The organism is Microbacterium sp. NPDC064978 (assembly GCF_044543605.1).
Classification (GTDB): Bacteria; Actinomycetota; Actinomycetes; order Actinomycetales; family Microbacteriaceae; genus Microbacterium; species Microbacterium meiriae.
This window is the reverse complement of record NZ_JBITWF010000005.1, coordinates 167,652-280,682: the sequence shown is the minus strand read 5'-3', so window position 1 is coordinate 280,682 and position 113,031 is coordinate 167,652. Positions and strand designations below refer to the sequence as shown.

The following is a 113,031-nucleotide window of genomic DNA, read 5'->3' as shown; positions in this document are numbered from 1 at the left end:
ACGGCCTGTGGAGTCGTCTGCGCCTGATCGAAGGTCAGCCGCTCTCCGCACGCGCGGACTTGTACTCGGCCCTGCACGACGAACTCTCTCGACGGCTCGAGAGCGGATCCCGGCTGGAACAGCGGGAGACTCCGGGACCACGATGACGCGACTCGACGCCGCCCTCGCCTCCCGAGGACTCGCCCGTTCGCGCACGCACGCCGCCACCCTCATCGCCGACGGTCTCGTGAGCGTCGACGGGCGCCCGGTCGTCAAAGCCTCGACCGCGGTCGGCGAGGAGAACACGATCACGGTGGCCGGCGCCGACCACTACGTCAGCCGCGGCGCGCACAAGCTCATCGCCGGGCTCGACGGCTTCACCATTCCCGTGCAGGGGCGCCTCGTGCTCGACATGGGAGCCTCGACCGGCGGCTTCACGCAGGTGCTGCGGGAGCGCGGCGCGCGGCGCGTGCTGGCTGTGGACGTCGGTCACGGCCAGCTCGCCCCGTCGATCGCGGCAGACCCCGGTGTCACCGCGGTCGAGGGCTTCAACGTGCGGCACATGACCCGTGACAGTCTCGCCGCGGCGACGGGGGAGTCCGCCTCGCCCGACCTGGTGGTGGGCGACCTCTCCTTCATCTCGCTCGAGCTCGTGCTCCCCGCGGTGGTCGCCGTCGCGGCGCCGGGTTCCGATGTCCTGCTGCTCGTCAAACCGCAGTTCGAGGTCGGCCGGACGGCGGTGCGCGGCGGTCTCGTCACCGACCCCGCCACCCGTGCCGATGCCGTCGCCCGGGTGGCGTGGAGCGCGTGGGACGCGGGGATGGGGATGGCGGGGATCGTCTCTTCCCCGATCCTCGGAACCCACGGCAATGCGGAGTATCTCGTCCACCTCGTGCCGGGCGGCGGCAGCAATCCGACAGAATGGATGGACACCATCAACCGGCTGGCAGGGGGACGATGAACGAGCGCAGGATCCTGGTCGTCGCCCACGCGGGTCGCGTCGACACCGTCGCGGCCGCCCGCCGGGTGATCGACGCCCTCCGCGGCGCGGGAGTGCGCCCCGTCCTGGCGGCCGACGACCACGCGGAGCTCTCCGCGGTCGATGCGTTCTTCGCGGACGTCGAGGTGCTGGATGCCTCCGCCGGTCCGGCGTCCCTCGAGCTCGCGATCGTGCTCGGCGGCGACGGCACGATCCTCCGTGCGGCGGAACTCGTCCGCGACAGCGGCGCCCCGGTGCTCGGCATCAACATGGGCCACGTCGGCTTCCTCGCGGAGATCGACCGGGACGACATGGACGACGCGATGCGCCGCGTCATCGCCCGCGACTACGAGGTCGAGGAGCGCCTGGCGCTGTCGGTGCGGGTGAAGGACGCCTCGGGCGACGTCGTCTTCGAGACCTGGGCTCTGAACGAGGCGACCGTCGAGAAGGCGAGCCGGGAGCGCATGATCGAGGTGGTGCTCGAGATCGACGGGCGGCCGCTGTCGAGCTTCGGCTGCGACGGCATGGTCGTCTCCACCCCGACCGGCTCGACCGCCTACAACTTCTCCGCCGGCGGCCCGGTCATCTGGCCGACGGTCGAGGCCATCGCCGTCGTCCCGCTGTCGGCCCATGCCCTCTTCGCCAAGCCGCTCGTGGTGAGCCCCGACGCGGCCGTGGCGATCGAGATGCTGGAGCGGACGGACGGCTCCGGCATCCTCTGGTGCGACGGCCGTCGTTCCCACGACCTTCCGCCGGGTGCCCGCGTCGTCGTCCGTCGTTCATCGCGCCCGGTCCGCCTCGCGCGACTGCACCCCACCGCGTTCACGAATCGTCTCGTCCGCAAGTTCCAGCTGCCCGTCGAGGGATGGCGCGGACAGGAACGGAGGAGCGAGGCATGATCGAGGAGATGCGCATGCAGGGGCTCGGCGTGATCGCCGATGCCGTCCTGCCGCTCGGGCCCGGCTTCACGGCCATCACCGGCGAGACCGGAGCGGGCAAGACCATGGTGGTCACCGGTCTCGGCCTGCTTCTCGGACAGCGCGCCGACTCCGGCGCCGTGCGCAAGGGCGCGGCGCAGGCGTCGGTGGCCGGTGTGTGGATCGTGCCGGAGACCGGTGAGGTCGCCGACATCGTCGCCGAGGCCGGGGGAGAGCTGGAGCCGGCAGGCGCCGGGACCGCTGAGCTGTACGTCTCGCGCACCCTCAGCGCCGAAGGCCGCAGTCGTGCGAGCGTCGGCGGCCGCGCCGCACCGGCGGGTGTGCTGTCCTCGCTCGCCGACGAGCTCATCGTGGTGCACGGACAGTCCGAGCAGCTGCGGCTGCGATCGGCGGCCGCGCAGCGCGACGCCCTCGATCGCTTCGGCGGCGAGGCCATCGCCCGGGCGCTGGAGGAGTATCAGGCCGCGTTCGAGCACTGGCGCACGCTCGACGCCGAGATCGTCGACATCACCGCGAACCGCGACCGGCGCGCCGAGGAGGCCGCCCGGCTGCGGGAGGACCTGGCCCTGATCGAGGCCACCGCTCCCGAAGAGGGTGAGGATGAGGAGCTGACGGCCCGCGCCGAACGCCTCGCGAACGCGGAGGAGCTGCGGCTCGCGGCCGCCCTGGCCCACGGCTCCCTCTCGAACGAGGAGGGCGAGCCCGATGCGTCGGCGCTGGTCGCGGAGGCACGCCGGGCGATCGAGCGTGTGTCGGACCCGAAGCTCGCCGAGGTCGCCGAGACCCTGGCCGACATCGGCTACCGGATCGCCGACGCCGCCGGCGTGCTCTCCGGCTTCCTCGCCGACCTCGACGAGTCCGGCCCGCACGAGCTGGCAGCCGTCGAGGAACGCCGGGCCGCGCTCGGTGTCCTCATCCGTCAGCACGGTTCGCTGGCGGAGGCGCTGGCACTGTGGCAGACCGGTTCCGCACGGCTGGCCGAGCTCGACGACGACGGGGAGCGTCTGGAACGCCTCACCGCCGAGCGCGACGCGGCCAGGGCGGAGCTCGACGCCCGCGCCGACGCCCTCACCGCCGCCCGGAGCGAGGCCGCCGTCCGGCTCGGCGAGGCCGTGACCGCCGAGCTCCACGCGCTGGCGATGCCGGACGCACGGCTCGAGGTATCCGTGGCACCTGGCGCCGAGAGCACCCACGGGCGCGATGACGTCGCCATCCTGCTCGCGCCGCACCCCGGCGCCGAACCCCGCTCCGTCGCCAAGGGTGCGTCCGGCGGCGAGCTGTCGCGCGTGATGCTCGCGATCGAGGTCGTCATCGCGGCGACCGACCCCGTTCCCACCTTCGTGTTCGACGAGGTCGACGCCGGCATCGGCGGTGCCGCGGCCATCGAGGTCGGTCGGCGACTCGCCCGACTCGCCGAGAAGTCGCAGGTGATCGCCGTCACCCATCTCGCGCAGGTCGCCGCCTTCGCGAACAACCACCTGACCGTCGTGAAATCGAACGACGGCGCCGTCACCGCCTCCAGCGTGCGGCGGCTCGACGGGGAGGAGCGCGAGGCCGAGATGGCCCGTCTGCTCTCCGGACTCGCGGATTCCGATGCCGCACTCACCCACGCTCGTGAGCTTCTCAGCCTCGGCGTCTGAACGAACTGTTAGGATAGAAGCCCGTGATGAACTCTTCTTCTGCGGGGCCCAAGAACGACACGACCAAGCACATCTTCGTGACTGGTGGTGTCGTTTCGTCTTTGGGCAAGGGGCTCACCGCGGCCAGCCTGGGCAACCTCCTGACCGCCCGCGGACTCCGCGTGGTCATGCAGAAGCTCGACCCGTATCTGAACGTCGATCCGGGCACCATGAACCCGTTCCAGCACGGCGAGGTCTTCGTGACCGACGACGGTGCGGAGACCGACCTCGACATCGGCCACTACGAGCGCTTCCTCGACATCAACCTGTCCGAGGCGGCCAACGTCACGACCGGTCAGATCTACTCGCAGGTGATCGCGCGGGAGCGCCGCGGCGAGTACCTCGGCGACACCGTGCAGGTCATCCCGCACATCACCGACGAGATCAAGCGCCGCATGCGGCTGCAGGCCACAGAGGACCCGCGTCCCGACGTGATCATCACCGAGGTCGGCGGCACGGTCGGCGACATCGAGTCGCAGCCCTTCCTCGAGGCGGCCCGCCAGCTGCGTCACGAGCTCGGTCGCGACAGCGTGTTCTTCGTGCACGTCTCGCTCGTGCCATTCATGGGGGCGTCCGGCGAGCAGAAGACCAAGCCGACCCAGCACTCGGTCGCCGCGCTCCGTCAGGTCGGCATCCAGCCGGATGCGCTCGTGCTCCGCAGCGACCGCCCGGTGAGCGCGAGCAACCGCAACAAGATCGCCCTCATGTGCGACGTCGATGTCGAGGGTGTCATCAACACCGTCGACCTGCCGAGCATCTACGACATCCCCTCCACCCTCAACGAGCAGGGCCTGGACTCCTACATCGTGCGCCGCCTCGGTCTCGACCAGAAGGCCGACGACGTCGACTGGACGCGCTGGAACAAGGTGCTGCACGCGGTGCACAACCCCAAGCACGAGGTCACGATTGGTCTGGTCGGCAAGTACATCGACCTGCCGGACGCCTACCTGTCCGTGACCGAAGCCCTCAAGGCCGGCGGCTTCGCGCAGGAGACCAAGGTCAACATCCGCTGGATCCCATCCGACCTCTGCGAGACGCCCGAGGGCGCGCAGGAGCAGCTGGCCGAGCTCGACGGCATCTGCGTGCCCGGCGGCTTCGGCATCCGCGGCATCGAGGGCAAGCTGGGCGCGCTGAAGTTCGCCCGGGAGCAGGGGATCCCGACCCTCGGCCTGTGTCTCGGCCTGCAGTGCATGGTCATCGAGTACGCCCGCGACGTGGCCGGTATCGCCGGAGCCTCGTCCAGCGAGTTCGATCCGGACACCGCGGAGCCCGTCATCGCGACCATGGCCGAGCAGATCGAGATCCTCGACGGCGGCGACCTGGGCGGCACCATGCGGCTCGGTCTCTACCAGGCCGCTCTCGCCGAGGGCTCGCTGGCGCGCGAGGTCTACGGCGCCGCCGAGGTGTCCGAGCGTCACCGTCACCGCTACGAGGTGAACAACGCCTACCGCGATCGCCTGTCGGAGGCCGGTCTGGTGTTCTCGGGCCTCAACCCGGAGCTGGATCTCGTCGAGTACGTCGAGCTGCCGCGCGACGTGCACCCGTACTACATCGCCACCCAGGCGCACCCGGAGCTGCGTTCGCGTCCGACCGACCCGCACCCGCTGTTCCGCGGTCTCGTCGGCGCGGCCATCGCCCGGCACCGCGCGAGCGAGCTGTTCGACGTGCCCGTCGATGAGTGAGTCGGGGACGGGTCCTGTGGACGAGTCGCTGCGCGACGAGCCCTTCGAGCCGGAGGTCCTGAGCAGCGACCTCGTCTACGAAGGGCGCGTCTGGGACGTCCGCTCCGATCGTGTCCGCTACGGCGAGGGCGAGATCGTGCGGCAGTACGTCGCCCATCCCGGCGCCGTCGCGATCCTCGCTCTGGACGACGAGGGGCGGGTGCTGCTCATCCAGCAGTACCGTCACCCGATCCGCCACCGCGACTGGGAGCTGCCGGCGGGCCTCCTCGACATCGAGGGCGAGGAGCCGATGGCGGCCGCCCGTCGCGAGCTCGCGGAGGAGGCCGACCTCGTGGCCGCCCACTGGGAGCCGCTGGTGTCCTCGTGGACGACGCCCGGCGGCAACGACGAGCTCATCCGGGTGTTCCTCGCGACCGGGCTCTCGGCCGCGGAGACCGCGCACGACCGGGAGGACGAGGAGGCGGACATCCGGCTCGCCTGGGTGCCGCTGGAAGACGCCGTCGCGGGAGTGATGGCAGGACGCCTGCGCAACGGCATCCTCTCCATCGGCGTGCTGGCCGCGGCGCAGAGGCTGCGCGACCGAGGCTGAGGATGCTGCTCGATCGCGCCCTCGACGCGTATCTGCGTCACGTGACGATCGAACGCGGCCTCAGCGCGCACACGGTCGGCGCCTACCGGCGGGACCTCGTGGGCTACCGGGACTGGCTCACGGCGGAGGGGATCGACGACACCGCGGACATCACGTCCATGGTGGTCGACCGTTTCGTCGCCGACCGTGCCTCGGCGGAGCCGCCGCCCGCGGCGACGAGCCTGGCGCGCCTGCAGTCCTCGGTGCGCGGCTGGCACCGGTTCCTCGCCCGGGAGGGCATCGAGGCGGACGATCCGACTGGGCGCCTCCGCCCGCCGAAGACCCCGCGCCGGCTCCCGAAAGCCCTCACGATCGACCAGGTGGAGCGGCTGCTCGCCGCGCCGTCGGCCGAGGAGCCGCTCGGCATCCGCGACAGGGCGCTCCTGGAGCTCCTCTACGCGACGGGTGCCCGGGTGTCGGAGGCTGTCGGTCTGGACGTCGACGACATGGCGCACGGCGAGGTGCTGCGCCTGCGGGGAAAGGGCTCGAAGGAGCGCATCGTCCCCGTGGGGTCGTATGCCCGCGCCGCGGTCGACGCGTATCTCACCCGAGTCCGCCCGGGCCTCGCGGCGAAGGGACGTGCGTCGGCCCGGCTCTTCCTCGGCGCGCGGGGCGCTCCGCTCTCGCGGCAGAGCGCCTGGCTGGTGATCCGTTCCGCCGCGGAGCGCGCGCAGCTCACCGCCGAGGTCTCCCCGCACACGCTGCGGCATTCCTTCGCGACCCACCTCCTGCAGGGCGGCGCCGACGTGCGCGTGGTGCAGGAGCTGCTGGGGCATTCCTCGGTCGCGACGACGCAGATCTACACCCACGTGTCGGTGGACGCCCTCCGCGACATCTACGCGACCTCGCACCCCCGGGCGCGCTGATCCCGCGCGGATCCGCGCCTCCTCCCGAGGCGGCCCGCCGCGCGCCGGGACGGCCGGGGAACGCATGGCCGCTACAATCGAGCAAGCACGAAGGAGCAGGAGAACCGGTGGCTGAGAAAGCGGCGAAGTCCAGGGCGAAGGCACAGAAGGCCGACGACACTCCCATGGGACCCACCGGCCGTCCGTATCAGGGCTTCCCGATCCCGGCGCCGCTGAAGTCGCACGGCCCCGCGCGCATCATCGCCCTCTGCAACCAGAAGGGCGGCGTCGGCAAGACGACGACGTCCATCAACCTCGCCGCCGCTCTCGCGGAGTACGGCCGCAAGGTGCTCGCGGTGGACTTCGACCCGCAGGGCGCCCTGTCCGCGGGCCTCGGCATCCAAACGCACGACGTGCCGACGGTCTACGACCTCCTGCTCGACACGAAGCGCGACGCCCACGACGCGATCGTGCACTCGAACGTGCCCGGTCTCGACGTCCTCCCCGCGAACATCGACCTCTCGGCCGCGGAGGTGCACCTCGTCAACGAGGTCGCCCGCGAGACGATCCTCGCCCGCGTGCTCCGGCAGGTGGCGGGGGAGTACGACGTCATCCTCATCGACTGCCAGCCGTCGCTGGGCCTGCTGACCGTGAACGCGCTGACGGCGGCGCACGGCGTCATCATCCCTCTCGAGTGCGAGTTCTTCGCGCTGCGCGGTGTCGCGCTCCTCATCGAGACCATCGACAAGGTGCGCGATCGCCTGAACCCCTCCATCGAGATGGACGGGCTGCTGGCGACCATGTACGACCCGCGCACGCTGCACTCGCGCGAGGTGCTCGAACGCGTCGTGGAGGCGTTCGGCGACGACGTGCTGGAGACCGTGATCGGCCGCACCGTGAAGTTCCCGGATGCGTCGGTCTCGGGGGTCCCGATCACCGAGTTCGCTCCGGAGCACGCGGCCGCACAGGCATACCTGCGGCTGGCCAGGGAGCTGGTCGCCCGTGGCGCCGTCGCCTGACGAGCTCGGAACCGCTGAGGTCCCGGCACTCGCCGACGCCGTCGACGCCGCGGAGTCATCGTCCGCCGCCGCCGACGACACCGGTTTCCGGGTCTCGCTGTCGAACTTCGACGGCCCCTTCGACCTCCTGCTGACCCTCATCTCCAAGCACGAGATGGACATCACCGAGGTGTCGTTGAGCGCCGTCACCAACGAGTTCATCGCGTACCTGGCCGACCTCGAGGACGAGGAGGAGCTGGACCAGGCGTCGGAGTTCCTCGTCGTCGCCGCGACCCTGCTCGACATGAAGGTGGCGGGTCTGCTGCCGCAGGGCGAGCTCGTCGACGCCGAGGCCGTGGCCCTGCTCGAAGCGCGCGACCTGCTCTTCGCCCGTCTGCTGCAGTACCGCGCGTTCAAGGAGGTCTCCGCGTGGTTCGCACGGTGCCTGCAGCGGGAGGACCGCCGCCACGTGCGCGCGGTGCCGCTGGAGGAGAAGCACCGGAAGCAGACACCCGAGCTCGTCTGGTCGCTCACGACCGACGACTTCGCGGCTCTGGCACTGCTGGCCTTCGCACCGAAGGAGATCCCGCACGTCGGGCTCGACCACCTGCACGCGCCCCTGGTCAGCATTCGGGAGCAGGCCGCGATCGTCGTCACGCTGCTGCGCGGCACCGAGTCGCTGAGCTTCCGCGAGCTCGTCGCCGGCGTCACCGAGCCGGGCATCGTCGTGGCCCGCTTCATCTCGGTGCTGGAGCTGTACCGGCACGCGGCGCTCTCCTTCGAACAACTGGAACCGCTCGGGGAGCTCACGCTCCGCTGGGCCGCCGACTCCTGGTCGGACGAGACACTCGCGACCCTGGGGGCCGACTATGACCGATGACATGACCGAGACGGAAACCGGGCTCCGCGAGGAGCCCGACGCCGTGACGGGTGCCGAGTTGCCCCTCAGCGAGCGCGTGGAGGCGATCCTCTTCATCGTCGACGAGCCGATCGGCCTGGTGGCTCTCGCCGCGGCGGTCGGCGCGCCGGTGCCCGCCGTCCGGCAGACGGTCGAGTCGCTGGTCGAGGACTACGACGGCCGGGGCGCGGGTCCGCGGCGCGGCTTCGAGCTGCGGGAGGTCGGCGGCGGATGGCGGCTCTACGTCCGCGAAGACCTGGATCCGGTCGTGGCGGAGTTCGTCGGCGGCCAGGCTCCGGCCCGGCTCTCGCAGGCCGCGTTGGAGACGCTCGCGGTGATCGCCTACAAGCAGCCCGTCACCCGCAGCCAGGTCGCCTCGATCCGCGCGGTCAACGTCGACTCCGTGGTCCGCACGCTCCTCGCACGAGGCCTGATCACCGAGCTCTTCGCCGACTCCGAGACCGGGGCGATCAACTACGGCACGACCGATGCGCTCCTCCAGCATCTCGGCATCAACTCTCTGGATGAGCTTCCGCCGATCTCGCCGCTCCTCGATGACGGCGCCGACGGCTTCGACGAAGGGACGGTCCGATGACCACCGACGCCCACGATTCCGCAGCCCCCGAGGGCGTCCGACTGCAGAAGGTGCTGGCAGCCGCCGGCGTCGCGTCCCGTCGGGTCGTCGAGCAGTACATCGTCGAGGGGCGTATCCGCGTGAACGGCCAGGTGGTCACCGAGCTCGGCCGCCGCATCGACCCGGAGCGCGACCTCGTCGACGTCGACGGCACCGCGGTGCAGCTCGACGTGTCCAAGCGCTACGTGATGCTGAACAAGCCGACGGGCGTGGTCAGCAGCATGCGCGACGAGAGCGGCCGTCCGGATCTCCGGCGCTTCACGAAGGACTACGAGGAGCGGCTCTACAACGTCGGGCGCCTGGACGCCGAGACCAGCGGCCTGCTGCTGCTCACCAACGACGGCGAGCTCGCGCACGTCCTCGCGCACCCGTCCTTCGGCGTCACCAAGGTCTACATCGCGAAGGTGGAAGGGACGGTGACGGCGCAGACCATCTCGAAGCTCACGAAGGGCATCGAGCTGGAGGACGGCCCCATCGCCGCCGACAGGGCCCGCCTGCTGGACACATCGGCGGGCTCGAGCCTCGTCGAGCTCACGCTGCACTCGGGACGCAACCGGATCGTGCGTCGCATGATGGCCGCGGTCGGTCATCCGGTCACCGAACTGGTGCGGCGGCAGTTTGGTCCGCTGCACCTGGGAACCCTCCCGGCGGGCCGGACGCGGGAACTGAGTAAAATCGAACTCGGCGCGCTGTTGACCCTCGCGCGCCGGGAATCCGGTGTCGCCGAGGCGCCAGGCGAGCAGGAGAGCGAATGACCCAGACGACGAGTGCGCCCGCGGCGCGGAAGGCCGGTGCCGTCGCGCCGCGCCTGTCCGGCACCGTGCGCATCGTCGGCGCCGGGCTGCTCGGTGCCAGCGTCGGCCACGCGCTCCGCGCGAAGGGCATCGACGTGGTCCTCACGGATGCGTCCCCCGCGCAGCTGCGCCTCGCCGTCGACTACGGCGCCGGACGCCTTCCGCAGGATGACGACGCCCCGGTGCTCGTCGTCGTGGCCGTGCCGCCGGATGTGACCGCCGACGTGATCCAGGCAGAGCTCGAGCGCTACCCCGACGCCGTCGTGACGGATGTCGCGAGCGTGAAGCTGGAGCCGTTCCGCACGCTCCGTGACCGCGGTGTGAACCTCGCCCGCTACATCGGCTCCCACCCGCTCGCCGGCCGGGAGCGCGGCGGGGCGATCTCGGCGCGAGCCGACCTGTTCATCGGACGGCCGTGGGTCGTGTGCCGCGACGAGGACACCACCGCGCGGGACCTCGCGCTGGTCGAGGCGCTGGCCCTCGATGTCGGCGCGATGCCGCTGGAGATGACCCCCGAAGAGCACGACCGCTCCGTCGCCCTCACCTCGCACGTGCCGCAGGTCATCGCGAGTCTCCTCGCCGGGCGTCTCGCCGGGGCCGAGGAGGGCGCGCTCCGCCTGGCAGGGCAGGGCGTGCGGGACACGACGCGCATCGCCGCATCCGCTCCGGAGCTGTGGGTGCAGATCCTCGGCGCCAACGCCGGTCCCGTGGTCGAGATCCTCGACGCCCTCGCGACGGACCTGAGCGAGGTCGCCGATGCGCTGCGCGCTCCCGCGGCCCCCGGAGCCCGACGCGTGCTCGCGGAGACCATCCGCCAGGGCAACGACGGTGTCGAGCGCCTCCCCGGCAAGCACGGACAGAACCGACGCTTCGAGACACTGGTCGTCATGGTCGACGACACCGCCGGTCAGCTGGGACGCCTGTTCGGCGAGCTCGGCGAGCTGGGCGTCAACGTCGAGGACCTGCGGCTGGAGCATTCTCCCGGCGCGCAGTTCGGCCTCGCCGAGATCAGTGTCGACCCCGCGGCGCTGCACGGCGCGATCACCGGGCTCCAGGAACGCGGCTGGCGCATCGCAGGGAACACCAATGACTGACACCTCCACCGTCTCCGCCACGAAGTTCATCGCCATCGACGGTCCCGCCGGGTCCGGCAAGTCGAGCGTGTCCAAGGCGATCGCGCGTCGCGAGGGCTTCGGCTACCTCGACACCGGGTCGGCCTACCGGGCTCTCGCCTGGCACGTGCTCGATCGCGGCGCGGACACCGACGACGCGGAGGCCGTGCGCGCCGCGGCCGCCGACTTCCCGGTCCGCCTCGGGCTCGACCCGGATGACCGCACGGTACGTGTCGGCGACGTGGACGTGACGGAGGCGATCCGCGAGCCCCGCGTGTCCGGCGCCGTGAGCGGCGTGGCGCGGGTGCCCGAGGTGCGCACCCAGGTCAACGAGCTCTTCCGGGCACTGGTCGCTGAGGCGCCGTACCCGGCCGTGGTGGTCGAAGGCCGCGACATCACGACCGTCGTGGCACCCGATGCGCCCGTCCGCATCCTGCTGACCGCCGCACCGGAAGTGCGTGCCGCCCGCCGCGCGGGCGAGCTCGCAGGCGAGAACGCCGCCGCCGTCGCGGACGCCCTGCACAAGCGCGACGCCTCCGACAGCGCGGTCGTCGACTTCCTCAACGCCGCGGAAGGCGTGGAGGTCGTCGACTCGACCGCACTCGATTTCCCCCAGACCATCGACGCCGTCCTCTCGGTGATCGAACGACTCCGAGGAGCACACCGTGGCTGACGACGAATACGAAGGCGGTCCCGACCAGCTCGCCGAGAAGATGGACCAGCTCGACGAGCAGCTGGCCGAGCAGCGCGCGGAGACCCTGCGCGCCGGCCTCGCTGACTACGAGCTGGACGACGAGGACGCGGAGCTCCTCGCGGGCATCACCCTCGGCGAGGACGGCATCCAGTACAGCCCCGCGCTGCCCGTGGTGGCGATCGTCGGGCGGCCGAACGTCGGCAAGTCCGCGCTCGTGAACCGCATCCTCGGCCGTCGCGAGGCCGTCGTGGAGGACACCCCCGGTGTCACCCGCGACCGCGTCACGTACAAGGCCGAGTGGAACGATCGCCGCTTCACGGTCGTCGACACCGGCGGCTGGGAGCCCGACGCCCGGGGCATCGATCGGTCCGTCGCGGCACAGGCCGAGGTCGCGATCGACCTGTCCGATGTCGTGCTGTTCGTCGTGGACGCCATGGTGGGCGCCACGTCGACCGACGAGCACGTCGTGAAGCTGTTGCGCAAGAGCGGCAAGCCGGTCTTCCTCGTCGCCAACAAGATCGACGACGCGCGTCAGGAGCCGGAAGCGGCCGCCCTGTGGAACCTGGGTCTCGGGGAGCCGCACCCGGTCTCCGCGATCCACGGTCGCGGTGTCGCGGACCTGCTCGACGACGTGCTGAAGAAGCTGCCGGAGGTCTCCGCCGTCGCGAAGCAGGAGATCGGCGGCCCGCGCCGTGTCGCGATCCTGGGGCGCCCGAACGTCGGCAAGTCCTCGCTGCTGAACAAGGCCGCGGGGGAGGAGCGCGTGGTCGTCAACGACCTCGCCGGCACGACCCGTGACCCCGTGGACGAGGTCGTGGAGCTCGGCGGCAAGATGTGGCGCCTGGTCGACACGGCCGGTATCCGTCGCCGCGTGCACATGGCGCAGGGTGCGGACTTCTACGCGTCGCTGCGCACCTCCGCCGCGCTGGAGAAGGCCGAAGTGGCCGTCGTGGTGCTCGACGTCTCCGAGACGATCAGCGAGCAGGACGTGCGCATCATCGACCTCGTTCTCGAGTCGGGCCGCGCGCTCGTCCTCGCGTTCAACAAGTGGGATCGCCTCAACGACGACGACCTGGAGAACGCCGACCGCCGCCGCTACCTGGAGCGCGAGATCGAGCAGGACCTCGCGCATGTCGCGTGGGCTCCCCGCGTGAACATCTCGGCGAAGACCGGCCGTCACCTCGACAAGCTCGTCCCGGCGCTGGAGACGGCGCTGGAGAACTGGGATCGCCGGATTCCCACCGGCAAGTTCAACGCGTTCCTCGCAGAGCTCGTCGCCGAGCACCCGCACCCGGTGCGCGGTGGGAAGCAGCCGCGCATCCTCTTCGGGACGCAGGCCTCGACCCGTCCGCCGACGTTCGTGCTGTTCACGACAGGTTTCCTCGACCCGGGCTACCGCCGGTTCATCCAGCGCCGCCTGCGGGAGCTGTATTCGTTCGAGGGCACGCCGATCGTGATCAACATGCGGGTGCGCGAGAAGCGTCAGCGCTGACTCGTTGCCGCGCATGTCGCGGCGGTGGCGCCGGAGGCCCGATGCTGTGAAAAGCTGAGGGGGTGACTGTCGTACCTCCCGCCGCCGGTGAACCGCGTCGCCCCGAGGGGCCTCGCGATCCGGGCGATGCCTGGGTGGTCGCCGACACGGGCGAGCGGTACTGGGGGCGCTTCGGTGCCGCAGGTCTCCTCGCCGTCGACGCGGAGCGCGGCATCCTGCTGCAGCATCGCGTCGCGTGGAGCCACTTCGGCGGCACCTGGGGTCTGCCCGGGGGAGCGCTGCATGAGGGTGAGGCGGCCATCGTCGGTGCCGTGCGCGAGGCGCAGGAGGAGGCGGGAGTGCCGGATGGTGCGGTGCGCCCCCGCTTCACGAGCGTGCTCGACCTCGGCATCTGGTCGTACACCACCGTCGTCGCCGATGTGCGCACGCCGTTCGACCCCGTGATCAGCGACCCGGAGAGCGTCGCGCTGTCGTGGGTGCCCGTCGAGGACGTGGACGCGCTGCCCCTGCACCCCGGCTTCGGTGCGGCGTGGCCGATGCTGCGGGCTCAACTGTCGGCGCATCCGGTGGTCGTGGTCGACGCCGCCAACGTCGTGGGGGCGGTCCCGGACGGCTGGTGGAAGGATCGCGCCGGAGCCGCGGCACGACTGCGCGATCGTCTGACGGGCCTCTCTGTGCGCGCGGACGACCTCGGACTCGCGGGGGATGACTGGTTCCCGGAGGTATCGCTCGTCGTGGAAGGTCGCGCGCGCGACATCGCGGAGGCCTCCGCCGAGGGATCACCTGCGGATGCCGCGGCCGCGGAAGCCGGCGTCGCGAGCCTGGCCCTGGACGTCGTGCGCGCGGAGGGCGCCGGTGACGACGCGATCGTGGCCGAGGTCGAACGCCGGGTCGCCTGCGCGCGGCCGGTTCTCGCGGTGACCAGTGACCGCGAGCTGCAGTCCCGCGTCGAGGCCGCCGGGGCCCAGGTGCGCTCGAGCGGCTGGCTCCTTCGTCTTCTCGACGCGTAGCGCGAGACGCGGGCGCTTCGCTCCACGGTCCCAGGTGCTCGTGCAGTGCTGGGGCCTGGCACGGCTTGGTCTGACGTGGCGTGGCGTGGCTTGGCGTGGCCGGGCTTGGCGCGGCCTGGCTTGGTTTGACGTGGCCTGCGTCACCGCTCGCGAATGACCCGCTGTCGTGATGACCCGCGAAGGTCAGGCGAACGCGACCCGACGCGGGGCGTGATCGGTGTGGACGGCGCCGAGGGGACTTCGCCATTCGAGAACCCCGCCGGGATGCTGACGTACCGTCCAGCGCTGAGGCTCCGGGATATCGGGGTGTTTCAGCACATGGTGTCCGCGGCAGAGATGCGCGAGGTTGTCGACGCGGGTCGGGCCGCCCTTCGCATGATCCCGGGTGTGGTCGATGTCGCAGCGGTGTACCGGCTGGCGGCACCCCGGGAACCGGCAGTGCTGATCGCGGGCGCGGAGCAACCGGCGCATGCTCTCGGTCGGGCTGTAGGCGTCCGTTTCGACGACCTGCCCGTGTGGGTCGAGGAACAAGCGCGTCCATCCGCCGTCTCGTCCGGCCAGAGCGCGGGCGATATCCGGGTGGAGAGCACCGTGCCCGTCCAGTTCGGCGGGACGGTCGTCGAGTCCGGCGAGGGTCGTCGCCGCCACGGTCACCTGCAGGCGACCCCGAACCCCGGTGATACCGTCGCCCTCGACGGCACTCGGATCGGCCGTCAGGAGGAGATCGGTCAGAAGGTCGGCCTGCACCTGGCTCCAGGTACGGGTGTCGAAGGGGGCCGATTCCGCCTCGGGATCGAGGGCGTATGTGTCGCCATCGGCGCTGGGGATCGCAGTCCCCGCCCGGGTGTCGTCGTACGGGCGATCCGTCTCGACGCTGTGAGCAGTCAGTAGTTCGTGGTTCGCAGGAGCCAGGCGATGCGACGCTCCGTCCGACCCCGCATCACGCGCGGGAACCGCAGCGCGCGCCCGGAGCACCGTGCGGGTGAGCTGACTCAGCCGGTCGGCGATCGCCACCGCCGCCCACTCCGGGAGTATGGCCGTCAGGACCGCGAGGCCGTCGTCGACCGATCGCACCGTGACGCAGCGCTCGTCCGCCGCTCGGCGGTGTCGCTCCGTGATGGTCTCGCCGACGAGAGCGGAGGCGACGCGGCGGGCATGCACCCGCGTGCGCGCCGCGGTCTCGGCTTCGGCGACGACGAGCACCGCCGTCTCGAACAGCGCCATCGTCTCCGGCGCGACGACGCGGTTGCGGATGGCCTCGTCCACGATGGCGCTCGCCCGTGCGATCTCCCGGACATGCGCGGAGCTCAGAGCCCCGGTGTGGAAGGCCTCCCGCACGCGGGGGAGCGCCGTGCTCAGGGCGAGAGCGTCGGCGAACGCGAACTCCATGGTGCCGGTGGAAACGTGCCCCGCCGCGGCGAACTCGGCAACCATCGAGCGGTGGATGGCGTCACGGTGGTGCGGGGTCGACGCCACGTCTTCATCGTGGAAAGCGATCTGCGTGACCAACAGCTCCGCGGCCTCTGCCTCCAGCACCGGGATGCGCCGGCGAGTCTCCGCCCAGGCATCACGCACGCGTCGCCGCTCCTCCAGGTCGAGGTCTGCGGTCGGCGGGTTCGTCATACCTCGAGTTTAGAACGTATGTTCGAATCCGGGAAGGGTTCAGTCGTGTTGTATATCGCTTCGTCCGCGAAGGCGATCGATGTCTCGACGCTCCCGCTTCGTAGGTCGTCCGGCGCCGCGGTCCCGGACGCCGAGGGCTGCCTGCGGCTCGCGTTCCGGCGTTCGGTCTTCGTACGCGAGGGCGGCGAGCGGCGCGCCCACACGCTTGACGAGGATCTGGCGCACGATCAGGATCCGATCGAAGCCCGCGATGCGGATGCGGAGCTCGTCGCCCACGCGAACTGCCTGCGCGGCCTTCGTCTTGTCGCCGTTGACGCGCACATGCCCCGCACGGCATGCGGTGGTCGCCGCTGACCGGGTCTTGTAGACGCGCACCGCCCAGAGCCAACTGTCCACCCGCGCGCTGTCGACCATCAGGCGGCCCTCCGCTGCAGGGAGACGAGCGCGCCCGCGACGATCAGCCCCTGGCCGAGCGTGTATGTCAGCATCACGGCGGGGCTGCTCCAGGCCGGGAGGGCGTCGGGGAGGAAGAGTCGGAAAGCGAGGATCGTGTCGCTCGCCAGGAAGAACGCGCCGCCCGTCACGACGAGCGGATGGCATCGTGCGGCGAACGCGGCGGTGCCCGCGAGGAGCAGGCCGTACAGCGCGACCCCGATGAGGAGCGGGCCCGTGTGCGGGCCGAGAAGGAGGATCATCGCCAGCCACCAGGCGGCATAGATCGCTGTCCACCACGGCAGGCGGCGGCGCGCCAAGTGGCGGCCGAAGAGGACGATGTAGGCGATGTGCGCGAGACCGAAGAAGCCCAGCATGAGCGGAAGCTCGGGGGCCGCGGGGAACAGCGCGCCCGCGCCGTCACCCAGCCAGGAGAAGAGCAGGGCGATGAGGAGGAGGGCCACCGTGACGGGCGGGTGGATCCGTCGCGCCACCACGAGGACCGGCACCGCGAGCAGCGGCATGAGCAGCAGCTTCGTCGGCCCCGCGAGGTCGTGGCCGAGCGCGAGAAGCACAACGTGCAGGAGAGAGACCACGACGTACGGCACGAACGCCCACACGATCGCGGGAGGGAGGGTGCGGCGCTGCATCCCTCCATCGTATGACCGGAGGCGCATGTCGTCCCGAAGGCGGTCGATCGGACCGGCCCGCTTCAGGACTCGACGGTGACCGTCGCCACGGCACCCGCGGCGTCGAGGTGCACGGCGGGCCAGTAGCCCTCCGGGAAGTGCTCGCCGCAGGTGTCCGTGAAGTGGAGGACGACGGTGCCGTCGGCTCCGGCCTCGATGGTCTCGAGCTCCAGGTCGTCGGCCGCCTCGTCGAGCTCGGCGGCGGAGGGGTCTCCGGTGCTGAACGTCGTGACCACGGCGTCCGAGGCGACGCGGCTCAGTCCCGGGAGCGCGGCGACGACTGTGCGCAGCCGGGGGAGCAGCGGCGCGACCTCGTCCGGCGACGCGCCCTCGACCATCAGCTCGTAGGTGCTGCCGTCGACTTCGACGCTGCCGACGAACCAGTCGTGGGTGAGGACGGTACCGTCGTCGAGCTCGGAGGTCGCCCGGTGGAGCGGACCGAGGTCGGGGTCTTCGAGGGAGGAGTTCGCGGCGCTCATGCCTTCACGCTATCGCTCTCGTTCGGCGTGATTTTCAGGGCGACGAGCACGCGCCCCGGCTTCATCACCGCCTTCTCCGTGAAGCCGGCGCGGAGGAACGTCTCGAGTGTGCCGTGGTACAGATCGTTCGCCCGCTGCTTCTCGCCATGGGTGTCGACGGGATACCCCTCGACGAGGCGGGCGCCCGACTCCCGGGCGAACGCGATCGCGGCGTCGAGCAGCTCCGCGTTGAGCCCGGTGCCCCGATGCTCCCTGCGGACGACGAAGCAGGTGACCGCCCACACGGACTCGTCGTCGAACGGCTCCGTGCTCGACGCGGCGATCATGCGGGTACGGGGGATCCGGGCCTGACGGGTGCGCGGTCCGATGCGGATCCAGCCCGCGGCCTCGCCGTCGACGTACGCGACCAGCCCCGGAGGGGGACCCTCGTCGATCTCGGCGCGGAACATCTCGGTGCGCTGAGGCGTGGTCGTCTGATTCCAGTCCTTGTTCGGCAGCACCGGCCAGATGCACTGGCAGCTCGCCCCATCGCCGCCGCCGGTGAGCGCGTGCTGCACGTCGTCCCAGCGGGCGGTCGTCGCCAGCGCGGTCGTGATCGTCGACATGCAGGCGACGGTACAAGCAGCTTCCGACACCCCGCAACGCCTCGGTTCGCGAGAGGGCCGCGGGTGCGGCTAAGATAGGGGAGTTGCCTGCGCGAGAGTGCAGAACAACGGGCTGTGGCGCAGCTTGGTAGCGCACTTGACTGGGGGTCAAGGGGTCGCAGGTTCAAATCCTGTCAGCCCGACCATTTGAGGGCCGGAATCTCGCAAGAGGTTCCGGCCCTTCTGCCTTCCCGGGATCGCCGAGGGCACGAAGAGGGCACGCCTTATGCGGCCCTCCGCGACCGTCAGCGCGTGGGAAGGAGCTCCGCGATCTTCCCCTGGGGCGCGCCGACCAGCGTCTCGCAGGCCTGCGCCAACCGAGCGGCGAAGAGCGCGGCGTCGGTGCGGCGGGTCAGCGCATGCGCTGCGATGCCGTCGATCATGGCGAGGATCTGCCAGGCCACGGCATCCGTGTCATCCGTGCGGAACACACCGGAGCGCCGGCCATCCTCGATGAGCTGCGCGATGAACGACTGCCAGGCGCTCATCTGCTCGTCGATGGCCACCGACAGCGCTGCACTGCCGCGGCCGAGGGACCAGGCGTCCACCCACACGAGCGTGATGTCGTCGTGGCCGCTGCTGAGGACCGTGGAGATCATCCGTGCCATCCGTGCCGCCGGCTCGCTCTCGGTCTCGGCCTGGGTGCGGACGTCGTCCAGTTCGGACGCCGTCAGCTCGCGGAAGGTGCGCGCGACCAACTCGTCCATGCTGGATGCGTAGTGCGAGACGAGCCCCGGCGCCACCCCTGCCCTGCTGGCGACCGCCCGCAGCGTCAGCGCGGACAGTCCCTTCTCCCTGGCGATCGCGATCGCGGCGTCGTAGATCTCGCCGGCGCGCTGCTCCGGCGTCTTCCTGGTTCGTGGACGCGTATCGGATGTTGACATGGTGCCTCCAGTGTAGGAACATTCCTGTATTGGTCATGTGACCAACAAGCCGTTGTCGGCAAAGGAGATGACATGGGCTGGCGGATGCCGCACGAGGGCGAACGGCACGAACGCACCTGGATGGCGTTTCCGCGCGTGGGTGTCACCTTGGGCGACGGTGCTGCCTGGCGCGACACGGCGTACCGCGCGTGGACCGACGTCGCCCTGGCGATCGCCGAGTTCGAACCGGTGACGATGGTCGTGGACCCGACCGAGATGGCGCGGGCGCGGGACATGCTTGGCTCGGCCGTCGAGATCGTCGAGTCGCCGTTGGACGAGTTCTGGATGCGCGACTTCGGCCCCACCTTCGTCCTCGACGACGATCGGCCAGGCGTCCTCGGCGCGGTCGACTGGATCTTCAACGGCTGGGGTGCGCCCGCGTGGGCCGAGTGGCAGGTGTCGGCCGGCGTCGCGCGCATCGTCGCCGCACACGTCGGAGCCGAGCACATCAGTTCGGTGCTCGTGAACGAGGGCGGCGGTATCCACGTCGACGGCGAGGGCACGGTGCTACTCACCGAGACCGTGCAGCTCGACCCGAACCGCAACCCCTATGCCGACAGAGGCCGCGTCGAGGCCGAACTCGCACGCACGATCGGCGCGACCACAGCCATCTGGCTGCCCCGAGGCCTCACGCGCGACTACGACGAGTTCGGCACCAACGGGCACGTCGACATCGTCGCCGCGTTCGCCGCTCCGGGCCGGGTGCTGCTGCACCGCCAGGACGACGCGGGACACCCCGACCACGTCGTCACGCGTGAGCTGAGGGCGTTCCTGCAGGACCAGACGGATGCCGCGGGCCGCCCGCTCGAGATCATCGACGTCCCCGCCCCCGAGACCCTCCGCGACGACGAGGGGTACGTGGACTGGAGCTACATCAACCACCTCGTGGTGAACGATGCCGTGATCGCGTGTGGGTTCGGTGAGGACGCCGCCGATGCCCGTGCGCGGGACATCCTCGGATCCGCGTACCCCGGGCGACAGATCGTGACCGTCGACGCGCGCCCGATCTTCGCGCGCGGCGGCGGCATCCACTGCATCACCCAGCAGCAGCCGGCAACGAGCGAGGCACCCGCATGATCGACGTGGTCGAAGCATCCATCGCGGACCTGCGGCAAGCGCTCGAGACCGGTGCGGCTACCAGCGTCGCGCTGGTGCAGGCTTATCTCACCCGCATCGACGCGTACGACGCACCCGGCACCGAGACCGCGCTCCACGCGGTCGTCGTCCGCAACCCCGACGCCCTCGCCGAAGCCGCGGCGTCCGATGCCCGCAGGGCGGCCCGGCACTCGCTCGGCCCGCTGGACGGCATCCCGTACACGGCGAAAGACAGCTACCTCGTCGCCGGGCTCACCGCGGCCTGCGGATCCCCGGCGTTCGCGGATCTGGTCGCGCAGCGGGACGCGTTCACGATCGAACGGCTCAGGGCCGGCGGGGCGATCTGCCTCGGGCTGACCAACATGCCGCCGATGGCGAACGGCGGGATGCAGCGCGGTGTGCACGGACGGGCGGAGAGCCCGTACAGCGCCGACTGGCTGACCAGCGCGTTCGGATCCGGCTCCTCCAACGGATCCGGCACCGCGACCGCCGCGAGCTTCGCTGCCTTCGGGCTCGGCGAGGAGACCTGGTCGAGCGGTCGGGCACCGGCGTCGAACAACGCCCTCTGCGCATACACGCCCAGCCGTGGCGTCATCTCGGTGCGCGGCAACTGGCCGCTGGTGCCCACGATGGACGTCGTGGTGCCGCATACCCGTACCATGGCCGATCTCTTCGAGGTGCTCGACGTGATCGTCGCCGATGACACCGACGTCCGCGGCGACTTCTGGCGCGCGCAGCCGTGGGTGCGTATTCCTGCCGCATCCGAGGTGCGTCCGTCGTCGTACCGAGACCTCGCCGCGGCCGACCCTCGTTCCGTTCTCGCCGGCCGCCGCTTCGGTGTGCCGCGCATGTACGTCAATGCCGATCCGGATGCCGGCACCGGCACCACCATCGGAGGCGCGACCGGGCAGGGCATCGTGACCCGGGCGTCCGTCATCGACCTCTGGGAGCAGGCGCGCCGAGACCTCGAAGACGCCGGCGCCCACGTGGTCGACGTCGACTTCCCGGTCGTCACCAACTACGAGGGCGACCGCGCCGGGGCGCCGACCCTGAGCACCAGGGGACTGGTGTCCGAGCGGTTCCTGCGCTCCGAGATCGAGGATCTCTCCGCCTGGGCGTGGGACGACTTCCTGCGCGCGAACGGCGACCCCGCGCTCGATCGGCTCGAACTCGTCGACGGCGCGCGCATCTTCCCGCATCCGGGAGGTGCCCTCCCGGATCGCTACACCGGCTTCGATGACGAGATCGCCGGGTATCCGGCCCTCGTCCGCGAGCGCCCGTACGCCTCATTCACCGACATCCCGCATCTCGAGGAGGGTGTGCGCGGGCTCGAGGAGACCCGCCGCGTCGACCTCGAGGAGTGGATGGACGCGCTCGGCCTCGACGCCGTGATCTTCCCTGCCGTCGCCGATGTCGGCCCCGCCGACATGGACGTGAACCCGGCATCCGCCGACGCGGGGTGGCGCAACGGCGTGTGGGTCGCGAACGGCAATCTCGCGATCCGTCATCTCGGCATCCCGACCGTCACGGTGCCGATGGGCACGATGGCAGACATCGGGATGCCGGTGGGTCTGACCATCGCGGGCCGCGGCTGGGACGACACCGCCCTGCTGCGCCTCGCCGCCGCGTTCGAGGCGACCGGCGATCGCCGCACCGCGCCGCCGCGCACTCCCGCTCTTCCCGGAGAGGAACTCTCGTGACGTCGCCCTTCCCGCGCCCGGAGCGGCGCCTGCAGATCACGGCCGATGCCGCGGATCCGCTCCGGCGCGGCGCCGAGCGAGGCATGCAGCTGCGCGCGACTCTGTCCGGCACGATCGCCGCGTATGATCGGCTCTTCCGCCTCGGCGCCGTCGACGAGAAGACCGTGCGCGACGACGCCGAGCGGCTGCTCGACGCGGTCGACGCCCACCGTCCGGCGCTGCGCGCGCAGATCGAGGGCATCGCCGCCGGTGCGGACGTCGAGATCTGGCGCGTCGCAGCATTGAACGGCCGCACGGAGATCCTGTCCCGCAGCGTCGCCGTACCGCCAGGAGAGTGCTCGACCATCGTGCGCTCGATCCGCGATGCGGACGGCCGCGCGCGCACCCTCGGCGTGCAGACGTGGGACTGGCACATGGAGATCGCGCCGTACTGGCACACGATCATCTCTCGCGGCGGTGTCCACGACTATGCCGGGCTCACCGAATGCGGCATCCTCGGCAAGATCGGCGTGAACAGCGCCGGCGTCGCGCTGCACTTCAACATCCTGGGGCATCGGTCCGACCGGCCCGAGGGCATCCCGATGCACGTGCTCGCCGCTCTCGTACTCGAGGAGGCCTCCAGTGTCGCGCACGCCGTCGAACTGGTGCGCGAGGCGCCGGTCACGAGCTCCGGCTCGTTCGCGCTCTTCAACGCTGCGGGCGACGCCGTGCTGCTCGACATCAGCCCCGAAGGCGTGTTCTCCGCGCCCGCGATCACCGAGGGCACCTGGCTGCGCACGAATCACTTCCTCACCGAAGAACCAGCGGCGCACGAGAAGACCTGGCTGTACCAGCCCGACTCCGGTCAGCGCTGGGACTTCCTGCGGGGCCGACTGCTGTCGGCCGGCGCACCGACGGATGCCGAGCAGCTGCGCGCGATGCTCGTGACCGGCGACGGCGAGCCTCCGGTGACCTGCGTACCCGACCTCGCGCTTCCGATGGGACAGCGGTGGGCCAGCCTGGCCACCGTCGTGCTCGACCCCGTCGGTCGTCGGGCTGACGTGCTCGACGGCACTCCGGCTGAAACCGCCACCCGCCCGCATCTGACGCTCGCGCTCTGACCCGATCGAAGGGACCACCATGACCGACACCGCCACCGTCTATCGCAACGCCATCGTCTTCGACGGGCTCGCCGATGCTCCGGTGCAGTCCGCGTTCGCCGTGCGCGGCGATCGCATCCTCGCTGTCGGCACGGAGGCGGAGGTCCACTCGGCGGCAGGTGCGGATGCCGCGGTCGTGGACCTCGACGGGGCGTTCGTGATGCCCGGTGTCATCGAGGCGCACGCGCACCTGGCGATGTTCGGCCACGCGCAGGGCAAGGTGCAACTCCGCGACTGCACCTCGGTGGCACAGATCCAGCAGCGGCTGCTCGAGGCACGGGCGATGAACCCGGACGCGACGATCATCGAGGGTGTCAGCTGGCTGTTCGACGCGCTGCCTGACGGCGTCACCCAGCCGACCGCGGCGATGATCGACGAAGTGATCGACGACATCCCGGTCTTCCTCGATGCGAACGACCTGCACAGCACCTGGGTGAACACAGCCGCGCTGCGCGCAGCAGGCATCGACCGCGATACCGTCGACCCGATCGGCGGCCAGGTCGTGCGGGACGAGGACGGAGAGGCGACCGGGTTCCTGCTCGAGACCGCGGCCATGGATCTGCTGGCGGAGTATCTCGACGGCATCCGGACCGAGGAGGAGGTCGACCGCCACCTCGACCTCGCCTTCAGCGCGTACCTGGCGGTCGGCGTGACCGGCGCCGCCGACATGGGGATGACAGAGCAGTCGATCGCGGCGCTGCGGCGTCGGCTCGACCGCGACGGTCGGCTGCCGTTCCCGGTCACCGCGCACTGGTGGCTGAGCTCCACCGGCGACCCGGCCTCCGATCTCGCGCAGGTCGAGCGTGCGGTGCAGCTGCGCGACGAACTCGCAGCCACGGGCACGCCGTGGCTGAAGGTCGTCGGGGTGAAGTTCATCCTCGACGGCGTGATCGACGCGTGCACCGCCGCGATGGTGCGTCCGTATGCCGACGGCTCGAACGCCGACCCGATCTGGAGCCGCGAGGCTGCGACGCCGGTCGCGATCGCCGCCGACCGCGCCGGCCTGCAGCTCGCGATGCACGCGATCGGAGACGCGGCGAGCGCACTGGCCGTCGACCTCGTCGAGGCCTGTGAGCGCGAGAACGGCACCGGCACCGGCCGCCGGCCGCGCATCGAGCATCTGGAGTCGGTCGCGCCCGAGACGGTCGCACGGATGCGCACGCACGGCATCGCCGCCTCCATGCAGCCGGTGCACTGCGACCCCGCCATCCTGGACAACTGGATGGCGATGCTCGGTGATCAGCGCGCTCAAGACGGCTTCCCGTGGAACTGGTTCCGGGACGTCGACGTTCCCGTCGCGCTGGGCACCGACGCCCCTACCGCACCCCACGAGGCGCTGCACAACCTGTTCATCGCGATGTCCGGGCGATCCTCGATCGACCGCACGCTGCCGCCGTACCACCCCGAGCGCGCGTTCACCGCCGCGCAGGCACTCGCGGCGGCGACGTCCGGCGCGGCCTACGTCGGCGCGATCGACGACGCCTACGGCCGGATCGCGCCCGGTTTCTTCGCGAACGTCGCCGTGCTGGACATCGACCCGCTGTCCGCGCCGACCGACGACCTGCTCACCGGCGCCGTGCTGCTCACCCTCGTGCACGGCGAGGTCGCCTGCCGGCGCCCATGAGCTTCCGCTCCTGAATCCCGAACGCCCCTTGCACTGACGCAGGTGGGTGCCCGTCCTGGAAGGACCGTCATGTCCGACACATCCGCCATCCCCGCTCCTGGTGCCGTCGCGCCCGGATCCGAGTCCGAGTTCATCGACTCCGCGAACACCCCCGAGACCCGAGGCATCGAACTCATCGACGATGCCCAACGGCACGGGAGAGCGCGCGATCTGTTCTTCGTCTGGAGCGCACCGGGCGTCAGCGTGCTGAACATCACGGTCGGCGCGTCGATGACGCTCGTGCTCGGCCTGGAGATCTGGCAGGCGCTGCTCGTGATTCTGGCGTCGAGCGTGCTCGCTCTGCTGCCGGGCATCGTCGCCATCTCCGGACCGGCAGCCGGCACGTCCGGCTCAGTGGTCCAGCGTGCGATCTACGGCATCCACGGCAACAAGATCGTCATCGCGTTCTACGGCTGGTTCATCTCGGGGGTCTTCCTCGCGCTGAACTGGGTGGCGGCGTCGTTCATCGGCGGCGAACTGCTCGTGCGGTGGGGCTTCCCCGATCCGATCGCGGCATCGATCCTGGTGGCGGTCGTGGTCTCGACGATCACCGTGATCGTCGCCGTGTACGGTCACGCCCTCATCCTGAAGGCCTATCTGGCGATCTCGATCGGGCTGTTCGTGATCTTCGCACTCGTCATCGGCTTCATCGCCCCCGCGCTGGATTGGGGGTTCGCGCAGCCCGAGCCGCTCAGCGGGCTGCCGTTGTGGGTGAGCGTCACGATCGCGTTCGCGCTGATGGCGTCGTCGCCGCTGTCGTTCAGCAACAGCGCCGACATGGCCCGTTATCTGCCACGCGACACCACAGCGTCCGGCATCATCGGCGCGACCGCGCTGGGACAGCTCTTCCCCGCGGTGCTCATCACCGCCTTCGGCGTCGTGCTGGGCGGTTCCATCGGGCCGGACAGTCTCGCGAACGGCATCGAGTACTCCCTGCTCGAGAAGCTGCCGGTCTGGCTCGCCCCGCTGTTCGTGCTCGGCGTCCTGGTGAACTGCATCTCGCTCAACGGCATGACGACCTACACGGCCAGCATGGCCCTGCAGTCGATCGGCGTGCCGATCCGCCGCATCCCCTCCGCGATCCTCATCGGTGCACTCGGCTGCGCGTTCACGATCGTGCTCGTCGTCGCATCCGACCTGATCAGCGCCGTCAACCTGATGCTGCAGTTCCTGCTGATCATCTCCGTGCCCACGATGGGCGTCTACGTCGCCGACATCGTCCTGCGCCGCAACCGCTACTCCGGGACCGACCTGTTCGACGAACGTTCCGGCGGCAGGTTCTGGTATACCCGCGGCTTCGGCATCCCGGGTCTCGTCTCCGTGGTCGCCGGTGGCTTCGCCACCGCGATGTTCCTGTCGACGACGGTGTGGACCGGCCCGCTCGGCGCGGGGCTGGGCGGGCTCGACCTCTCGGTGCCGATCGGACTCCTGGTCTCGATCGGCCTGTACGCCGTGCTCGCAGGACGGACGGTGCGCACGCAGATCGGCGGCTGAGACCGGGGGCCTCCGCGGGTGCTCTCTTCGGCCACCCGCGCCAGATCACGTTGTGCCATCAGCCCGACCGAGAAGGCCCGGAGACCCGCACGAGTCTCCGGGCCTCCTGCATCCCCGGTCAAGGGGGTACAGCACCGTCACTCCGCGTCCTAGCGTTCCCCCATGGCTATCGAACTGAACCGACCGGCACTGAAGCTCGCGCGTTCCCTCGTCCGCGATGGCAAAGTCGTGCGGGATGAACGCGACGACTGGTCCGAGGCAGCGCCCAGCGCAGAGGACGAGAACCGCTTCATCGACGAGCACGGGTGGACGGAGTTCTCCCACTGGCACCTCGGCATCGACAAGAGCGAGAACCCCGAGACGAAGAAGGCGTACAGCTTTCCCTTCGGCGACTTCCAGAAGGTCCGTCGCTCCGGCGTGATCTCGGGTGAGAGCCGCGCCGGGCAGTACGACCACACGGAGATCAGGGACGAGCTGCGGAAGCTCCTCGAGCTCATCGACTCCGAGGACGCCTGACGCCACGCGTCCGTATGCTCGTCCCAAGGCTGTTTCGATGACGACGGGGTGGGGCATGGTCGACGACACCGGCAGGGACGACGCGGACACGAGCGACGAGACGGAGGAGGACCTCCCGTACTACACACCGCCGTTCGGCAGGGAAGAGGTCCCCGGGTTCCTCGACCGGCTTGTCGCCCACCTGCTCGCGGGAGAGACGCGGGAGGCCTTCACGTTCGAGGGGGTGGAGGTCGAGGAGTCGCAGGGGGTCTGGCTGCTCCCGCTCGGCGGCTACGACCCCGACGCCGACGAGTCGCTGCAGCCGAACCCGCCCGCGGACCTCGTGGTCCCTGAGGGCGGATTCGCCGCCTACGCGGAGGAGTGGACGGAGGGCGTGCGCCGGACGCTGCACGAAGCGTGGGGCGCGCCGATGGTGCGCAAGCCGTCGCTCGTGGGGGAGAACCAGGATCCGGAGGGCATCCTCGACGTCGTCCTCGTCTCGGTCGGCATCCCGGAGGCGGAGATGTGGGACCGCGGCGATCTGTACTGCGTGCTGGTCACGAACTGGGACGCCGAACCGCGGCAGAGCATGCTGCGCCAGGCGATGGTCGTGCTGCCGCGGGAGTACGCCGTCGGCAGCCTCAGCGCGCTCCTGCCCGAGGAGGACATGCACAACGACCTCCTCATGAACGGCGAGCATCCGCTCGAGTTGCGGCGCCGCGCCTGGCTGCTGAGCACGCTATTCGGCGCCGGGGAGGTGCGGCTGCGCGATGTCGACGTCCCGGCGTCCCGCTTCAGCCTGCAGTCGCGCAGCGGGGTGACGACGGTCTGGACGTTCACGGACGACGGCCGCATCCTCGTCCTCATCCAGGACCCGACGTCGACGTTCGCGGACGAAGCACCGGCGCAGTTCCTCGCCGAGGTGGCGCAGCAGCACGGTGGCGAGGCGGCGGACGTCGTGGACTCCTCCGAACGGGAAGCGGATCTGGCGGAGGCGTGGCTGATCCTGGCCGCGCGCATGCTCGACAGGGTGCCGGACGACCTCCGTGCCCTCATCGCCGCCCGTGGCGAGGACGCCCGCGGCGCGGTCGCGGAGCACGACCTGGAGTTCCGCATGCTCGGCGACGAACCTGTGCCGGTCATCACCGGCGCGGTGTGGTTCGACGGAGCGCACTGGTGCGTCTCGCCCTCGCTCATGGAGATCGGCCGCCGCAACGACTTCGGCATGGACGACTTCGGTTTCGGCGCCGCGGTGCGGCAGCCGTACCGCCTCGGGGGCGCGCTCACCCTCGACGAGATGTCCCGGGAGGGCGACGAGCGGCGCGCCTGGTTCGAGCAGGTCTTCGCCGCGTGCCCGTACCCGGAGCAGGACCGCCCGTCCGACACGGACCGCCTCGGCTACGCGGTACCGACGAGCGGCGACCATCACGACCTCGTAGCGGACATCGAGCGCGTCACCAGAGCGTGGTGGGAGCGCTCGCCGGAGGACGCCGACTGGGCGGATCGGACGTTCGAGATCGGCGGACGCGGGCTCCGCGACGACCACGGTCGGGCGCTCCGCGTCGTGCTCGCCTCGGGGGAGCGCTGGACGGTCGATGCGCTCCAGGCCTGGGCAGACGACCTCATCCGCGTCATGGGTGAACGGTGGGGAGCAGCGGGGGAGATCCACGCCCGCAACGAGAAGACCGGAATCGATCGCCGTAGCCCGCTCACCCGCGTCATGCGCGCCACGGGCCTCCTCACCGCGCCGCTCTGGTGGGTGAACGGCCACGCGGTGGCTGTCGTCGCCGGGACACCCGACCCCTCGTACGGCGACGACCCCGAGGTCATCATCGTCATCGCGCGACCGGACGCCGTGCTCGACCTCGCGCGGGGGAGCAGTCCCTGGGAGCTCCGCATCCGCTCCCGGATCATCTCCGACGTCTCCGCCCTCGTGGGCGGCGCCCCCGCGTCCGAACCCGTGCCGTGGAACGGCCCGCCGCTCGCGGGCTCCTCCCTCGTCCCCGATGCGATGCGCGGCGGCTTCCGCACCGGCGACCACTTCTGGACGTGGCACTTCACGCACGACGGGCGCGGCCTCCTCCTGTCCCATCAAACGGGTCCCGACGCCGCGGCGCGACCCGAGCCCACCTTTGAGGAACAGGTCACCCTGTTCGGCGGGGTGCCCGATGACCTGCTGTCGCTCGTGGTGGGCCGAGACCCGGGAGGGTTCTTCCCGGTCGTGCATCGCGAGGCTTCGGCCCCAGGCCCCGCCGAGACCGGCGGCATCCTCCCCGGCGCGACGACCCTGCCCGCCGTGCACGCCGTGTTCTGGCGGGATGACGTCGACTGGCGCGCCTCGGAAGGGATGCTGCGACGGGTGCGCTCTGCCCTCGACCCGGACGACGTGGACACGACGAACCCCCTGGAGACCATCTACGCCGAAGCCCTGGGGGTGCCGCAGCTCCAGTGGGCGCTGCGGATGGGGGACCGCATGGGGCCGCCGACCCTGCTGGATGCGCCGTACGCGAGCTTCGTCTTCGATCGGGTGCCCGAGCGGGAGCAGATCGAGCAGGTCTACGCGGGCCTCGGGGTGTTCCCCGATCTCGCACTCACGGGCACGCTCAACGATCTCCTCGACGTCGTCGTCGATGCTCCGGGATACCGGTTCCTCCTCGATGCCGCGCTCAGCAACCCGCATGCCGACCGCCGCCGCGAACTCGCGCTCTGGCTCTTGGACCAGCGCCTCGACGCGTCCTCCTCCCTGTCGTTCCTGAGCCCGGTCAACGTCCTCTTCGCCAACCCCACGCTGGACGCGGAGGACGAGCCGGTACTGCGACGCCTCCTCGAGAAGGGGGCGATCCCGGGCCCGACACCCGTCGCGACGCTCCCGGAGGGTCATCCGTTCGTGCAGCTGCTGGATCGCGATATGGACGAGACCGCGCTGGCGCCGCTGGTGCGGACCCTCCTCGTGCACGGCGATGTCGATCCCGCGACGCCGGCTCTCCCCGACGGCCGCAGCTTGCTGGACTTCGCAGCCAGCCCCTTCTCGCACGGACGGTCCAGGGCCGCGCTCGCGTCGGCGATCCGCGAGATCGCCGTGGGCAGGAACCTCGACACCGAGACGGAGCCGGAGCGATGAGCGCTGAGCCCGGAGCGCGCGGGGATGATGCGGAATCCTACGCCCGTACCCTGCGCACCGTGCTCGACACGGAGAGCGAGCGCGTCGCCGCCGCCCTGGGGGACCTGCACCGCGCCGCCGTCGAGGCGGAGAACGGTGTGGAGGCGGTCCTCATCGACGTCTTCGTCGACCAGGACGGCGAGGGCCCGTTCGACGTCTGGGCGCGGTTCGAGGGGGCTGACGCCTTCGCGCTGGACCGACGTCTTGATGAGCAGCGCCATCTGTTCGGGGTCGAGTGGACCGCGGACGGCTGGGAGCCCGCGGTACCCTCGCGCCCGCGCCGGTGGACGCGGGATCGCCTGGAGGAAGCCGTCCTCGTCATCGTCGCCGAGTGGATCGAAGGCCTCCTCCCCGCGGACGCGAAGGAGGGCCTCTTCTGGGTCGGCGCGCCGGACCTCGGCTACGCCTGACCGCGCGCGGGTTGCCGCGAACGGCCCGACCGACCGTCGCGCGGTGATAACGTCGGGCTATGAGTGACCGCGTGAGCGTCGAAGCCCTCCGCTATGCCCAGGCCGTCTCCGAGACCCACTCCTTCGGCGCGGCCGCGCGTGCTTACGGCGTGACGCAGCCCGCTCTCTCGACGGGCATCTCCAAGCTGGAGGACCGTCTGGGAGAGCGCCTGTTCGAGCGCTCGCCCCGCGGAGTCGTCCCGACGGCGTTCGGTGCGCATCTGCTCCCGGTCATCGACCGCGCGCTCCTCGCCGTGGACCAGGTGGCCGCCGAGGCCGCGCGCTGGAACCGGTCGGCCGACGCACGGGTGCGGGTCGGCGTCTCCCCGCTCATGAACCCGGCCATCGTCGCTCGTGCCTACACGGCCGTGTGTGCACTTCCCGCTTCTCCGGCGCCGCGGCAGCTCGTCCTCCGCGAGGCGAACGTCGCGGACTTGCGGCGCGAGCTCTCCGCCGGGGAGCTCGACCTCATCCTCGTGCCGTCCGTCGCCCCCATGCCGCGGTTCCGGCACCGTATCGTCGATGCGGAGCCCGTGGTCGTCGTCGACCAGGAGCCGTCGCCGGACGGCCCCGTGGAGCTCAGCGACCTGACGGACGCACCCCTGATCCTGATGCCGGACACGTGCGGGCTGACGACCTTCACCACCGATCTCTTCGCTGCGAACGACGTTCCGCTGAGCGCCTACGACGGCGAGGCCGCGACCTACCGTGTGCTCGAGGAGTGGGCCAAGCTCGGCCTCGGCACGGCGGTGATCCCGCGATCGAAGCTCGCGTCCCCGGACGCGCCGCACCGCCCGCTTCGCGAACGCGGCATGGACGTGGAGATCTTCTACGAGGCCGTCTGGGATCCTTCCTCCCCGCTCGCCGACGACCTGGCGGAGCTCACCGCCGTGCTCTCGCTGGATCCCGCCGCCGTCCGGTCATAAGCATTCGTTATCACTCCATCATGCGCGCTCGTCTACTGCGGCGCGCTCTCGCTTCGTAGCGTGGAGACGAGACGGCACCCGCCGTCCATGACGGAGAGGAGCCGCACAATGGCCGAGCTCGACAGGGAATTCACCGGACGCACCGCGATCGTGATCGGGGGCACGAGCGGGATGGGTCTCGCCATCGCCGAGCGGATCGGACGGGAGGGCGCGACCGTCGTCCTCGTCGGCCGGCGCGGGGAGAAGCTGGGGGCGGCGCGGGCGTCTCTCGTCAGCCACGGCATCGACGCCATCACTGTGCAGGCGGACCTGACGGACCCCGCGAGTGTGGCGGCGCTCCGCGCCCGCCTCGCCGCGAAGCACGCCGGCGCCGACCTCCTCGTCAACGCGGCAGGCGTCTTCGCGCCGAAGCCGTTCCTCGAGCACACCGAAGCCGACTACGACGCGTATCTGGACCTCAACCGGGCGACCTTCTTCGTCACCCAGACGGTGGTCTCCGGCATGGTCGCGCAGGGCCGCGGCGGAGCCGTCGTCACCCTCGGTTCCATGTGGGCGCACCAGGCCATCTCCGCGACCCCCTCGTCGGCGTACTCGATGGCCAAGGCCGGCCTGCACTCGCTCACGCAGCACCTGGGGATGGAGCTGGCGTCGCACGGCATCCGCGTGAACGCGATCGCCCCGGCGGTCGTGCGCACCCCCATCTACGAAGGCTTCATCCCGAAGGACGAGGTCGACGAGGTGGTGTCGAGCTTCGACGCCTTCCACCCGCTGGGCCGCGTGGGGACCCCGGAGGACATCGCCGAGGTCGCCGCGTTCCTGCTGTCAGACCGGGCCGGCTGGGTGACCGGAGCGGTCTGGGACGCGGACGGCGGCGTGATGGCCGGGCGCAACTGAACCCGCCTCTCCCGACGCTCCGGGAACCTAGCTGCTCGGCGAGGTCTCCTCAAGCCCCTCGATGACAGCGGCTCCGGCGGGAAGACTGGGGCCAGCCCGATCGAAGGAGGAGACATGGAATCGACACCCGACGACGTCGGCGGTCAGCCGCTGCGCGACGGCGACGCGACCACCGAGGCCGACCCGAGCAACGATCCCGCTCAGGCGGAATGGGAGCGCACGGAAGCCCTCGACGAGGGTGCGACGCCGGAGGAGTTGGACGCGACCACCGCGACGGGCCGTGATCCGGACGAGATCCCGGACCCCGACGACCAGGTGCCGGCGGCGGACCTGCCGGGTTCCGCGCCGCAGCCGGAGAGCCAAGGGGAGGATCCGGTCCTCGCCGATCTCGGCGAAGAAGGCCAGGGCGACCTGGGACCGGGGGACGTCTGATGGCCATCACGTCGATCGTCACCCGCTCGAAGAACGGCCAGTGGGTCAACGAGGTAGAGGGCGCGCCGGAGCTCTCCCGCAGCTACACCAGCCGCGATGAGGCGATCGAGGAGGGTGAAGCGCTCGCCTCCGAGCACGGCGCCCGCCATGAGGTCGAGGAGAGCGAGCCGACCGGCACGATCACCGACGGCGGCGACCCGGACGTCTGAGACCGGACGGTCCCTCAGCGGAGGATGACGAGTTCGCGCGTCGTGCGGGTCATCGCCACATAGCGGTCGACCGCCCCCGTGCGCCCGGAGCCGAAGGCCTCCGGGCGCACGAGGACCACGAGGTCGAACTCCAGCCCTTTCGCTTCCTCCGGCGTCAGCGCGCGCACCCGGGGCCGCGGCACGGCACTCTCGTCGCCGATGACGGCGGCGACGCCCTCGGGGTTCGCCGCTGCCCACGTGTCCAGCACCGCGTCGCGCTCGGCCACCGCGCCGTAGCGGACCGGGATGCCGCTTTCCCGCACGGAGGTCGGGACGTTCGCGTCGGGCAGAGCCTCGCGGATCGTCGGTGCGGCCAGCGCCATGACCTCGGCCGGAGTGCGGTAGTTCACCCGGAGCGAGGAAACCCGCACATTCCGCAGGCCGAGACGTTCGAGGCGGGCGGACCACGACTCGGTGAACTCCCTCCGCGCCTGGGCCCTGTCGCCCACGACGGTGAAGCTGCGGGAGGGGCACCGTGCGATCAGCATGCGCCACTGCGCATCGGTCAGCTCCTGGGCCTCGTCGACGACGATGTGACCGAAGGGGCCGGCGAGTTCGTCCGGCGGGAGCGGGGGAGGCACGTCCGCTCCTGCGAGAACGTTGCGCGCATCCTGACCTCGCAGGATCGACATCACCTTCATCTCGCTGTCGTCGCTCGCGACGAGGTGCTCGACCACCGCCGACATCTGCTCCTGCGCCGCGGCCGCCGCGCCCTGCCGGCGGTGCTGCTCGCGGACGACCTCGGGATCGCCGATCCGGCGGTGCGCGGCGTCGAGGAGGGGAAGGTCGGGATCCGTCCAGGGCGCCCCCTCGGCACGGTGCAGCAGGGCGAGCTCCTCGGGCGCGAGGTCGGGGGCGCACTGCGCGAGCAGCGTCGGGGACGCCCAGAGCGCGGCGACCACCGCTTCCGGCGCCAGCAGCGGCCACGCCCGTACGAAGGTCCCGGTGAGCTCGTCGTCCTGCCGCAGCCACCGGCGGATCGAGGACTCCGGGACATTCTCGTCGCGCACCTGGTCGACGAGCAGTTCCAGCAGCTCCTCCCAGACCTCGTCGCGGGCCTCGTTGTGCGGGGAGGCGGGATCGGCCGCGGCGAACAGCTCGCCCCAGTCGTCTCGGCTGATCCACAGATCGGCCCACGGCGTCTCGATGCGGAGCGCGTGCCTCGGCGGCCGGGTCAGGAGGGCGACCGCCGCCTCGATCACCTGGTCCGGGTCGAGGCCCTGCTTCAGCTCGGCCACGCGGGGGTCCGGCTCTGCGACCGCGCCCGCGCCCTCGGGTGTGAGATCGCGCAGGGTGCACAACCGCACCGTGTCCTCGCCGAGACTCGGCAGCACGTCCTCCACATAGCCGAGGTACTGCGGGTTCGGACCCACGAGGAGCATGCCGCCGGCGCCGTTCGTCAGCCGCGGCTCGGCGTACAGGAGGTGCGCCGCCCGGTGCAGCGCGACCACCGTCTTCCCGGTGCCGGGCCCGCCGTCCACCACGAGAGCGCCGGGGGAGGGGGCACGAACGATGGCGTCCTGATCCGCCTGGATCGTCGCCAGCACGTCCCGCATCCGCCCGGTGCGGTGCGCCTCCAGGCTCGCGAGGAACGCGGACTGATCGTCGAGGGATGCCGCACCGTCGAGACCCTCCGGCGACAGGGCCTCGTCCCAGTAGTCCGTGATCCGGCCTGCGTTCCATCGGTACCGTCGCCGGGAGATGAGTCCCCGGGGGTCCTCCCAGGTCGCCGCGAAGTACGGTTCGGCTGCCGGAGCCCGCCAGTCGACCAGCAGACGGGTGCCGTCCGCGTCGGACACCCCGGCGCGCCCGATGTACACGGGCGGGCCCTCCGCAGGGGTCATCCGCCCGAGGCACATGTCGATGTCGAAGCGCTCCCGCAGGCGCAGGGTCGCACTGAGCCGTCGAATCTCGAGGTCGCGGTCGACCGCCGTCACACCCGCGTCCGCGGCCTGCCGACGGACGAGGGCGAGACGAGCGGTCAGGGCGTCCCGCTCCCGGGACAGCGCGGCGCCGAGACGCCGGAGGTGGGCACGATCGACGGCGATGAGGGCATCCGCGGATTTCGCCGCGTGGTCGTCGGGCAGGGTGAAGGGGTCGAGCACCGGAGGTCTCCTTCGCGAGAGCGGGCGGGGGCACACGAGCCGTCGATTCTGCCTCGTGGTGGGGGCCTTGTGGCAAGCCCCCACCCCGGCGATATCCTGGAAGTGCAGGGAGACGAGGGGACCTCATCATGACCCATCGAATCGGCTACCTCATCGGCAGCCTCGCATCGGACTCGATCAACCGCGTCCTCGCCACGGCGCTCGTGCGGCTCGCCCCGCCCGACCTGGAGCTCGTGGAGATCCCCATCCGGGACCTCCCGCTCTACAACCGCGACGACGAGCTCGAACCCGTCGCCGCGGTCACCGCGTTCAAGAGTGCCGTCGAGGGGGCGGACGGTCTGCTGCTCGTGTCGCCGGAGTACAACCGCTCCATCCCCGGTGCGCTGAAGAACGCCATCGACTGGGGTTCGCGGCCGTGGGGGCACAACTCCTTCGCGCGGAAGCCCACCGGCATCATCGGCGCCTCGACCGGGGCGATCGGCACCGCTGTCATGCAGTCGTCGATGCGGAGCGTGCTGAGCTTCCTCAACGCGCCGCAGCTGAACGCCCCGGAGGCGTACATCACGTTCCGGCCCGAGGTGTTCGGTGCCGACGGCACGGTGCACGACGCCGACACCGAGAAGTTCCTCGCGCACTACATGGAGGAGTACGCGGCGTTCGTCGAGCGGGTCCTGTCGCTCACCGCGCCGGGTCACGTCGGCGATCGGTAGGCCGTGCTCGTCGCGTCAGGAGGGCAGGTCCGCGACGAGGGTGCTCAAGGCCATGGCGTCATGGGGCGCGTGCCCGCGGGCGTCGTTGTCGAAGTACACGTAGACGTCGCGCGGCTTCCCGTCGTCGGCTCCTGAGCCGTCCGCCCATCCGCGGATGAGGGCCGCCCACTCCCGTAGCTCCGCGTCCGTGTACCCGCTGTGATAGAGCATCTGCGCACCGTGGAGTCGGACGTAGACGAGGTCCGCGGTGAGGGCGTCGAAGCGAGGCCATTTCCCGGCGGTGTCGGCGACGACGAGGGAGGTGCCGTGCTCCTGCAGAAGACGCAGGCTCGACGGATCGGCGAACGAGTCGGAACGCGGTTCGAGGGCGTACCGGAGTGGGCGGTCGGCATCGATCTCCAGCCACGCCCGGTCCTGCAGCCGCTCGTCATGACGTCGAGCGAGCGCGAGGGCCTCCGCCGTCGTCCGGGGAAGGGTGTCGAGGAACGACTCCAGGAGCTCGGCGTCGAAGCGCTGACGCTCGGGGAGCTGCCAGAGGATCGGTCCGAGGCGGGGACCGAGGGCGAGGACCCCTGACGCGAAGAAGTTCGCCAGCGCCTGCTCGACGTTCCGCAGCCGGAGCATGTGACTGACGTAGCGCGAGCCCTTGACCGCGAACACGAAGTCCTCGGGAACGCTCGCCGCCCACCGCCGGTAGCTGTCCGGCCGCTGCAGGGAGTAGAACGAGCCGTTGAGCTCGACCGTGGGGAACAGCGATCCGATGTGTTCGAGCTCTCGTCGCTGCGGCAGGCCGCGCGGGTAGAAGTCGCCGCGCCACCGGGCGTACCGCCATCCGGAGACGCCGATGCGGACCCGGCCTCCACCGCCCTTCCGCGTCATCGCCGCCTCCGTCGGGTCAAGCCCCTTGCCGCTGTCATCCGGCGTCGGCAAGCTGGAGACATCCACACCGAAGGAGGAGAAGCCATGTCCCTGAATGACCATCCGATCGACGATGTGAAGCCCGAAGCCGACCTGCAGGAGCAGGAGCGCCTCGCCGCGGAGACTCCCGAGGACCCGGAAGCGCCGACCCCCTCGGCACCGGAGCCGCACCCCATCGAGGCGGATCCCGCGGATGCCGCGGAGCAGCGGATCGAGGTGCCCCTGGACGAGGACGGCCTCGACGAACCCGCCGACGACTGACCGCCTCCGGCGGTGTGCGCGCCGGTCTGGCGTCGGAGACTGCGGAGAGGCGTCATGGTGCATGACGGTAGTCCGACGGGCGCGCGCGTTCGCCGGGGTTGACGCTCGGCGTGACGGCGGCTAGCCGCGGGGTATGCCCTCTCGACGGGACCGCCCCAACTCGGTGCTGCCGAGAGGGCTCACCGTCCTACCCGGACGGTTGGGGAGGCGGCGAAGTCTCGCTGTCTCTACGGCTGATCCCCCAGAGATCCAGCCGGTAGCCCCCGCTACGAGAGCAGGATATCCCTTAATCTCCTTGTCCGCCATTTGGGGGACAAAGATTTCTTCGAAAATCCTGCGCGGCTCCGATCCCTGTCGCCGATGCGAGCCGTTCCGTAGGGTGGGGGCATGGACAGGATGCTCGTCTTCGCCGGTCAGGTCGCGCTCCCGGTCGGGCACCGGGTCGAGGTCTCCGAACTCGTCGACCCGCAGACGGAGGAGCCGGTCGTCCTCTCGCTGCTCGACCTCGATACCGGTATCCGCTACCGTCGCGCCGAGGAGCCGCGGGCCGAGGTGACGCACTGGATCGGTCGCGTCCTCGACTGCACGGTGACGGTGGGCGTCGCTCCGCGGACGTCGCTGCTCCTCGACCCCATCGGGCCCTCGGCCAGCGGCGCGGGCATCGCTCTGCGGGGCGCGGACGCGGCGGTCAACGCGGCCAAGGCCGAGGCTGATCGCTGGGGTGGATCGGATCGGCCCCCGCCGGAGGAGCCCGAACGCTTCTGGTGACCGCCGGAAGCCGGGGCCCCTCGCGCACCGGGGTCATCGGAAGTCCCGCGAGCGGTGCATGACCCCCGTGCGGAGGTCTTCGAAGGCGTCGGCGAGCACATTGACGACCCCCTCCGGTGAGCGCTCGAGGATGCCGCGGATGATGAGCGCGGGGGACTCTCGGGCGATGCGACCGAACCGTCCCCAGACCCCCGTCGAGCAGATCACGTTCACCAACCCGCTCTCGTCCTCGAGGTTGACGAACGTGACGCCGGCGGCGGTGGCGGGTCGCTGTCGATGGGTGACGAGACCGGCCACCTCGACGCGTCGTCCGGTCTCGTGGCGCTGCAGGTCCGCGGCGGTCAGGACGCCGCGAGCCCGGAGGTCGCCGCGGAAGTGCGTCATCGGGTGGTCGTCGGTCGAGATGCCCGTGGCCCAGAGATCGGCCGAGAGGCGCTCGTAGCTGGTCTGGTCGGCGAACAGCGGCGGCTGCACCGCCACCGTGGTCCCCGGGAGGAACCGGGCGCGGTCTTCCGCGGCGGCCCCGGCGAGCCAGATGGCCTCCCGGCGCTCCAGCCCGAGGCATGCGAAGGCTCCGGCGGTGGCGAGGGCCTCCACCTGCGCGGCCGTGGCATCGGTGCGACGCACGAGGTCGTGCAGATCGCGATAGGGACCGTGAGCCTCCCGTTCGGCGACGATGCGCTCCGCCATCGGCACCCCGATCCCGCGGATGCCGCTGAGGCCCAGACGCACCGCGAACCGTCCGTCCCTGCGGTGCGTCGCGGACTCGTCCGGTGCGTTCCTGTCGAACCGGTGCACGGGCGGCTGCGGGTCGGCCAGGCAGTCGGCCCTCCCGGTCGTGCCCGCCGCGTCCGGGGTGAGGGGTTCGAGGGTCTCGGTGGCGCCGGAGAGATGCAGATCCGGGCGGCGGACCTCCACGCCGTGCCGACGGGCATCCGCCGTGAGGGTCGCAGGGGAGTAGAAGCCCATCGGCTGCGAGCGCAGCAGACCCGCGAGGAAGGCTGCCGGGTAGTGCAGCTTCAACCACGAGCTCGCGTAGACGAGCAGCGCGAAGGACAGCGAATGGGACTCGGCGAACCCGAAGTTCGAGAACGCCTGGATCTGCGCATAGATCCGGTCGGCGGCCTCGTCGACGAGCCCGCGGCGGGCCATCCCCGCATACAGCTTGTCTCTGACCTTCTCGATCTTCTCCAGACCTCGCTTCGACCCCATCGCGCGGCGCAGCAGGTCGGCCTCATCGGCGGTGCAGTCGCCGACGGCCGTGGCCATCTGGATGAGCTGCTCCTGGAAGATGGGGATGCCCAGAGTCCGCGCGAGGATGTCCTCGAGGTCGCTGTGCGGGTACGGGATGGGGAAGTCCTCCGGGGGCTCGCCCCTGGCCTCCCGCTCCCGGTTCGCCTCGTCCACCCTGTCCTTCGCCATCTTGCGCCGGACGAACGGGTGCACGGCGCCGCCCTGGATGGGCCCGGGACGGATGAGGGCGATCTGGATGGCGAGGTCGTAGAAGCGTCGCGGCTGCAGCCGGGGGAGCAGCCCGATCTGCGCGCGGGACTCCACCTGGAAGACGCCGATCGAATCGGCCCGGCAGAGCATGTCGTAGACGCCGGCCTCCTCCTTCGGCAGGGTCTCCAGCGTCCACTCCTCGCCCGTCGCCTCCCGGACCAGGTCGAAGCAGTGCTGCAGTGCCGCGAGCATGCCCAGGCCGAGGAGATCGAACTTCACCAGCCCCATGAAGGCGGCGTCGTCCTTGTCCCACTGGATGACAGTGCGGTCCTCCATGCGGGCGTGCTCGACCGGCACCACCTCACCGACCGGCCGGGCGGTGAGCACCATGCCGCCCGAGTGGATCCCCAGGTGCCGCGGAGCCTTCAGCAGCTCGGCCGCGTAGTCGAGCACGGTGTCGGGGATGTCGTGCCCCTCGACGGGTTCGAGTCCCGACCCCCAGCCGTCCACCTGCCGCGACCAGGAGTCCTGCTGCCCCGGCGAGTGCCCCAGGGCTCTGGCCATGTCGCGGACCGCGTTCTTCGGCCGGTACTGGATGACGTTCGCCACCTGAGCCGCCCGCTCCCTGCCGTACTCCCGATAGACCCACTGGATGATCTCCTCCCGCCGCCGCGAGTCGAAGTCCACGTCGATATCCGGCTCCTCCGTGCGGGTGGTGGCGAGGAAGCGCTCGAAGGGGAGGCGGTAGAGGATCGGGTCGACCGCGGTGATGCCCAGCAGATAGCAGACCGCGCTCGCCGCAGCGGAACCCCGGCCCTGGCAGAGGATGCCGCGTCGCCGTGCTTCCGCCACGATGCCGTGCACGATGAGGAAGTACCCGGGGAAGTCCTTCTCCTCGATCACGTCGAGTTCACGGGCGATGCGCCGACGGCCGTCTTCGTCCAGCCGCGGATACTTCGACGGGACCGCCTCCCAGACCAGGTGCCGCAGCCAGCTCATCGGGGTGTGCCCCGACGGCACGTCCTGGCGGGGGAGGGCGGGACGCGCCATCCGGAGCGGGAAGGCCGAGGCCGCGGCCAGCTCCAGACCGTGCGAGATCGCGCCGGGGTACCGTCGGAAGCGGGCGGTCATCTCCGCCCCGCTGCGCAGGTGCGCGCCGCCATGGGCCGGCAGCCAGCCGTCGAGCTCGTCCATGCTCCGGACTGCGCGGACCGCGGCCACCGCTTCGGCGAGAGGGGCTTGGTCCGGGCGGGCGTAGTGCACGTTGTTGGTCGCCACGACGGGCAGCCGCATCCGACGGGCGAGCTCGGCGAGGGTGTCGTTGCGCCGGGTGTCCAGCGGATCGCCGTGGTCGAAGAGCTCGACGGCGATGTTGTCGCGCCCGAAGAGGTCGACGAGGTGACGCAGCGGCGCAGCGGCGTCTCCGGCCTCCAGCCCCTGCCGTACCGCCCCCTTGCGGCAGCCGGTGAGGATCGTCCAGTGCCCGTCGGCGGTCGCTGCCAGCTCGTCGAGGTCGTAGACCGGGCGCCCCTTCTCCCCGCCGCGCAGCTGGGCCGCGGTGATCGCCCCCGACAGACGGTGGTATCCCTCGAGGCCCCGGGCGAGCACGAGCAGATGCGTGCCCGGGGGATCGGCGGCCCCCTGCGGAGCGGAAGGGAGGTCGAGGGAGAGTTCGGCGCCGTAGACGGTCTGCAGGCGCAGCTCCATGAGCTCCGCCAGCTCGGCGAAGCGGGCGGCACCGTAGAACCCGTCGTGGTCGGTGAGGGCGAGCGCGCTCAGGCCGAGACGTTCGGCCTCCGCGAGCAGGTCGTCGGGGGAGGACGCCCCGTCGAGGAACGAGTAGGACGAGTGCGCGTGCAGCTCGGCATAGGGCACCGCCTCCTCTGGCCGCTCCGGGAGGGCCGGGGGGACGAGCTTCCGCGGGCGACTCACCGGCCCGGGATCCGGTCGGAGTCCCGGGGGTGTGGGGGCCGCTTCGGGGATGGGCTCCCCGCTGAGAGTGCGTTCGAGCTGATCCCAGGTCAACGGCGGATTGTGCCAGCCCATCAGCGGTACCTCCCCTCGGCCCACCAGCGCTCGCCGGCCAGGAAGACCAGCCAGGCGCGGTCGCGGTCGTCGACGATCTGGAGCCGGTGTCCTCGTTTGCCGCCGCCCGTGCTCCAGCGCCGTTCGTGCACGGGCCACGGGCCGGCCCAGGCCTGCACGGTCGCCCCGTCGATGCGGGCGGGATCGTGCGTGAGGGCGCCGCGGTCATCGACGTCGATCGTGCTCCCGTCCGCCGCGACGACGCCGATGGGACGCGGGGGCCGGAACACCTCGGAGGGGAGGGGATCCGGGAGGCTCCCCGGCCAGGGGGACCGCGGATCACGCGGAGGCACCGGACGCTCGCCCCATGGCGTGAGCACCTGGCGGTCGGCGAGCCAGCGCCCTCCGGAGAGGGCGGCGGTGACCACGCCCTGATGCCCCAGCATGGTCTGCACCCGCGAGACCGCGTGGTGCAGCCGCTCATCGGTACCCGAGCCGAAGAGCCCCGGTTGGTGGTGGGCGGCGTCGTCCACGGCGACGGGGAGGAGACGGGCGGCCACGATGCCCCCGAACGCCCTCGCCTCATCGACGGGTTCGCGGGCGGTCAGGGCGGCCAGCGCCTCCAGCTGCCAGCGCACGCGGTCCACGAGGTCGGCGGCGTCGAAGCTCGTCGGATGCAGCCAGGTGCGGGAGTGGACGACGCCGTCGTCGTCGGTCAGGTCGATCCGCACCTCGGTGCACACGAGGGATGCATCCGCCAGGGCGAGCATCACGGCATCGGCGGTCTGCCGCACGGCGAAGGCCACCTGGTCGGTGCCGCCGAGAGGGGACTCGAACTCGATGGTCCTGGCCAGTTCGGGATCCGGCGGCCGAGGGGCCAGCGGGCGGGAATCGGCGCCGGCGGCGAGGGCCTGCAGGCGGGTGCCGTGCTCGCCGAAGCGGTCGCGGACGTCGAGAGGGGCGAGCGCGGTGAACTCGCCGAGGGTCCGCACGCCGAGGCGGAGGAGGAGATCGCTGATCTGCTCGTCGCGGAGTACCTGCACGGGATAGGGGGCCAGGAACTCGCGGGATCCGCCGGGCGGGACGACGGTGCAGGCGGCGGCGCCGCGGGCCGCGATCTCGGCGGTGAAGGGGCCGTCGGCGACGCCGACACGCACCTCGGGGAAGCCGGCCGCAGCGAGGACCGCGGACAGCGCCGCCGCAGCTTCGGCCTCTCCGCCGTGATAACGGGCGATGCCGCGGGCGCGCAGGATCGCGAGGCCGGGGCGCAGGAGCGTGACGCCGGGGGCGTGCTTCTCGATGAGCTGCAGCACCGGGACGAAGGCGCGCTCGTCCTTCTCTGCGTCGTGGGGGAGGACCTGCAGCGAGGAGAGCAGGCCCTGGGCGACGCGGCGGCGCTGCCCGATGCGGACGCCGTGCGCCCGCGCCGAGGCGGTGCAGGCGACGACCGTGTTCGCCTGCACCAGGGCCGTCGGCGGATGCGGCCCTCCGCCCAGCACCGCCCGCAGTGGCCAGTCGGGGAACCAGAGCACGAGGACGCGGAGAGGAGCGTTCATCCCGCCTCCGCCCAGAAGAGGAGGTCGGAGGACGCGGACGCAGCGCTGTCCGTCGGGGAGGGGGCGAGCGGCGGCAGGGCGGTCAGCTCCGCGGCCGCGGTCTCCACGGCTCCGTGTCCGCCGGGAAGTCGCACGCGCACGCTCGAGGCGCGGGGGCTGTGCCTGGTCCGCGCGGTGACCGTCACCGTGCAGTCCGAGAGCAGCCCCCACCCCTCGCCGAGCCCGTGCCAATCAGGATCGTGCAGTCGGATGGTCCCCTCGCTCTGCGCCCAGCGGCCAGCGCTCGGTTCCTCCGCCACGAGCAGTGTGGCCCCGCGGTCGCGCAGGCGGGCACTCAACCGGGAGACATCGGCGTCCCGTGCCCTCGTCGTCGGCTGCACGACGATCAGGGGCACCACCTCGGCCAATGCGGACGCCGCCGCGAGCCAGCGGTCTCCCGGGTCGGGGACGAGGATCAGCCGGCTCAGATCGATGCCGTAGGTGGCGGCGGCCTCGACCCCGAGGGTGGGCATGCCGATCACCGCGCACCAGTGGCCCCGACCGGAGGAGGCGCTGAGCAGCGCGAGCACGAGGGCGGGCGAGGGGGAGACGGTGTACGAGGTGCCCGTCTGCAGCCCTTCCTCCGGCAGCAGCGCCGCGAAGGCGGGATCGAGGGGGAGGAGCGTGTGCTCGCTGCGCCGTCGCTGCATCCGGCTGATCTCGCGGCGCAGTCGCAGCACCTCTCCGGCGCGGGTGTCGCTGGTCGGAGAGAGCGCGGTCATCGCATCGAGCCCGATCCCCATGTATCCATCCTCGAAGATATGTACGAATAAAGCAAGTGATGAGACTGACGCTAGTTCGTACATCCGACATCGCCGCCTGGTTGTCCACAGGGCGCTCCGCGCCGTCCCGGATCTCCCTACCCTGCCGGGATGGACATCCGTCTCGCCCTCCTCGGTCTCGTGCACGGCGCCCTCCTCGGGATCGGCATCCTGCTCGCCGTGATCGACGTCCGCACGCACCGACTGCCGAACCGCATCGTGCTGCCCACCCTGGCCCTGCTGGTCGTGGCGGTCTCCGTCGACGCCGTCGTCACCGCAGACGCGGCGCCGCTCGGCCGCGGCCTGCTCGGCTCCCTCGTGCTCGGTGGCTTCTACGCCGTGCTGCGGATGATCAGCCACGCGGGCATGGGAGGAGGGGACGTGAAGCTCGCCCTGGTGATCGGACTCCTCCTGGCGTGGCACGGCTGGGGCGCGTTCCTCCTGGGCGCGTCGTCCGCCTTCGTGCTCGGGGCGGTCTTCGCGCTCGTGCTCCTCGCCGCGGGACGGGCCGACCGGAGGACGCGCATCGCCTTCGGGCCGTGGATGATCGCGGGGGCCGTCCTCGGTGTCTTCGGCGGCTGACCGTGCAGGTCGCACCGAATGGGGGAGGGCGGCGCTACCCTGGGCACATGGCACTCGCACGACTTCACGGCGGCCCGCTGGACGGGCAGATCATCCCCCTCGACGACGACGCGGACGACAAGCTGATCGTCCCCTACAGCGAGACGCAGGTGGTCTACAACCGCCGCGGCGAGCCGCAGAACACGGGCGAGGGCGATGGCCCCACCGGGGTCGACTACTGGTTCGAGGAAGCCCTCGAGGACCTCACGCTCGAGGATGACTGAGCCCTCTCGCACCGTCGAGGTCGAGCGCAAGTACGACGTCGACGAGGGGACTCCGCTGCCGGACTGGGCGGCGATCCCCGGCGTCGATGCCGTCTCGCCTGCCGAGCACCGTGCCCTCGACGCCCGCTATCTGGACACCGCAGACGGCGCGCTGGCCCGTGCCGGTGTCGCCCTGCGTCGTCGCTCCGGCGGACCGGACGAGGGGTGGCACATCAAGGGTCCGCGGGAGGGCGACGGCCGGGTCGAGCACGGCTGGCCCCTCGGCGATGAGGAGATCCCGACGGCGGTGTGCGAGGCGATCGCCGCCTGGACGACCGCGCCGTTGGAGCCTCTCGCCCGCATCGAGAACGATCGGACGGCGCACCTCCTCACCGGACAGGACGGCGTCGTGGCGGAGTTCGTCGACGACCACGTCCAGGCGACCGACCTGCGCACCGGGGCGCGACGTGCGTGGCGGGAGTGGGAGGTCGAACTCGGGCCCGCAGGCCCCTCTGACGACGCCGGCCGCTCGGCGTTCTTCGCGGCGATCGAAAGCGCCGTGCGCGCGGTCGGCGGCCGAGAGGCGAGCTCCGACTCGAAGCTCGCCCGCGCCCTCGGCTTCTAGGCCGCGGACTCTCCGGATGCAACCCCTTTCCGCGTCCGGCTCCGGGGTGGTTGAGTGACGACATGAGTCGACCGCCCGTGCTCCGATCGCTGCAGACGATCGTCCCCGAGACCGTCCTCGTGCAGGAGCAGGTACGCGACGTCTTCGCCGCCCAGCCCGACCTGGGACGGCTGGCGCAGCGCATCGTGGCGACGTCGTTCAACGTCTCCGGCATCGACACGCGGCACACCGTCATCGCGGAGCTGGCCGATGACGCCGACCAGGATGAGCCCTTGTTCTACGATCGCGCCTCCGGACGGCTGCTGGCGCCGGGAACGAAGGCGCGCAACGACGTCTACACGCGTGAGGCCTCCCGTCTCTTCGTCGAGGTCGCGCGCCGCGCCCTCGAGGCGGACCCCGACCTGGACCCGGCGGACGTGACGCACGTCATCACGGTCTCCTGCACCGGCTTCCATGCCCCGGGCCCCGAGTACGAGATCGTGCGCGGGCTCGGCCTGTCCGATGCCGTCCAGCGCTATCACCTCGGCTTCATGGGGTGCTACGCCTCGATGCCGGCCCTCCGCGCGGCCGCACAGTTCTGCGCGGCCGATGAGAACGCGGTCGTCCTCGTCGTCAGCGTCGAGCTGTGCACGCTGCATCTGCGCTCTTCCGAGGATCCGGACACCATCGTGGCCTCCTCCCTGTTCGCGGACGGGGCTGCCGCCGGGATCGTGACGGCACGGGACCTGCCCACTGCCGTCCCCGCGCTCCGGCTGGACGGCTTCCACACGGCGATCGTGCCGGAGGGCGTGGACGACATGGCCTGGACGATCGGCGACTCGGGCTTCGAGATGATCCTCTCGACCGCCGTCCCACAGATCATCGGGGAGTCGATCATCGGGGCGCTCACGCCGCTCTACGGTCGTGAGGACGACCTGGCGGAGGCCTTCACCGCCGGGCGGGTGGGCGAGCGGGTGCGCCACTGGGCGATCCACCCCGGCGGGCGCAGCATCCTCGACCGGGTGCAGGAGCGGATGGCCCTGAGCGACGTGCAATTGCGACCCGCGCGCGAGACGCTCCGGGAGTACGGGAACATGTCGAGTGCGACCGTGCTGTTCGTGCTGAAGCGCATCCTCGAGCAGCAGGGCGCGGATCCCGGTGACCGCGTGGCGGCGATGGCCTTCGGCCCGGGGCTCACCGCCGAGAGCGCGCTGCTGACCGTGGTCGCGCCCGCACCGTGAGCCTGGACCTGTCGGCGCGTGCCGTCGACCTCGTCGAGCTCATGGACGACCCCGACGCGGATGAGGAGGCGCTCGGTCGCACGTACCGGCGCTTCAGCGCCGTCAACGCGGTCGTCTCGCGCCCCGGACGGCTGTATCGGCGGGAGATCCGTCCCCGGGCGGCGGCCGGGCGTGTGCTGCGCATCCTCGACATCGGCGCCGGTGGTGGCGACCTGTGCCGCGATCTGGTCCGGAGACTGCGTCGCGACGGCCTCCGCGCCGATGTCACCGCCCTGGACGCCGACGAGCGTGCGATCCGCTGGGCCTCGGCACACGACGACGGTGCAGGGATCCGCTATCGCCACGCGTTCTCCGGGGACCTCGTGGCGGCGGGCGACACCTATGACGTCGTGCTCTCCAACCACGTCCTCCATCACCTCGACGCCGCAGCGCTGCACGCGGTGCTCGACGACTCCCGCGCCCTGGTCGGTGATCGCGGACTCGTCTCCCACCACGACATCGCCCGCAGCCGCCTCGCCTACGGGGCGTTCGCCGTGGGCACCCGGCCGTTCGCGGGAAACCTTCTCGCGGGCTCCTTCATCCGAGTCGACGGCCTCCTGAGCATCCGCCGCTCCTATACCCCGCGGGAGCTCGCGGCCGTTGCGCCGCCGGGCTGGGAGGTCCGGTCGCACCTGCCCGCTCGGCTCGAACTGCGCTGGGAGGGTGGCGATGGTCGACCATGATGTCCTCGTGGTCGGCGGTGGTCCGGTAGGGCTGCTCCTCGCCTGCCTCGTGGGGCAGGACGGTCGCCGGGTGCGGGTGTGCGAGCGTCGCCCCGAGCCGGGCACGCAGACGCGGGCGATCGGGATCCACCGTCCGGGGCTCGATGCCCTCGACGCCGCGGGAGTGGGTACTGGCGTGCGCTCCGAGGCGCTCCGCCTCTCCGGCGGCGAGGTCCGCAGCCGCGGCCGGCGACTCGCCGCCCTGACCTTCACCACCGAGCGTCCGATCCTGACGCTCGCGCAGCCCCGCACCGAGGAGCTGCTGCGAGACCGTCTCCGGACGCTGCAACCGGATGCGCTGCAGTCCGGCTCCGTCGTCCGCTCGGTCCGCGACGAGGGGCCGTTCGTGCGGGTCGGGATCGACGGCGAGCACGGACGTCGGGAGGAGACGGCGTCGATCGTCGTCGTCGCGGACGGCGTCCGGAGTCCCCTGCGGGAGGCGTTCGGTGCGGGGTGGCTGGCGCGCACCGGAACCGCAGGCTACGCGATGCTCGACGTCGACGATCCGCCGGCCGACGATCGCGCCGTGCTGTACTTCGAGCCGGACGGCCTCGTCGAGTCCTTCCCGTTGCCGGGCGGCCGGCGCCGCTGGGTGGTGCGCGAAGACCGTGGTCGGACGGTGTCCACAGCCGCCGAGCTGGCGGACATCGTCGGTCACCGGACCGGGGAGAGGCTCGAGGTCGACCCCACCGCGCCTGTCTCCTCGTTCCGCGCGGCCCAGCACGCGGCTCGACGGCTGCACCGCAGACGGATCGTGCTGCTCGGCGACGCCGCGCACGAGGTGAGCCCGATCGGCGGCCAGGGCATGAACCTCGGCTGGGCGGATGCGCTCCGGCTGGTCGCGGCGCTGCGCCGGACCGACCGCGGCGCCGCCCCCGTCCTCGACGGCTTCGCCCGGGAGGTCCAGCGGGCGGCGCGGAAGGCGCATCATCGCTCCGCGTTCTTCATGGCGATGGGGGCTCCGGCGGTCGCCCCGGTCGTCGCCGTGCGGGAGGGGCTGGTGCGTACGCTCGGTTCCTCCGCGCTGCGCCCGTGGACGACCGGTCTCATCACGATGCGCGGCCTCTGACGCGAGAAAGGCCCGGTCCGCGTGCGCGGACCGGGCCTTTCTCGAGGCGGGGGATCAGAAGTTGATCATGTGGCCGGCCAGGCCGTGGAAGCCCTCCTGCAGCGCCTCCGACAGGGTCGGGTGGGTGTGCACGTTGCGAGCCAGCTCGAGGGCCGTGAGGTCCCACTTCTGCGCGAGGGTGAGCTCGGGCAGCAGCTCCGACACGTCGGGGCCGATCATGTGCGCGCCGATGAGCTCCAGGTGCTCGGCGTCGGCGATGAGCTTGACGAAGCCGACCGGCTCGCCTAGGCCGTGCGCCTTGCCGTTGGCCATGAAGGGGAAGGTCGCGACCTTGATCTCGCGCCCTTCGTCCTTCGCCTGCTGCTCGGTGAGCCCGAAGGACGCCACCTGCGGCGAGCAGAAGGTCGCCCGCGGCATCATGCGGTAGTCGCCCAGCGTCATGGTCTCGGCGCCGCCGATGGTCTCGGCCGCGACGACACCCTGTGCCTCCGCGACGTGCGCGAGCTGCAGCTTGGCGGTCACGTCGCCGATGGCGTAGATGCCCTCGACATTGGTACGCATGTGGTCGTCGATGTCGATCGCGCCGCGCTCGGTGAGCTTCACGCCCGTCTTGTCGAGCCCGAAGCCCTCGACGTTCGGCGCGAACCCGACCGACATGAGCACCTTGTCGGCCTCGATCGACGCCTGCTGGCCGTCCTTGCCCGTGTAGGAGACGGTCACGGAGGAGCCGTTGTCGACGACCGACTCGACCTTGGTGGAGGTGAGGATGTCGACGCCGTAGTTCTTGTACTGCTTCGTGATCTCCTTCGACACGTCGGCGTCCTCGTTGGGGAGGGCGCGGTCGAGGAACTCGATGATGGTCACCTTGACGCCGTAGTTCGTCATCACATAGGCGAACTCCATGCCGATCGCGCCGGCGCCGACGATGACGATGGACTTCGGCAGCTCACGGGAGAGGATCTGCTCCTCGTAGGTCACGACGTTGTCGCTGAGCTGCACGCCGGGCAGCAGACGGACCTTCGAGCCCGTGGCGATGATCGCGTTGTCGAAGGTGATCTCCTCGGTGGAGCCGTCCGCCTTCGCCACCGAGATGGCCTTCGGGCCCGTGAAGGTGCCGCGGCCGTCGTACTCGGTCACCTTGTTCTTCTTCATGAGGAAGTGGATGCCCTTGACCCGGCCATCGGCGACGACGCGGCTGCGGTCGAACGCCTTGCCGTAGTCGATCGTGAACTCTCCGGAGATCCCGAAGAAGTCGGCCTTGTGGTTCAGCGTGTGCGCGATCTCCGCGTTCTTCAGGAGCGCCTTGGAAGGGATGCAGCCGACGTTGAGGCAGACACCACCCCAGTACTTCTCCTCGATGATGGCGGTGGACAGACCGAGCTGCGCGCTGCGAACCGCAGCGACGTATCCGCCAGGACCTGCACCAAGGATGACGACGTCGTAGTGTGGCATGCCTTAAGCCTATCGCTCCGAGGGGGTAGCGGAATCGGTCGGAGCCGGTCCCCGGCGGCGGCGCAGGACGAGCCAGACGACAAGGGCCAGCGCGGCGAGTACGAGGATCGCGAGCACCCAGATCCACACCGAAGGGTCTCCCGCGTCGTCTCCCGCGTCCGGTGCCGTCGTCGCGGTCGCCTCGGGGGCGGCGGTCTGCTCCGTCGTCGGTGCCGCCGTCGGGGGAGCGGTGGTGGGCTCGTCCGACGGCGTGGCCTCGTCGCCGACCGTGACGGTGAAGGAGAACTCGCCGGAGGTCGGGTGGCCGTCGCTCGAGACGACCTTCCAGACGACGTGGTACTCACCGGCGGGCCCGGAGCCGAGCAGGGGCTGCGTCACGATGGCGCCCTCGACCGTGGGAGTGCCGTCGATGACCGACTGACCGGCCGGATCCGTGACGGTCAGCTCCGTCGCTCCTTCTCCGTCGATGAGCTTCGCGCTGAAGGTGAGGGTGAGCTCGGAGGGCAGCGTCTCCACGGAGCTGTCCGCCGCAGGCGACGACGACACGAGCGCGTCATGGGCGGACGCGGAGAGCGGGGAGAGGAGGACGAGGAACGCGGCGAGGAGGGTGGCTGCGAGGGCGATCGGGGCCGCCGGGCGGCGCAGAGCTGTGGTCTTCACGAGTCCAGCCTATGAATCCCCGGTATGGGACCGCTGAGTGTGAAAGCGGCCTCCCGCGCACCCCTCCGGATCGGATAGTCTGGACAGCCAGGAGGGCACAGTGACAGACAGCGACAGCCGACCGGCCGGTGAAGCCGCCATCCATCGCTCTGGCGAGCCGAGACACGACGTGACGCAGACGTTCGGACACGATTCCGATCTGTCGTTCGTGCCGTTCGGCGTGGAGTTGACCGATGTCGAGCAGTCGGCCATCGCGGCGCTGCCCTCGGGCTCGGCTCTGCTGCTCGTCCGTTCCGGTGCGCTCGCCGGTGCGCGGTACCTCCTCGACACCGACGTGACCACGGTCGGTCGTCACCCGGAGGCCGACATCTTCTTCGACGACGTCACGGTGTCCCGCCGTCACGCGGAGATCACCCGCAACGGGACGACGTTCGAGATCATCGATCAGCGCTCCCTCAACGGCACCTACGTGAACGGCGAGCGCGTGGACCGCAGCCCCCTGGCGGACGGCTCCGAGCTGCGCGTCGGCAAGTTCCGTCTGAACTTCTTCGCGTCCCCGCTCGACCGCGCGGCGAACGCCTGATGGCGGCAACTCCCGCCCGCGAACGCTCGGCGTCCGCGGGCCTGCTGAGTATCGGTCAGGTGCTCGCACGTCTCACCCCGGAGTTCCCCGACCTGACCTCCAGCAAGCTGCGGTTCCTCGAGGTGCAGGGCATCGTCCGTCCCTCCCGCACCGAGTCCGGCTACCGGAAGTTCTCCTCCTCGGACATCGAGCGCCTCCGCCTGGGGCTGACCCTGCAGCGGGATCACTACCTTCCGCTCAGCGTGATCCGCGAGCAGCTCGACGAGGCGGAGGCCTCGGGCGAGACGGCCGCGCTCGCCCCGCCGCCCTCGATCGCCCCCGCGCCGCGGCGTTACCGCCGCGACGAGCTCCTGGCCGCCGCCGGCGCCGGACCGCAGCTCCTCAACGACGCGATCAGCACCGGGGTCATCACCGCGCAGGAGACGTACTCCGAATCCACGGTCGCGCTGCTCCGCGGGCTCGTGGCGCTCGATCGGCACGGCATCGAGCCGCGTCATCTCCGCTCCCTGCGGCAGGGCGCGGAGCGGGAGGTCTCGCTCATCGAGTCGGCGCTCTCCACGCTGCTGCGTCGCACCGACGCCACCTCGCGGGCGCGCGCCAACGAACTCGCACCGGAGCTGGCCACGCGCATCGACGACGTCCGGACGTTGTTCGTGAAGGATGCGCTCACGCGGATCCTTTCGTAACGAACTGATTGCGACACACCTTCGGCGTCGCACGGATGTCGTTGCCGGTGCCGGGACCCTGCTCTACCGTGGAGATAACCGTTCCAGGGAGGATTTCAGATGAATGCGGATGAGCTCGCAGGCGACCCGCGGTTCGTGACCGAACTCCTCTTCACCGACGGTCTGCCCGCGATGGACGACGAGGTCGGCTATCGCGGCGCCGTGGCAGCCCGTGCGGCCGGCATCACCTACCGCCAGCTGGACTACTGGGCCCGCACCGAGCTCGTCGAGCCCACGGTGCGCGGCGCGAACGGCTCCGGCTCGCAGCGTCTCTACGGCTTCCGCGACATCCTCGTCCTGAAGCTCGTCAAGAGCCTGCTCGACACGGGCATCTCCCTGCAGCAGATCCGCACCGCGGTGGACGAGCTCCGTCGCGCCGGCATCCGCGATCTCGCGGGGACGACCCTCATGAGCGATGGCGCGTCCGTTTACCTCTGCACCTCGAACGACGAGGTGATCGACCTGGTCAGCCGCGGTCAGGGCGTCTTCGGGATCGCGGTCGGCAAGGTGCTGCGCGAGGTGGAGTCGACGCTCGTCGCCTTCGATGCCTCCGCGCCGGACCCCGTCGACGAGCTCTCCGCCCGTCGCGCCAAGCGCTCCGCCTGACGCTCCACCCCCGCTTCACGAAGAACGGCCACCCTCGAAGAGGATGGCCGTTTCGTCGTTCCGCGGTGTCAGCTCTGCGGTCCGTTCTCCGGAACGGGGACGCGACCCGTGCGGATGATGCGGTCGAGGAGCTGGTCGAAGTCCGCGGCGAGCTCCTGAGCGGAGTCGCCGGGCCAGATGTGCAGCGGCTTCGCGGCGCCCTGCGCCTGCTGCAGCGAGGTGCGCTCCGGAAGCTGCGGCGAGAGCACGAGGGGGCCGAACATGTCCCGCAGCTCCTTGATGCGGAACTGGTGCTCGATCGACTGCGGGCGCACGCGGTTGACCACGATGCCCAACGGCTGGAGGCGCGGTGAGAGACCGCGGCGGATCTCCTCGATCGCGCGCAGCGCACGGTCCGCGGCGGCCACGGAGAAGAGGCCGGGCTCGGTGACGACCATGACGCGGTCGCTCGCGGCCCACGCGGTGCGGGTGAGGGCGTTCAGCGACGGCGCGCAGTCGATGAGCACGAGGTCGTAGTCCGCCTCGACCGCTGCGAGCGCCTCCTCGAGCTTCCACACATCGCGGACGCTCGGGTGCGGGCCGTCGAAGTTGATGGCGGACGGGCTTCCGATCAGCACGTCGATCGTGCCGGGGTGGACCTTCGCCCAGCCGCTGGAGGTGATCGCCTGGCGGACGGTCTTCTCCTTCGGGTTCGCCAGCACATCGGCGATGTTGAGTCGTCCGGCGACCTGGATGTCCATCCCGGTGGAGACGTCGGACTGCGGGTCGAGGTCGACGACGAGCGTCCGGACACCCCGGGCGAAAGCCGCGGAGGCCAGCCCGAGTGTCACGGTCGTCTTGCCGACGCCCCCCTTGAGAGAGCTGACGCTGAGTACGTGCACGGACTCCACGTTACCTTCCCCTAGGCTGGGGGAACACTCAGCCCCGCCCCATGTGCGTGCCTCGGCCGTGCATCGAGCTCTCAGAGGTGTGCATGTTCCAGAAGATCCTTGTGGCGAATCGTGGCGAAATCGCGATCCGGGCATTCCGAGCGGCCGTGGAGGTGGGGGCGCGCACCGTCGCCGTCTTCCCGCACGAGGACCGCGGCTCGGTCCACCGGCTCAAGGCCGACGAGGCGTACGAGATCGGCGAGCGGGGCCATCCCGTCCGCGCCTACCTGGACGTCGACGAGATCATCCGCGTGGCCACCGAGTCGGGTGCCGACGCGATCTACCCCGGCTACGGCTTCCTCTCGGAGAACCCGGAGCTCGCGGAGAAGGCCGCCGCCCACGGCATCGTCTTCATCGGTCCTCCCGCGAAGGTGCTGGAGATGGCCGGCAACAAGGTCGAGGCCAAGCGGCACGCGGTCGAGGCGGGCGTCCCCGTGCTCCGCTCGACCGAGGCCTCCGACGACGTCGACGCGCTCGTCGCCCAGGCGGAGGAGATCGGCTTCCCCCTCTTCGCCAAGGCCGTCGCCGGTGGTGGCGGCCGCGGCATGCGACGCGTCGAGACGCTCGGCGACCTCGGACCGGCCCTCGCCGAGGCGATGCGGGAGGCCGGCAGCGCCTTCGGCGACCCCCGGATGTTCCTGGAGCAGGCCGTCGTGCGCCCGCGGCACATCGAGGTGCAGATCCTCGCGGACAAGACCGGTGAGACGGTGCACCTGTTCGAGCGGGATTGCTCCGTGCAGCGGCGGCATCAGAAGGTCGTCGAGATCGCTCCCGCCCCCAACCTCGATGACGACGTGCGCCGGGCCCTGCACGGCTATGCCGTCGCCTTCGCCCGCTCCATCGGCTACGAGAACGCCGGCACCGTCGAGTTCTTGCTGGAGACGGCGGGGGAGCGCGCGGGAGAGGTCGTCTTCATCGAGATGAACCCCCGCATCCAGGTCGAGCACACGGTGACCGAGGAGGTCACCGACGTCGATCTCGTGCAGAGCCAGATGCGCATCGCCGCGGGGCAGACCCTCGCCGATCTCGGGTTGCAGCAGGAGAACCTGCACCTGCGGGGTGCCGCGCTGCAGTGCCGCATCACCACGGAGGACCCGACGCAGGGCTTCCGTCCCGACACCGGGAAGATCACCACCTACCGCTCGCCCGGCGGTGCCGGGATCCGGCTCGACGGCGGCACCGTGCACCAGGGTGCCCAGATCAGCCCGCACTTCGACTCGATGCTCGCGAAGCTGACCTGCCGCGGCCGCGACTTCCCGGCCGCCGTGGCCCGCGCGCGCCGTGCCCTCGCCGAGTTCCGCATCCGCGGCGTCTCCACGAACATCCCCTTCCTCCAGGCGCTGCTCGATGACGAGGCCTTCATCCGCGGCGACGTCAGCACGTCCTTCATCGACGAGCGCCCGGAGCTGCTCCGCGGTCGCGCCTCGAAGGACCGCGGCACGAAGATCCTCAACTGGCTCGTGGACGTGACGGTGAACAAGCCGCACGGTGCGCACCCCGGCGTCATCGACCCCGCGACCAAGCTCCCGCCGATCGACCTCAGCACGGAGCCGGCGCCCGGCTCCCGGCAGCGGCTGCTCGAGGTGGGCCCCGAGGAGTTCGCCCGCGGCCTGCGCGCGCAGACCGCCCTCGCGATCACCGACACGACCTTCCGCGACGCGCACCAGTCGCTGCTCGCGACCAGGGTCCGCACGAAGGACCTCGTCGCCGCCGCCCCGTACCTCGCCCGTCTCACCCCGGAGCTGCTGTCGGTCGAGGCCTGGGGTGGCGCCACGTACGATGTCGCGCTGCGCTTCCTCGGCGAGGACCCGTGGGAGCGGCTCGACAAGCTGCGTGCCGCCCTCCCGAACGTCGCCATCCAGATGCTCCTGCGCGGCCGGAACACGGTCGGCTACACGCCGTACCCGACCGCGGTGACCGAGGCCTTCGTGGCGGAGGCGGCGGCAAGCGGCGTCGACATCTTCCGGATCTTCGACGCGCTGAACGACGTGGAGCAGATGCGGCCGGCGATCGAGACGGTCCGCGCCACGGGGACCGCCGTCGCCGAGGTGGCGCTCTGCTACACCGGAGACCTGCTGGACCCGGCAGAGGAGCTCTACACCCTCGACTACTACCTGAAGCTGGCGGATCAGATCGTCGCGGCCGGCGCGCACATCCTCGCGATCAAGGACATGGCGGGCCTGCTCCGCCCCGCCGCGGCCGCGACGCTCGTCTCGGCGCTCCGTGAGCGCTTCGACCTGCCCGTGCACCTGCACACCCACGACACCCCCGGCGGGCAGCTCGCGACCCTGCTCGCCGCCAGCGCCGCCGGCGTGGATGCGGTGGACGCCGCCTCGGCGCCGCTGTCGGGCACGACCAGTCAGCCGTCGCTGTCGTCACTCGTCGCCGCCCTCGCCCACACGGAGCGGGACAGCGGGATCTCGCTCGCGGCCGTCTCGGATCTGGAGCCCTACTGGGAGGCGGTGCGTCGCCAGTACGCGCCGTTCGAGTCCGGGCTCCCGGGGCCCACCGGCCGCGTGTACCACCACGAGATCCCGGGCGGGCAGCTGTCGAACCTCCGACAGCAGGCCAAGGCCCTCGGGCTCGCCGACGACTTCGAGCTCATCGAGGACATGTACGCCGCGGCCGACCGCATCCTCGGACGCGTGCCGAAGGTCACCCCGTCGTCGAAGGTGGTGGGCGATCTCGCCCTGCATCTCGCCGCCGTGAAGGCCGACCCCGCGGACTTCGAGGCGAACCCGGAGAAGTACGACGTGCCCGACTCCGTGGTCGGCTTCATGGCGGGTGAGCTCGGCGACCTCCCCGGAGGCTGGCCCGAGCCGTTCCGGTCCAAGGTGCTCGCCGGTCGTTCCGTGCGGACCGGGCTCACGGCTCTCACCGACCAGGACGAGGCCGAGCTGGCGGGGACGAGCGCGCAACGACGCTCCCGCCTGAACACTCTGCTCTTCCCGGCTCCGGCGGCCGAGTTCGCCGAACGACGGGAGCAGTACGGCGACCTGTCCGTGCTGGACACCGGCGACTACCTGTACGGGCTGGTCCCCGGCCAGGAGCACCTCATCGAGATCGATCGCGGCGTCCAGCTCTACGTCGGGCTCGAGGCGATCGGCGAGGCCGACGACAAGGGCATGAGGACGGTGATGACCACGCTGAACGGTCAGCTCCGCCCGGTGTTCGTGCGGGACCGCTCCATCTCGGTCGATGCGCACGAGGTCGAGAAAGCCGACACGTCCGTCCCCGGCCAGGTGGCGGCGCCGTTCTCCGGCGTGGTCACCCTCAAGGCCGAGGTGGGAGCGACGGTGCGCGCGGGCGAGCCGGTCGCGTCGATCGAGGCGATGAAGATGGAGGCCGCCATCACCGCCCCCGTGGACGGGGTCGTGGAGCGGCACGCCATCTCCGAGACGCAGCAGGTGGACGCGGGCGATCTTTTGGTCGTGATCCGACCGGCGCACTAATCTTGTGCGGGCGAGGCCGCGCACCCTGGGCGCATCCCGAGGCCCGCACAGGTTGGGAGTGACACGTGACCGCGAAGAACGACGCCGACCCCGAGGACAGTCCGCTGGGGGTGCTCGACGACGCCGCATCCGTCGACACCGCCGGCATCGGCATCCTCGGCGGAACCGCGCAGGTGCGGGTGACCCTGCCGGCGGAGGAGGATGACGACCTCGCCGACGACGGTGTCGTGGACGGGGAGGTCGGCATCGACCTCATCGTCGACGACCTCACCCTCCCCGCGGCGCCGAAGCCCGTCCTCGATGCTCCGCGACTCGACGAGGTGATCGACGCCGTCGTGGTGGAGGAGCCCGTGGTGGAGGATTCCGTGCCGGAGGATTCCGTGCCGGCTGCCGAGCCCGCGGCTGACCTGGTCGCGGAGGAGGAGGAGGCGGCCGCCCGCTTCCTCGCGAAGGCCGGCGCCGACCGTGCGGAGGTCCCGGCCGCGAAACCGGCGCGTGCCCCGCAGGCGCCCGCGCAGAAGGAGACCACGATGCCCGAAGCCGACGACAAGCCCGTCGCATCCGCGCCCGCACGTCCGGCGCCCCGGACCGACGTGGCCCTCACCGCGAAGCGTCTGGGGGAGCTGGGCGAGTCCGCCCGCGAGTCCGCAGATCTCCTCACCTCCGATCGGCTCCTCGACCCGCACCGCGTGGCCAAGCCGGAACCCGAGGGAGGGTGGAGCCACCTGCTCTACACACTGTCCGGGCGCCGGCTGAACATCGGCGACGGCCGTCGCGCGCGCGAGCGCAAGGAGCTCACGGCGCGGATCGCCGCCCCGCTCGCCGGCGGTGCCCGGTTCGTGCCGGTGCTCTCGCGGAAGGGCGGCGTGGGCAAGACCACGGTCACCGCGCTCCTCGGCATGGCCCTCGCTGACGCGAGGGAGGACCGCGTCATCGCCGTGGACGCCAACCCCGACCGCGGAACGCTCGCCGACCGGGTGCAGCGCGCGCAGCATGGCAAGTCCGTGCGCGACCTCGTCCGCATCCGGGACGACGTGCGCGGGTTCCACGACATCTCCGCGATCGTGGCACGGGATGCGACGCGCCTCGACGTGCTCGCCTCGGACGCCGACCCGCGTGTCGCCGAGGCCTTCAGCGACGACGACTATCGCGACGTGGCCGATGTGGCCGCGCACTACTACTCCCTCGTCCTCACCGACACCGGCACGGGGATCGTCCACTCGGTGATGTCGGCGACCCTGGACCTCGCCGACCAGATCGTCATCGTCTCCGGACTCAGCGTCGACGAGGCGCGGCTGGCGTCCGAGACCCTCACGTGGCTGGAGTCCAACGGGTACGCGCAGCAGGCGCGCGACGCCATCGTGGTGCTCAACCAGTCCACGCCCGGGACGCCGCTCGTGCGGCTGGGTGAGCTCCAGGCGCACTTCGCGTCGCGGGCCCGCAGCGTCGTGCGCGTGCCGTACGACCCGCAGATCGCCGCGGGCGGGACGATCGTCTTCGCGAACCTCCTCCCCGAGACGCGGAAGGCGGCGAGGGAACTCGCGGCGCTCCTCGTCGAGGGCCTCCGGGCGAAGGCCGCCTGATGACGGTTCGCGAGATCCGCATCTTCGGCGACCCGGTCCTGCGGACGGTGTGCGCACCCATCGAGGAGATCGACGACGGCGTGCGTGCGCTCGTCACGGATCTCCTGGAGACCGTCGAGCTCCCGGGCCGCGCCGGCGTGGCCGCGCCGCAGATCGGCGTCGCGCTCCGCGCCTTCAGCTACAACGTCGACGGCGAGATCGGCTACGTGCTGAACCCCGTGCTGACCGAGGTCCGCGGCGAGCCCGAGCCGACGGGGGAGGGTTGCCTGTCGGTGCCGGGACTCTGGCACGACGCCCAGCGCCATCCCTGGGCCCGCGTCGAGGGGATCGACCTCGACGGACAGCCGGTGGTGCTCGAGGGGGACGGGCTGCTCGCGCAGGCGCTCCAGCACGAGACCGACCACCTCGACGGCACGCTCTTCCTCTCCCGGCTCGACCCCGAGACCCGGAAGGTCGCGATGCGCGAGGTTCGCGAGAGCTCCTGGTTCTAGCCTCCGACCCACCCCTTCACGTACGAACCGGCCCCTTGCGCACGAGCGCAAGGGGCCGGTTCGGTCAGAAGGGGGTGGGTCGACGCGCGGGTCAGCCGCCGATGGCGACGTTGGTCGTGGCGACCGGCTCGTCGTAGATCGCGGAGATCTCGTCGGCGAAGTCGTTCATGATGATGTTCCGCTTGATCGACAGCTTCGGGGTGAGGTGGCCGGAGGCCTCCGTCCACTCCGAGTCCAGGATCGTGAACTTGCGGATGGACTCGGCGCGCGACACCCGCTCGTTCGCCGCGTCCACCGCACGCTGCACCTCGGCACGGACCTGCGCGTTGGTCGAGGCCTGCGCGAGGGTCATCTTCTCGTCGAGGCCGTTGTTCGCGAGCCAGGTCGGCAGCATCTCGGGGTCGAGGGTGACGAGGGCCGAGATGAACGGGCGCTGGTCGCCGACGACGACGACCTGCCCGACGATGGGGTTCGCGCGGATCGGGTCCTCGAGTGCGGCCGGAGCGACGTTCTTGCCACCCGCCGTGACGATGATCTCCTTCTTGCGCCCCGTGATCGTGAGGAAGCCGTCGGCGTCGAAGCTGCCGATGTCGCCGGTGTGGAACCAGCCGCCGTCGCTGAACGCCTCGGCGGTGGCCGCCGGGTTGTTCCAGTACTCCTTGAAGACGTTGATGCCGCGCACCTCGATCTCGCCGTCGTCGGCCAGACGAACCCCGACCCCGGGAAGGGCGGGGCCGACCGTGCCGATCTTCGACTTCGAGGCGAGGTTCACCGTCGCGGGCGCCGTGGTCTCGGTCAGGCCGTAGCCCTCGAGGATCACCACGCCGAGGCTGTGGAAGAAGTGACCGAGGCGCGCGCCGAGGGGAGCGGAGCCCGACACCGCGTAGACGACGTTGCCGCCCATGGCCTCGCGGAGCTTGGAGTAGACGAGCTTGTTGAAGAGCGCGAACTTGAGCTTCGTCCCGAACGGGATCTTCTTGCCCTCCTCGAGCAGCCGGGAGTGCTCGATCGCCACGTCGGCGGCGGCGCGGAAGATCTTGCCCTTGCCGCCCGCCTCGGCCTTCTGCTCGGCGGAGTTGTAGACCTTCTCGAACACGCGGGGGACCGCGAGGAGGAAGGTGGGCTTGAAGGAGCCGAGGGCAGGGAGCAGCTGACGCGTGTCGGGCTGGTGGCCGGTGCGCACCCCGGCGTGCACGTTGAGGATGGAGATGAAGCGGGCGAACACGTGCGCGGTCGTGATGAACAGCAGCGTGGACGAGCCGGGCGTCTGCACGACCTCGTCGAGCGCCTTGGCGGAGTTGCGGGACAGCTCGACGAAGTTGCTGTGGGTGAGCACGCAGCCCTTCGGTCGTCCGGTGGAGCCCGAGGTGTAGATGAGGGTCGCGATGTCGGAGCCGACGGCGAGGCCGCGGCGACGCTGGATCTCCTCATCCGAGACGGATGCCCCCTGCGCGGTGAGCGTGTCGATCGCGCCCAGGTGCAGCTGCCAGACCTCTCGGAGGAGCGGAAGGTCGCCGCGCACCTCGTCGACGCGGGCGAAGTGCTCCGGTGACTCGACGAGGAGGGCGATCGCGCCCGAGTCCTCGAGGATCCACTGGATCTGCGACGGCGAGCTCGTCTCGTAGATCGGCACCATCACGGCACCGGCATAGAAGAGCGCGAAGTCGACGAGGCTCCACTCGTACGTGGTGCGGGCGAGGAAGCCCACCTTCTCGCCGGGCTGGATGCCGGCGGCGGCGAACCCCTTCGCCAGCGCGATGACCGCGGTCTCGAAGTCGGCGGCGGTGATGTCGCGCCATCCGTCGCCCTGCGGGACGGAGAACAGCGCCCGGTCGGGAGTCGCCTCCACACGCTTCGCAAGCAGGTCGGCGACGTTCGCGTCGGGATCGGCGGGGACGATCGCGGGGACTTCAAACTGGACCACGGCAGCTCCTTCGGTACCGGTCGGGCACGGGCGTTGGTCCGAGTCTAGGGCATGGCACCCGGTCGCGGTCAGGGTGGAACTCAGTCGCTTTGCGGGTCGCCCGACGAGGAACATGAGGGCGATCCGCGTCGCGGCGCTAGACTTCACCTCGATGTTCTACTGGCTGATGAAGTACGTCGTGATCGGCCCTGTGGTCAAGGCCGTGTTCCGTCCCTGGATCGTGGGGCGGAAGAACGTGCCCGCGACCGGGGCGGCGATCCTCGCCAGCAACCACCTCTCCTTCGCGGACTCGATCTTCCTTCCGCTCGTGATCGATCGGTCGATGTCGTTCCTCGCGAAGAGCGACTACTTCACCGGACGAGGCCTCAAGGGCTGGTCCACCCGCTTCTTCATGAAGGCGACGGGTCAGATCCCCATCGACCGCTCCGGCGGCAAGGCGTCCGAGGCCTCCCTCAACACCGGCCTGCAGGTGCTCGGTGGCGGCGACCTGCTGGGCATCTACCCCGAGGGCACGCGCAGCCCCGACGGCAAGCTCTACCGCGGCCGCACCGGCATCGCCCGGATGGCGCTCGAAGCCAAGGTCCCGGTCATCCCGGTCATCATGGTCGACACCGACACCGCCATGCCCATCGGCCGCCGTATCCCGCGGGTCATGCGGGTCGGGATCGTCATCGGCGAGCCGCTGGACTTCTCCCGCTATGCGGGCATGGAGAACGACCGCTACATCCTCCGGTCCGTCACGGACGAGATCATGGTGGCCCTCCAGCGCCTCGGTCAGCAGGAGTACGAGGACGTCTACGCGTCCACGGTCAAGGACCGTCTTCCGACGCGCGTCACATAGGCCCCCGGCGCGTCTCGGCGGTGGTGCCGCCCACTAGGCTGGACGCATGCTTCCGCACCACATCGACGCCCTTGATGCCTGGCGCTCGCTTCCCATCAAGCAGCAGCCGCAGTGGCCAGACGCCGACCGCGTCGCCGACGTCTCCCGGCAGATTTCGAGCCTTCCGCCGCTGGTCTTCGCCGGTGAGGTCGACAACCTCCGCGACCGTCTCGCCAGGGCGGCCTCCGGGGAGGCCTTCCTGCTGCAGGGCGGCGACTGCGCCGAGACCTTCGCCGGGGCCACGGCCGAGCAGATCCGCAACCGCATCAAGACGGTGCTGCAGATGGCCGTCGTGCTCACCTACGGCGCGTCCATGCCGGTCGTCAAGATGGGGCGCATGGCCGGGCAGTTCGCCAAGCCGCGCTCCAGCGACACCGAGACGCGCGGCGAGGTCACCCTGCCGGCGTACCGCGGCGACATCGTGAACGGCTACGACTTCACCGAGGGATCCCGTCAGGCCGACCCCGGTCGACTGCTGCAGGGCTACCACACCGCCGCTTCCACGCTGAACCTCATCCGGGCGTTCACGCAGGGTGGCTTCGCGGACCTCCGCGAGGTGCACTCCTGGAACAAGGGCTTCGCGCAGAACCCGGCGAACCAGCGGTACGAGCGCATGGCCGCCGAGATCGATCGTGCGATCAAGTTCATGGAGGCCGCCGGCGCCGACTTCGACGAGCTCAAGCGCGTCGAGTTCTTCACCGGTCACGAGGGTCTGCTCATGGACTACGAGCGCCCGATGACGCGGATCGACTCGCGGACGGACACCCCGTACAACACCTCCGCCCACTTCCTGTGGATCGGGGAGCGCACGCGCGAGCTCGACGGCGCGCACGTCGACTACTTCTCGAAGATCCGGAACCCGATCGGCGTGAAGCTGGGCCCCACCACCACGCCGGAGACGGCACTGGCACTCATCGACAAGCTCGACCCGGAGCGCGAGCCCGGCCGGCTGACCTTCATCACGCGTATGGGCGCCGGCCGCATCCGCGATGCGCTGCCCCCGCTGCTGGAGGCGGTCCGCGAGTCGGGTGCCCAGCCGCTCTGGGTCACCGACCCCATGCACGGCAACGGCATCACGACGCCGACCGGGTACAAGACGCGTCGCTTCGACGACGTCGTCGACGAGGTCCGCGGCTTCTTCGAGGCGCACCGGGCGGTCGGCACGTTCCCCGGCGGCATCCACGTCGAGCTGACCGGCGACGACGTCACCGAGTGCCTGGGCGGATCGGAGCAGATCGACGAGGCGGCCCTGGGGACCCGCTACGAGAGCCTGTGCGACCCGCGCCTGAACCACATGCAGTCCCTGGAGCTGGCGTTCCTGGTGGCCGAGGAGCTCGAGAAGCGCTGAGCCACGGGCGGACGCACGAAGGGGCCGGAACGATGTTCCGGCCCCTTCGTCGTGTCGGCGTCAGCCGGCGAAGCTCATGGTGAGGGTGATGCTCGCGCCCTTCCGCTGCGGTTCGGATGGGCTGTACGACTCCACGCGCGTGTTCTCGTTCGCGAGGAGGTCCCACACGGAGTCCGGCAGACCCGTGCTGCTCGTGTAGCTCCAGGTGAATCCGGCGTCTCGCAACGCGCCGGTGGCCTCGTCGCGCGTCATCCCGGAGACATCCGGCACATCGAACAGCGGCGGGCCCTGCGAGACGATCAGCTGGATCGTCTCGCCAGGACGCCAGGATCCTTCCTGGGTGCGGTCCGCGTATCCGATGACCCGGTCCTTGCCGATGGAATCGCTCGGGCGGTAGATGTTCTCCTCCGCCACCTTGAGGCCTTTGCCGGTGAGCGTCTCGGTCGCCTGCTTGACGGTCATGTCCGTGACGTCGGGCACCGGCCCGCGCGACACCTGGATCGTGGCGGTGTCCTTCTCGTGGACGGTGCAGCCCTCATCGCAGCCGAAGGCATCGCCGCCGTCACGGGGAGTGATGCGGACGTTGATGACCGATCCGGCCGCGGCGTCGGTGAAGTACTCCTCGTCGTCGGTGATCTCGAGGTTCGCCGCCTGCAACGCGGCCCGGACGTCCTCGGCAGGCTGTCCGGCCACAGGGGCGAGGTCGTGGGAGGCGGGGCCGGCGGACACGACGACGGCGACGGTGGTGCCCTTGTCGATCCTGGTGCCCTCGCCGGGGTCCGTCTCGATGACGATGCCCTTCTCGACGTCGACGGAGAACTCGTCGCGTTGGGCGGGTTCGAAGCCGGCTTCCGTGAGGTCTGCCGCCGCCTCGTCGTACGTCTGGCCCGCCACGGCGGGCACCGCGATCAGCGAGCCGGGACCGGAGCCGAACCACCAGCCCACGCCGCCGGCGAGGACGGCGAGCAGGAGGACGAGGGAGAGGAGGAACGTGCCACGGGCGCGGCGCTTGGCGGCCCGCCGCCGGAGGATGGTGGCGTTGTCGATCCCGGGGGAGGTGGCCGTCGCCGGTTCCGGCAGGAGCATGGTGCCCGGCATGACCTTGGTGAGGTCGCCGGAGTCCGACTGATCCCGGGAGGCGCCGGTGGTCCGGGTCACGGCGGGCGCGACACCGATCTCGCGCTCGATCTCCCGCAGGCGCTCCAGCATCTGCTGGGCGTCGTCCGGACGCTCGTCCGGGGACTTCTCCGTGGCCCACAGCACGAGCTCATCGAGCTGCTCCGGCACCGAGGGATTGCGGACGCTGGGTCGGGGGACCGACTCGGTGGCGTGCTGGAACGCGATCTGCATCGGCTGCTCGCCCTTGTAGGGCTGCTCTCCGACGAGCATCTCGTAGAGCATGATGCCGAGGGCGTAGATGTCGCTACGGGCATCGGCGGTACCGCGGGTGACGAGCTCCGGCGCGAGGTACGCGATCGTCCCGAGGAGCTGCTGCCCGGTGGCGGTGTTCGCGGTGGTGGCTCTCGCGAGTCCGAAGTCGCCGATCTTGATACGGCCGTCCTCCGCGAGCAGGACGTTCTCCGGCTTGACGTCGCGGTGGACGATGCCCGCCCGATGCGCGGCGGACAGCCCGGCGAGAACGGCATCCATGATCGTGATCGTCTGAGCGACCGTGAGGCGCTTCTGCTCTCGGAGGAGCTCACGCAGAGTGATCCCTGGCAGATACTCCATGACGAGGTAGGCGAGTTCGCCGTCTTGGCCCTGATCGAAGACGTTGACGACGTGCGGGTCGGCGAGGCGGGCCGCGGCGCGGGCCTCCTGGATGAACCGGCTCTGGAACGCGGAGTCGTCACTGAGGTGCGCGTGCATGACCTTCAAGGCGATGCGGCGCTCCAGGCGGAGGTCGGTGGCGACGTAGACCGTGGCCATGCCGCCGCGGGCGATCCGCGCACGCACACGGTACCGACCGTCGACAAGCCGCCCGATGAGGGGGTCGGCCTGATGATTGGTCGTCACGACAGAAGTCTATGGACGAATGGCTGAAAGCCCCGGGAACGCCTCACCCCTCGGGTCATCCGGATTTCCGGCGGCCTCACCCGTGCTGGGCGAGCCATGCGTACGCCTGGGCCTCCCACTGCCCGTAGCGATCGGGGTAGGCGGAGATCTGCACGGCCTGCGCCGCGTCGGTGAAGGGCAGCGACTCCCAGCCCGCGATGTCGAGCAGTCCGCGGGTGGTGTGCCCGTTCGGGTCGCCCGTGCCGCCGTAGAAGACCCGCGTGCTCCGCTCCGCGTCCATGATCTGCGCCGGGGTGCCCCAGCCGGTGCTCGGGCGCTGCTGGAAGATCCCGAGCGAGTCGCGATCCCCCCAGTCCAGGTTGCGGAGATCCGACTCCACCATGCCGGTGGCGAGGGCGATGGCGATCCCGCGGTCGGATACTCCGAGTTCGCGGCCCACGCGGATGATGAGCGCGGCGTTGGCAGCCTGCTCGGCCGTCAGGGTCGCACTGCGCTGTCCGGTCGGCACAGCGGCGGGCTTCGGGGCAGGCGCCTGCACGGCGAGGCGCTGACCCGGGTAGATGATCGACGACGGGCCGAGGTCATTCCAGGCGAAGAGGGACTGCGTGGTGGTCCCGTACCGCTGAGCGATCGAGAACAGCGTCTCGCCTGCGGCGACGGTGTGGGCGCTGCCGCCGCTCTGCGGGGGCGTCGCGGGTGCCGCCGCGGGTGCGGCCGCGGGTGCCGGAGGGGAAGCGGAAGCCGCGCCTCCGGATACGACGATCTTCTGTCCCGGGTAGATGATGGCGCCGTCGGGAAGGCCGTTGGCGGCGAGGATCGCACCGATCGAGGTGGCGTACTTCCGGGCGATGCCGAAGACGGTGTCGCCCGCCACGACCGTGTGGGTCTTCGTCGCCGCAGGCACCGACGTGGGCGCCGGCGCGGGTGCCGAGGCCGGGGCGCGCAGATGCAGGGTCTGCCCCGGATAGATGACCGAGCGCCAGGAGAGGCCGTTCCAGCCGAGGACGTCAGCGGTGCGCAGTCCGTGACGACCGGCGATGCCGGCGACCGTGTCCCCCGGCTGCACGACGTGCGAGGGCGGGATGTTCTGCGTCGGTGCGACGCGCACCGGAGCGATCCGATGCCGTTCGTGCGGCGCGACCGGCGGTGCGGGCGCGGCGGCGGGTGTCGCCGTCAGAGTGGCGGCGAGGGCGCCGGCCACGGCTGTCTGGAAGATCACGTCAGCCCCCTTTTCGAGCACTTCACGCTGACACGGATGTATAGAGATGTCAACAGAAGTGACAGGTGTGACGAATGTGACGGAAGTGATGGATATGCGCGTCGGGGGCCGAGGTGAGATAGTGGCAACGTGTCTGAGAACGTCGCTGCAACCCCTGACGCCGCCCTCGAGTGGCTGACCATGCCCGACCTCGTCGAGGTGCTCGGCGAGCCCCTCGGCCGCGTGCGTCGTCTGATCGACGAGCACTACCTCGTCGGCTCGCGGCGCAGCGGCGTCTTCGCCGTTCCTGCGGTGTTCATCGTGGACGGCGAGCCGCTGAGCTCCCTGCGCGGGACGATCATCGTCCTGCAGGATGCCGGCTTCTCCGATGACGAACTGATCGACTGGCTGCTCGCCGAGGACGAGACCCTCGGGCGTTCCCCGATCGCCTCTCTGCTCGCCGGGCACAAGAGCGAGGTCCGTCGGCTCGCGCGCACCCTCGCCTGAGCGACCTGTTCAGGAGGAGCGCACGGTCGCCGCTCGGCCGAGATCGCGGAGCTCGCCGACCGCGGCGTCCTCGAGCCGGGCTCCGGAGAGCGCGCGATCGGCCTCTCCGGCGTAGTCGGCGATCATCGTCTCGACCCGTTCGAGGGCTCCGGTCCCGGCGATCGTCTCCTGCAGGAACGAGACCTGCGACGCCGTCAGGTCGGGGTCTCCGAGCATCTCGTCGAGCACCCGCCGGGCGGGTGCGTCGAGCTTCTCCCTGGTGAGCGCGATGAGAACGGTCCGCTTGCCCTCTCGGAGGTCGTCGCCCGCGGGCTTGCCGGTGACGGCGGCATCGCCGAACACGCCGAGCACGTCGTCACGCAACTGGAAGGCGAGGCCGAGAGGGTGCCCGAAGCGGCGCAGCGCCTCGGTCTGCCCGGCGTCGGCGCCGGCGAGGCTCGCTCCCAGGATGAGCGGCTGCTCGATGCTGTAGCGCGCCGACTTCAGCGAGGCCACGCGCAGCGCGCGCTCCGCATGCTCGCGGTCATCGCTGACGCTCCACGCCGACTCCTCGGCGATGTCGAGGAACTGTCCGGTCGTGACATCGCGACGCATGCGCGCGTACTCGGCGCGCACGGTCCGTGCCGCGCCGTGACCGTCGAGCGCCGACTCCAGGAGGTCGTCGCTCCACGCCACGAGGAGATCGCCGAGCAGCACGGAACCGGCGCGCCCGAAGGCAGCGGCGTCGCCCCACCATCCGGCGGAGCGGTGGGAGGCCTCGAGCGCCCGGTGCGCCGCGGGACGGCCCCGGCGGGTGTCGGAGTTGTCGATCAGGTCGTCGTGCACGAGAGCGGCGGACTGGAAGATCTCCAGCGCCGCGCAGAGGTCCCACAGGGCGTCGTCCTCGACGGCGAGACGGTCACGGAACCGGGAGACGGCGCGCCACCCTGCGTGGCAGAAGCGGGCGCGCAGCCTCTTCCCTCCGGAGAGGGCGTCGGACGCCGCATCGAGGAAGGCGGCGGCGTCGTCGCCGTACCCCGCCGACTCTGCTCGCATGCGGTCGAGGAACAGGTCCAGTCGCGCGGCCACGGCGTCGGCGACGGAGGGGGAGGGGGACGGCACGACTCCCAGCATACGTAAAGGATGAGACGCCCGAACCGCTAGCCCCGGACGCCGCTCGCGCGTAGACTGGAGGGCACCATACCCGAGGGGGACGAGATGCCACTCTCCGAACAGGAGCAACGTCTGCTCGACGAGATGGAACGCCATCTCCTGCACAATGACGCCGACGTCGTGAGCGCGCCGTCGGGCGATCGCACGCTCAGCTATCGCAATCTCGTCTACGGTGCTCTGCTCCTGCTGGCCGGCGTCGGCGGACTGGTCGTCGGTGTCATCCTCGGAGACATCTGGGGCATCGTCGTCGGGGTCATCGGTTTCGCGGCCATGCTCGGCGGCGTCATGCTGGCCGTCACCCCTGTCCGACGGTCCGGACCGGCAGAGCCCCGGACCCGCACCGCTCCGAAGCGGCAGGACCCCTCCTCCTTCATGGACCGCATGAACGATCGATGGGATCGGCGCCAGGACGGCCACTGACCTCCTCCCTTCCTCTCCACCACGAAGCCCGGATGCTGAGCATCCGGGCTTTTTCGTGCCTGCTGGGCATCCGATCCCCACCGGCCCTCCACCGGCCCTCCACTGGCGCTCCACCTCGCTCCCCCGCGGAATGTCGCGGAAGTAGGGCGAGGTCCGCGGAAGCACAGGGACGATACCCTGGATTCGTCGTAGGAATGTGGAGGAAAGTGGAGTAAAGTGGGGCGCACCTCGAGTTGGCCGGACGGAGAGGGGGTGATGGCCGATGCTGCTGGGCACGCACTCACCGAAGCTGGACGACAAGGGACGGGTCATCCTTCCCGCGAAGTTCCGCGAGGACCTGGGCGGCGGCATCGTCGTCACCCGGGGCCAGGAGCGCTGCCTCTACGTCTTCAGCACGGCCGAGTTCGAGGCGATGCACGAGCGGATCCGTCAGGCCCCGCTCGCCAACAAGCAGGCGCGTGACTTCATGCGCATGTTCCTCTCCGGTGCCAGTGCGGAGATGCCCGACAGCCAGAACCGCATCACCATCCCCGCCCACCTGCGTCAGTACGCGGGTCTTCAGAAGGAGCTCATCGTGACCGGAGTCGGCGCCCACGCCGAGATCTGGGACGCGGAGAGCTGGAACGCGTACCTCGCCGCCGGCGAGGAGTCCTACGCCGAGCTGGAGCAGGAGGTGATTCCGGGACTGTTCTGACCACGGCTGTGATGCCCCGCCGCTCCCGCCCCGACACACTTCCCCGGTGCCGGGTCGAGATGCGGAGGGGGATCAGAGCCGAAGGTCGGACCCGAGAGAGATCATGAACCTCCGCGACATCCACACCCCCGTCCTGCTCGACCGCTGCGTCGAGCTCCTCGCACCTGCCCTCCAGGAGGACGGCGCCGTGCTCGTCGATGCCACCCTCGGCATGGGCGGCCATTCCGAGGCGCTACTTGAGCGATTCCCCGGAATCCGCCTCATCGGGCTGGACCGGGACACCGACGCGTTGAAGATCGCGGGGGAGCGGCTCGCTCGGTTCCGCGATCGCGTGACCCTCGTCCACACCGTCTACGACGAGATCGGCCTGCACGCCCAGGGCGCCGCCGGGATCCTCTTCGACCTGGGTGTCTCGTCGCTGCAGCTCGATGAGGCCGAACGTGGCTTCGCATACTCCAAGGACGCTCCGCTCGACATGCGGATGGACCAGACGAAGGGCATCACCGCCGCCGAGGTCATCGCCACCTACAGCGAGGGCAACCTGCGGCGCATCTTCGAGCGGTACGGAGAGGAGAAGCTCGCCGGACGGTATGCGCGCTTCATCATCGACGCCCGTCAGAAGCAGCCGATCACGCGATCGGGCGAACTCGTCGACATCCTCGTGGCCGCCACCCCCGCGGCCGCGCAGCGATCCGGGCACCCGGCGAAGCGCGTGTTCCAGGCCCTCCGGATCGAGGTCAACGCCGAGCTGAACGTCCTCGCGGACGCGATCCCCGCCGCGATGGACGCACTCGCGGTCGGAGGCCGCATCGTCGTGATGTCGTACCAGTCCCTCGAGGACCGGCTGGTCAAGCAGGCCTTCGCGGCCGCCTCCTCCTCGACGGCGCCCGCCGGGCTGCCGGTCGAGCTGCCGGAGCACGCCCCCCGATTCCGCATCCTCACCAAGGGCGCGGAACTCGCCGATGACGAAGAGCGCGCACGCAACCCGCGTGCGATACCGGTGCGCCTGCGCGCCGCCGAGAAGGTGCGGGAGAGCGCATGAGCATGAACGCAGTCCGCAAGCCGACCCTGCCGCTGCAGCCGGTCGCTCCGGAGACGACGCCCGAGCGGCGCCTGCGACCGGTGACGGCGCCCGCACGGCGCCGCAAGCCGAAGCTCGCCTACGCGCTCGTCGCGCTGGGCGGCGCCCTGGCCATCGGTGCGGGGCAGGTCGGGCTCTCGCTGGCCATCACACAGGACTCGTTCACCCTCGCCGGGCTCACGTCCCAGCAGCGCGAACTCGACCTCCGGACCGACGCGCTGCAGGAGGAGCTGACGGGGCTGAGTTCCCCGCAGGTGCTCGCGAGCAGCGCCGCCGACCTCGGCATGGTCGTGGCGGGCGCCCCGTCCTACCTCCGTCTCAGCGACGGCGCCGTCTTCGGGACGGGCGCCGGGGCGGAAGGGGTCTCCACGATCGATCCCAACGGGAAGGCGGCCGTCGGCAACGTCCTCGTCACGGAGGAGACCCCGCCGGCGGAGAACGCCGGGGACGACGCGACCGGCGGTACACCGCCCGCGCAGGACCTGCCGCCCGCCATCACCGACGGCCTGCCCAGCCCCACGACGCACTGACCATCCCCGATCGACGGAGAGATCCCATGACGACACGAGCCACGCGCGGACCGCGGCGACGCACCGTCGTCGCACTGGCGGTCATCCTTTCGATCCTGGTGGCGTTCGTCGTCCGCCTGATCGACATCCAGGTGGTGAGCGCCGACGAGCACGTCAACCAATCCCTCGAGCACATCGGCGACGGCTCGACGATCCCCGGACAGCGGGGATCCATCGTCGACGCCGAGGGCACAGTCCTCGCGTCGAGCGTGATGGTCTACGACGCGCAGCTCAGTCCTCAGGTCATCAGGCTCACGGAGGAGAAGGATCCTGCGCTGCCCTGGGCCGAGGCCTCCGAGAAGATCGCCGCGATCACGGGGGTACCGGGAGACGAGATCCGCAAACGCGTCTCCGATGCCCTGGCCGAGAACCCGAACAGCCAGTACGCACCCCTGAAGACGGGGCTCAACACCGAGCAGTTCATCGCGCTCCGCGACCTCGGCCTGGGGTCGTACCTCGCCCTGACGCCGCGCGAGACCCGGGTCTATCCCAACGGCGCGGTCGCCGGGAACGTGCTGGGCTTCCTCGACAACACCGGGGAGGCCAAGGCCGGCGTCGAGCAGCTCGAGGAATCGTGCCTCGCGCCGATCGATGGGGAGAAGACGTATCGCAAGGGCAAGGACGGCGTCGTGATCCCGGGGAGCGAGTCGGTCACCGACGCCGTCGACGGCGGCACCGTGCAGCTCACGATCAACAGCGACCTGCAGTGGTACCTCCAGCAGATGATCGGCGAGGAGGCCCAGAAGCAGGGCGCGAAGGGCGGAACCGTCACGGTCGTCGAGGTGGGCACCGGCAAGATCCGCGCCGCGGCCGAATGGCCGGCCATGGACCCGAACGACCTGGACTCCTCGACTCCGGAGACCCGCTACAGCCAGATCTTCCACCGCGACTTCGAGCCCGGTTCGACGTTCAAGGCGATCACCGCGGCGGCGGCGATGGAGGGTGCGGGCCTCACCCCGCTCAGCACCGTGACGGCCTCCTCGCGCGAGACCTTCCCGAACGGCGCCGTGGTCAACGACGCGTTCAGCCACCCGGCCTACAACTACACGCTCGCGGGCGGACTGATCGACTCCTCCAACACCGCGCTGTCGAAGTTCGGCACGATGGTCGCCCCCGAGGTCCGCTACGACTACCTGCAGCGCTTCGGGGTCGGGCAGAAGACCCTGGACTTCCCCTCCGAAGTGGGAGGCATCCTGCACCCGGTGAGCGACTGGGACAGCCAGTCCCTCTACACGACGACGTTCGGCCAGTACTTCACGGTGACGGCCCCGCAGCTCGCCGGCGCGTACCAGGCCATCGCCAACGGCGGGGAGAAGATCGACCTGTCGATGGTGGAGTCCTGCACGGCGCCCGACGGGACGGTCACGGAGACGCCGAAGCCGAAGCACGAGCAGATCGTGAAGGAGCAGACCGCCGCCGATCTGACCCGCATGCTCGAGAACGTCGCCGTGCAGGGCGGGAACGCCGATCGCATCCAGGTTCCCGGATACCGGGTGACCAGCAAGACCGGTACCGCGCAGGTCTCGGACGGCAAGGGCGGCTACAAGGCAGGCGTGTACTACACGAGCATGGTGGGCTTCGCGCCCGTCGACGACCCGCAGTACGTCGTCGTGGTCACCCTCGACGAGCCGACTAAGGTTGTATCGTCCGCGGCCACCGCTTCCGCCTTCCAGAAGGCGATGACGCAGGTGATGAAGACCTATCGCGTGATGCCGTCCTCTGTCCCGATGGACGCGCTCCTCCCCAAGTTCGGATAGCCGGCGAGAGCCGCGCATGGAGATGACATGATCGCCCTGACGCTCGCTGAGATCGCCGCCGCCATCGGTGGTGAACTGCGCGTGGCCGGAGAGCACACGCCGGAGACGGTGGTCGACGGGATCGTCGACACCGATTCGCGCACCATGGAGGCCGGGTCGATCTTCGTCGCCAAGCCCGGCGCCGAGACCGATGGGCACCGCTTCGTCGGTGCCGCCGCCGAAGCCGGTGCGGTCCTGGCGATCGTCGAGCACCCCGTCGACGTCGATGTCTCGCAGATCGTCGTGTCCGATGCCGTGGTCGCCCTCGGCGAGCTGGCGCGCGAGGTCGTGGCGCGCGTGCGCGCCGGGGGGAACCTGCGCATCGTCGGCATCACCGGCTCGAACGGCAAGACGACCACCAAGAACTTCCTCGCCCGCATCCTCGAGGACGAGGGCGAGACCGTCGCCCCGGTGAAGTCCTTCAACAACGAGGTCGGCGCCCCGGTGACGATGCTCCGCGTCACGCACGACACCCGATTCCTGGTGAGCGAGTTCGGGGCCGCCGCGCCGGGCAGCATCGCGCGGCTCGCCGGTCTCGTCGAGCCGGACCTGGTGGTCGTGCTGATGGTCGGCATGGCGCACGCGGGCGGCTTCGGCGGCATCGAGGCCACGGCGAAGGCCAAGTCCGAGCTCGTCGCCGCGGCCCGCGTGCCCGGCATCGCCGTGCTCAACGCGGACGACGCCCGGGTGTGGGCGATGCGCGAGCTCGCGGAGAGCCGCGGCCTCCGGGTCGTCGGCTTCGGCCAGTCGGCTGCGGCTGTCGTGCACGCGCGGGAGATCGAGGTCTCGGCCTCCGGCACGCAGTGCGTGATCGAGGTCGCAGGGGAGCGGCTGCCACTGCGCCTGCGCGTCCTCGGCGCCCACCACGTCAGCAACGCCCTCGCCGCGATCACCGCCGCCGTCGAGCTCGGCGTGGCCCCGGCCGATGCCGTCTCCCGGTTGGAGACCGTCGAGATCGCCGAGCGGTGGCGCATGCAGCCGCTGGGCAACGACCGCGTCCGCATCATCAACGACGCGTACAACGCCAGTCCCGACTCGATGGCGGCCGCCCTGCGGACCCTCGCCCAGATCACCGGCCCCGACGAGCGCACGGTCGCCGTCCTCGGCGCGATGAGCGAGCTCGGCGAGAGCGCAGGGGAAGAGCACGATCGCATCGGCCTCCTCGCCGTGCGTCTCAACATCCGACGCATCGTCGTCGTCGGCCCGGAGGCACGGCGGCTCTACCTCGCCGCCGTCGGCGAGGGGTCATGGGACAGCGAAGCCGTGCATCTGCCGGACCAGGACGCTGCGTTCGAGTACCTCCGTACCGAGCTGCGTGACGGAGACCGGGTCCTGGTGAAGTCGTCCAACTCCGTGGGCCTCCGGCATCTCGGCGATCGTCTGGGAGAATTGTTCTCGTGAGGTCCCTCATCATGGCGGCGGCCATCTCGCTCGCCTTCACTCTCTTCCTGACTCCCGTCTTCCTCCGGCTCTTCCGCAAGTGGGGCTGGGGGCAGGTCATCCGTACCCCGGAGGCTGCGGGCAACCCGAGCCACGAGGCGAAGCGCGGCACCCCGACCATGGGTGGTGTCATCTTCATCCTCGGCTCGATCGTGGGCTACTTCACCGGGGTCCTCGTCAGCGGCGAGACGCCGGCGCTGTCCGCCATCCTGGTGATCTGGCTCATGGTCGGCTTCGGTGTGGTCGGATTCATCGACGACTACATGAAGGTGCGCAGCCAGCGCAGCCTCGGGCTGTCGGGGTGGCGGAAGGTGATCGGTCAGCTCATCGTCGTGATCCCCTTCGGCATCGTGGCACTGAACTTCCCGAACAAGTGGGGGCAGACGCCGGCCAGTGCGTCGATCTCCCTCTTCCGGGACATCACCTGGCTGAACCTCTTCGCGTTCGGCGTCATCCTGGGCTGGATCCTCTACCTCGCCTGGATCTCGATCATCGGGGTCGCGACCTCCAACAGCGTCAACCTCACCGACGGCCTCGACGGCCTCGCCGCCGGCGCGGGCGTGATCGTCGTCGGCGCCTACAGCCTCATCGCGTTCTGGCAGTTCAAGCAGCCCTGCATCGGCGGTGATCCGGGCTCGCTCGGCGGCTGTTACGAGGTGCGCGACCCGTTCAACCTCGCCATCATCTCGGCCTCTTTCGCCGCCAGCCTCATCGGGTTCCTGTGGTGGAACGCGCCCAAGGCGAAGGTGTTCATGGGAGACGTGGGCTCGATGGCCATCGGTGGCGTCATCACCGCGATGGCGGTCATGACCCGCACCGAACTGCTGCTCCTCATCATCGCCGGCGTCTTCGTGCTCGCCTCCGGATCCGTGATCCTGCAGCGCGCCTACTTCAAGATCACCCGCGGCAAGCGGCTGTTCCTGATGAGCCCGTTCCACCACCACCTCGAGATGCGGGGCTGGTCGGAGGTCACCATCGTGGTGCGCATGTGGATCATCGCGGGTCTTCTCGCGGTGTCGGCCGTCGGGCTCTTCTACGTCGAATGGCTGACCCGTGTCGGCTGAGCGTCTGGCCGGGCTGACGAGCTGGCACGCCGACTGGAGCGGCCTGCGCGTCGCCGTCCTCGGCCTCTCCATGACCGGCTTCTCCGTGGCCGACACCCTCGCCGAGCTCGGTGCCGACGTCCTCGTGCTCAGCGAGTCCGCGGAGGAGGAGTACGCCCGCCTGCTCCCCGTCATCGGTGCCCGGTTGGAGCTCGGTCCGCTGGACGCCGTGCCCGAGGCGCTGAGGGCGTTCGGGCCCGAGGTCGTCATCGCGTCCCCTGGCTTCGCCCCGGCGCACCCGGTCATCCGTTGGGTTCAGGACGAGGGCATCGCGCTCTGGGGTGACGTCGAGCTCGCCTGGCGGGTGCGCGACAAGGTCCTCCGCGCGGACGGCACGCCGGCGGACTGGGTGCTCATCACCGGGACCAACGGCAAGACGACGACGACCCAGCTCACGGCGACGCTGCTCGTCGCCGGTGGCCTGCGCGCCGCGCCGTGCGGCAACATCGGCGTCCCCGTGCTCGACGCGGTCCGCGACCCCGCCGGCTTCGACGTGCTCGTCGTCGAGCTCTCCAGCCACCAGCTCTGGTACCTCGGACTGTCGCGTTCGGAGGGGGAGCTGTTCCCGCACGCCGCAGTCTGCCTGAACCTCGCCGACGATCATCTCGTCTGGCATGGCAGCGCTCAGGCTTACCGGGACGCGAAGGCGCTGGTGTACCGCAACACGCGGGTCGCCTGCGTCTCCAACAAGGCCGACGAGGCGACGCGCCGGATGGTCGAGGAGGCCGACGTCGTCGAGGGCGCCCGCGCCATCGGCTTCGATCTCGGTATCCCCGGCCCGAGCGATCTCGGCGTCGTGGAGGGGCTGCTCGTCGACCGGGCGTTCCTCGACGATCGAGCCCGCAGCGCCCTGGAACTGACCACGGTCGCCGACCTGGAGGCCGCAGGGCTGTCGGCACCGCACATCGTTCAGAACATCCTGGCCGCCAGTGCCCTCGCCCGTTCTCTCGGGGTCGAGCCCGAGGCCATCCACGGGGCGCTGCAGACCTTCCGCCTGGACGCGCACCGCATCGAGGTGGTCGCGCGCCACGCCGGCATCACCTGGGTCGACGACTCCAAGGCGACGAACCCGCACGCGGCCGCGTCGTCACTGCGCGCGTACCCCGGTGCGGTGTGGGTCGTCGGCGGTGATCTCAAGGGCGTCGACATCGCCGATCTCGTCGCGGACGCGGGCTCCACCGCGCGCGCGGCGGTCGTCATCGGAGCGGACCGCACAGCCGTCGTCGCGGCATTCGAGCGACACGCGCCGACGGTGCCGGTCTTCGAGGTCGAAGCTGGCGACACTGGACAGGTCATGAACCGCGTCGTGGAGATCGCGGCGGGGATCGTCGACGGGGAGGGCACTGTGCTCCTCGCTCCCGCCGCCGCGTCCTTCGACCAGTTCTCCAGCTATGCGGATCGCGGCCACCGCTTCGCCGAAGCGGTGCGGGAGTGGATCGATCGGGGGAGCGCCGATGACGCAGGTGGCTCGCCCTCCGCGGTCTGAGTCGGGTGGCCTCGCCGCGCGGGTCTCGCTCGGACGCCGGTTCACCCCGGTGTCGACCGAGTTCCTGCTGATCGCGTCGACCGCCCTGCTCCTGACGATCTTCGGTCTCGTGATGGTGCTGTCCGCGACGAGCGCGACGGCGGTGGCCAAGGCGCAGAACCCGTTGGACGGCGCTCTCCGGCAAGGTGTGTTCGCCCTGCTCGGTATCCCGATGATGTTCCTCATCAGCCGCTTCCCTGTGGCGTTCCTCAAGCGCATGGCCTGGCCGGCGCTGTTCGGAGCCATCGCCCTCCAGCTCCTCGTGTTCACACCGCTCGGCATCGCCGACGGCGGAAACCGGAACTGGATCCAGGTGGCGGGTTTCCAGATGCAGCCGTCCGAGTTCCTCAAACTGGCCCTCGCCCTGTGGATCGCCGCGGTCCTGCTGCGCAAGCAGACCATGCTCGGGACCTGGCATCACGTCTTCATCCCCGTGATCCCGGTCGGCGCGCTGGCCATCGGCACCGTCCTCGCCGGCAAGGACCTCGGGACCGCGATGGTGATGGTCCTCATCCTGCTCGGCTGTCTCTTCTTCTCGGGTGTGAAGCTGCGCCTCTTCATCATCCCGATGATCCTGGGCGTGGTCGCGGTGCTCGCCTACGCGCTCTCCAGCGAGGACCGCATGCGTCGCATCACCGCGACGTGCGATGACATGGCGCTGTACTACACCGACTGCTACCAGTCGATCCATGGCATCTGGGGCATGGCCTCCGGCGGGATCTTCGGACTCGGCCTCGGCAACTCCCAGGAGAAGTACGGCTGGCTCCCCGCCGCGGGCAACGACTTCATCTTCGCGATCGTCGGCGAGGAGCTCGGGCTGATCGGCTGCATCGTCGTCCTCGCCCTGTTCACGTTCTTCACGGTCGGTGCGTTCCATGTGATTCGCAAGACGTCGGACCCCTTCATCCGCGTCGCCGCGGGTGGGATCACGGTCTGGATCGTCGGTCAGGCCGTCCTGAACGTCGGCGTCGTCATCGGCGTGTTCCCGGTGATGGGTGTGCCCCTGCCGTTCATGTCCCAGGGGGGAACGGCACTCTTCGCCGTGCTCGTCGCCTGCGGCGTCCTGCTGGCCTTCGCGCGGACCATCCCGGTCGCCGAGAAGCAGTCAGCCGAGCGGGGTAGGGTCGCGAGGTGACTTCGTACCTCCTCGCCGGCGGCGGCACCGCCGGCCATGTCAATCCGTTGCTCGCGGTCGCCGATGCGCTGCGTGAGCGTGACCCGTCGGCGACGATCCTCGTGCTCGGCACGGCGGAGGGCCTGGAGTCCCGTCTCGTCCCCGAGCGTGGTTACGAGCTGCTCATCGTCGACAAGGTGCCGTTCCCGCGGCGCCCGAACGCGCAGGCCGCCGCGTTCCCCGCGCGGTTCCGCCGGGCGATCGCCCAGGTGCGTGCGCACATCCGGCAGCACGGGATCGACATCGTGGTGGGCTTCGGCGGCTACGCCTCCGCACCCGCCTACGTCGCCGCGCGTCGCGAGCGCGTGCCCTTCGTCGTCCACGAGGCCAATGCGAAGCCCGGGCTGGCGAACGTGCTCGGTGCCCGTGCGGCCGCGGGTGTGGGAGTCGCGTTCGCCGGGACGCCGCTCCGCGGGAGCGAGGTGGTCGGCATGCCGCTGCGGCGCGAGGTCATCACGCTCGACCGGGCGGCTCGACGCGCCGAGGCCGCCGAGTACTTCGGGCTCGACGCCGATCGTCCTGTCCTTCTGGTCTTCGGCGGCTCGCTCGGAGCGCAGCGGTTGAACGACGCCCTGGCGGACTCCTGGCGCGACATCCTCGCCGCCGGTTGGCAGCTGCTGCATGTCACCGGGGAGCGCAGCGACCTGCCGGATCCCGGAGTGCCCGGGTACGCCCTCCGCCGGTACATCGACCGCATGGACCTCGCGTTCGCGCTGGCCGATCTCATCGTGTCGCGTTCGGGGTCGGCCACCGTGAGCGAGATCAGCGCGCTCGGGATTCCCGCGCTGTACGTGCCGTACTCGGTGGGCAACGGAGAGCAGCGGTTGAACGCAGGATCCGCCGTGGCCGCCGGTGCCGCTCAGCTCCTCGATGACGCGACCTTCGACGGCGATGCGGTCCGACGTATCGTGGTGCCGCTGCTCGGTGACCGTGACCGCATCCGGCGGATGGCGGAGGCGGCGGAGGCCGCGGGCACCCGCACCGGCACCGAGAACGTCGTCGCGATGATCGACCGTGCCCTCGGTGCGGCGTGACGCCGCCGTCCGGACGAGAACGAAAAGTAGACTGAAGCGGACATGATCAGACCCGACCTCTCCCTCCCCATCCCCGACACGATCACCTCCGCGCACTTCATCGGCATCGGTGGATCCGGGATGAGCGGACTCGCGAAGATGTTCCTCGACGCGGGCATCCGCGTCTCCGGCAGCGACCGCGCCGACAGCGACAACCTACGGGCGCTGGCCGCCGCGGGGGCGACCGTCCACGTCGGTCATGACGCCGCCCACCTCGGCGACGCCGACACGGTCGTGCACACCGGTGCCATCTGGCCGGAGAACCCCGAGTTCGTCACCGCCAAGGAGCGCGGCCTCCACGTCATCCACCGCTCTCAGGCCCTGCACTGGCTGATCGGCACCCGACGCCTCGTCTCGGTGGCCGGCGCCCACGGCAAGACCACCTCGACGGGCATGATCGTCACGGCTCTGCGCGCGCTCGGCGCCGATCCCCACTTCGTCAACGGCGGCGTGATCGAGCAGCTCGGCACCTCCAGCGCGACCGGGAACGGCGACCTCTTCGTCATCGAGGCCGACGAGTCGGACGGGACCTTCCTCCTCTACGACACCGCGGTCGCGCTCATCACGAACGTCGACCCCGATCATCTCGATCACTACGGCTCCGATGAGGCCTTCCACGACGCCTTCGTGCGCTTCGCGGACGCGGCATCCGAGGCGGTCGTCATCTCCAGCGACGACCCCGGCGCACTCCGCGTGCTGGCCGGGTTGTCGCACCCGCGCATCCTCACGTTCGGGCAGGCCGAGGACGCCGACGTCCGCGTCAGCGAGATCGTCACCTCGGGCCCCGTCGCCGCCGCCGTCTCGCACGGCGGCGAGACCGAGCGCATGCAGCTCGCGGTCCCCGGCGTGCACAACGCGATCAACGCGACCGGCGCCGTCGCCGTCCTCCTCGCGCTCGGCTATTCGCTCCGCGACGCCGTACGTGCCGTCGAGGGCTTCGCGGGGACGATCCGTCGTCTCGAGCGCCACGGCGAGGAGCGCGGGGTCACCGTCTACGACGACTACTCGCACCACCCGACCGAGGTGCGTGCGGCGCTCGAGGCCATGCGCAGCATCGCCGGGTCCGGCCGGCTGATCGCCATCCAGCAGCCGCACACGTATTCGCGGACGCAGCACATGTACCAGGAGTTCGCAGACGTCCTGGAGGAGCTCGCCGACCACACCGTGATGCTGGACGTCTACGGTGCCAGGGAGGACCCGGTGCCCGGCGTGACCGGCGAGCTGGTGAGCGGGGCGTTCGACGACCCGTCCCGAGTGCACTTCGTCGCCGACTGGCAGGAAGCGGCCGACTACACGGCGTCTGTCGCGAAGGACGGCGACTTCGTCGTGACTCTCGGCTGCGGCAACGTCTACCAGATCATCCCGCAGGTGCTGGAGTCGCTGCGCCGGACCGACGGGGCGTAGCCCATGCGCCGGCCGCCCCCGCTCCCGAGCGCTCCGGACACTCCGGGGGAGACGGACGTCGCCTCCGAGCGGATCCACCGCCGGCGTCCCGCGCCTCAGGCGGCTCCGGACGAGGGTGCCGTCGCCGCGCCCGTCGAGCCCGACGACGCGGAGACGGAGGAGGAAGCGGGCCCCCGTTCCTCGATGGACGTCTGGCGCGCGGCACGCGCCCGCCGCAAGGCGCTCAGGGCGGAGATCCGTCGGTTCACCCACCGATCGCGGCGGCGCCGCATCGTCTGGCTGAGCGCTGTGGGGGCCGTCGTGCTGCTGATCGGGGGGAGTGTCGCTGCCGCTTACAGCCCGCTCTTCGCCGTGCAGCGCATCACGGTCACCGGCACCACGACGATCGATCCCGCGGTGATCGAGGGGGCCCTGGCGGATCAGCTCGGGACGCCCCTCGCCCTGGTCGACACGAGCGAGGTCAAGGCGGCGCTGCTGACGTTCCCGCTCATCGAGACCTATGCCCTGGAGGCTCGACCGCCGCACGATCTGACCGTGCGCATCGTGGAGCGCACGCCGATCGGGGTCGTCGAGTCGGGTGCCGGCTTCACTCTCGTGGATGCCGCAGGTGTCGCCCTCTCGACGACGGCGGAACGCCCGGCAGGGCAGCCGCTGGTGGAGGTCGAGGGGGGAATGGACTCGCCGGCGTTCCGCAGCGCGGGACTTGTGGTCCGCGCTCTCCCTGCCGACATCCGCAGTGCGCTCACCGGCGTCCGCGCCTCGACGGCGGACGACGTGACCTTGACCCTCGACTCGGGCCTCACGGTCGTGTGGGGGAGCCAAGAGGACTCCGGGTTGAAGGCGCTCGCGCTCTCCGCCGCGCTCGTGAAGAACCCCGACGCCTCGTCGATCGACGTCACCTCACCCGACGTCGCGGTGGTCGGCTGATCTGTTTCGACGGGAATGGCGCGACACGCCCATGTCGCTGCGCGCGCAGGGGCAGGCGGCGCTTACCTTCGATCTGAGAGAACGCAATACCGGGAAATACTTTACACCTCTAGTTGAGGTTTAAGGTTCGCCCCTTCCAGGCTCTACTAATCGGAGGCCGGCCATGAGCCAGAACCAGAACTACCTCGCCGTGATCAAGGTCGTCGGCGTCGGCGGTGGCGGCGTCAACGCCGTCAACCGCATGATCGAGCTCGGTCTCCGCGGAGTCGAGTTCATCGCCGTCAACACCGACGCCCAGGCGCTGCTCATGAGCGACGCCGACGTCAAGCTCGACGTGGGCCGTGAGCTCACCCGCGGGCTCGGCGCCGGAGCGGACCCGGAGGTGGGCCGCCGCGCGGCCGAGGACCACGCGGAGGAGATCGAGCAGGCGCTGACCGGCGCCGACATGGTCTTCGTCACCGCGGGTGAGGGCGGCGGCACGGGTACCGGCGGTGCCCCGGTGGTCGCCCGTATCGCGAAGTCGATCGGTGCCCTGACCATCGGTGTCGTCACGAAGCCGTTCTCCTTCGAAGGTCGCCGCCGCCAGAGCCAGGCCGAGGCAGGCGTCGCGAAGCTGAAGGAAGAGGTCGACACCCTCATCGTCGTCCCGAACGACCGTCTGCTCGAGATCAGCGACCGCGGCATCTCGATGATCGAGGCGTTCGCGACCGCCGACCAGGTGCTCCTCGCCGGTGTGCAGGGCATCACGGACCTCATCACGACCCCTGGTCTCATCAACCTCGACTTCGCCGACGTGAAGTCGGTCATGCAGGGAGCAGGGTCCGCGCTGATGGGCATCGGGTCGGCGCGCGGCGCCGACCGCGCGATCAAGGCCGCCGAGCTCGCCGTCGAGTCGCCGCTGCTCGAGGCCTCGATCGAGGGTGCGCACGGTGTGCTGCTGTCGATCCAGGGTGGCTCGAACCTCGGCATCTTCGAGATCCACGATGCGGCTGACCTCGTCAAGGAGGCTGCGCACCCGGAGGCCAACATCATCTTCGGTACCGTCATCGACGACACGCTGGGCGACGAGGTCCGAGTGACGGTCATCGCCGCCGGCTTCGATGGCGGCGAGCCCTCGCTGCGGCTGGACCCGATGGTCGTCTCGCGTCCTTCGACCGCGTCGCTTCCCGAGGTTGCGCTGTCGGAGACCACCGAGCCCGCGACGGAGAAGAGCGCGCCGGAGCCCACCGCGGCGCCGTCGGCGCCTCGCACGCCGGCGACGAGCATCGAGCCGGCCTTCGCCGACGACGACATCGACATCCCCGAATTCCTGAAGTGACGATGCCGGTCGGCGCTTCGGCGCCATCGGACCTGGCCGCGCGGCTGTCGGCGATCGACGAGAGGATCGCCGACGCCGCGCATGCCGCCGGCCGTTCGCCGGCGGAGATCACCCGGATCGTCGTCACGAAGTTCCACCCCGCCTCCCTGGTGCGCGATCTGCACGCCCTCGGAGTGCACGCGGTGGGGGAGAACCGACAGCAGGAGCTCACCGCCAAGGAGACCGAGCTCGCCGGTCTCGAACTCGAGTGGCACTTCATCGGACAGGGCCAGACGAACAAGGCCTCCGCGATCAGGCGGAGTGCCGACGTGGTCCACTCCGTCGACCGTGACCGCTTCGCCGATGCCCTGCACCGAGCCGCCGTGGACGACGACGTGCTCGACGTGCTCGTGCAGGTGAATCTGACGGAGGACGAAGGGCGCGGAGGTGTCGCCCCGGCCTCCGCGGTGGCGTTGGCCGAGCACGTGCTCACCCTGCCCTCACTGCGCCTCCGCGGCGTCATGGCGGTGGCTCCTCTCGATGAGGAGCCCACGGCCGCCTTCGACCGCCTGCGGCGGATCGCCGACGACGTGCGATCGGTCGCCCCCGAGGCGACCTGGATCTCCGCCGGGATGACCGGCGATTTCGCCGAGGCGATCGCCGCCGGCGCGACACACCTGCGGATCGGTTCCGCAATCACGGGCCCGCGCCCCGCCCGGGGCTAACCTGTGACAAGACCAGCCCGAAACGTTCGAACCGGAGGACACGATGGGTAACCCGCTGAAGAAGACCATGGTGTATCTCGGCCTCGCCGATGAGGAAGAGGTCTACGAGGAGGAGACGCCGGCGCCCGCCCGTGCCCAGCGCGAGCGTGAGCGTGACCGCGAAGAGCCGGCTCCGGCTCCCGTCACGCCGCTCCGTCGTCCCGTCGCCGTCCGCCAGCCCGCAGCAGGAGCCGTGAACGAGATCCTCACCGTCCACCCGAAGCAGTACCGCGACGCCCAGCTGATCGCGGAGAGCTTCCGCGAGGGCGTCCCGGTCATCATCAACCTCTCCCAGATGAGCGACGCCGATGCGCGCCGCCTCATCGACTTCGCGAGCGGTCTCTCCCTCGGCCTCTACGGTCGCATCGAGCGGGTGACCTCGAAGGTCTTCCTGCTGTCGCCGGAGAACATCGCGGTGTCGGGTCACGGGGGCATCGCGCACGCAGACGCCGAGTCTGCGGGCTTCGACCACTCCTAGACCGTGCAGCTGGTCTCGGTCCTCGCCAGCATCGTCCATCTGATGCTGCTGGTGTACATCCTCGTGCTCTTCGCGCGGCTCATCCTCGACTACATCCCGATGTTCAATCGGGAGTGGCGTCCGAAGGGTTTCGGCCTCGTGGCCGCTGAAGCGGTCTACACCGTCACGGATCCGCCCATCCGGTTCTTCCGGCGGATCATCCCTCCGCTGCGCATCGGCCAGCTGTCGCTGGATTTCGGCTTCGCGCTGACCCTGCTGGTCGTGCTGATCCTGATGAACATCGTCCGGTTGTTCATCCGCTGACCACCCCGCGTGTCGCGCCCGGGAACCGCCGCGAGTTGTCCGAGCCTGGGTGTCGTGGCATCGCGACGCCAAGGCTCGGGGGCTATGCTGGCACCCAGGTGCGCGCCCCGGGTTCGCGCCACATCACGAACACGCCATACATCGGTACTGGCAATCGAACTCATCGAAAGAGGAGCCACCCATGGCACTTACCCCGGATGACGTCGTCACCAAGCAGTTCCAGCACGTCCGCTTCAAGGACGGCTTCGACCCGGACGAGGTCGACGACTTCCTCGACGAGATCGTCATCGAGTGGCGCAAGGCCCTCGAGGAGAACGCCGAGCTGAAGGCGAAGCTCGCCGCGTACGAGTCGGGTTCCACCCCTGCTCCCGCCGCTGCCGAGCCGGCTGCCGCCACTCCCGCTCCGGCCCCCGCGGTCGAGGCACCCGCCGCCGACGCCGCACCGACCGGCTCCGCGACCGCCACCGCCGGCATCATCGAGCTCGCGCAGCGTCTGCACGACGAGCACGTCGCCGAGGGTGAGGCGAAGCGCAACCAGCTCATCTCCGAGGCCGAGGCCGAGGTCGCCCGCATCCGCACGGAGGCCGAGGCGAAGCAGCGCGAGGAGACCGCACGTCTCGAGCGCGAGCGCAACACGCTGGAGGCCCGCATCACCGAGCTGCGCAACTTCGAGCGCGACTACCGCTCGCAGCTCCGCGGCTACATCGAGGGCCAGCTCCGCGAGCTCGACGAGAAGTCGGCGTCCACGGACTCCACCCCGGTCTCCGCGATCGGTCTGTAAGGCGCCCTCTTGTCAGGACGTCGTCCCCTTCGTCGGTCGGCGGCCGGTGCGATCGTTGCGATTCTCGCAGCGGTCGTGCTGGCCGCCGATCAGTTTGTGAAGTACCTCACGATCGAGAACCTGCCGCTGCACGAGGCGGTCCCGGTTCTCGGAGAGTTCCTGCAGCTCTACTACGTGCGCAATCCCGGCGCGGCGTTCTCCCTCGGCTCCGGCGTGACCTGGATCTTCACGATCGCTCTCGCGGTGGTGGCGGGTGTCATCGTCTGGAAGGCGTTCGGGCTGCGTTCGCGCCTCTGGGCGGTCGTCCTCGGCTGCCTGCTCGGCGGCGTGCTGGGCAATCTGTCGGACCGACTGTTCCGCGAGCCCGGTTTCCCCGTCGGCCACGTGGTCGACATGATCTCGATGCCGTGGATGATGCCGGCCATCTTCAACGTCGCCGACATCTTCATCGTCACCGGGATGATCTCGGTCGCCTTGCTCGTCGTGTTCGGACTGCGCTTCGACGGCACGCGGGAGAAGGACCACGCCCCGGTCGAGATAGACGAGGACGCCGAGGCGGCCGCCGCGTCCGAGGGGCGCTGAGCGTGGAGTCCCGGTCGCTGCCCGTCCCGGACGGGCTCGATGGCACGCGCGTCGACGCCGCCCTCGCCAAGCTCCTCGGGTTCTCGCGGACCTTCGCGGCCGAGGTGGCCGGGTCGGGCGGCGTCCGCCTGGACGGCGTCACCCTCGACAAGTCGGACCGCCTGCGTGGCGGTGCCTGGCTCGACGTCGAGTGGGAGCCGAAGGAAGGGCCGAAGATCGTCCCGATCGCGGTGCCCGAGCTCGGCATCGTGTACGACGACGACGACATCGTCGTCGTCGACAAGCCGACCGGCGTCGCCGCCCATCCCTCGCTCGGGTGGGAGGGCCCCACGGTCGTCGGTGCTCTCGCCGCCGCCGGGTTCCGCGTCGCCACGAGCGGCGCGCCGGAGCGTCAAGGCGTCGTGCACCGGCTGGACGTGGGGACGAGCGGGCTCATGGTCGTCGCCAAGAGCGAGGCCGCCTACACCGCTCTGAAGAGGGCGTTCAAGGAGCGCACGGTCGAGAAGATCTATCACGCGGTGGTGCAGGGGCATCCGGACCCGCTCGTGGGTACGATCGACGCCCCGATCGGTCGGCACCCGAACCACTCCTGGAAGTTCGCGGTCGTCCCGGACGGCAAGCCCTCCGTGACGCACTACGAGACCCTCGAGGCGTTCCCCGGTGCCTCCCTGCTCGAGATCCACCTGGAGACGGGCCGCACCCACCAGATCCGCGTGCACATGGCCGCGCACCGCCACCCGTGTGTCGGCGATCCGCTGTACGGTGCCGACCCGACGGTGTCCGCCCGGCTCGGTCTCACCCGGCAGTGGCTGCACGCGCATCAGCTCGCCTTCGCGCATGCGACGACGGGGGACTGGGTGCAGTTCACCTCGCCCTATCCGGACGACTTCCAGCACGCACTGGACGTGCTCCGCGGAGAATAGGTCCCGCGGAGCGTCGCTTCCGCGGTGTCGGTGGTCTCCGCCACACTGACCGCATGAGCATCGTGGTGCGTCCGGCGACGGTCTTCGACGACGTCGCGGCGGTGGTGGGACCGAAGAAGCCGACGTCGAACGTCTGCTTCTGTCTGAGCTACCGGATCGGCAACAAGGAGAACGTCTCCCTGCGCGGTCCCGCGCGTGCCGACCGGGTGCGCGAGCTCTGCCACCAGGATCCCCCTCCCGGTGTGCTCGCCTACCTCGACGACGAGCCGGTCGGCTGGGCGGCGCTGCACCCTCGACGCGACACGAGTTTCGCGCGCAACCGCCTCATCCCGCACCTCGACGACCTCGACGTGTGGTCGCTGTGGTGCTTCCGAGTCCGGCCGGGGCACCGCAAGCAGGGCGTGTCGCATGCGCTCATCGAGGGAGCCGTCGCCTACGCCAGAGAGCGCGGCGCCCCCGCCGTCGAGGGGTACCCGGTCGACAACGCCGGGGCGAAGGTGAACCTGACGATGGCGTACGTGGGCACGCGGCGTCTCTTCGAGAGCGCGGGATTCCGCAAGGTCGCGGACACGGGCTCGGTGCTCGACGGGTTCCCCCGCGTGCTCGTGCGGCTGGACCTCCGCGAGGACGCGTGAACCGGGTTCCGCGGCGCGCTCGCTGGGGGAGCGCGACGCATGCCGGTGTCCGGGGCCGAACGTAGACTCGAAGCATGGCATCCGACTCCTTCGTCCACCTGCACGTGCACAGCGAGTACTCGATGCTCGACGGGGCCGCGAAGATCAACGCGATGACCCAGGCGGCCGCCGATTACGGCATGCCGGCGATCGCGGTGACGGACCACGGGAACACCTTCGCGGCGTTCGAGTTCTACAACGCCGCGCGCAACGCCGGCATCAAACCCATCGTCGGTCTCGAGGCCTACGTCACCCCGGGCACGCACCGCAGCGACAAGACCCGGGTGCAGTGGGGCTCGGCGGACCAGCGCAGCGACGACGTCTCGGGTTCGGGCGCCTACACCCACATGACCATGTGGAGCCAGAGCACCGAGGGCATGCACAACCTCTTCCGGCTGAGCTCGCTGTCGAGCATGGAGGGCTACTACTTCAAGCCCCGCATGGACCGCGAGCTGCTCCAGACGTACGGCAAGGGTCTCATCGCCACGACGGGGTGCCCGTCGGGGGAGGTGCAGACCCGGCTCCGGCTCGGCCAGTACGACGCCGCCAGGGCCGCGGCGGCGGAGTTCCAGGACATCTTCGGCAAGGAGAACTACTTCGCCGAGATCATGGACCACGGTCTCTCCATCGAGCGCCGTGTCATGACCGACCTGCTGCGGCTCGCGAAAGACCTCGGCATCCCGCTCGTGGCCACCAACGACTCGCACTACACCCACCAGCACGAGGCCGACGCCCACGCCGCCCTGCTGTGCGTGCAGTCCGGCTCCACGCTCGACGACCCGAACCGCTTCAAGTTCGACGGCGACGGCTACTACATCAAGACCGCCGCCGAGATGCGGCAGCTCTTCCGGGACCACCCGGAGGCCTGCGACAACACGCTCCTGATCGCCGAGCGCTGCGAGGTCGAGTTCAACACCTCGGCGAACTACATGCCGCGGTTCCCGGTCCCGGACGGCGAGACCGAGGACAGCTGGCTGATCAAGGAGGTCGAGAAGGGCCTCCACTACCGGTACCCCAGCGGCATCCCGGACAAGGTGCGCAAGCAGGCCGAGTACGAGACCGGGATCATCCTGCAGATGGGCTTCCCCGGCTACTTCCTCGTCGTCGCCGACTTCATCAACTGGGCGAAGGACAACGGCATCCGCGTCGGCCCGGGTCGTGGCTCCGGTGCCGGCTCGATGGTCGCCTACGCGATGAAGATCACGGATCTCGATCCCCTCGAGCACGGTCTGATCTTCGAGCGCTTCCTCAACCCCGACCGCGTCTCGATGCCCGACTTCGACGTCGACTTCGACGATCGTCGCCGCGGCGAGGTCATCGAGTACGTGACCCGGAAGTACGGCTCCGAGCGCGTCGCGCAGATCGTCACCTACGGCACGATCAAGTCGAAGCAGGCCCTCAAGGACGCCGGTCGCGTGCTCGGGTTCCCGTTCAGCATGGGGGAGCGGCTCACCAAGGCGATGCCCCCGGCGGTGATGGGCAAGGACATGCCGCTGGACGGCATGTTCGATTCCGCGCACCCCCGCTACAAGGAGGCCAGCGAGTTCCGCGCCCTCATCGAGACCGATCCGGAGGCGAAGACCGTCTTCGACCGGGCTCTCGGGCTCGAGGGGCTGAAGCGGCAGTGGGGCGTGCATGCCGCCGGCGTCATCATGTCGTCCGAGCCCCTGCTCGACATCATCCCGATCATGCGCCGGGAGCAGGACGGCCAGATCGTCACGCAGTTCGACTACCCGTCGTGCGAGTCCCTCGGCCTCATCAAGATGGACTTCCTGGGCCTCCGGAACCTGACGATCATCTCGGACGCGCTGGACAACATCCGGATGAACCGCGGCGAGGAGCTCGATCTGGAGCACCTCGGGCTCGATGACCCCGCCGTTTACGAACTGCTGGCCCGTGGCGACACCCTCGGCGTGTTCCAGCTCGACAGCCCGCCGCTGCGCTCGCTCATGCGACTCATGAAGCCGGACAACTTCGGCGACATCTCGGCCCTCATCGCGCTGTACCGTCCTGGACCGATGGGAGCGAACTCCCACACCAACTACGCGCTGCGCAAGAACGGTCAGCAGGAGATCTCCCCGATCCATCCCGAACTGGCGGAACCGCTCGCGGAGATCCTGGAGGAGTCCTACGGACTCATCATCTACCAGGAGCAGGTCATGGCGATCGCGCAGAAGGTCGCCGGATTCAGCCTCGGTCAAGCCGACATCCTGCGCCGCGCGATGGGCAAGAAGAAGAAGTCCGAGCTGGACAAGCAGTACGCGGGGTTCGCGGCCGGAATGACCGAACGCGGCTTCGGCGAGGGGGCGGTCAAGGCGCTCTGGGACATCCTCCTGCCGTTCTCCGACTACGCCTTCAACAAAGCGCACTCCGCTGCGTACGGTCTCGTGTCGTACTGGACCGCGTACCTCAAGGCGCACTACCCGGCCGAGTACATGGCCGCGCTCCTGACGAGCGTCGGCGACTCGAAGGACAAGATGGCGCTCTACCTGAACGAGTGCCGCCGGATGGGCATCAAGGTGCTGCCGCCGGACGTCTCCGAGTCGATCAACTTCTTCGCGGCCGTCGGCGACGACATCCGCTTCGGTCTCGGCGCGGTCCGCAACGTCGGCACGAACGTCGTCGACGGCATCGTGCAGTCCCGCAAGGACGAGCGGTTCACGTCCTTCCATCACTTCCTCGACAAGGTTCCCCTGCACGTCGCCAACAAGCGCACGGTCGAATCGCTCATCAAGGCCGGTGCCTTCGACTCGATGGGGGACACCCGCCGGGCGCTCCTCGAGATCCATGAAGACGCCGTGGAGGCGGCGGTCGACAGGAAGCGGAACGAGGCGCAGGGCGCCATCGGCTTCGATTTCGACAGTCTCTACGACGGTATGGAGGAGGCGGCGCCCGCGAAGGTGCCCCCACGTCCGGAATGGATCAAGAAGGACAAGCTCGCGTTCGAGCGCGAGATGCTCGGCCTCTACGTCTCGGATCATCCGCTCGCCGGTCTCGAGGTGCCGCTCGCGAAGCACGCCTCGATCTCCATCCACGACCTCAACAACTCCGAGGATCTGCAGGACGGTGATCAGGTCACCGTGGCCGGCCTCGTCACCAGCGTGCAGCATCGTGTGGCGAAGGCGAGTGGGAACCCGTACGGCATGATCACCGTGGAGGACTTCAACGGTGAGGTCACCGTGATGTTCATGGGCAAGACCTACCTCGAGTTCCAGCACACCCTGCAGCAGGACGCCATCCTCGCGGTGCGTGGACGGGTCTCGCGCCGTGACGACGGGCTGAACCTGCATGCGCAGTCCGCGTTCGCACCCGACGTCGGCTCCTTCGACGCTGCAGGCCCGCTGTCGCTCGTCCTCGCCGAGCAGCGCGCCACCGAGCGGGTCATGACGGAGCTGGCCGAGGTCCTCCGGCGGCACAGCGGGGACACCGAGGTGCTGCTCCGCGTGCACCGCGCGGGCACGGCGAAGGTGTTCGAGGTGCCCATGCCGGTGAAGGTCTCGGCCGACCTCTTCGGTGACCTCAAGTCTCTGCTCGGACCAACCTGTCTGGGGTGAGCGGGTAGGATCGGGAGCCGTCGAGAGCACCGGAAAGTCGTGGTGCGCCGATGAGGAAAGGACGACTATGAGCACGGATCTTCCCGAGCCGGACGCCGAAGCGGTGTTCAGCGATGAGGACGGCGTCCTCTACGACGACGAGGTCACGCCGGAGTACGGCATCCTCGGCTTCACGCTGCGCGAGCTGCTGATCGTGGGCGTCTGGCTGGTCTCCTTCCTCGTCTCCTTCTTCCCGCTCAGCGGCGGCATCTCCCTGTGGGGCATCGGCATCCAGTGGATCCTGCCGATCGGCGTGCCCACGGTGGCCGTCTTCCTCCTCGTCCTCCGGCGCTTCTCGCCGGACGGCATCCGTCGCGTCGGTTCGCTCGGCATCGACCAGTTCGCCTCCGTGGCGTTCTCGGTCGCGGCCTGCGTGTGGGCCGGCAACCTGTGGCTCGCCCTCTCGGCGGTCATCTCCACGGGGAACTGGGGGCTGCCCTGGAACGCGGTCGTGCAGGTCATCACCTCCACCGCCCTCGTCGTCCTCACCGTCTTCGCGCCTCTCATCCCGGGGCTCAAGGAGGATTTCCAGGGGCGGCTCGTCACGCTCGCCCACCGCAACGCGAACCCCGTGCGCCCGGTGATCGCACGCCCGCGTCCCGAGGCGACGCCGAGTGGATCGGCGGCCGAGGCGGCTGTCGAGGCGTCTGCGGACGCCGTCCCCCAGAGCTCTCCTGCGGCGGATGAGACGGCCGTGATCGCCGATGCCCACCTCGAGCCGACCCCCGCGGACAAGGACGACGCCGTCGACGTCCGTGAGACGGCCACCGCCGACCGCGGCGCCTCCGTGGACGACGCGGATCGCGTTCCGCTCACCGCACACGCCTCGGGTGGGGGGACCGGAACCGTCCCTGTCACCTCGGAACCCGAGTACACCCCGGTCTACTCGCGGCGTTCCCGCGGGGAGCAGCCCGAGATCGTGTCCGACACCGGCAGCATCGAGTCGCTGCTCGGCGCCAAGGCACTCTCCGAGGAGGAGCTCGCCGCCGCCCAGGAGCCGACACCGGACGACGCGACCGCTGTGCACCCGGTGATCAGCGACCACGCCGATCCGCAGGCTGCCGCTCCGCGACAGAGTGCTGCCGAGGTGCAGCCCTTCTGGATCCTCGCCCCGACGGAGCGCGACGTGCACGACGAACGCGGAGAGCCGATCTTCCGCATCGGCCCGACCGCCTGGGCACTCGTGATCGAGGACCGGGGCGGCGCCTTCGTCGTGCGTCACGACGACGGCCGTATCGGCTACCTCCACGACATCGCCGGCATCACGAAGGGCTGACATGCGCACGATCGATCTGCGGGGGCGCGAGCTCTCGCCCGCTGACATGCTCGCCGCCGTCCCGCGCGCGACCCAGGCTCGGGCCGAGGCGCTCGACACCGCGGCGCGCCTCGTGGACGACGTGCGGGAACGCGGCGAGGACGCGCTGCGCGAGCAGGCGGAGCGCTTCGACCGCGTCGTCAGTCACGCGGTTCGTGTTCCGGAGTCCCACCTCGCGGAAGCCCTGTCGGATCTCACTCCCACGGTCCGCGCAGCGCTCGAGGAGGCCATCCGCCGTGTGCGTCTCGCCTCGGCCGCGCAGGTCCCCGCCCCGCAGGTGACGCGGATCGGCGAGGGAGCGACCATCACGCAGCGGTGGCAGCCGGTGTCTCGCGTCGGGGTGTACATCCCCGGGGGCAAAGCCGTCTACCCGTCCAGCGTGGTCATGAACGTCGTCCCCGCGCAGGTCGCCGGGGTGCAGCAGATCGCCCTCGCCTCGCCGCCGCAGGCGGATCAGGACGGCCGTGTCCACCCGACGATCCTCGCCGCGGCGGCGCTGCTCGGCGTCTCCGAGGTCTATGCGATGGGCGGGGCCGGAGCCATCGGAGCACTCGCCCACGGCGTCGCGAGCCTGGGACTCGATCCGGTCGACGTGGTATCCGGACCGGGCAACAACTACGTCGCGTCGGCGAAGCGTGCCGTGGCCGGGGTCGTCGGCACGGACTCCGAGGCCGGCGCGACCGAGATCCTCGTCGTCGCGGACGCCGCGTCCGACCCACGTCTCATCGCCGCCGACCTCGTCAGCCAGGCCGAGCACGACGAGCAGGCCTCGGCCGTCCTCGTGACCGACGCGGTGGAGATCGCCGAGCAGGTCAGGGCCGAGGTCGAACGGCAGGCTGCGCGCACCCGGCACAGCGAGCGCGTCGCGGCGGCGTTGTCCGGGCCGCAGTCGGCGATCGTGCTCGTGGACGACAGGGCGGCGGCGATCGCGTTCAGCAATGCCTACGCCCCGGAGCACCTGGAACTGCACCTCGCCGACGCGGAGGAGGCGGCCGCCGTCTTCACGAGCGCGGGTGCCGTGTTCGTCGGCGATCAGACGCCGGTCAGTCTCGGCGACTACATGGCCGGCAGCAACCACGTTCTGCCGACGGGCGGTCAGGCGCGCTACGCCCCGGGCCTCGGTGCGTACACGTTCCTCCGCCCGCAGCAGGTCGTGTCGTACGACCGCGGCGCCCTCGCCGCCGTCCGGGACGGCGTCGTCGCGCTGGCCGACACCGAGGTGCTCCCCGCCCACGCCGAGGCGATCGAGGCCCGTTTCACCGCGTAGGATCTGTCAGATGCACTGCCCCTTCTGCCGTCACCCCGATTCCCGGGTCATCGACTCGCGCACCAGCGACGACGGGCTCTCCATCCGTCGTCGTCGCCAGTGTCCGGAATGCGGGGGACGTTTCTCGACGACGGAGACCGCGAGCCTGAACGTCATCAAGCGCTCGGGCGTCATGGAGCCGTTCAGCAGGGAGAAGGTCATCTCCGGAGTGCGGAAGGCCTGTCAGGGGCGCCCAGTGACCGAGGCAGACCTCGCGATCCTCGCGCAGCGCGTGGAGGAGGCGGTCCGGCAGACCGGTGTCTCCCAGCTCGACACGAACGAGATCGGCCTCGCGATCCTCGGACCGCTCCGGGAGCTCGACGAGGTCGCGTTCCTCCGCTTCGCGAGCGTCTACCAGGCGTTCGACTCGCTCGAGGACTTCGAGTCCGCCATCGGCGACCTCCGGGCCGACCACGCCAAGGCGGAGGCGGCGGACCGGTAATCTGGCAGGGATGTATCCGCTGCTCTTCCGCGCCGTCCTCTCGCGCTTCGATCCCGAGTTCGCCCACCACGCCGGTATGGCGGTGATCCGCGTGCTCGGTGTGCCGCCGTTCTCGTGGGCCACGCGCGCGATGACCCGGCCCGACCCCTCCCTGCGGGTCGAGGCGCTGGGGCTGACGTTCCCTTCGCCGTTCGGCGTCGCGGCCGGGTTCGACAAGAACGCCGTCGGCGTCCGTGGCCTGGCAGCGCTCGGCTTCGGGCACGTCGAGGTCGGAACGGTCACGGCCGTCCCGCAGGAGGGCAATCCGAAGCCCCGGCTGTTCCGACTGGTCGAGGACCGCGCGGTGATCAACCGCATGGGCTTCAACAACCGTGGTGCGGATGCCGCAGCCCGTCGTCTCGCACGGCTTCGTCGTGGCGCGCCCGACACGGTGATCGGCGTCAACATCGGCAAGAGCCGTGTGGTGGACGTCGAGGACGCCGTGGCGGACTATGTCGCGTCGGCCACCCGACTGGCCCCGCTCGCCGACTACCTCGCCGTCAACGTCTCGTCGCCGAACACCCCTGGACTTCGCGGTCTGCAGGCCGTCGAGACGCTGGCGCCATTGCTGCGGGCCGTCCGCGAGGCAGCCGGGGCGACCCCGCTGCTCGTGAAGATCGCCCCCGATCTGCCGGATGACGAGATCGCCGCGATCGCGCGCCTCGCCGTCGAGGAGGGGCTCGCGGGCATCATCGCGCACAACACGACGATCAGCCGGGACGGGCTCCGCACCGATGCGGCCGCTGTCGAGGCGGCCGGCGCGGGCGGTCTCTCCGGTGCTCCGCTCAAGAAGCGGTCGCTCGAGGTCCTCCGGGTCGTCCGCACCGCGGTCCCCGAGGACTTCTGCGTGATCGCGGTGGGCGGTGTCGAGACGGCCGCGGATGTGCAGGAGCGTCTGGATGCCGGGGCCACCCTGGTCCAGGGCTACACGGCGTTCCTCTACCGCGGACCGTTCTGGGGCCGCGAGATCAACCGGGGACTGGTCAGTCCGGGTACTGCCCGCGCTTGACCTGCGGCTTCGGCAGGCGCATGAAGCGCATCTGCAGGGCGCGCATACCCGCGTACCAGCCGAGGCCCTTCTCGACGCGGTCGTTGCCGAACTTCGCGGCCGCCTTGCGCTTGACCCGCATGCCGAGGAGGATCATGCCGCCGATCGCGATGACGAGGTACGCCATCATGAACAGGTACGCGTAGAACGAGATCATCATGTTCGTCGGCAGCAGCGAGGCCAGGATGACGAGCACCATGACCCCCATGACGAACTCGGCGGGGTGCCAGCCGGCGTCCACGTAGTCGCGCACCCACCGACGCTGCGGGCCCTTGTCGCGCGCGGGGAGGTACTTCTCCTCGCCTGCGGCCATGCCCGCCTGCGCCTTCGCGCGGCGCTCGTTGAGCTCGGCGCGGGCCGCGGCCTTGGCCTCCTTGGTGTTCGCCACGAGGGGGCGGCGACGGGCGGCCTCCTGCTCGGCGCGGGTCGGCGTCGCGCGTCCCTTGCCGACGGCAGGCGTCTGGGGGGCGTCGTCGTTCGTCGAAGGGGAGGCGGGGGTAGTGGCCACGAGGTTCCTCGGTTCGCTGGGGTGGGTCGCCTTAAGATTACTCGCATGACCTCACCTGCTCTTCCCAGCGAGTCCGACGCCGCCGTCCTCGAAGCCGTCGCCACCGGTATCCCCTCCGCGCTGTCGGACCTCGGGAACCTCGTGCGCATCCCCGGCATGGCCTGGCCTGCCTTCGATCAGACGCAGCTGGAGCGCAGCGCCGACGCCGTCGCCACCCTCGCGCGTGGCACCGGCGTCTTCGACGAGGTGACCGTGCTCCGTGCCGACATCCCCGGCACCGACGAGCAGGGTCAGCCCGCGGTGCTCGCGACGCGCGCGGCCCGGAATGGCAAGCCGACGATCCTCCTCTACGCCCACCACGACGTGCAGCCTCCGGGGGACGACGCCCTGTGGGAGACGCCGCCGTTCGAGCCCACCGTGCGGGACGGCCGCCTGTACGGCCGCGGCGCCGCAGACGACAAGGCGGGGATCATGGCGCACATCGGGGCGATCCGCGCGGTCGCGGAGGTGCTCGGCGACGACCTCGACCTCGGCATCGCGATGTTCGTCGAGGGGGAGGAGGAGTACGGTTCGCGGTCCTTCGCCCAGTTCCTCTCCGACAACAAGGACGCGCTCCGCGCCGACGCGATCGTGGTCGCGGACTCCGGCAACTGGGACTCGGTCACGCCCGGCCTGACCGTCTCGCTCCGTGGCAACGCGCGCTTCACCATGAAGGTGCGCACGCTCGACCACGCCTCGCACTCCGGGATGTTCGGCGGAGCGGTGCCCGATGCCATGATGGCGACCGTGCGGCTCCTCGCCACACTGTGGCACGAGGACGGCTCCGTCGCCGTCGAGGGGATGACGGCGCGGGACGCCGAGACCCCCGAGTACACCGAGGAGACGCTGCGCGACGAGGCCGGGCTCCTGCCGGGGACCACGCCCATCGGTGACGGCACGATCCTCAGCCGCATCTGGAACAAGCCCTCCGTCACGGTCATCGGCATCGATGCGACGAGCGTCGCCGCGGCTTCGAACACCCTGCTCCCTGAGGTGACCGTGGTCATCAGCGCGCGTGTGGCCCCCGGACAGTCCGGCCAGGACGCGTACGAGGCTCTCGAGCGTCACCTCCGCGCACACGCGCCCTTCGGTGCCGAGCTGACCTTCTCCGACGTGGACCTCGGCAACCCTTTCCTCGTGGACACGAGCGGGTGGGCCGTCGCGCTCACCAGGGATGCCATGCGGGACGGGTACGGTGTGCCCCCGGTGGATCTCGGTGTCGGCGGGTCGATCCCGTTCATCGCGGATCTCGTGCGGGAGTTCCCCGAGGCGCAGATCCTCGTCACCGGCGTGGAGGATCCGCACTCCCGCGCGCACAGCCCCAACGAGTCGCTGCATCTGGACACCTTCCGGCACGCCGTGGCGACCGAGGCGCTGCTGCTCGCCCGTATGAACGCGCGTGAGATCTGAGCCTTCCGTCCCCACCGGCGGTAGAATCGTCGAAGAGCCCGTACCCGGCCCGTCATGAGGAGCGACATGAGCGACACCATCCTGTCCGCAGAGACCACCAGCGCACACGGCGTCAAGCTGACGGACGCCGCCGCCACGAAGGTGAAGAACCTCCTGGAGCAGGAGGGCCGCGACGACCTGCGTCTGCGCGTCGCCGTGCAGCCCGGCGGCTGCTCGGGCCTGATCTACCAGCTCTACTTCGACGAGCGTTTCCTCGAGGGGGACGAGACGGTCGACTTCGACGGCGTCGAGGTCATCGTCGACAACATGAGCGTTCCCTACCTCGACGGCGCCTCGATCGACTTCAAAGACACCATCTCGGAGCAGGGCTTCACGATCGACAACCCGAACGCGGCGGGCAGCTGCGCCTGCGGCGACAGCTTCCACTGACACGTTCTTCCCGCGAACGGCCGTCGTCACCTCGCGTGACGGCGGCCGTTCCGCTTCTCAACCTGCATGGTTGGCATGAATCAGGTGTGAGGTTGCTCTAGACTTGAACATGCCTTGTCCGCGATCTGAAAGGTGCATCGTGCCCTCGAAACGCCGCCTTCGTTGGGCCGCACTCCCTGTGGGAGTTGTGGCAGCTGTGGCTCTGGCGGGATGTACTCCCACCGAGCTGAACGGCTTTCTTCCGGGCTTCGTGGACGGTGGTCCGGCAGCAACCAACCAGACGGAGCGCGTCTCGTCCCTCTGGGTGAACTCCTGGATCGTTCTCCTCGCGGTCGGCGTCGTCACCTGGAGCCTCATGGCCTGGGCTGCGATCGCGTACCGCCGGCGCAAGGGCCAGACCGGCCTCCCGGTGCAGATGCGCTACAACATGCCGATCGAGATCTTCTACACGATCGTGCCGCTCATCCTCGTGCTCGGCATGTTCTTCTTCACGGCTCGCGATCAGACCGAGATCGAGACGAAGTGGGATGACCCCGACGTCGAGATCACCGCGATCGCCAAGCAGTGGGCATGGGACTTCCAGTACAACGGTGAGACCGAAGAGGACACCGTCTGGACGATGGGCATCCAGGCCCAGCCGGACGCGGCAGGCAACATCGACCAGTCCGAGCTGCCGACGCTGGTGCTCCCGGTCGACCAGAAGGTCACGATCAACCTCCAGTCGCGCGATGTCATCCACTCCTTCTGGATCATCGACTTCCTCTACAAGAAGGACATGTTCATCGGGAAGGACAACTCCTGGTCCTTCATCCCCACCCGCGAGGGCGAGTACGCCGGCAAGTGCGCCGAGCTCTGCGGCGAGTACCACTCGATGATGCTCTTCAACGTGAAGGTCGTCTCGCAGGACGAGTACGACGCCTACCTCGAGTCCCTCGAGGAAGAGGGCAACACCGGGGACATCACCGACGCGTACGACCGTCTCTCGAACCTCCCCGGCACCTCCGGGAAGACCGAAACCGAGGAAGGAGAGGAGTAAGCCATGTCGACCACTGAAGCTCCTCGCACCGACGAGGCACCCCGCTCCCGTCCCACCACCCTGCCCGCGCGTCAGGCCGCTCTGATGAGCTCCTCGCGTGTGGAGCAGAAGGGCAACATCGTCGTCAAGTGGATCACCTCCACCGACCACAAGACGATCGGGTACATGTACCTCATCGCCTCGGTGATGTTCTTCCTCCTCGGTGGCGTGATGGCGCTTGTCATCCGTGCTGAGCTGTTCGCTCCGGGGATGCAGATCGTCCCGACGAAGGAGCAGTACAACCAGCTGTTCACGATGCACGGCACGATCATGCTGCTGATGTTCGCGACGCCGCTGTTCGCCGGCTTCGCCAACGCGATCCTGCCGCTGCAGATCGGTGCTCCGGACGTCGCCTTCCCGCGTCTGAACGCCTTCGCGTTCTGGCTGTTCCTGTTCGGCTCGACCATCGCGGTCGCCGGCTTCCTCACCCCGCAGGGTGCGGCCTCGTTCGGGTGGTTCGCCTATCAGCCGTTGGCCAACGCGTCGTTCTCGCCAGGAGCGGGCGGAAACCTGTGGATGCTCGGTCTCGGCATCTCGGGCTTCGGCACGATCCTCGGTGCAGTGAACTTCATCACGACGATCATCACGATGCGCGCGCCCGGCATGACGATGTGGCGCATGCCGATCTTCAGCTGGAACACGCTCATCACCAGCCTGCTGATCCTGATGGCCTTCCCGGTCCTGGCCGCGGCGATCTTCGCCGCCGCCGCCGACCGTGTGCTCGGTGCCCACATCTACGATCCGCAGAACGGCGGAGTCCTGCTCTGGCAGCACCTGTTCTGGTTCTTCGGCCACCCCGAGGTCTACATCATCGCGCTGCCGTTCTTCGGCATCGTCTCGGAGATCTTCCCGGTGTTCAGCCGCAAGCCGATCTTCGGATACAAGACCCTCGTCTACGCGACGATCGCCATCGCCGCGCTGTCCGTGGCCGTGTGGGCGCACCACATGTACGTCACCGGCTCGGTGCTCCTGCCGTTCTTCGCCCTGATGACGATGCTCATCGCGGTGCCGACGGGTGTGAAGATCTTCAACTGGATCGGCACGCTCTGGCGAGGTTCGGTGACTTTCGAGACGCCGATGGTGTTCGCACTGGGCTTCCTCGTCTCGTTCGTCTTCGGTGGTCTCACCGGTGTGATCCTCGCGGCCCCGCCGCTCGACTTCCACCTCAGCGACTCGTACTTCGTCGTGGCGCACTTCCACTACGTGGTGTTCGGCACGGTGGTGTTCGCCATGTTCGCCGGCTTCTACTTCTGGTGGCCGAAGTGGACGGGCCGCATGCTCAACGAGCGCCTCGGCTACGTGCACTTCTGGATGCTGTTCGTGGGCTTCCACATGACCTTCCTCATCCAGCACTGGCTCGGTGTCGACGGCATGGTCCGGCGCTACGCGGATTACTCCGCGGCGGACGGTTGGACCTGGCAGAACCAGGTCTCCACGATCGGCGCGATCATCCTGGGTGCCTCGATGCTGCCGTTCTTCCTGAACGTCTGGATCACGGCACGCAAGGCGCCCAAGGTCACGGTGAACGACCCGTGGGGTTACGGCGCCTCGCTCGAGTGGGCCACCTCGTGCCCGCCGCCGCGGCACAACTTCACGTCGATCCCGCGCATCCGCAGCGAGCGTCCGGCCTTCGACCTGAACCACCCGGAGGCCGCGGAGTTCGCGACCACCGCACCCGGCGAGCGAGAGGGCCACTGAGTCATGCGCGACAACGTCATCATCTGGTGGGTCCTGACCGCGTTCTTCGCCCTCGTCGGCGTCGTCTACACCGGCTGGAACATCCTGGCTCACCCCGGCCTTCCGCTCGTGAACCAGATCGAGTGGGTCGGCACGGTCGCCCTGTTCTTCTCGGCCTTCATGGGCGCCATGGTCGCGTTCTACCTGGACCGGACGCACAAGGCGCAGAACGGCGAGCTGCCTGAGGACATCGTCACGTCGGACATCGACGACGGCGACCCCGAGCTCGGCGAGTTCAGCCCGTGGTCCTGGTGGCCGCTGGTCCTCGCGGCATCGGCCGGCGTGTTCGTCGTGGGCCTCGCGGTCGGGCACTTCCTCCTCCCGATCGGTCTGGCCATCTTCGTGGTCGCCATCGTCGGCTGGGTCTACGAGTACTACCGCGGCAACTTCGCCCGCTGAGTCCCCGCACACGAAGGAAGGCCCCCGGATCACTCCGGGGGCCTTCCTCGTTTGGGTGCCGTGGTCAAGCCCGGGTACGGATCCGGGGGATGCCGGTGAGCGGGTCGATCGGGCGATGGTGCACGCCGTCGGCGTCTTCGACGGGGTACCCCTCGCGGACCCAGTACTCGAAGCCGCCGATCATCTCGCGCACGCGATAGCCGAGGCGCGCGAACTCGAGCGCACCGCGCACACCACCGTTGCACCCCGGGCTCCAGCAGTACACGACCACGTCGGCGTCGCGGGGGATCTCTCGCGGCGCCCTGTCCGCGATCTCGCTGTGGTACATGTGGACGGCTCCGGCGACGCGTCCTTGAGCCCATGCTTCGGTCGAGCGCACGTCGACCACGACGAGGGGGCGGCCAGCGGCGCGATCAGCATGGACGTCGCTCGGGTCGGTCTCATAGGCGAGGCGGGCAGCGAAGTAGTCGGCACGGTCGATCATGAGTTCAGATTACGGAACGTGGGCGTCGCACGGATGAGTGTTCCCGTCGCGCATCGCACGAATCCTGCCGATCCTCCTCATAGCGGTGCGGTCATCTGGATCCGTCGGCCGTGGACGGAGAGGTTCAGCCGTTCTTCGACGCCGACGAGCGCGCGCAGGAAGTCGGTGTCCGGCGCGGACTCCTCGAAGCCGCACCGGGCGTAGAAGGGGGCGTTCCACGGCACGTCCGCGTAGGTGCGCAAGGTGAGGCGCCGATGGCCTCGACGTCGCGCCTCCTCCTGAGCGGCCACCACCAGCGCGCGTCCGACGCCGCGGCGGGCGTGCTCCGGGCGCACGGAGAGCTGCTCCAGGTGCGCCTCCCCGTCCACCTCGAGGACGTGCGCGAAGCCGACGGGCGTCGCGGGATCGCCGGCATGCTCGTCGGCGGGGGAGGGGAGAGCCGCCACAAGGACGAACCCCGGGGCATCCTGGCGTTCCTCGTTCGAGGTGGGGGGTGGCCACGACCGCGCCCCGAAACGCTCGATCAGGATGAGGTCGGCGGCGCGCTCGAGTTCTTCGAGAACGACGTGGTCGGCGGCGGTCGCGAACCGGATGAGTGGCCTCATCGGGCGGTGACGAGCTCGCGCTGCGCGGAGGAGGCCACCAGGACCCGCGTGCTGATGACATCCATCAGGGTGGCGCCGGCGGCCTGGAGAGCCTGCTCCACGGTCTCCACGCACCGCGCGGCCCGCGCTGCGTCGTCGCCCGGAGCCGTGGCCGTGCCGTCGTCCTCGAGGGGGCAGGCTCCGGCGAGGAGGACGAGACGGGCGTCCGCGGGTACGGTCGCTGCATAGGCGTCAAGGGCATCGGCGAACTGAGGTGCGCGGAGCAGACGGACGACGGATGACATGGTTCGATCCTCTCATCGGGGGAGAACGACGAAGGCCCCGTCCGAGCGGACGGGGCCTTCACGAGGGCGGTGACGATTACTCGTCGTCCTCCGACTTCTTCTTCCGAGGCTTCTTGACCGGCTCGGTGGAGATCACCGTGCTGGGCGTGTTCGGAGTCTCGTCGACGTGCGTCTCGTCGACCGTGAGCGGGGCGTCCGGGAAGCCGGCACGCTCGTGAGCGCCCTGGATCTCGGCGACCTCGGCCGCCTCATTGCCCTCGGTGACGTGGTGCTGGTGAGCGTCCGCGGCGTCGATCTCGGCCTGCGTGAGCGGGGCGAGGCGATCCTCGAAGAACCAACGCGACATCGCCGAGCGGAGGTTCTCCGTCCACGGGATGCGGCCCTTCGCGTTCGGACGGACGACGAGCGGCTCGTAACCGTCGATGTCGATGAGCTTCCAGCGGTCGTACTTGTCGACCGGCTGGTGCACCTCGATGAACTCGCCGCCGGGGAGACGCACGATGCGGCCCGACTCGAAGCCGTGCAGGACGATCTCGCGGTCCTTCTTCTGGAGCGCGATGCAGATGCGCTTCGTGACGAAGTAGCCGATGATCGGGCCGAGGAACAGCAGCGCCTGCAGCGTGTGGATCACGCCCTCCATGGTGAGCATGAAGTGCGTCGCGATGAGGTCGGAAGAGGCCGCCGCCCACAGGACCGCGTAGAAGATGACGCCGGCGACGCCGATCGCGGTGCGGGTGGCCGCGTTGCGCGGGCGCTGGGCGATGTGGTGCTCACGCTTGTCACCGGTGACCCACGCCTCGATGAAGGGGTAGATCGCGACGATGACGATGAACAGGCCGAGCACGGCGACCGGGGCCAGGATGCCGAACGACCAGGTGTGGTCGAGGAACACGATGTCCCAGTTCGACGGCGCCAGACGGAGCGCGCCGTCTGCGAAGCCGATGTACCAGTCGGGCTGCGTACCCGCCGAGACGGGGGAGGGGTCGTACGGTCCGTAGTTCCAGATCGGGTTGATCTGGAAGAACGTCGCGATCAGCACGATGGTGCCGAAGACGATGAACAGGTAGCCGCCCATCTTGGACATGTAGACCGGCATCATCGGGTAGCCCACGACGTTGTCGTTCGTCCGGCCGGGGCCGGCGAACTGCGTGTGCTTGTTGATGATCATGAGCATCAGGTGCACGGCGATGAAGGCGATGACCAGCATCGGCAGCAGCAGGATGTGCAGCGTGTACAGGCGTCCGACGATGTCGGTACCGGGGAACTCGCCGCCGAAGAGGAGGAACGAGGTCCAGGTGCCGATCAGCGGGAGACCCTTGATCATGCCGTCGATGATCCGGAGGCCGTTACCCGAGAGCAGGTCGTCGGGGAGCGAGTAGCCGGTGAAGCCCTCCGCCATCGCGAGGATGAACAGCACGAAGCCGATCACCCAGTTGAGCTCGCGCGGCTTGCGGAACGCACCCGTGAAGAACACGCGGAGCATGTGCACACCGATGCCGGCGATGAACACCAGCGCGGCCCAGTGGTGGATCTGGCGGACCAGCAGACCGCCGCGGAGGTCGAACGAGATGTGCAGCGTCGACTCGAGGGCCGACGACATCGCGATGCCGCGCATGGGGGCGTACGCGCCGGTGTAGTGGGTCTCCACCATGGAGGCCTGGAAGAAGAACGTCAGGAAGGTTCCGGACAGGAACACGACGACGAAGCTCCAGAGCGCGATCTCACCGAGCATGAACGACCAGTGGTCGGGGAAGATCTTGCGACCGAGCTCCTTGACGAAGCCCGAGAGGCTGGTGCGCTCATCGATGTAATTCGACGCGGCGCCGACGAAACGGCCGCCGAGAGGCGCCTTGGTGTCCTTCTCGTCCTTGGACAGCGTTGCGGTGCTCAATGGCGCTCCCAGAAGCTCGGGCCGACGGGTTCGGTGAAGTCGCTGCGTGCGATGAGGTAGCCCTCGTCGTCCACGGTGATGGGCAGCTGGGGCAGCGGCCGGGCGGCCGGGCCGAAGATGACCTTCGCGTGGTCCGTGACGTCGAACTGCGACTGGTGGCACGGGCACAGCAGGTGGTGGGTCTGCTGCTCGTACAGCGCGACGGGGCAGCCGACGTGCGTGCAGACCTTGGAGTAGGCGACGATGCCGTCGTAGGACCAGTCCTTGCGGTCCTCGGCCTCGATGAGCTGCTCGGGGCGGAGGCGCATCATCAGCACGATGGCCTTGGCCTTCTCCTCGAGGTAGCCCTCGTCGTGCCCGAGCTCCGCGAGGTCCTCGGGGATGACGTGGAAGGCGGAGCCGAGCGTCACGTCCGCTGCGCGGATGGGGGTGCCGTCCGGGTCGCGCACCAGGCGCATGCCCTCGTCCCACATCGTGTGCTTCAGCAGCGCGACCGGGTCGCCCGCGGTGGGGTCGTCCGGCGTCGAGTGCGGAGCGAGGCCGCGGAACAGCGTCACGCCGGGGATGATCGACGCCACGATCGCGGCGAACAGCGAGTTGCGGATCATCGTGCGGCGTCCGAACCCGGACTCCTCGTTCGCGTCGGAGAACGCCTTGATGGCGGCCTCACGCGTGGAGTCCTTGCCCCGGGTGGGGTGGCGGTGCTCGATGAACTCCTTGTCGGACATCAGCGCCTTGGACCAGTGGATGGCACCGATTCCGAGGGCCAGCAGCGCGAGGGCGATGCCGAGGCCGATGAAGAGGTTGTTCTGACGGATGTCGATGAGCGCGCCGCTCTCGATCGGGAACAGCATGTAGGCGGCGACCGCCCAGATGCTCCCGGCGAGGGACAGGTAGAACAGCGTGTAGACGGTGCGGACCGCGGTCTTCTCGGCGCGCGGGTCCTTGTCGGTCATCCGCTCACGGTGCGGCGGAAGACCCGGGTTCTGCACGGGATCGCTGACTGCGACACCCAGCCCCGGAGAGGGCTGGTAGGCCCTGTCAAGAGCCTGCGAGTCGTCGTCGTGTGCCATGGTGCTCCTCGTACGTTCCTCTTCGATGAATAAGCGTCAGTTGGACTTCGCCGTGATCCACACGGTGATGGCGACCAGAGCGCCGATACCGAAGATCCACACGAACAGGCCCTCGGAGACCGGTCCGAGCGAGCCGAGGGAGAAGCCGCCGATCTGGACGGACTGCTGCTGGAAGAGCAGAGCCGAGATGATGTCGCGCTTGTCCTCGTCGGACAGGTTCATGTCGCCGAAGACCGGCATGTTCTGCGGGCCGGTGACCATGGCGGCGTAGATGTGCAGCGCGCTGGTCTCGGTGATCGCCGGAGCGTACTTGCCCTCGGTCAGTGCGCCACCGGCGGCGGCCACGTTGTGGCACATCGCGCAGTTGACGCGGAAGAGCTCGGCGCCGTGCGCCACGTCGCCCTCGCCGTCGAGGATCTTCTCGGAGGGGAACTCCGGTCCGGGGGCCTCGGACTGCACGTAGGCCGCCATCGCGAGGATCTGCTCCTCGGTGAACTGCGGCTCCTTCTGGGGGGCCTGCGGTCCCTGCATCTGCAGCGGCATGCGGCCGGTCGACACCTGGAACTCGACCGCGAGCTCGCCGACGCCGTAGAGGCTCGGGCCGTTGGGGGTGCCCTCCAGGTCGAGGCCGTGGCAGGTGGCGCAGTTGGCCGTGAACAGCTTCTCGCCGTCCTCGACCGTCAGCTGCGTCGATGCCGTGGGCGCGTCGTTGGCGGCGAATGCCGCGGTCGCACCCGCGTACACAGCGCCGGTGATCATGAGGCCTGCTCCGATGAGCGCGGCCGCCGCCAGTGGGCTGCGACGACCGCTCGAACGGCGCTTCTTCTCTCGTGCCATCTCGGGGATCAGCTCCGCTCTTATTTCAGGAAGTAGATAACGAAGAACAGCACGATCCAGACGACGTCGACGAAGTGCCAGTAGTAGGACACCACGATCGAGGAGGTCGCCTCCTTGTGCCGGAAGTTCTTGACGGCGTACGCGCGGCCGATCACCAGGAGGAACGCGACGAGTCCGCCGGTGACGTGGAGGGCGTGGAAGCCGGTGGTCAGGTAGAAGGCCGAGGCGTAGGCGTCAGCCTGGATGGGCATGCCCTCCGCGACCAGCTGTGCGTACTCCCAGACCTGGCCGGAGACGAAGATCGCGCCCAGGGCGAAGGTGAGGAAGAACCACTCGACCATGCCCCAGCCGAACAGGCGACGGCGGCCGGCGCCGTTCTTCTGTCCCTTGCCGATCTTGTACGGCTGCAGGTCCTCCGCCGCGAACACGCCCATCTGGCAGGTGAACGAGGAGAGCACGAGGATCGCCGTGTTCACTGCCGCGAAGGGGACGTTCAGGAGCTCGGTACGGTCGGCCCACAGCTCGGGTGAGGTGCTGCGGAGGGTGAAGTAGATCGCGAAGAGTCCCGCGAAGAACATCACCTCGCTGCCGAGCCACACAATGGTGCCGACAGCTACCGGGTTGGGCCGCTTGATGGTTCTCGCCGCCGGGGCATACGTCGCTGAGGTCGTCACCCCTCCATTATGGCCGATCCGCGAGCGTGATTCTTGCACCCCCGGCCCTCGATTCGCCCGTCGGCGACTTAGGGGACCCTAAGAAAACACTGCGAATACCCGGTGAATACGCGGGAAACGCCGCACGTTCGGTGTCTGCGCGCCCGCTCGGATCGCACTGCACGTTTTCTCCGCGCCGATAGGATCGCACACATGGCTGATTCCCTGACCTGGTCCGACGTGCTCACCTCTCTCCTGGAGCGTCGCGACCTCAGCGTCTGGGAGTCCACCTGGGCCATGCGGCAGATCATGCAGGGTGGGGTCTCCGAGGCGCAGCTCGCGGGGTTCCTCGTGGCGCTGCGCGCGAAGGGCGAGACGATCGATGAGATCGTCGGCTTCCGTGACGCCATCCTCGAAGCGGCCGTGCCGCTTCCGGTCTCCCCGAATGTGCTGGACATCGTCGGCACGGGTGGGGACCGCGTGGGTACGGTGAACGTCTCGACGACGGCGGCCGTGATCATCGGCGCGACAGGCATCCCGGTGGTCAAGCACGGGAATCGGGCGGCGAGTTCCGCGTCCGGCTCCTCCGACGTCCTCGGTGCGCTCGGCCTCGAGCTCTCGCTCGACCCGGCGGCCGTCGCCTCGATCCTCGACCGGACAGGCATCACCTTCGCCTGGGCCGGGGCCTTCCATCCCGGGTTCAAGCACGCGGGTGCCGTCCGGTCGCAGCTCGGCGTGCCGACCGTGTTCAACATGCTCGGTCCGCTGTGCAACCCGGCGCGCGCGGAGGCGAACGCGGTCGGCGTGGCACAGATGGAGCGGGTGCCGCTGATCACCGGCGTCTTCCGCACGCGGGGGGCCACGGCGCTGGTGTTCCGCGGCGACGACGGCCTGGACGAGCTGACGACCACAGGGCACAGCAGGATCTGGGAGGTCACCCGCGGGGACATCCATGAACACGATCTCGACCCGCGCGACCTGGGCATCCCCCTCGCCGACCTGTCCGACCTCATCGGCGGGTCTCCCGCCCACAACGCGGACGTGCTCCGGCGGACGCTCGCGGGGGAGCAGGGGCCCGTCCGGGACATCGTGCTCCTGAACGCCGCCGCCGGGATCGTCGCCTTCGAGCTCTCCCAGGACGCGACCCAGGTGCAGCGGCCGATCCTCGAGCGCCTCCGCGACGGGCTCGCCCGTGCATCCGCCGCCGTGGACGACGGGAGCGCACTGGCCAAGCTCGACCAGTGGATCGGCGTGAGCCGCGAGCTGGCGGCCCCTCAGGAGTGACCATGGATCCGGTCGACGCGCTGCTCGAGATCGCCTCGCTGCTGGAGCGGGAGCGGGCGTCGCGCTACCGGGCCAAGGCCTTCCGTCAGGCAGCCGCGACATTCCAGGACCTCCCTGCCGATGTGCAGGATGACCCGACGCGTCTTCGGGCGGCCAAGGGCATCGGCGAGTCGACCTTCGCCGTCATCCGGCAGGCTCAGGCCGGCGACGTGCCGGAGTATCTGATCGAACTGCGCGGGGACGTCGAGCCTGAGCGGGTGTCTGCGCTCCGTGGAAAGCTGCGCGGGGACCTGCACGCTCACACCGAGTGGTCAGACGGGACGACCTCCATCGAGGTGATGGCCGCCGCAGCCCGCGCGCAGGGGCACGAGTACCAGGCCATCACGGATCATTCGCCGCGCCTCCGCGTGGCCCGAGGTCTCTCGGTGGAACGGCTGCGTGAGCAGATCCCGCAGGTGCGGGCGCAGTCGGGGGACGGATTCACGTTGCTCGCCGGCATCGAGGTGGACATCCTCGAAGACGGCGCCCTCGATCAGGACGACGCCGTGCTCGCTGAGCTGGATGTGGTCGTCGCCTCCGTGCACTCGAAGCTGCGCATGGACGGCCGGGCGATGACGAAGCGGATGATCGCCGCGGTGTCGCATCCGCGGGTGAACGTCCTCGGGCATTGCACGGGTCGTCTCGTGCAGGGGGACCGTGGCACGCGCCCGCCTTCGGCCTTCGACGCCGCCGCCGTCTTCGCGGCCTGTGCGGAGAACGGGGTCGCCGTGGAGATCAACTCCCGTCCCGAGCGTCAGGATCCGCCGGACGAGCTCATCGCGATCGCGCTCGACGCCGGTTGCCTGTTCTCCATCGATTCCGACGCACACGCCCCCGGCCAGTTGTCGCTCCTGGACCACGGAGCCGAGCGGGCGGAGCGTGCCGGGGTGCCGGCGTCACGCATCGTCACCACGTGGGGCCTGTCGCGTCTGCTCGCCTGGGTGGAGTGAGGGACGCCCTCGTCAGGCGTCCGCGATCGCCTTCGCCGCCTCGGTGACCGCGGTGACGGCGCGGGTCATGGAGCTGCCGAGATTCCAGCGCTCGGCGAGGGCCGTGGCCGCCTCGGCCTCGTCCGGCGTGAGGGCATGCAGGGCGACACCCGGGGCGGTGATCGGGAGCGACGTGGCGACGGCGACGACGGTCGGAGCGACGTCCAGGTAGGCCTGCGCGTCGAGGATCTTCGCGCGGATGCCCGCGCTCATGCCCTCACCCGCGTCCGCGGCCTCGCGGATACCGAGCAGATCGCCGTGCTTCTGCAGGAGCGTGGCGGCCGTCTTCTCGCCGATGCCGGCGACACCGGGGAGCCCATCCGACGCGTCCCCGCGCATCGTCGCGAAGTCCGCGTACTGCGTCGGCAGGACACCGTACTTCGTGACGACCGTCGCGTCCGTGACGAGTTCGAGATTGCTCATGCCGCGGGCCGTGTAGATCACCCGGACGTCCCGGGCATCGTCGACGAGCTGGAAGAGGTCGCGATCGCCGGTCACGATGTCGACCGGCATCGTCGCGTTCGTCGCGAGGGTGCCGATCACATCGTCCGCCTCATGCTCGGCGACGCCGACGATGGGGATGCCGATGGCGGCGAGCGTCTCCCGGATCAAGGGGATCTGCGCCTCCAGCGGGTCGGGGACCTCCTCGACGTCCGGCGCACCGGTGACGACCTCGACCACGCGGTGCGTCTTGTAGCTGGGGATGAGGTCGACCCTCCACTGCGGACGCCAGTCGTCATCCCAGCACGCCACGACGTGGGTCGGCTGGTAGGTCGTCACCAGCTTGGCGATCATGTCCAGCAGGCCGCGTGCGGCGTTGATCGGGGACCCGTCCGGGGCTGTGACCTTGTCGGGCACCCCGTAGAACGCGCGGAAGTAGAGGCTGGCGGTGTCGAGCAGCATGAGGCGTTCGGCGCGGGTCATGGATTCAGGGTAGAGCGTGTCCCATCGGGCGCTCAGCAGCCGACCGCCGCGGGTCGTTCCTCGCACGTCCGCGCCACGAGCGCGGTGGTCGCCTCGTAGATGCGGATGTCCTGGGACGCTCCCTCTATCGACAGCTCACCGGGAACCGCGAACCAGCCGCCGCCGACGTCGACCTGCGCCGTGTACGCGACCGTCGTCCTCGTCGAATAGGTGCCCCGTCGCGTATAGGTATGGCTCGTCTCGGTCGGCGTGAACGGCGCCTGCCCGAGCGTCGACCAGGTGCGACCGCCGTCGGGCGTCACCGCCGTCGTGCCGTCGCCGTGGTCGAAGACGACGCGAACGGGCGTGAAACGCACCGTCACGGGCCGGTCGAGGAGTGTGCCGGTCGCCGTGTGTGCGGCGACGGTCGCCACGAAGTTGGTCGGCATCCCCACGACGCCCACGTTGCCCGGCTCGGCCGTCGTGGTCACGGGGGCGGGTGCGAACTGCGCGACATCCTCGATCGTGAGCGGCCTCCCGGACTCCTCCGTCACCCGCACCGCGTACATCCCGCACGACCGGCTCAGCACCGTGTCGGTCCGGCACGCCTCGTGCTCCTGCTCCGGTGCGGGCAAGGTCTGACGGTCCGTCGGGACTGAACTGGAGGGGCCGGGCTGTTCCTGCTGAGCCCGGATAGCAAGAGCGCCATTGCGGGATGCCGTCCAAGTACTGTCAAAGCCGGCCTGCGGGGGCGGGTCGTTGGAGAGTCCGCGAAACATCGGTATCACTATCAGAAGAGCTGAGATGACTGCAGCGCTCATCAGTCGCATTGGAACGTCTCCGATCCGACTACCGAAGAGATTGCTAGCCCTGTGTCTGTCGCAGCGGCGACGAAAACGACGTTCACGGGCTGGCGCGGTGGCCGGTCAGCTGGGACGGCTGATGTGCCGTCAGGTCGGACCAAGGCCACCTTGGAGACGTCCAGGCATAGATGAGCCATCACCTGGCCAGCTTTGTACTCCTGCAGTGTCATTCGGTCGAAAGCGGAGTCGCCTGAGCGGGTGATGCCTTCTGCCTGAAGCCGGCTGTAGTTCTCCCTGGCTGAGGTCGCCGCATCACCGGTTAGCCAGATGTAGACGTCTTCGAAAGTGGCCGGTTCTTGCAGGTCGGTCCTGTTGGTGGCGGCGGTGTATTCGGAGAAGGTGGCCTCGGCGGCGGCGAAGGCCTCTTCTTCGGACGAGAACGCGGGGGAGGGAGTCGGCGTGGGCTCCGGAGTGGGGGTACACCCGGAGAGCATCGAGACGCCGACTGCCAGCGTGGCGAGCAGGCGGAAAGCGGTGGGCGAGATCACCGGGCCACCGTATGCGGAATGCCGAGCTCGCTGCCGACGTTATCCACAGAACGGCTGCGAGGAATCGGCTCCTTCATAGGGCGGCAACTTCTGGTAGCCTGAACTGTCACTCGTGGCGTGTACACGCATGCCCAGGTGACGAACACACCACAATCCACCTGCTGCGAAGCACATCCCGACCGTGCGCGGTCATGCTCCGCAGCCCGAGTATCCATTCACAAGGACAACCCACTACATGACTACCGCAACGACCGCCCCGGCCACCAAGCAGGTCGCCATCAACGACATCGGATCTGCTGAGGACTTCCTGGCCGCGGTCGAGAAGACCCTGAAGTTCTTCAACGACGGCGACATCATCGAAGGCACGATCGTCAAGATCGACCGCGATGAGGTCCTGCTCGATGTCGGCTACAAGACCGAGGGTGTCATCCCCTCGCGCGAGCTCTCGATCAAGCACGACGTCGACCCCAACGAGGTCGTCAAGGTCGGCGACGAGGTCGAGGCCCTCGTCCTCCAGAAGGAGGACAAGGAAGGCCGCCTGATCCTCTCCAAGAAGCGTGCGCAGTACGAGCGCGCCTGGGGAGACGTCGAGAAGATCAAGGAGAACGACGGCGTCGTCACCGGTACGGTCATCGAGGTCGTCAAGGGTGGACTCATCGTCGACATCGGCCTCCGTGGCTTCCTCCCGGCCTCGCTCATCGAGCTGCGCCGCGTCCGCGACCTCACGCCGTACCTCGGCCAGGAGATCGAGGCGAAGATCCTCGAGCTCGACAAGAACCGCAACAACGTCGTCCTCAGCCGCCGTGCGCTCCTCGAGCAGACGCAGTCGGAGTCGCGCACCACGTTCCTGAACAACCTGCACAAGGGTCAGGTCCGCAAGGGTGTCGTGTCGTCGATCGTCAACTTCGGTGCGTTCGTCGACCTAGGCGGCGTGGACGGCCTCGTGCACGTCTCCGAGCTGTCCTGGAAGCACATCGAGCACGCCTCCGAGGTCGTCGAGGTGGGCCAGGAGGTCACCGTCGAGATCCTCGAGGTCGACCTCGACCGCGAGCGCGTCTCCCTGTCGCTGAAGGCGACGCAGGAGGACCCGTGGCAGGTCTTCGCCCGCACCCACGCGATCGGTCAGGTCACGCCGGGTAAGGTCACCAAGCTCGTTCCGTTCGGTGCGTTCGTCCGCGTCGCAGACGGCATCGAGGGCCTCGTCCACATCTCCGAGCTCTCCAGCAAGCACGTCGAGCTGGCGGAGCAGGTCGTGTCGGTCGGCGAAGAGGTCTTCGTCAAGGTCATCGACATCGACCTCGAGCGTCGCCGCATCTCGCTGTCGCTGAAGCAGGCCAACGAGTCGGTCGACCCCAACGGCACCGAGTTCGACCCGGCTCTGTACGGCATGCTCGCCGAGTACGACGAGAACGGCGAGTACAAGTACCCGGAGGGCTTCGACGCCGAGACCGGTCAGTGGAAGGAAGGCTTCGACGCCCAGCGCGAGGCATGGGAGCAGGAGTACGCTGCGGCCCAGGCTCGCTGGGAGGCGCACAAGGCTCAGGTCGCGAAGGCGGCCGAGGCCGAGGCTGCGGCCAGCGACGACTTCGGCGGCCAGTCCTTCTCGAGCGAGACGGCCGGCGCCGGCACGCTCGCCGACGACGAGGCTCTCGCGGCTCTGCGCGAGAAGCTCTCGGGCGGCAACTCCTAAGTAACACTCCGAGAAGGGTCGTCACCCCGCTTCACGGCGGGTGTGACGGCCCTTTTCGCATGCCCGGACCCCCGGAAACCGCTGCGTGACGCAACGTTACGGCCGCATTCGTAACAATCCAGAGCCTCCGACACGATGGGGACATGACCGCCCTCCTGCCCGCTGCGTCGCGCACTGCCGAGGCCCCGAAGGGGTCGGGTTCCGCGCAGCCCGTCCGCCTCGACGGCATCGCGCGCTCGTTCCCGCTCGCGCAGGGCCGGCGAGAGGTGCTCCGCGGCATCGACCTCGACATCGCCGCCGGGGAGATCGTCGCCGTCGTCGGCCCGTCGGGGTGTGGGAAGTCCACGTTGCTGCGCCTCATCGGCGGCCTCGACGCTCCCACCACGGGCACGATCCGGCTCGACGGTTCGGGCGTCGCCGACGTGGACGAGCGCACCGCTGTCGCGTTCCAGGAGCCGCGGCTGCTTCCATGGCGCACGCTCGCCCAGAATGTCGAACTGGGACTGCCGCGCGGCACCGGCCGGGTCGCCGGACGGACACGTGTGCGTGAGCTGCTGCAGCTCGTCGGACTGGAGCACGCCGCCGACCAGCGCCCTCGTGAAGTCTCCGGCGGCATGGCCCAGCGCGCCTCGCTCGCCCGCGCTCTCGCCCGCAACCCCGGGGTGCTGCTGCTGGACGAGCCGTTCGGCGCGCTCGACGCCCTCACCCGTCTGCGCATGCACGACCTGCTGCTCAAGATCCACGCCGCCGAGCCCACCACGGTGCTGCTCGTGACCCACGACGTGGAGGAGGCCCTCTACCTCGCCGACCGCGTGCTGCTGCTGCGCACCGTCGGCGCGGGAGACGACGAGTCGTCCGTCGCGCGGACGGTCGACGTCCCCGGCGTCCGCCCCCGAGACCGCGCCGACCGCGGCCTCGCCGACCTGCGCGCCGAGCTCCTCGAAGGGCTCGGCGTCGACACGCACCACCACACCCTCAAGGAGACCCGATGAGCACCATCACCCGCCGCATCATCCCTGCGATCGCCGTCGCCGGGACGATGATGCTCGTCGCCACCGGCTGCGTCGCCGGCGAGAACGCGACGGCCGACGCCGAGTCCACGCCCGCCGGGAGCGGCGAGTGGTCCGCCGACACGCTGTCCATCGACTTCGCGACCTACAAC

Annotated in this window: 109 protein-coding genes and 1 tRNA gene (2 of these 110 running past the window's edge); 81 read left to right on the top strand and 29 right to left on the bottom strand. The window is 70.0% G+C overall.

The window, feature by feature from the left end; genetic code table 11:
* The 15 genes from ACIGJI_RS16860 to ACIGJI_RS16790 all read left to right on the top strand — a co-directional run.
* Nucleotides 1–146: the 3' portion of a hypothetical protein gene (locus ACIGJI_RS16860; protein ID WP_187661855.1), read on the top strand. Its footprint begins 34 nt before the window's first position; 146 of the gene's 180 nt are visible here — the last part of the coding sequence; its start codon lies off the left edge, out of view; the stop codon is at nt 144–146.
* Nucleotides 143–940: a TlyA family RNA methyltransferase gene (locus ACIGJI_RS16855; protein ID WP_187661854.1), complete on the top strand. Its 798-nt coding sequence runs from the start codon at nt 143–145 to the stop codon at nt 938–940. Before ACIGJI_RS16860 ends, ACIGJI_RS16855 begins: the two co-directional genes overlap by 4 nt.
* Nucleotides 937–1,857, top strand: coding sequence for an NAD kinase (locus ACIGJI_RS16850; protein ID WP_187661853.1), 921 nt, complete (start codon nt 937–939; stop codon nt 1,855–1,857). The genes ACIGJI_RS16855 and ACIGJI_RS16850 overlap by 4 nt, the downstream gene beginning before the upstream one ends.
* Entirely contained in the window at nt 1,854–3,536 is a 1,683-nt protein-coding gene (gene recN / locus ACIGJI_RS16845) for a DNA repair protein RecN (protein ID WP_187661852.1), read from the top strand. The genes ACIGJI_RS16850 and recN overlap by 4 nt, the downstream gene beginning before the upstream one ends.
* Nucleotides 3,537–3,562: 26 nt before the next feature.
* On the top strand, nt 3,563–5,257 hold the full coding sequence (locus tag ACIGJI_RS16840) for a CTP synthase (protein WP_187661851.1): 1,695 nt from the start codon (nt 3,563–3,565) through the stop codon (nt 5,255–5,257).
* On the top strand, nt 5,250–5,846 hold the full coding sequence (locus ACIGJI_RS16835; RefSeq protein WP_259954743.1) for an NUDIX hydrolase: 597 nt from the start codon (nt 5,250–5,252) through the stop codon (nt 5,844–5,846). The genes ACIGJI_RS16840 and ACIGJI_RS16835 overlap by 8 nt, the downstream gene beginning before the upstream one ends.
* Nucleotides 5,847–5,848: 2 nt before the next feature.
* The gene (xerD, locus tag ACIGJI_RS16830; RefSeq protein WP_268777288.1) at nt 5,849–6,751 is read left to right on the top strand and encodes a site-specific tyrosine recombinase XerD; all 903 of its coding nucleotides are present in this window, start codon (nt 5,849–5,851) and stop codon (nt 6,749–6,751) included.
* A gap of 164 nt (nt 6,752–6,915) precedes the next feature.
* Nucleotides 6,916–7,749 carry a ParA family protein gene (locus ACIGJI_RS16825; protein ID WP_164498181.1) on the top strand — a complete coding sequence of 278 codons (834 nt, stop codon included), beginning with the start codon at nt 6,916–6,918 and terminating at the stop codon, nt 7,747–7,749.
* A complete protein-coding gene (locus ACIGJI_RS16820) occupies nt 7,733–8,608 on the top strand; it encodes a ScpA family protein (protein WP_259954746.1) in 876 nt (291 codons plus the stop codon). Before ACIGJI_RS16825 ends, ACIGJI_RS16820 begins: the two co-directional genes overlap by 17 nt.
* Complete coding sequence (scpB, locus tag ACIGJI_RS16815; RefSeq protein ID WP_187661848.1) at nt 8,598–9,221, top strand: SMC-Scp complex subunit ScpB; 624 nt, start codon at nt 8,598–8,600, stop codon at nt 9,219–9,221. The genes ACIGJI_RS16820 and scpB overlap by 11 nt, the downstream gene beginning before the upstream one ends.
* On the top strand, nt 9,218–10,015 hold the full coding sequence (locus ACIGJI_RS16810) for a pseudouridine synthase (RefSeq protein ID WP_187661847.1): 798 nt from the start codon (nt 9,218–9,220) through the stop codon (nt 10,013–10,015). Before scpB ends, ACIGJI_RS16810 begins: the two co-directional genes overlap by 4 nt.
* Nucleotides 10,012–11,148 (top strand): prephenate dehydrogenase, encoded by a 1,137-nt coding sequence (locus tag ACIGJI_RS16805; RefSeq protein WP_363447471.1) that lies wholly within the window; start codon nt 10,012–10,014, stop codon nt 11,146–11,148. The genes ACIGJI_RS16810 and ACIGJI_RS16805 overlap by 4 nt, the downstream gene beginning before the upstream one ends.
* Nucleotides 11,141–11,839, top strand: a complete 699-nt coding sequence (cmk, locus tag ACIGJI_RS16800) for a (d)CMP kinase (RefSeq protein WP_187661845.1) — start codon at nt 11,141–11,143, stop codon at nt 11,837–11,839. The genes ACIGJI_RS16805 and cmk overlap by 8 nt, the downstream gene beginning before the upstream one ends.
* Before the next feature lie 40 nt (nt 11,840–11,879).
* Complete coding sequence (gene der / locus ACIGJI_RS16795; RefSeq protein ID WP_315637765.1) at nt 11,880–13,352, top strand: ribosome biogenesis GTPase Der; 1,473 nt, start codon at nt 11,880–11,882, stop codon at nt 13,350–13,352.
* A gap of 62 nt (nt 13,353–13,414) precedes the next feature.
* Nucleotides 13,415–14,362 carry an NUDIX hydrolase gene (locus tag ACIGJI_RS16790; protein ID WP_363447468.1) on the top strand — a complete coding sequence of 316 codons (948 nt, stop codon included), beginning with the start codon at nt 13,415–13,417 and terminating at the stop codon, nt 14,360–14,362.
* A 183-nt stretch (nt 14,363–14,545) separates the two neighbouring features.
* Here the strand turns inward: ACIGJI_RS16790 and ACIGJI_RS16785 are convergent, their stop codons facing one another.
* The 5 genes from ACIGJI_RS16785 to ACIGJI_RS16765 form a co-directional block, all read right to left on the bottom strand.
* Entirely contained in the window at nt 14,546–15,985 is a 1,440-nt protein-coding gene (locus tag ACIGJI_RS16785; protein ID WP_363447466.1) for a DUF222 domain-containing protein, read from the bottom strand.
* A gap of 39 nt (nt 15,986–16,024) precedes the next feature.
* The gene (locus tag ACIGJI_RS16780) at nt 16,025–16,399 is read right to left on the bottom strand and encodes an RNA-binding S4 domain-containing protein (protein WP_363447464.1); all 375 of its coding nucleotides are present in this window, start codon (nt 16,397–16,399) and stop codon (nt 16,025–16,027) included.
* Nucleotides 16,399–17,067 (bottom strand): lysoplasmalogenase, encoded by a 669-nt coding sequence (locus tag ACIGJI_RS16775; RefSeq protein ID WP_363447462.1) that lies wholly within the window; start codon nt 17,065–17,067, stop codon nt 16,399–16,401. Before ACIGJI_RS16775 ends, ACIGJI_RS16780 begins: the two co-directional genes overlap by 1 nt.
* A 62-nt stretch (nt 17,068–17,129) precedes the next feature.
* Nucleotides 17,130–17,585: a hypothetical protein gene (locus ACIGJI_RS16770; protein WP_363447460.1), complete on the bottom strand. Its 456-nt coding sequence runs from the start codon at nt 17,583–17,585 to the stop codon at nt 17,130–17,132.
* Nucleotides 17,582–18,190: a GNAT family N-acetyltransferase gene (locus ACIGJI_RS16765; RefSeq protein ID WP_363447458.1), complete on the bottom strand. Its 609-nt coding sequence runs from the start codon at nt 18,188–18,190 to the stop codon at nt 17,582–17,584. The genes ACIGJI_RS16770 and ACIGJI_RS16765 overlap by 4 nt, the downstream gene beginning before the upstream one ends.
* A 108-nt stretch (nt 18,191–18,298) precedes the next feature.
* On the opposite strand from ACIGJI_RS16765, the gene ACIGJI_RS16760 reads away from it, so the two are divergent.
* Nucleotides 18,299–18,375: transfer RNA gene (locus ACIGJI_RS16760), tRNA-Pro, on the top strand.
* Nucleotides 18,376–18,474: 99 nt separating this feature from the next.
* Here the strand turns inward: ACIGJI_RS16760 and ACIGJI_RS16755 are convergent.
* A complete protein-coding gene (locus ACIGJI_RS16755) occupies nt 18,475–19,113 on the bottom strand; it encodes a TetR family transcriptional regulator C-terminal domain-containing protein (protein ID WP_363447420.1) in 639 nt (212 codons plus the stop codon).
* 72 nt (nt 19,114–19,185) lie between these two features.
* On the opposite strand from ACIGJI_RS16755, the gene ACIGJI_RS16750 reads away from it, so the two are divergent.
* From ACIGJI_RS16750 to ACIGJI_RS16695, 12 genes are all read left to right on the top strand, one after another.
* On the top strand, nt 19,186–20,229 hold the full coding sequence (locus tag ACIGJI_RS16750) for an agmatine deiminase family protein (RefSeq protein ID WP_363447418.1): 1,044 nt from the start codon (nt 19,186–19,188) through the stop codon (nt 20,227–20,229).
* Entirely contained in the window at nt 20,226–21,947 is a 1,722-nt protein-coding gene (locus ACIGJI_RS16745; RefSeq protein WP_363447416.1) for an amidase, read from the top strand. The genes ACIGJI_RS16750 and ACIGJI_RS16745 overlap by 4 nt, the downstream gene beginning before the upstream one ends.
* A complete protein-coding gene (locus ACIGJI_RS16740; protein ID WP_363447414.1) occupies nt 21,944–23,047 on the top strand; it encodes a C45 family peptidase in 1,104 nt (367 codons plus the stop codon). The genes ACIGJI_RS16745 and ACIGJI_RS16740 overlap by 4 nt, the downstream gene beginning before the upstream one ends.
* Before the next feature lie 19 nt (nt 23,048–23,066).
* A complete protein-coding gene (locus tag ACIGJI_RS16735; protein ID WP_363447412.1) occupies nt 23,067–24,710 on the top strand; it encodes an amidohydrolase in 1,644 nt (547 codons plus the stop codon).
* 69 nt (nt 24,711–24,779) lie between these two features.
* Nucleotides 24,780–26,243, top strand: coding sequence for a cytosine permease (locus ACIGJI_RS16730; RefSeq protein WP_363447409.1), 1,464 nt, complete (start codon nt 24,780–24,782; stop codon nt 26,241–26,243).
* Nucleotides 26,244–26,405: 162 nt separating this feature from the next.
* Nucleotides 26,406–26,759 carry a hypothetical protein gene (locus ACIGJI_RS16725; RefSeq protein WP_187661832.1) on the top strand — a complete coding sequence of 118 codons (354 nt, stop codon included), beginning with the start codon at nt 26,406–26,408 and terminating at the stop codon, nt 26,757–26,759.
* Between the two features lie 37 nt (nt 26,760–26,796).
* Nucleotides 26,797–29,859 carry a hypothetical protein gene (locus ACIGJI_RS16720; protein WP_363447406.1) on the top strand — a complete coding sequence of 1,021 codons (3,063 nt, stop codon included), beginning with the start codon at nt 26,797–26,799 and terminating at the stop codon, nt 29,857–29,859.
* Nucleotides 29,856–30,308: a DUF6389 family protein gene (locus ACIGJI_RS16715; RefSeq protein ID WP_363447404.1), complete on the top strand. Its 453-nt coding sequence runs from the start codon at nt 29,856–29,858 to the stop codon at nt 30,306–30,308. The genes ACIGJI_RS16720 and ACIGJI_RS16715 overlap by 4 nt, the downstream gene beginning before the upstream one ends.
* A gap of 59 nt (nt 30,309–30,367) precedes the next feature.
* Nucleotides 30,368–31,273, top strand: a complete 906-nt coding sequence (locus ACIGJI_RS16710; protein ID WP_363447401.1) for a LysR family transcriptional regulator — start codon at nt 30,368–30,370, stop codon at nt 31,271–31,273.
* A 108-nt stretch (nt 31,274–31,381) separates the two neighbouring features.
* Nucleotides 31,382–32,167 (top strand): SDR family oxidoreductase, encoded by a 786-nt coding sequence (locus tag ACIGJI_RS16705; RefSeq protein WP_363447399.1) that lies wholly within the window; start codon nt 31,382–31,384, stop codon nt 32,165–32,167.
* Nucleotides 32,168–32,281: 114 nt separating this feature from the next.
* Nucleotides 32,282–32,599 (top strand): sugar ABC transporter ATPase, encoded by a 318-nt coding sequence (locus ACIGJI_RS16700; RefSeq protein WP_187661827.1) that lies wholly within the window; start codon nt 32,282–32,284, stop codon nt 32,597–32,599.
* Nucleotides 32,599–32,808: a DUF2188 domain-containing protein gene (locus tag ACIGJI_RS16695; RefSeq protein ID WP_268777342.1), complete on the top strand. Its 210-nt coding sequence runs from the start codon at nt 32,599–32,601 to the stop codon at nt 32,806–32,808. The genes ACIGJI_RS16700 and ACIGJI_RS16695 overlap by 1 nt, the downstream gene beginning before the upstream one ends.
* A 14-nt stretch (nt 32,809–32,822) precedes the next feature.
* On the opposite strand, the gene helR is transcribed toward ACIGJI_RS16695, so the two are convergent.
* Nucleotides 32,823–34,952: an RNA polymerase recycling motor ATPase HelR gene (helR, locus tag ACIGJI_RS16690; protein ID WP_363447397.1), complete on the bottom strand. Its 2,130-nt coding sequence runs from the start codon at nt 34,950–34,952 to the stop codon at nt 32,823–32,825.
* 125 nt (nt 34,953–35,077) lie between these two features.
* Here helR and ACIGJI_RS16685 point away from each other — a divergent pair, with 125 nt between their 5' ends.
* Nucleotides 35,078–35,662: an NADPH-dependent FMN reductase gene (locus ACIGJI_RS16685; RefSeq protein WP_268777396.1), complete on the top strand. Its 585-nt coding sequence runs from the start codon at nt 35,078–35,080 to the stop codon at nt 35,660–35,662.
* 15 nt (nt 35,663–35,677) lie between these two features.
* Here the strand turns inward: ACIGJI_RS16685 and ACIGJI_RS16680 are convergent, their stop codons facing one another.
* The gene (locus ACIGJI_RS16680) at nt 35,678–36,541 is read right to left on the bottom strand and encodes a DUF72 domain-containing protein (protein ID WP_363447395.1); all 864 of its coding nucleotides are present in this window, start codon (nt 36,539–36,541) and stop codon (nt 35,678–35,680) included.
* 84 nt (nt 36,542–36,625) lie between these two features.
* Between ACIGJI_RS16680 and ACIGJI_RS16675 the strand changes: the two genes are divergently transcribed.
* Both ACIGJI_RS16675 and ACIGJI_RS16670 read left to right on the top strand, forming a co-directional pair.
* A complete protein-coding gene (locus ACIGJI_RS16675; protein ID WP_187661823.1) occupies nt 36,626–36,841 on the top strand; it encodes a hypothetical protein in 216 nt (71 codons plus the stop codon).
* Nucleotides 36,842–37,228: 387 nt separating this feature from the next.
* Nucleotides 37,229–37,609 (top strand): hypothetical protein, encoded by a 381-nt coding sequence (locus ACIGJI_RS16670; protein ID WP_363447392.1) that lies wholly within the window; start codon nt 37,229–37,231, stop codon nt 37,607–37,609.
* A gap of 33 nt (nt 37,610–37,642) precedes the next feature.
* On the opposite strand, the gene ACIGJI_RS16665 is transcribed toward ACIGJI_RS16670, so the two are convergent.
* From ACIGJI_RS16665 to ACIGJI_RS16655, 3 genes are read right to left on the bottom strand one after another with little or no spacing between them, the layout of a single operon-like run.
* The gene (locus ACIGJI_RS16665) at nt 37,643–41,098 is read right to left on the bottom strand and encodes an error-prone DNA polymerase (protein WP_363447390.1); all 3,456 of its coding nucleotides are present in this window, start codon (nt 41,096–41,098) and stop codon (nt 37,643–37,645) included.
* Entirely contained in the window at nt 41,098–42,633 is a 1,536-nt protein-coding gene (locus ACIGJI_RS16660) for a DNA polymerase Y family protein (RefSeq protein ID WP_363447388.1), read from the bottom strand. The genes ACIGJI_RS16665 and ACIGJI_RS16660 overlap by 1 nt, the downstream gene beginning before the upstream one ends.
* Complete coding sequence (locus ACIGJI_RS16655) at nt 42,630–43,415, bottom strand: hypothetical protein (RefSeq protein ID WP_363447386.1); 786 nt, start codon at nt 43,413–43,415, stop codon at nt 42,630–42,632. Before ACIGJI_RS16655 ends, ACIGJI_RS16660 begins: the two co-directional genes overlap by 4 nt.
* A 129-nt stretch (nt 43,416–43,544) precedes the next feature.
* Here ACIGJI_RS16655 and ACIGJI_RS16650 point away from each other — a divergent pair, with 129 nt between their 5' ends.
* The 6 genes from ACIGJI_RS16650 (at nt 43,545) to ACIGJI_RS16625 (ending at nt 47,932) form a co-directional block, all read left to right on the top strand.
* Nucleotides 43,545–44,015, top strand: a complete 471-nt coding sequence (locus ACIGJI_RS16650; RefSeq protein WP_363447384.1) for an A24 family peptidase — start codon at nt 43,545–43,547, stop codon at nt 44,013–44,015.
* 47 nt (nt 44,016–44,062) lie between these two features.
* Nucleotides 44,063–44,278, top strand: coding sequence for a response regulator (locus ACIGJI_RS16645; protein WP_363447382.1), 216 nt, complete (start codon nt 44,063–44,065; stop codon nt 44,276–44,278).
* Nucleotides 44,271–44,882: a CYTH domain-containing protein gene (locus ACIGJI_RS16640; RefSeq protein ID WP_363447380.1), complete on the top strand. Its 612-nt coding sequence runs from the start codon at nt 44,271–44,273 to the stop codon at nt 44,880–44,882. The genes ACIGJI_RS16645 and ACIGJI_RS16640 overlap by 8 nt, the downstream gene beginning before the upstream one ends.
* A 62-nt stretch (nt 44,883–44,944) precedes the next feature.
* Entirely contained in the window at nt 44,945–46,102 is a 1,158-nt protein-coding gene (locus ACIGJI_RS16635; RefSeq protein ID WP_363447378.1) for a type III polyketide synthase, read from the top strand.
* Nucleotides 46,099–46,824, top strand: coding sequence for a methyltransferase domain-containing protein (locus tag ACIGJI_RS16630; protein ID WP_363447376.1), 726 nt, complete (start codon nt 46,099–46,101; stop codon nt 46,822–46,824). Before ACIGJI_RS16635 ends, ACIGJI_RS16630 begins: the two co-directional genes overlap by 4 nt.
* A complete protein-coding gene (locus ACIGJI_RS16625; RefSeq protein WP_363447373.1) occupies nt 46,811–47,932 on the top strand; it encodes an NAD(P)/FAD-dependent oxidoreductase in 1,122 nt (373 codons plus the stop codon). Before ACIGJI_RS16630 ends, ACIGJI_RS16625 begins: the two co-directional genes overlap by 14 nt.
* A 54-nt stretch (nt 47,933–47,986) precedes the next feature.
* Here ACIGJI_RS16625 and lpdA read toward each other — a convergent pair whose 3' ends face one another.
* Together lpdA and ACIGJI_RS16615 are read right to left on the bottom strand one after the other, a co-directional pair.
* The gene (gene lpdA / locus ACIGJI_RS16620) at nt 47,987–49,384 is read right to left on the bottom strand and encodes a dihydrolipoyl dehydrogenase (RefSeq protein WP_259962874.1); all 1,398 of its coding nucleotides are present in this window, start codon (nt 49,382–49,384) and stop codon (nt 47,987–47,989) included.
* A 9-nt stretch (nt 49,385–49,393) separates the two neighbouring features.
* The gene (locus ACIGJI_RS16615) at nt 49,394–50,044 is read right to left on the bottom strand and encodes a copper resistance CopC family protein (RefSeq protein ID WP_363447371.1); all 651 of its coding nucleotides are present in this window, start codon (nt 50,042–50,044) and stop codon (nt 49,394–49,396) included.
* A 100-nt stretch (nt 50,045–50,144) separates the two neighbouring features.
* Here ACIGJI_RS16615 and ACIGJI_RS16610 point away from each other — a divergent pair, with 100 nt between their 5' ends.
* From ACIGJI_RS16610 to ACIGJI_RS16600, 3 genes are all read left to right on the top strand, one after another.
* Nucleotides 50,145–50,627: an FHA domain-containing protein gene (locus tag ACIGJI_RS16610; protein WP_187661811.1), complete on the top strand. Its 483-nt coding sequence runs from the start codon at nt 50,145–50,147 to the stop codon at nt 50,625–50,627.
* Entirely contained in the window at nt 50,627–51,313 is a 687-nt protein-coding gene (locus ACIGJI_RS16605) for a MerR family transcriptional regulator (RefSeq protein WP_280564186.1), read from the top strand. Before ACIGJI_RS16610 ends, ACIGJI_RS16605 begins: the two co-directional genes overlap by 1 nt.
* Before the next feature lie 99 nt (nt 51,314–51,412).
* Nucleotides 51,413–51,958 (top strand): MerR family transcriptional regulator, encoded by a 546-nt coding sequence (locus tag ACIGJI_RS16600; RefSeq protein WP_060921155.1) that lies wholly within the window; start codon nt 51,413–51,415, stop codon nt 51,956–51,958.
* 68 nt (nt 51,959–52,026) lie between these two features.
* Here ACIGJI_RS16600 and ACIGJI_RS16595 read toward each other — a convergent pair whose 3' ends face one another.
* Nucleotides 52,027–52,839: a ParA family protein gene (locus ACIGJI_RS16595; protein WP_025105105.1), complete on the bottom strand. Its 813-nt coding sequence runs from the start codon at nt 52,837–52,839 to the stop codon at nt 52,027–52,029.
* Nucleotides 52,840–52,931: 92 nt separating this feature from the next.
* On the opposite strand from ACIGJI_RS16595, the gene ACIGJI_RS16590 reads away from it, so the two are divergent.
* From ACIGJI_RS16590 to def, 3 genes are all read left to right on the top strand, one after another.
* A complete protein-coding gene (locus ACIGJI_RS16590) occupies nt 52,932–56,339 on the top strand; it encodes a pyruvate carboxylase (RefSeq protein ID WP_363447369.1) in 3,408 nt (1,135 codons plus the stop codon).
* 65 nt (nt 56,340–56,404) lie between these two features.
* Complete coding sequence (locus ACIGJI_RS16585) at nt 56,405–57,922, top strand: AAA family ATPase (RefSeq protein ID WP_363447367.1); 1,518 nt, start codon at nt 56,405–56,407, stop codon at nt 57,920–57,922.
* On the top strand, nt 57,922–58,413 hold the full coding sequence (def, locus tag ACIGJI_RS16580) for a peptide deformylase (RefSeq protein WP_025105102.1): 492 nt from the start codon (nt 57,922–57,924) through the stop codon (nt 58,411–58,413). Before ACIGJI_RS16585 ends, def begins: the two co-directional genes overlap by 1 nt.
* Before the next feature lie 91 nt (nt 58,414–58,504).
* Here def and ACIGJI_RS16575 read toward each other — a convergent pair whose 3' ends face one another.
* The gene (locus ACIGJI_RS16575; protein ID WP_363447364.1) at nt 58,505–60,337 is read right to left on the bottom strand and encodes a long-chain fatty acid--CoA ligase; all 1,833 of its coding nucleotides are present in this window, start codon (nt 60,335–60,337) and stop codon (nt 58,505–58,507) included.
* Nucleotides 60,338–60,488: 151 nt separating this feature from the next.
* On the opposite strand from ACIGJI_RS16575, the gene ACIGJI_RS16570 reads away from it, so the two are divergent.
* Both ACIGJI_RS16570 and ACIGJI_RS16565 read left to right on the top strand, forming a co-directional pair.
* Entirely contained in the window at nt 60,489–61,178 is a 690-nt protein-coding gene (locus tag ACIGJI_RS16570) for a 1-acyl-sn-glycerol-3-phosphate acyltransferase (RefSeq protein ID WP_187664181.1), read from the top strand.
* A 46-nt stretch (nt 61,179–61,224) separates the two neighbouring features.
* Nucleotides 61,225–62,565 carry a class II 3-deoxy-7-phosphoheptulonate synthase gene (locus tag ACIGJI_RS16565; RefSeq protein ID WP_187661804.1) on the top strand — a complete coding sequence of 447 codons (1,341 nt, stop codon included), beginning with the start codon at nt 61,225–61,227 and terminating at the stop codon, nt 62,563–62,565.
* Nucleotides 62,566–62,625: 60 nt separating this feature from the next.
* Here the strand turns inward: ACIGJI_RS16565 and pknB are convergent, their stop codons facing one another.
* A complete protein-coding gene (gene pknB / locus ACIGJI_RS16560) occupies nt 62,626–64,581 on the bottom strand; it encodes a Stk1 family PASTA domain-containing Ser/Thr kinase (RefSeq protein ID WP_363447362.1) in 1,956 nt (651 codons plus the stop codon).
* 76 nt (nt 64,582–64,657) lie between these two features.
* Nucleotides 64,658–65,800: a LysM peptidoglycan-binding domain-containing protein gene (locus ACIGJI_RS16555; protein ID WP_363447360.1), complete on the bottom strand. Its 1,143-nt coding sequence runs from the start codon at nt 65,798–65,800 to the stop codon at nt 64,658–64,660.
* Nucleotides 65,801–65,929: 129 nt separating this feature from the next.
* On the opposite strand from ACIGJI_RS16555, the gene ACIGJI_RS16550 reads away from it, so the two are divergent.
* The gene (locus tag ACIGJI_RS16550; protein ID WP_327036728.1) at nt 65,930–66,286 is read left to right on the top strand and encodes an Rv2175c family DNA-binding protein; all 357 of its coding nucleotides are present in this window, start codon (nt 65,930–65,932) and stop codon (nt 66,284–66,286) included.
* A 9-nt stretch (nt 66,287–66,295) separates the two neighbouring features.
* Here ACIGJI_RS16550 and ACIGJI_RS16545 read toward each other — a convergent pair whose 3' ends face one another.
* Nucleotides 66,296–67,321, bottom strand: a complete 1,026-nt coding sequence (locus ACIGJI_RS16545) for a polyprenyl synthetase family protein (protein WP_363447486.1) — start codon at nt 67,319–67,321, stop codon at nt 66,296–66,298.
* A 162-nt stretch (nt 67,322–67,483) separates the two neighbouring features.
* Between ACIGJI_RS16545 and ACIGJI_RS16540 the strand changes: the two genes are divergently transcribed.
* The 25 genes from ACIGJI_RS16540 to ACIGJI_RS16420 all read left to right on the top strand — a co-directional run bounded on the left by ACIGJI_RS16540 (nt 67,484) and on the right by ACIGJI_RS16420 (nt 94,150).
* The gene (locus ACIGJI_RS16540; protein ID WP_363447357.1) at nt 67,484–67,858 is read left to right on the top strand and encodes a DUF3040 domain-containing protein; all 375 of its coding nucleotides are present in this window, start codon (nt 67,484–67,486) and stop codon (nt 67,856–67,858) included.
* Between the two features lie 262 nt (nt 67,859–68,120).
* Nucleotides 68,121–68,552 carry a division/cell wall cluster transcriptional repressor MraZ gene (gene mraZ / locus ACIGJI_RS16535; protein ID WP_025105095.1) on the top strand — a complete coding sequence of 144 codons (432 nt, stop codon included), beginning with the start codon at nt 68,121–68,123 and terminating at the stop codon, nt 68,550–68,552.
* Nucleotides 68,553–68,655: 103 nt separating this feature from the next.
* Nucleotides 68,656–69,594 carry a 16S rRNA (cytosine(1402)-N(4))-methyltransferase RsmH gene (gene rsmH, locus ACIGJI_RS16530; protein WP_071329847.1) on the top strand — a complete coding sequence of 313 codons (939 nt, stop codon included), beginning with the start codon at nt 68,656–68,658 and terminating at the stop codon, nt 69,592–69,594.
* Complete coding sequence (locus ACIGJI_RS16525; protein WP_187661799.1) at nt 69,591–70,163, top strand: hypothetical protein; 573 nt, start codon at nt 69,591–69,593, stop codon at nt 70,161–70,163. Before rsmH ends, ACIGJI_RS16525 begins: the two co-directional genes overlap by 4 nt.
* A 26-nt stretch (nt 70,164–70,189) precedes the next feature.
* Complete coding sequence (locus ACIGJI_RS16520) at nt 70,190–71,959, top strand: penicillin-binding protein 2 (protein ID WP_259955145.1); 1,770 nt, start codon at nt 70,190–70,192, stop codon at nt 71,957–71,959.
* Nucleotides 71,960–71,986: 27 nt separating this feature from the next.
* Nucleotides 71,987–73,399, top strand: a complete 1,413-nt coding sequence (murF, locus tag ACIGJI_RS16515; protein WP_187661797.1) for a UDP-N-acetylmuramoyl-tripeptide--D-alanyl-D-alanine ligase — start codon at nt 71,987–71,989, stop codon at nt 73,397–73,399.
* The gene (mraY, locus tag ACIGJI_RS16510) at nt 73,396–74,502 is read left to right on the top strand and encodes a phospho-N-acetylmuramoyl-pentapeptide-transferase (RefSeq protein WP_025105090.1); all 1,107 of its coding nucleotides are present in this window, start codon (nt 73,396–73,398) and stop codon (nt 74,500–74,502) included. Before murF ends, mraY begins: the two co-directional genes overlap by 4 nt.
* Nucleotides 74,492–76,027, top strand: coding sequence for a UDP-N-acetylmuramoyl-L-alanine--D-glutamate ligase (gene murD, locus ACIGJI_RS16505; RefSeq protein ID WP_363447355.1), 1,536 nt, complete (start codon nt 74,492–74,494; stop codon nt 76,025–76,027). The genes mraY and murD overlap by 11 nt, the downstream gene beginning before the upstream one ends.
* Entirely contained in the window at nt 75,996–77,201 is a 1,206-nt protein-coding gene (gene ftsW, locus ACIGJI_RS16500; RefSeq protein ID WP_187661795.1) for a putative lipid II flippase FtsW, read from the top strand. The genes murD and ftsW overlap by 32 nt, the downstream gene beginning before the upstream one ends.
* A complete protein-coding gene (locus ACIGJI_RS16495; RefSeq protein ID WP_363447352.1) occupies nt 77,198–78,274 on the top strand; it encodes a UDP-N-acetylglucosamine--N-acetylmuramyl-(pentapeptide) pyrophosphoryl-undecaprenol N-acetylglucosamine transferase in 1,077 nt (358 codons plus the stop codon). Before ftsW ends, ACIGJI_RS16495 begins: the two co-directional genes overlap by 4 nt.
* Before the next feature lie 42 nt (nt 78,275–78,316).
* Nucleotides 78,317–79,717: a UDP-N-acetylmuramate--L-alanine ligase gene (gene murC, locus ACIGJI_RS16490; protein WP_280564152.1), complete on the top strand. Its 1,401-nt coding sequence runs from the start codon at nt 78,317–78,319 to the stop codon at nt 79,715–79,717.
* Between the two features lie 3 nt (nt 79,718–79,720).
* A complete protein-coding gene (locus tag ACIGJI_RS16485; protein WP_280564150.1) occupies nt 79,721–80,644 on the top strand; it encodes an FtsQ-type POTRA domain-containing protein in 924 nt (307 codons plus the stop codon).
* Between the two features lie 163 nt (nt 80,645–80,807).
* A complete protein-coding gene (gene ftsZ, locus ACIGJI_RS16480; protein ID WP_187661791.1) occupies nt 80,808–81,962 on the top strand; it encodes a cell division protein FtsZ in 1,155 nt (384 codons plus the stop codon).
* A gap of 2 nt (nt 81,963–81,964) precedes the next feature.
* On the top strand, nt 81,965–82,666 hold the full coding sequence (locus ACIGJI_RS16475) for a YggS family pyridoxal phosphate-dependent enzyme (RefSeq protein WP_363447484.1): 702 nt from the start codon (nt 81,965–81,967) through the stop codon (nt 82,664–82,666).
* 43 nt (nt 82,667–82,709) lie between these two features.
* Nucleotides 82,710–83,183 carry a cell division protein SepF gene (locus tag ACIGJI_RS16470; RefSeq protein WP_187661790.1) on the top strand — a complete coding sequence of 158 codons (474 nt, stop codon included), beginning with the start codon at nt 82,710–82,712 and terminating at the stop codon, nt 83,181–83,183.
* Nucleotides 83,184–83,186: 3 nt separating this feature from the next.
* Nucleotides 83,187–83,486, top strand: a complete 300-nt coding sequence (locus tag ACIGJI_RS16465) for a YggT family protein (protein WP_187661789.1) — start codon at nt 83,187–83,189, stop codon at nt 83,484–83,486.
* Between the two features lie 181 nt (nt 83,487–83,667).
* On the top strand, nt 83,668–84,267 hold the full coding sequence (locus ACIGJI_RS16460; protein ID WP_187661788.1) for a DivIVA domain-containing protein: 600 nt from the start codon (nt 83,668–83,670) through the stop codon (nt 84,265–84,267).
* Between the two features lie 9 nt (nt 84,268–84,276).
* Nucleotides 84,277–84,849 carry a signal peptidase II gene (gene lspA, locus ACIGJI_RS16455; protein WP_396667038.1) on the top strand — a complete coding sequence of 191 codons (573 nt, stop codon included), beginning with the start codon at nt 84,277–84,279 and terminating at the stop codon, nt 84,847–84,849.
* 2 nt (nt 84,850–84,851) lie between these two features.
* Nucleotides 84,852–85,772, top strand: coding sequence for an RluA family pseudouridine synthase (locus ACIGJI_RS16450; protein WP_366244568.1), 921 nt, complete (start codon nt 84,852–84,854; stop codon nt 85,770–85,772).
* A 53-nt stretch (nt 85,773–85,825) separates the two neighbouring features.
* Complete coding sequence (locus ACIGJI_RS16445) at nt 85,826–86,407, top strand: GNAT family N-acetyltransferase (protein WP_268777359.1); 582 nt, start codon at nt 85,826–85,828, stop codon at nt 86,405–86,407.
* Between the two features lie 74 nt (nt 86,408–86,481).
* A complete protein-coding gene (dnaE, locus tag ACIGJI_RS16440; protein WP_187661785.1) occupies nt 86,482–90,000 on the top strand; it encodes a DNA polymerase III subunit alpha in 3,519 nt (1,172 codons plus the stop codon).
* 67 nt (nt 90,001–90,067) lie between these two features.
* Nucleotides 90,068–91,315 (top strand): hypothetical protein, encoded by a 1,248-nt coding sequence (locus tag ACIGJI_RS16435; RefSeq protein WP_363447348.1) that lies wholly within the window; start codon nt 90,068–90,070, stop codon nt 91,313–91,315.
* 1 nt (nt 91,316) lies between these two features.
* On the top strand, nt 91,317–92,621 hold the full coding sequence (gene hisD / locus ACIGJI_RS16430; protein ID WP_363447346.1) for a histidinol dehydrogenase: 1,305 nt from the start codon (nt 91,317–91,319) through the stop codon (nt 92,619–92,621).
* A 10-nt stretch (nt 92,622–92,631) separates the two neighbouring features.
* Complete coding sequence (nrdR, locus tag ACIGJI_RS16425) at nt 92,632–93,102, top strand: transcriptional regulator NrdR (RefSeq protein WP_187661782.1); 471 nt, start codon at nt 92,632–92,634, stop codon at nt 93,100–93,102.
* 10 nt (nt 93,103–93,112) lie between these two features.
* Nucleotides 93,113–94,150, top strand: a complete 1,038-nt coding sequence (locus tag ACIGJI_RS16420) for a quinone-dependent dihydroorotate dehydrogenase (protein ID WP_259954722.1) — start codon at nt 93,113–93,115, stop codon at nt 94,148–94,150.
* Here ACIGJI_RS16420 and ACIGJI_RS16415 read toward each other — a convergent pair.
* Nucleotides 94,125–94,697, bottom strand: a complete 573-nt coding sequence (locus ACIGJI_RS16415; protein ID WP_259954721.1) for a DUF3043 domain-containing protein — start codon at nt 94,695–94,697, stop codon at nt 94,125–94,127. The two genes, ACIGJI_RS16420 and ACIGJI_RS16415, sit on opposite strands and share 26 nt — an antisense overlap.
* Nucleotides 94,698–94,742: 45 nt before the next feature.
* Between ACIGJI_RS16415 and ACIGJI_RS16410 the strand changes: the two genes are divergently transcribed.
* The 5 genes from ACIGJI_RS16410 to ACIGJI_RS16390 all read left to right on the top strand — a co-directional run bounded on the left by ACIGJI_RS16410 (nt 94,743) and on the right by ACIGJI_RS16390 (nt 99,786).
* On the top strand, nt 94,743–96,146 hold the full coding sequence (locus tag ACIGJI_RS16410) for a dipeptidase (RefSeq protein ID WP_187661780.1): 1,404 nt from the start codon (nt 94,743–94,745) through the stop codon (nt 96,144–96,146).
* A gap of 66 nt (nt 96,147–96,212) precedes the next feature.
* On the top strand, nt 96,213–96,575 hold the full coding sequence (gene erpA / locus ACIGJI_RS16405; protein ID WP_187661779.1) for an iron-sulfur cluster insertion protein ErpA: 363 nt from the start codon (nt 96,213–96,215) through the stop codon (nt 96,573–96,575).
* Nucleotides 96,576–96,714: 139 nt separating this feature from the next.
* Complete coding sequence (coxB, locus tag ACIGJI_RS16400) at nt 96,715–97,611, top strand: cytochrome c oxidase subunit II (RefSeq protein ID WP_187661778.1); 897 nt, start codon at nt 96,715–96,717, stop codon at nt 97,609–97,611.
* A gap of 3 nt (nt 97,612–97,614) precedes the next feature.
* Nucleotides 97,615–99,348 carry a cytochrome c oxidase subunit I gene (gene ctaD / locus ACIGJI_RS16395; protein WP_187661777.1) on the top strand — a complete coding sequence of 578 codons (1,734 nt, stop codon included), beginning with the start codon at nt 97,615–97,617 and terminating at the stop codon, nt 99,346–99,348.
* 3 nt (nt 99,349–99,351) lie between these two features.
* Nucleotides 99,352–99,786, top strand: a complete 435-nt coding sequence (locus ACIGJI_RS16390; protein WP_363447344.1) for a cytochrome c oxidase subunit 4 — start codon at nt 99,352–99,354, stop codon at nt 99,784–99,786.
* Between the two features lie 64 nt (nt 99,787–99,850).
* On the opposite strand, the gene ACIGJI_RS16385 is transcribed toward ACIGJI_RS16390, so the two are convergent.
* From ACIGJI_RS16385 to ACIGJI_RS16355, 7 genes are all read right to left on the bottom strand, one after another.
* Nucleotides 99,851–100,270: a rhodanese-like domain-containing protein gene (locus ACIGJI_RS16385; protein ID WP_363447342.1), complete on the bottom strand. Its 420-nt coding sequence runs from the start codon at nt 100,268–100,270 to the stop codon at nt 99,851–99,853.
* A gap of 77 nt (nt 100,271–100,347) precedes the next feature.
* A complete protein-coding gene (locus ACIGJI_RS16380; protein ID WP_259954720.1) occupies nt 100,348–100,875 on the bottom strand; it encodes a GNAT family N-acetyltransferase in 528 nt (175 codons plus the stop codon).
* Nucleotides 100,872–101,159, bottom strand: coding sequence for a Rid family hydrolase (locus ACIGJI_RS16375; RefSeq protein ID WP_363447340.1), 288 nt, complete (start codon nt 101,157–101,159; stop codon nt 100,872–100,874). The genes ACIGJI_RS16380 and ACIGJI_RS16375 overlap by 4 nt, the downstream gene beginning before the upstream one ends.
* A gap of 76 nt (nt 101,160–101,235) precedes the next feature.
* Nucleotides 101,236–103,050 carry a cytochrome bc complex cytochrome b subunit gene (locus ACIGJI_RS16370; protein ID WP_187661773.1) on the bottom strand — a complete coding sequence of 605 codons (1,815 nt, stop codon included), beginning with the start codon at nt 103,048–103,050 and terminating at the stop codon, nt 101,236–101,238.
* Nucleotides 103,047–104,123, bottom strand: coding sequence for a Rieske (2Fe-2S) protein (locus ACIGJI_RS16365; RefSeq protein ID WP_315637567.1), 1,077 nt, complete (start codon nt 104,121–104,123; stop codon nt 103,047–103,049). The genes ACIGJI_RS16370 and ACIGJI_RS16365 overlap by 4 nt, the downstream gene beginning before the upstream one ends.
* 36 nt (nt 104,124–104,159) lie before the next feature.
* On the bottom strand, nt 104,160–104,960 hold the full coding sequence (locus tag ACIGJI_RS16360; RefSeq protein WP_187661771.1) for a c-type cytochrome: 801 nt from the start codon (nt 104,958–104,960) through the stop codon (nt 104,160–104,162).
* A 20-nt stretch (nt 104,961–104,980) separates the two neighbouring features.
* Complete coding sequence (locus tag ACIGJI_RS16355) at nt 104,981–105,538, bottom strand: heme-copper oxidase subunit III (protein WP_232089243.1); 558 nt, start codon at nt 105,536–105,538, stop codon at nt 104,981–104,983.
* A gap of 288 nt (nt 105,539–105,826) precedes the next feature.
* Between ACIGJI_RS16355 and trpD the strand changes: the two genes are divergently transcribed.
* Together trpD and ACIGJI_RS16345 are read left to right on the top strand one after the other, a co-directional pair.
* A complete protein-coding gene (gene trpD, locus ACIGJI_RS16350; RefSeq protein ID WP_187661770.1) occupies nt 105,827–106,897 on the top strand; it encodes an anthranilate phosphoribosyltransferase in 1,071 nt (356 codons plus the stop codon).
* Nucleotides 106,898–106,899: 2 nt separating this feature from the next.
* The gene (locus tag ACIGJI_RS16345; protein WP_363447337.1) at nt 106,900–107,886 is read left to right on the top strand and encodes a PHP domain-containing protein; all 987 of its coding nucleotides are present in this window, start codon (nt 106,900–106,902) and stop codon (nt 107,884–107,886) included.
* A gap of 12 nt (nt 107,887–107,898) precedes the next feature.
* Here ACIGJI_RS16345 and ACIGJI_RS16340 read toward each other — a convergent pair whose 3' ends face one another.
* The 3 genes from ACIGJI_RS16340 to ACIGJI_RS16330 form a co-directional block, all read right to left on the bottom strand.
* Nucleotides 107,899–108,849: a 5'-3' exonuclease gene (locus ACIGJI_RS16340; RefSeq protein WP_363447335.1), complete on the bottom strand. Its 951-nt coding sequence runs from the start codon at nt 108,847–108,849 to the stop codon at nt 107,899–107,901.
* 32 nt (nt 108,850–108,881) lie between these two features.
* A complete protein-coding gene (locus ACIGJI_RS16335; protein ID WP_363447332.1) occupies nt 108,882–109,463 on the bottom strand; it encodes a hypothetical protein in 582 nt (193 codons plus the stop codon).
* Nucleotides 109,464–109,648: 185 nt separating this feature from the next.
* Nucleotides 109,649–110,179 (bottom strand): hypothetical protein, encoded by a 531-nt coding sequence (locus ACIGJI_RS16330; RefSeq protein WP_363447330.1) that lies wholly within the window; start codon nt 110,177–110,179, stop codon nt 109,649–109,651.
* Nucleotides 110,180–110,414: 235 nt separating this feature from the next.
* On the opposite strand from ACIGJI_RS16330, the gene rpsA reads away from it, so the two are divergent.
* From rpsA to ACIGJI_RS16315, 3 genes are all read left to right on the top strand, one after another.
* Nucleotides 110,415–111,869, top strand: a complete 1,455-nt coding sequence (rpsA, locus tag ACIGJI_RS16325) for a 30S ribosomal protein S1 (RefSeq protein WP_363447327.1) — start codon at nt 110,415–110,417, stop codon at nt 111,867–111,869.
* Nucleotides 111,870–112,012: 143 nt separating this feature from the next.
* Nucleotides 112,013–112,861, top strand: a complete 849-nt coding sequence (locus ACIGJI_RS16320; RefSeq protein WP_187661765.1) for an ABC transporter ATP-binding protein — start codon at nt 112,013–112,015, stop codon at nt 112,859–112,861.
* Nucleotides 112,858–113,031, top strand: partial view of an aliphatic sulfonate ABC transporter substrate-binding protein gene (locus ACIGJI_RS16315; RefSeq protein ID WP_268777366.1) — the 5' end (the start) only. 867 nt of this gene lie beyond the right edge of the window; the window shows 174 of its 1,041 coding nt (coding positions 1–174); its start codon is at nt 112,858–112,860; its stop codon lies off the right edge, out of view. The genes ACIGJI_RS16320 and ACIGJI_RS16315 overlap by 4 nt, the downstream gene beginning before the upstream one ends.

Bases quoted from the DNA above. Each gene is read 5' to 3' on its own strand.
- ftsZ (WP_187661791.1), top strand. From the start codon at position 80,808: ATGAGCCAGAACCAGAACTACCTCGCCGTGATCAAGGTCGTCGGCGTC.
- ACIGJI_RS16850 (WP_187661853.1), top strand. From the start codon at position 937: ATGAACGAGCGCAGGATCCTGGTCGTCGCCCACGCGGGTCGCGTCGAC.
- ACIGJI_RS16625 (WP_363447373.1), top strand. From the start codon at position 46,811: ATGGTCGACCATGATGTCCTCGTGGTCGGCGGTGGTCCGGTAGGGCTG.
- hisD (WP_363447346.1), top strand. From the start codon at position 91,317: ATGCGCACGATCGATCTGCGGGGGCGCGAGCTCTCGCCCGCTGACATG.
- cmk (WP_187661845.1), top strand. From the start codon at position 11,141: ATGACTGACACCTCCACCGTCTCCGCCACGAAGTTCATCGCCATCGAC.
- ACIGJI_RS16835 (WP_259954743.1), top strand. From the start codon at position 5,250: ATGAGTGAGTCGGGGACGGGTCCTGTGGACGAGTCGCTGCGCGACGAG.
- ACIGJI_RS16420 (WP_259954722.1), top strand. From the start codon at position 93,113: ATGTATCCGCTGCTCTTCCGCGCCGTCCTCTCGCGCTTCGATCCCGAG.
- ACIGJI_RS16545 (WP_363447486.1), bottom strand. From the start codon at position 67,321: ATGCGAGCAGAGTCGGCGGGGTACGGCGACGACGCCGCCGCCTTCCTC.
- der (WP_315637765.1), top strand. From the start codon at position 11,880: ATGGACCAGCTCGACGAGCAGCTGGCCGAGCAGCGCGCGGAGACCCTG.
- ACIGJI_RS16385 (WP_363447342.1), bottom strand. From the start codon at position 100,270: ATGATCGACCGTGCCGACTACTTCGCTGCCCGCCTCGCCTATGAGACC.
- ACIGJI_RS16780 (WP_363447464.1), bottom strand. From the start codon at position 16,399: ATGGTCGACAGCGCGCGGGTGGACAGTTGGCTCTGGGCGGTGCGCGTC.
- ACIGJI_RS16570 (WP_187664181.1), top strand. From the start codon at position 60,489: ATGTTCTACTGGCTGATGAAGTACGTCGTGATCGGCCCTGTGGTCAAG.
- nrdR (WP_187661782.1), top strand. From the start codon at position 92,632: ATGCACTGCCCCTTCTGCCGTCACCCCGATTCCCGGGTCATCGACTCG.
- ACIGJI_RS16460 (WP_187661788.1), top strand. From the start codon at position 83,668: ATGGCACTTACCCCGGATGACGTCGTCACCAAGCAGTTCCAGCACGTC.
- ACIGJI_RS16670 (WP_363447392.1), top strand. From the start codon at position 37,229: ATGGACAGGATGCTCGTCTTCGCCGGTCAGGTCGCGCTCCCGGTCGGG.
- ACIGJI_RS16805 (WP_363447471.1), top strand. From the start codon at position 10,012: ATGACCCAGACGACGAGTGCGCCCGCGGCGCGGAAGGCCGGTGCCGTC.
- ACIGJI_RS16720 (WP_363447406.1), top strand. From the start codon at position 26,797: ATGACGACGGGGTGGGGCATGGTCGACGACACCGGCAGGGACGACGCG.
- ACIGJI_RS16605 (WP_280564186.1), top strand. From the start codon at position 50,627: ATGGCGGCAACTCCCGCCCGCGAACGCTCGGCGTCCGCGGGCCTGCTG.
- ACIGJI_RS16785 (WP_363447466.1), bottom strand. From the start codon at position 15,985: ATGACGAACCCGCCGACCGCAGACCTCGACCTGGAGGAGCGGCGACGC.
- ACIGJI_RS16725 (WP_187661832.1), top strand. From the start codon at position 26,406: ATGGCTATCGAACTGAACCGACCGGCACTGAAGCTCGCGCGTTCCCTC.
- ACIGJI_RS16645 (WP_363447382.1), top strand. From the start codon at position 44,063: ATGGCACTCGCACGACTTCACGGCGGCCCGCTGGACGGGCAGATCATC.
- ACIGJI_RS16650 (WP_363447384.1), top strand. From the start codon at position 43,545: ATGGACATCCGTCTCGCCCTCCTCGGTCTCGTGCACGGCGCCCTCCTC.
- ACIGJI_RS16825 (WP_164498181.1), top strand. From the start codon at position 6,916: ATGGGACCCACCGGCCGTCCGTATCAGGGCTTCCCGATCCCGGCGCCG.
- ACIGJI_RS16360 (WP_187661771.1), bottom strand. From the start codon at position 104,960: ATGGCACGAGAGAAGAAGCGCCGTTCGAGCGGTCGTCGCAGCCCACTG.
- ACIGJI_RS16365 (WP_315637567.1), bottom strand. From the start codon at position 104,123: ATGGCACACGACGACGACTCGCAGGCTCTTGACAGGGCCTACCAGCCC.
- rsmH (WP_071329847.1), top strand. From the start codon at position 68,656: ATGAACCTCCGCGACATCCACACCCCCGTCCTGCTCGACCGCTGCGTC.
- ACIGJI_RS16390 (WP_363447344.1), top strand. From the start codon at position 99,352: ATGCGCGACAACGTCATCATCTGGTGGGTCCTGACCGCGTTCTTCGCC.
- murF (WP_187661797.1), top strand. From the start codon at position 71,987: ATGATCGCCCTGACGCTCGCTGAGATCGCCGCCGCCATCGGTGGTGAA.
- ctaD (WP_187661777.1), top strand. From the start codon at position 97,615: ATGTCGACCACTGAAGCTCCTCGCACCGACGAGGCACCCCGCTCCCGT.
- ACIGJI_RS16680 (WP_363447395.1), bottom strand. From the start codon at position 36,541: ATGACGCGGAAGGGCGGTGGAGGCCGGGTCCGCATCGGCGTCTCCGGA.
- ACIGJI_RS16475 (WP_363447484.1), top strand. From the start codon at position 81,965: ATGCCGGTCGGCGCTTCGGCGCCATCGGACCTGGCCGCGCGGCTGTCG.
- rpsA (WP_363447327.1), top strand. From the start codon at position 110,415: ATGACTACCGCAACGACCGCCCCGGCCACCAAGCAGGTCGCCATCAAC.
- ACIGJI_RS16705 (WP_363447399.1), top strand. From the start codon at position 31,382: ATGGCCGAGCTCGACAGGGAATTCACCGGACGCACCGCGATCGTGATC.
- dnaE (WP_187661785.1), top strand. From the start codon at position 86,482: ATGGCATCCGACTCCTTCGTCCACCTGCACGTGCACAGCGAGTACTCG.
- ACIGJI_RS16700 (WP_187661827.1), top strand. From the start codon at position 32,282: ATGGAATCGACACCCGACGACGTCGGCGGTCAGCCGCTGCGCGACGGC.
- ACIGJI_RS16765 (WP_363447458.1), bottom strand. From the start codon at position 18,190: ATGTCGACGATCACGACCGCGCTGGCGACGACCGCCCGCTGGGACGAC.
- ACIGJI_RS16435 (WP_363447348.1), top strand. From the start codon at position 90,068: ATGAGCACGGATCTTCCCGAGCCGGACGCCGAAGCGGTGTTCAGCGAT.
- ACIGJI_RS16540 (WP_363447357.1), top strand. From the start codon at position 67,484: ATGCCACTCTCCGAACAGGAGCAACGTCTGCTCGACGAGATGGAACGC.
- ACIGJI_RS16470 (WP_187661790.1), top strand. From the start codon at position 82,710: ATGGGTAACCCGCTGAAGAAGACCATGGTGTATCTCGGCCTCGCCGAT.
- def (WP_025105102.1), top strand. From the start codon at position 57,922: ATGACGGTTCGCGAGATCCGCATCTTCGGCGACCCGGTCCTGCGGACG.
- xerD (WP_268777288.1), top strand. From the start codon at position 5,849: ATGCTGCTCGATCGCGCCCTCGACGCGTATCTGCGTCACGTGACGATC.
- ACIGJI_RS16410 (WP_187661780.1), top strand. From the start codon at position 94,743: ATGACCTCACCTGCTCTTCCCAGCGAGTCCGACGCCGCCGTCCTCGAA.
- mraZ (WP_025105095.1), top strand. From the start codon at position 68,121: ATGCTGCTGGGCACGCACTCACCGAAGCTGGACGACAAGGGACGGGTC.
- ACIGJI_RS16675 (WP_187661823.1), top strand. From the start codon at position 36,626: ATGTCCCTGAATGACCATCCGATCGACGATGTGAAGCCCGAAGCCGAC.
- ACIGJI_RS16730 (WP_363447409.1), top strand. From the start codon at position 24,780: ATGTCCGACACATCCGCCATCCCCGCTCCTGGTGCCGTCGCGCCCGGA.
- ACIGJI_RS16810 (WP_187661847.1), top strand. From the start codon at position 9,218: ATGACCACCGACGCCCACGATTCCGCAGCCCCCGAGGGCGTCCGACTG.
- trpD (WP_187661770.1), top strand. From the start codon at position 105,827: ATGGCTGATTCCCTGACCTGGTCCGACGTGCTCACCTCTCTCCTGGAG.
- ACIGJI_RS16340 (WP_363447335.1), bottom strand. From the start codon at position 108,849: ATGACCCGCGCCGAACGCCTCATGCTGCTCGACACCGCCAGCCTCTAC.
- ACIGJI_RS16695 (WP_268777342.1), top strand. From the start codon at position 32,599: ATGGCCATCACGTCGATCGTCACCCGCTCGAAGAACGGCCAGTGGGTC.
- ACIGJI_RS16375 (WP_363447340.1), bottom strand. From the start codon at position 101,159: ATGTCATCCGTCGTCCGTCTGCTCCGCGCACCTCAGTTCGCCGATGCC.
- ACIGJI_RS16660 (WP_363447388.1), bottom strand. From the start codon at position 42,633: ATGAACGCTCCTCTCCGCGTCCTCGTGCTCTGGTTCCCCGACTGGCCA.
- ACIGJI_RS16770 (WP_363447460.1), bottom strand. From the start codon at position 17,585: ATGAGCGCCGCGAACTCCTCCCTCGAAGACCCCGACCTCGGTCCGCTC.
- ACIGJI_RS16635 (WP_363447378.1), top strand. From the start codon at position 44,945: ATGAGTCGACCGCCCGTGCTCCGATCGCTGCAGACGATCGTCCCCGAG.
- ACIGJI_RS16520 (WP_259955145.1), top strand. From the start codon at position 70,190: ATGACGACACGAGCCACGCGCGGACCGCGGCGACGCACCGTCGTCGCA.
- ACIGJI_RS16380 (WP_259954720.1), bottom strand. From the start codon at position 100,875: ATGAGGCCACTCATCCGGTTCGCGACCGCCGCCGACCACGTCGTTCTC.
- ACIGJI_RS16655 (WP_363447386.1), bottom strand. From the start codon at position 43,415: ATGGGGATCGGGCTCGATGCGATGACCGCGCTCTCTCCGACCAGCGAC.
- ACIGJI_RS16840 (WP_187661851.1), top strand. From the start codon at position 3,563: ATGAACTCTTCTTCTGCGGGGCCCAAGAACGACACGACCAAGCACATC.
- ACIGJI_RS16755 (WP_363447420.1), bottom strand. From the start codon at position 19,113: ATGTCAACATCCGATACGCGTCCACGAACCAGGAAGACGCCGGAGCAG.
- ftsW (WP_187661795.1), top strand. From the start codon at position 75,996: ATGACGCAGGTGGCTCGCCCTCCGCGGTCTGAGTCGGGTGGCCTCGCC.
- ACIGJI_RS16750 (WP_363447418.1), top strand. From the start codon at position 19,186: ATGGGCTGGCGGATGCCGCACGAGGGCGAACGGCACGAACGCACCTGG.
- murC (WP_280564152.1), top strand. From the start codon at position 78,317: ATGATCAGACCCGACCTCTCCCTCCCCATCCCCGACACGATCACCTCC.
- ACIGJI_RS16600 (WP_060921155.1), top strand. From the start codon at position 51,413: ATGAATGCGGATGAGCTCGCAGGCGACCCGCGGTTCGTGACCGAACTC.
- lpdA (WP_259962874.1), bottom strand. From the start codon at position 49,384: ATGCCACACTACGACGTCGTCATCCTTGGTGCAGGTCCTGGCGGATAC.
- ACIGJI_RS16345 (WP_363447337.1), top strand. From the start codon at position 106,900: ATGGATCCGGTCGACGCGCTGCTCGAGATCGCCTCGCTGCTGGAGCGG.
- ACIGJI_RS16640 (WP_363447380.1), top strand. From the start codon at position 44,271: ATGACTGAGCCCTCTCGCACCGTCGAGGTCGAGCGCAAGTACGACGTC.
- ACIGJI_RS16775 (WP_363447462.1), bottom strand. From the start codon at position 17,067: ATGCAGCGCCGCACCCTCCCTCCCGCGATCGTGTGGGCGTTCGTGCCG.
- ACIGJI_RS16745 (WP_363447416.1), top strand. From the start codon at position 20,226: ATGATCGACGTGGTCGAAGCATCCATCGCGGACCTGCGGCAAGCGCTC.
- recN (WP_187661852.1), top strand. From the start codon at position 1,854: ATGATCGAGGAGATGCGCATGCAGGGGCTCGGCGTGATCGCCGATGCC.
- ACIGJI_RS16710 (WP_363447401.1), top strand. From the start codon at position 30,368: ATGAGTGACCGCGTGAGCGTCGAAGCCCTCCGCTATGCCCAGGCCGTC.
- ACIGJI_RS16590 (WP_363447369.1), top strand. From the start codon at position 52,932: ATGTTCCAGAAGATCCTTGTGGCGAATCGTGGCGAAATCGCGATCCGG.
- ACIGJI_RS16665 (WP_363447390.1), bottom strand. From the start codon at position 41,098: ATGGGCTGGCACAATCCGCCGTTGACCTGGGATCAGCTCGAACGCACT.
- ACIGJI_RS16525 (WP_187661799.1), top strand. From the start codon at position 69,591: ATGAGCATGAACGCAGTCCGCAAGCCGACCCTGCCGCTGCAGCCGGTC.
- scpB (WP_187661848.1), top strand. From the start codon at position 8,598: ATGACCGATGACATGACCGAGACGGAAACCGGGCTCCGCGAGGAGCCC.
- ACIGJI_RS16445 (WP_268777359.1), top strand. From the start codon at position 85,826: ATGAGCATCGTGGTGCGTCCGGCGACGGTCTTCGACGACGTCGCGGCG.
- ACIGJI_RS16715 (WP_363447404.1), top strand. From the start codon at position 29,856: ATGAGCGCTGAGCCCGGAGCGCGCGGGGATGATGCGGAATCCTACGCC.
- ACIGJI_RS16565 (WP_187661804.1), top strand. From the start codon at position 61,225: ATGCTTCCGCACCACATCGACGCCCTTGATGCCTGGCGCTCGCTTCCC.
- ACIGJI_RS16320 (WP_187661765.1), top strand. From the start codon at position 112,013: ATGACCGCCCTCCTGCCCGCTGCGTCGCGCACTGCCGAGGCCCCGAAG.
- ACIGJI_RS16735 (WP_363447412.1), top strand. From the start codon at position 23,067: ATGACCGACACCGCCACCGTCTATCGCAACGCCATCGTCTTCGACGGG.
- ACIGJI_RS16485 (WP_280564150.1), top strand. From the start codon at position 79,721: ATGCGCCGGCCGCCCCCGCTCCCGAGCGCTCCGGACACTCCGGGGGAG.
- erpA (WP_187661779.1), top strand. From the start codon at position 96,213: ATGAGCGACACCATCCTGTCCGCAGAGACCACCAGCGCACACGGCGTC.
- ACIGJI_RS16355 (WP_232089243.1), bottom strand. From the start codon at position 105,538: ATGTTCTTCGCGGGACTCTTCGCGATCTACTTCACCCTCCGCAGCACC.
- ACIGJI_RS16855 (WP_187661854.1), top strand. From the start codon at position 143: ATGACGCGACTCGACGCCGCCCTCGCCTCCCGAGGACTCGCCCGTTCG.